The 115,343-nt window shown below is 59.7% G+C and carries 87 protein-coding genes, 2 tRNA genes, 1 pseudogene and 1 riboswitch (2 of these 91 cut by a window edge); of the genes and pseudogenes, 45 read left to right on the plus strand and 45 right to left on the minus strand.

The window, feature by feature from the left end; all coding sequences use genetic code 11:
- Together G3M56_RS00940 and G3M56_RS00945 are read right to left on the minus strand one after the other, a co-directional pair.
- Positions 1-671, minus strand: partial view of a M3 family metallopeptidase gene (locus G3M56_RS00940; protein ID WP_164365411.1) — the beginning only. 1,441 nt of this gene lie to the left of the window's left edge; the window shows 671 of its 2,112 coding nt (coding positions 1-671); the start codon lies at positions 669-671; its stop codon lies beyond the left edge, outside the window.
- Between the two features lie 38 nt (positions 672-709).
- Positions 710-1,183 carry a hypothetical protein gene (locus tag G3M56_RS00945; RefSeq protein ID WP_164365412.1) on the minus strand — a complete coding sequence of 158 codons (474 nt, stop codon included), beginning with the start codon at positions 1,181-1,183 and terminating at the stop codon, positions 710-712.
- 914 nt (positions 1,184-2,097) lie between these two features.
- Between G3M56_RS00945 and rlmN the strand changes: the two genes are divergently transcribed.
- Together rlmN and G3M56_RS00955 are read left to right on the plus strand one after the other, a co-directional pair.
- On the plus strand, positions 2,098-3,189 hold the full coding sequence (gene rlmN, locus G3M56_RS00950; RefSeq protein ID WP_164365413.1) for a dual-specificity RNA methyltransferase RlmN: 1,092 nt from the start codon (positions 2,098-2,100) through the stop codon (positions 3,187-3,189).
- 123 nt (positions 3,190-3,312) lie between these two features.
- Complete coding sequence (locus G3M56_RS00955; protein WP_235203512.1) at positions 3,313-4,143, plus strand: ion transporter; 831 nt, start codon at positions 3,313-3,315, stop codon at positions 4,141-4,143.
- Between the two features lie 505 nt (positions 4,144-4,648).
- Here the strand turns inward: G3M56_RS00955 and G3M56_RS00960 are convergent.
- Positions 4,649-5,593: a DUF2268 domain-containing putative Zn-dependent protease gene (locus tag G3M56_RS00960; protein WP_164365414.1), complete on the minus strand. Its 945-nt coding sequence runs from the start codon at positions 5,591-5,593 to the stop codon at positions 4,649-4,651.
- Between the two features lie 331 nt (positions 5,594-5,924).
- Between G3M56_RS00960 and G3M56_RS00965 the strand changes: the two genes are divergently transcribed.
- The 3 genes from G3M56_RS00965 to G3M56_RS00975 all read left to right on the plus strand — a co-directional run bounded on the left by G3M56_RS00965 (position 5,925) and on the right by G3M56_RS00975 (position 8,469).
- Positions 5,925-6,650, plus strand: a complete 726-nt coding sequence (locus tag G3M56_RS00965) for a hypothetical protein (RefSeq protein WP_164365415.1) — start codon at positions 5,925-5,927, stop codon at positions 6,648-6,650.
- Between the two features lie 103 nt (positions 6,651-6,753).
- Complete coding sequence (locus G3M56_RS00970; protein WP_164365416.1) at positions 6,754-7,488, plus strand: hypothetical protein; 735 nt, start codon at positions 6,754-6,756, stop codon at positions 7,486-7,488.
- A gap of 258 nt (positions 7,489-7,746) precedes the next feature.
- A complete protein-coding gene (locus G3M56_RS00975) occupies positions 7,747-8,469 on the plus strand; it encodes a hypothetical protein (RefSeq protein ID WP_164365417.1) in 723 nt (240 codons plus the stop codon).
- An 817-nt stretch (positions 8,470-9,286) separates the two neighbouring features.
- Here the strand turns inward: G3M56_RS00975 and argB are convergent.
- Both argB and G3M56_RS00985 read right to left on the minus strand, forming a co-directional pair.
- Positions 9,287-10,183 (minus strand): acetylglutamate kinase, encoded by an 897-nt coding sequence (argB, locus tag G3M56_RS00980; protein WP_164365418.1) that lies wholly within the window; start codon positions 10,181-10,183, stop codon positions 9,287-9,289.
- A gap of 71 nt (positions 10,184-10,254) precedes the next feature.
- Positions 10,255-12,411, minus strand: a complete 2,157-nt coding sequence (locus G3M56_RS00985) for an excinuclease ABC subunit UvrB (protein WP_164365419.1) — start codon at positions 12,409-12,411, stop codon at positions 10,255-10,257.
- Positions 12,412-12,623: 212 nt separating this feature from the next.
- Between G3M56_RS00985 and G3M56_RS00990 the strand changes: the two genes are divergently transcribed.
- Positions 12,624-14,114, plus strand: a complete 1,491-nt coding sequence (locus G3M56_RS00990) for a trypsin-like peptidase domain-containing protein (protein WP_164365420.1) — start codon at positions 12,624-12,626, stop codon at positions 14,112-14,114.
- Between the two features lie 129 nt (positions 14,115-14,243).
- On the plus strand, positions 14,244-15,638 hold the full coding sequence (locus G3M56_RS00995) for an OmpA family protein (protein ID WP_235203513.1): 1,395 nt from the start codon (positions 14,244-14,246) through the stop codon (positions 15,636-15,638).
- A gap of 456 nt (positions 15,639-16,094) precedes the next feature.
- Here the strand turns inward: G3M56_RS00995 and G3M56_RS01000 are convergent, their stop codons facing one another.
- Positions 16,095-17,483 carry a hypothetical protein gene (locus G3M56_RS01000; RefSeq protein ID WP_164365421.1) on the minus strand — a complete coding sequence of 463 codons (1,389 nt, stop codon included), beginning with the start codon at positions 17,481-17,483 and terminating at the stop codon, positions 16,095-16,097.
- Between the two features lie 24 nt (positions 17,484-17,507).
- Complete coding sequence (locus tag G3M56_RS01005; protein WP_235203514.1) at positions 17,508-18,044, minus strand: hypothetical protein; 537 nt, start codon at positions 18,042-18,044, stop codon at positions 17,508-17,510.
- 76 nt (positions 18,045-18,120) lie between these two features.
- Between G3M56_RS01005 and folP (G3M56_RS01010) the strand changes: the two genes are divergently transcribed.
- Positions 18,121-18,972 carry a dihydropteroate synthase gene (gene folP, locus G3M56_RS01010; RefSeq protein WP_164365423.1) on the plus strand — a complete coding sequence of 284 codons (852 nt, stop codon included), beginning with the start codon at positions 18,121-18,123 and terminating at the stop codon, positions 18,970-18,972.
- A gap of 90 nt (positions 18,973-19,062) precedes the next feature.
- Positions 19,063-19,536, plus strand: a complete 474-nt coding sequence (locus G3M56_RS01015) for an MEKHLA domain-containing protein (protein ID WP_164365424.1) — start codon at positions 19,063-19,065, stop codon at positions 19,534-19,536.
- Positions 19,537-20,427: 891 nt separating this feature from the next.
- Here the strand turns inward: G3M56_RS01015 and G3M56_RS01020 are convergent.
- Complete coding sequence (locus G3M56_RS01020) at positions 20,428-21,021, minus strand: c-type cytochrome (RefSeq protein ID WP_164365425.1); 594 nt, start codon at positions 21,019-21,021, stop codon at positions 20,428-20,430.
- Between the two features lie 44 nt (positions 21,022-21,065).
- Positions 21,066-21,512, minus strand: coding sequence for a (deoxy)nucleoside triphosphate pyrophosphohydrolase (locus G3M56_RS01025; protein ID WP_164365426.1), 447 nt, complete (start codon positions 21,510-21,512; stop codon positions 21,066-21,068).
- Positions 21,513-21,626: 114 nt separating this feature from the next.
- Between G3M56_RS01025 and G3M56_RS01030 the strand changes: the two genes are divergently transcribed.
- The 4 genes from G3M56_RS01030 (at position 21,627) to G3M56_RS01045 (ending at position 25,329) form a co-directional block, all read left to right on the plus strand.
- A complete protein-coding gene (locus G3M56_RS01030) occupies positions 21,627-22,367 on the plus strand; it encodes a hypothetical protein (RefSeq protein WP_164365427.1) in 741 nt (246 codons plus the stop codon).
- 161 nt (positions 22,368-22,528) lie between these two features.
- Positions 22,529-23,593, plus strand: coding sequence for a TlpA disulfide reductase family protein (locus G3M56_RS01035; RefSeq protein WP_164365428.1), 1,065 nt, complete (start codon positions 22,529-22,531; stop codon positions 23,591-23,593).
- A 24-nt stretch (positions 23,594-23,617) separates the two neighbouring features.
- A complete protein-coding gene (locus tag G3M56_RS01040; protein ID WP_164365429.1) occupies positions 23,618-24,778 on the plus strand; it encodes a tetratricopeptide repeat protein in 1,161 nt (386 codons plus the stop codon).
- A gap of 137 nt (positions 24,779-24,915) precedes the next feature.
- The gene (locus G3M56_RS01045; protein ID WP_164365430.1) at positions 24,916-25,329 is read left to right on the plus strand and encodes a VOC family protein; all 414 of its coding nucleotides are present in this window, start codon (positions 24,916-24,918) and stop codon (positions 25,327-25,329) included.
- Here G3M56_RS01045 and G3M56_RS01050 read toward each other — a convergent pair.
- The 3 genes from G3M56_RS01050 to nadB all read right to left on the minus strand — a co-directional run bounded on the left by G3M56_RS01050 (position 25,330) and on the right by nadB (position 27,482).
- Positions 25,330-25,405: transfer RNA gene (locus tag G3M56_RS01050), tRNA-Glu, on the minus strand. It lies immediately after the preceding gene.
- 217 nt (positions 25,406-25,622) lie between these two features.
- Positions 25,623-25,698 (minus strand) — tRNA-Glu (locus tag G3M56_RS01055).
- A 167-nt stretch (positions 25,699-25,865) separates the two neighbouring features.
- Complete coding sequence (gene nadB / locus G3M56_RS01060) at positions 25,866-27,482, minus strand: L-aspartate oxidase (RefSeq protein ID WP_164365431.1); 1,617 nt, start codon at positions 27,480-27,482, stop codon at positions 25,866-25,868.
- 139 nt (positions 27,483-27,621) lie between these two features.
- On the opposite strand from nadB, the gene G3M56_RS01065 reads away from it, so the two are divergent.
- Entirely contained in the window at positions 27,622-29,736 is a 2,115-nt protein-coding gene (locus G3M56_RS01065; protein ID WP_164365432.1) for a GDSL-type esterase/lipase family protein, read from the plus strand.
- 299 nt (positions 29,737-30,035) lie between these two features.
- Here the strand turns inward: G3M56_RS01065 and G3M56_RS01070 are convergent, their stop codons facing one another.
- The gene (locus G3M56_RS01070) at positions 30,036-31,271 is read right to left on the minus strand and encodes a TIGR03862 family flavoprotein (RefSeq protein WP_164365433.1); all 1,236 of its coding nucleotides are present in this window, start codon (positions 31,269-31,271) and stop codon (positions 30,036-30,038) included.
- Between the two features lie 371 nt (positions 31,272-31,642).
- On the opposite strand from G3M56_RS01070, the gene G3M56_RS01075 reads away from it, so the two are divergent.
- The 12 genes and pseudogenes from G3M56_RS01075 (at position 31,643) to trpB (ending at position 47,858) form a co-directional block, all read left to right on the plus strand.
- A complete protein-coding gene (locus G3M56_RS01075) occupies positions 31,643-32,356 on the plus strand; it encodes a succinate dehydrogenase cytochrome b subunit (protein WP_164365434.1) in 714 nt (237 codons plus the stop codon).
- A gap of 48 nt (positions 32,357-32,404) precedes the next feature.
- Positions 32,405-34,405, plus strand: coding sequence for a fumarate reductase/succinate dehydrogenase flavoprotein subunit (locus G3M56_RS01080; RefSeq protein ID WP_164365435.1), 2,001 nt, complete (start codon positions 32,405-32,407; stop codon positions 34,403-34,405).
- 24 nt (positions 34,406-34,429) lie between these two features.
- Positions 34,430-34,876, plus strand: a complete 447-nt coding sequence (gene sufU / locus G3M56_RS01085; protein WP_164365436.1) for a Fe-S cluster assembly sulfur transfer protein SufU — start codon at positions 34,430-34,432, stop codon at positions 34,874-34,876.
- A gap of 49 nt (positions 34,877-34,925) precedes the next feature.
- Positions 34,926-35,684, plus strand: coding sequence for a succinate dehydrogenase/fumarate reductase iron-sulfur subunit (locus G3M56_RS01090; RefSeq protein ID WP_235203515.1), 759 nt, complete (start codon positions 34,926-34,928; stop codon positions 35,682-35,684).
- 401 nt (positions 35,685-36,085) lie between these two features.
- A complete protein-coding gene (locus G3M56_RS01095; protein WP_235203516.1) occupies positions 36,086-37,618 on the plus strand; it encodes an alginate export family protein in 1,533 nt (510 codons plus the stop codon).
- 40 nt (positions 37,619-37,658) lie between these two features.
- Positions 37,659-38,954: a serine hydrolase domain-containing protein gene (locus tag G3M56_RS01100; RefSeq protein WP_235203518.1), complete on the plus strand. Its 1,296-nt coding sequence runs from the start codon at positions 37,659-37,661 to the stop codon at positions 38,952-38,954.
- A 155-nt stretch (positions 38,955-39,109) separates the two neighbouring features.
- On the plus strand, positions 39,110-40,192 hold the full coding sequence (locus G3M56_RS01105; RefSeq protein WP_164365438.1) for a substrate-binding domain-containing protein: 1,083 nt from the start codon (positions 39,110-39,112) through the stop codon (positions 40,190-40,192).
- A gap of 802 nt (positions 40,193-40,994) precedes the next feature.
- Positions 40,995-41,576, plus strand: a pseudogene (locus G3M56_RS01110) (YeeE/YedE thiosulfate transporter family protein); the annotation flags it as partial.
- Complete coding sequence (locus G3M56_RS01115) at positions 41,576-42,145, plus strand: DUF6691 family protein (RefSeq protein WP_164365440.1); 570 nt, start codon at positions 41,576-41,578, stop codon at positions 42,143-42,145. The pseudogene G3M56_RS01110 and the gene G3M56_RS01115, both read left to right, overlap by 1 nt.
- A 769-nt stretch (positions 42,146-42,914) precedes the next feature.
- Complete coding sequence (locus tag G3M56_RS01120) at positions 42,915-44,675, plus strand: DEAD/DEAH box helicase (RefSeq protein WP_164365441.1); 1,761 nt, start codon at positions 42,915-42,917, stop codon at positions 44,673-44,675.
- Between the two features lie 193 nt (positions 44,676-44,868).
- Complete coding sequence (locus G3M56_RS01125) at positions 44,869-46,542, plus strand: formate--tetrahydrofolate ligase (protein WP_164365442.1); 1,674 nt, start codon at positions 44,869-44,871, stop codon at positions 46,540-46,542.
- Positions 46,543-46,640: 98 nt separating this feature from the next.
- The gene (gene trpB, locus G3M56_RS01130) at positions 46,641-47,858 is read left to right on the plus strand and encodes a tryptophan synthase subunit beta (protein WP_164365443.1); all 1,218 of its coding nucleotides are present in this window, start codon (positions 46,641-46,643) and stop codon (positions 47,856-47,858) included.
- An 817-nt stretch (positions 47,859-48,675) separates the two neighbouring features.
- Here the strand turns inward: trpB and G3M56_RS01135 are convergent.
- Complete coding sequence (locus G3M56_RS01135; RefSeq protein ID WP_164365444.1) at positions 48,676-48,933, minus strand: GlsB/YeaQ/YmgE family stress response membrane protein; 258 nt, start codon at positions 48,931-48,933, stop codon at positions 48,676-48,678.
- A gap of 225 nt (positions 48,934-49,158) precedes the next feature.
- On the opposite strand from G3M56_RS01135, the gene G3M56_RS01140 reads away from it, so the two are divergent.
- On the plus strand, positions 49,159-50,625 hold the full coding sequence (locus G3M56_RS01140) for a hypothetical protein (protein ID WP_164365445.1): 1,467 nt from the start codon (positions 49,159-49,161) through the stop codon (positions 50,623-50,625).
- A gap of 29 nt (positions 50,626-50,654) precedes the next feature.
- On the opposite strand, the gene mnmL is transcribed toward G3M56_RS01140, so the two are convergent.
- The 8 genes from mnmL to G3M56_RS01180 form a co-directional block, all read right to left on the minus strand.
- Positions 50,655-51,608 carry a tRNA modification radical SAM protein MnmL/YtqA gene (mnmL, locus tag G3M56_RS01145; protein WP_164365452.1) on the minus strand — a complete coding sequence of 318 codons (954 nt, stop codon included), beginning with the start codon at positions 51,606-51,608 and terminating at the stop codon, positions 50,655-50,657.
- A 170-nt stretch (positions 51,609-51,778) separates the two neighbouring features.
- The gene (locus tag G3M56_RS01150; protein ID WP_164365446.1) at positions 51,779-53,317 is read right to left on the minus strand and encodes a PhoH family protein; all 1,539 of its coding nucleotides are present in this window, start codon (positions 53,315-53,317) and stop codon (positions 51,779-51,781) included.
- 394 nt (positions 53,318-53,711) lie between these two features.
- Positions 53,712-54,539: a glycosyltransferase 61 family protein gene (locus G3M56_RS01155; protein ID WP_164365447.1), complete on the minus strand. Its 828-nt coding sequence runs from the start codon at positions 54,537-54,539 to the stop codon at positions 53,712-53,714.
- A gap of 452 nt (positions 54,540-54,991) precedes the next feature.
- Positions 54,992-56,200 carry an IS256 family transposase gene (locus tag G3M56_RS01160; RefSeq protein WP_235203492.1) on the minus strand — a complete coding sequence of 403 codons (1,209 nt, stop codon included), beginning with the start codon at positions 56,198-56,200 and terminating at the stop codon, positions 54,992-54,994.
- Between the two features lie 628 nt (positions 56,201-56,828).
- Entirely contained in the window at positions 56,829-58,013 is a 1,185-nt protein-coding gene (gene fabV, locus G3M56_RS01165; protein WP_164364049.1) for an enoyl-ACP reductase FabV, read from the minus strand.
- Between the two features lie 191 nt (positions 58,014-58,204).
- The gene (locus G3M56_RS01170) at positions 58,205-58,624 is read right to left on the minus strand and encodes a glycine zipper 2TM domain-containing protein (RefSeq protein WP_164364047.1); all 420 of its coding nucleotides are present in this window, start codon (positions 58,622-58,624) and stop codon (positions 58,205-58,207) included.
- A gap of 967 nt (positions 58,625-59,591) precedes the next feature.
- A complete protein-coding gene (aroC, locus tag G3M56_RS01175; protein ID WP_164364046.1) occupies positions 59,592-60,677 on the minus strand; it encodes a chorismate synthase in 1,086 nt (361 codons plus the stop codon).
- Positions 60,678-60,825: 148 nt separating this feature from the next.
- Positions 60,826-61,686: a metallophosphoesterase gene (locus G3M56_RS01180; RefSeq protein WP_164364044.1), complete on the minus strand. Its 861-nt coding sequence runs from the start codon at positions 61,684-61,686 to the stop codon at positions 60,826-60,828.
- Positions 61,687-61,856: 170 nt separating this feature from the next.
- On the opposite strand from G3M56_RS01180, the gene G3M56_RS01185 reads away from it, so the two are divergent.
- On the plus strand, positions 61,857-62,546 hold the full coding sequence (locus G3M56_RS01185; protein WP_164364043.1) for a hypothetical protein: 690 nt from the start codon (positions 61,857-61,859) through the stop codon (positions 62,544-62,546).
- A gap of 492 nt (positions 62,547-63,038) precedes the next feature.
- Here the strand turns inward: G3M56_RS01185 and rfbA are convergent, their stop codons facing one another.
- Positions 63,039-63,926: a glucose-1-phosphate thymidylyltransferase RfbA gene (rfbA, locus tag G3M56_RS01190; RefSeq protein WP_164364056.1), complete on the minus strand. Its 888-nt coding sequence runs from the start codon at positions 63,924-63,926 to the stop codon at positions 63,039-63,041.
- A gap of 192 nt (positions 63,927-64,118) precedes the next feature.
- Between rfbA and G3M56_RS01195 the strand changes: the two genes are divergently transcribed.
- Both G3M56_RS01195 and G3M56_RS01200 read left to right on the plus strand, forming a co-directional pair.
- Positions 64,119-64,856 carry a hypothetical protein gene (locus G3M56_RS01195; protein WP_164364042.1) on the plus strand — a complete coding sequence of 246 codons (738 nt, stop codon included), beginning with the start codon at positions 64,119-64,121 and terminating at the stop codon, positions 64,854-64,856.
- A 75-nt stretch (positions 64,857-64,931) separates the two neighbouring features.
- Positions 64,932-66,836: an ABC transporter ATP-binding protein gene (locus tag G3M56_RS01200; protein WP_164364040.1), complete on the plus strand. Its 1,905-nt coding sequence runs from the start codon at positions 64,932-64,934 to the stop codon at positions 66,834-66,836.
- Positions 66,837-67,077: 241 nt separating this feature from the next.
- Here the strand turns inward: G3M56_RS01200 and G3M56_RS01205 are convergent, their stop codons facing one another.
- The 3 genes from G3M56_RS01205 to G3M56_RS01215 form a co-directional block, all read right to left on the minus strand.
- A complete protein-coding gene (locus tag G3M56_RS01205; RefSeq protein WP_164364037.1) occupies positions 67,078-68,559 on the minus strand; it encodes a carboxypeptidase M32 in 1,482 nt (493 codons plus the stop codon).
- Positions 68,560-68,645: 86 nt separating this feature from the next.
- Positions 68,646-69,719, minus strand: coding sequence for a hypothetical protein (locus G3M56_RS01210; protein WP_164364035.1), 1,074 nt, complete (start codon positions 69,717-69,719; stop codon positions 68,646-68,648).
- A 561-nt stretch (positions 69,720-70,280) separates the two neighbouring features.
- Positions 70,281-70,877, minus strand: a complete 597-nt coding sequence (locus G3M56_RS01215) for a peptidylprolyl isomerase (RefSeq protein ID WP_164364033.1) — start codon at positions 70,875-70,877, stop codon at positions 70,281-70,283.
- 123 nt (positions 70,878-71,000) lie between these two features.
- Positions 71,001-71,121: riboswitch (cobalamin riboswitch) on the plus strand.
- A gap of 94 nt (positions 71,122-71,215) precedes the next feature.
- On the opposite strand from G3M56_RS01215, the gene G3M56_RS01220 reads away from it, so the two are divergent.
- Together G3M56_RS01220 and G3M56_RS01225 are read left to right on the plus strand one after the other, a co-directional pair.
- Positions 71,216-71,911 carry a PEP-CTERM sorting domain-containing protein gene (locus G3M56_RS01220; RefSeq protein WP_164364031.1) on the plus strand — a complete coding sequence of 232 codons (696 nt, stop codon included), beginning with the start codon at positions 71,216-71,218 and terminating at the stop codon, positions 71,909-71,911.
- Positions 71,912-71,926: 15 nt separating this feature from the next.
- On the plus strand, positions 71,927-72,706 hold the full coding sequence (locus G3M56_RS01225) for a type II secretion system protein (RefSeq protein WP_164364029.1): 780 nt from the start codon (positions 71,927-71,929) through the stop codon (positions 72,704-72,706).
- A 57-nt stretch (positions 72,707-72,763) separates the two neighbouring features.
- On the opposite strand, the gene G3M56_RS01230 is transcribed toward G3M56_RS01225, so the two are convergent.
- Positions 72,764-73,333: a tyrosine phosphatase family protein gene (locus G3M56_RS01230; protein WP_164364027.1), complete on the minus strand. Its 570-nt coding sequence runs from the start codon at positions 73,331-73,333 to the stop codon at positions 72,764-72,766.
- 1,295 nt (positions 73,334-74,628) lie between these two features.
- On the opposite strand from G3M56_RS01230, the gene pflB reads away from it, so the two are divergent.
- The 3 genes from pflB (at position 74,629) to G3M56_RS01245 (ending at position 79,427) form a co-directional block, all read left to right on the plus strand.
- Complete coding sequence (gene pflB, locus G3M56_RS01235; protein ID WP_164364025.1) at positions 74,629-76,914, plus strand: formate C-acetyltransferase; 2,286 nt, start codon at positions 74,629-74,631, stop codon at positions 76,912-76,914.
- Positions 76,915-76,942: 28 nt separating this feature from the next.
- Positions 76,943-77,749 carry a pyruvate formate-lyase-activating protein gene (gene pflA, locus G3M56_RS01240; RefSeq protein WP_164364023.1) on the plus strand — a complete coding sequence of 269 codons (807 nt, stop codon included), beginning with the start codon at positions 76,943-76,945 and terminating at the stop codon, positions 77,747-77,749.
- 154 nt (positions 77,750-77,903) lie between these two features.
- Complete coding sequence (locus tag G3M56_RS01245; protein ID WP_164364021.1) at positions 77,904-79,427, plus strand: OFA family MFS transporter; 1,524 nt, start codon at positions 77,904-77,906, stop codon at positions 79,425-79,427.
- A 163-nt stretch (positions 79,428-79,590) separates the two neighbouring features.
- Here G3M56_RS01245 and G3M56_RS01250 read toward each other — a convergent pair whose 3' ends face one another.
- Entirely contained in the window at positions 79,591-79,854 is a 264-nt protein-coding gene (locus G3M56_RS01250; RefSeq protein WP_164364019.1) for a Txe/YoeB family addiction module toxin, read from the minus strand.
- A 41-nt stretch (positions 79,855-79,895) separates the two neighbouring features.
- A complete protein-coding gene (locus G3M56_RS01255; protein WP_164364017.1) occupies positions 79,896-80,138 on the minus strand; it encodes a type II toxin-antitoxin system Phd/YefM family antitoxin in 243 nt (80 codons plus the stop codon).
- 275 nt (positions 80,139-80,413) lie between these two features.
- Here G3M56_RS01255 and G3M56_RS01260 point away from each other — a divergent pair, with 275 nt between their 5' ends.
- Complete coding sequence (locus G3M56_RS01260) at positions 80,414-80,842, plus strand: DUF1810 domain-containing protein (RefSeq protein ID WP_164364015.1); 429 nt, start codon at positions 80,414-80,416, stop codon at positions 80,840-80,842.
- A 76-nt stretch (positions 80,843-80,918) separates the two neighbouring features.
- Here the strand turns inward: G3M56_RS01260 and G3M56_RS01265 are convergent, their stop codons facing one another.
- Positions 80,919-82,766, minus strand: coding sequence for an Hsp70 family protein (locus tag G3M56_RS01265; protein WP_164364013.1), 1,848 nt, complete (start codon positions 82,764-82,766; stop codon positions 80,919-80,921).
- Positions 82,767-82,991: 225 nt separating this feature from the next.
- Between G3M56_RS01265 and G3M56_RS01270 the strand changes: the two genes are divergently transcribed.
- The 5 genes from G3M56_RS01270 (at position 82,992) to G3M56_RS01290 (ending at position 89,472) form a co-directional block, all read left to right on the plus strand.
- Positions 82,992-85,010: a discoidin domain-containing protein gene (locus tag G3M56_RS01270; protein ID WP_164364011.1), complete on the plus strand. Its 2,019-nt coding sequence runs from the start codon at positions 82,992-82,994 to the stop codon at positions 85,008-85,010.
- Entirely contained in the window at positions 84,991-86,376 is a 1,386-nt protein-coding gene (locus G3M56_RS01275) for a discoidin/SUN/FTP domain-containing protein (RefSeq protein WP_164364009.1), read from the plus strand. The genes G3M56_RS01270 and G3M56_RS01275 overlap by 20 nt, the downstream gene beginning before the upstream one ends.
- A gap of 81 nt (positions 86,377-86,457) precedes the next feature.
- The gene (locus G3M56_RS01280) at positions 86,458-87,033 is read left to right on the plus strand and encodes an outer membrane protein (protein ID WP_164364007.1); all 576 of its coding nucleotides are present in this window, start codon (positions 86,458-86,460) and stop codon (positions 87,031-87,033) included.
- A gap of 210 nt (positions 87,034-87,243) precedes the next feature.
- Entirely contained in the window at positions 87,244-88,401 is a 1,158-nt protein-coding gene (locus G3M56_RS01285) for a porin (protein ID WP_164364005.1), read from the plus strand.
- A 117-nt stretch (positions 88,402-88,518) separates the two neighbouring features.
- Positions 88,519-89,472 carry a hypothetical protein gene (locus G3M56_RS01290; protein WP_164364003.1) on the plus strand — a complete coding sequence of 318 codons (954 nt, stop codon included), beginning with the start codon at positions 88,519-88,521 and terminating at the stop codon, positions 89,470-89,472.
- A gap of 238 nt (positions 89,473-89,710) precedes the next feature.
- Here the strand turns inward: G3M56_RS01290 and G3M56_RS01295 are convergent, their stop codons facing one another.
- Positions 89,711-89,917 (minus strand): hypothetical protein, encoded by a 207-nt coding sequence (locus G3M56_RS01295; RefSeq protein ID WP_164364001.1) that lies wholly within the window; start codon positions 89,915-89,917, stop codon positions 89,711-89,713.
- 192 nt (positions 89,918-90,109) lie between these two features.
- Positions 90,110-91,084 carry a glycoside hydrolase family 130 protein gene (locus G3M56_RS01300; protein ID WP_164363999.1) on the minus strand — a complete coding sequence of 325 codons (975 nt, stop codon included), beginning with the start codon at positions 91,082-91,084 and terminating at the stop codon, positions 90,110-90,112.
- A gap of 189 nt (positions 91,085-91,273) precedes the next feature.
- Between G3M56_RS01300 and G3M56_RS01305 the strand changes: the two genes are divergently transcribed.
- Positions 91,274-91,975, plus strand: a complete 702-nt coding sequence (locus G3M56_RS01305) for a PEP-CTERM sorting domain-containing protein (RefSeq protein ID WP_164363997.1) — start codon at positions 91,274-91,276, stop codon at positions 91,973-91,975.
- Between the two features lie 80 nt (positions 91,976-92,055).
- Here the strand turns inward: G3M56_RS01305 and G3M56_RS01310 are convergent, their stop codons facing one another.
- The gene (locus G3M56_RS01310) at positions 92,056-93,981 is read right to left on the minus strand and encodes an alpha-L-fucosidase (protein WP_164363995.1); all 1,926 of its coding nucleotides are present in this window, start codon (positions 93,979-93,981) and stop codon (positions 92,056-92,058) included.
- Positions 93,982-94,451: 470 nt separating this feature from the next.
- On the opposite strand from G3M56_RS01310, the gene G3M56_RS01315 reads away from it, so the two are divergent.
- Positions 94,452-95,423: a PEP-CTERM sorting domain-containing protein gene (locus tag G3M56_RS01315; protein ID WP_164363993.1), complete on the plus strand. Its 972-nt coding sequence runs from the start codon at positions 94,452-94,454 to the stop codon at positions 95,421-95,423.
- Positions 95,424-95,471: 48 nt separating this feature from the next.
- Here G3M56_RS01315 and G3M56_RS01320 read toward each other — a convergent pair whose 3' ends face one another.
- The 8 genes from G3M56_RS01320 to G3M56_RS01355 all read right to left on the minus strand — a co-directional run bounded on the left by G3M56_RS01320 (position 95,472) and on the right by G3M56_RS01355 (position 109,450).
- Positions 95,472-96,392, minus strand: coding sequence for a hypothetical protein (locus G3M56_RS01320; protein ID WP_164363991.1), 921 nt, complete (start codon positions 96,390-96,392; stop codon positions 95,472-95,474).
- Positions 96,393-96,761: 369 nt separating this feature from the next.
- Complete coding sequence (locus G3M56_RS01325) at positions 96,762-98,753, minus strand: beta-N-acetylhexosaminidase (RefSeq protein ID WP_164363989.1); 1,992 nt, start codon at positions 98,751-98,753, stop codon at positions 96,762-96,764.
- A 127-nt stretch (positions 98,754-98,880) separates the two neighbouring features.
- A complete protein-coding gene (locus tag G3M56_RS01330; protein ID WP_164363986.1) occupies positions 98,881-99,699 on the minus strand; it encodes a hypothetical protein in 819 nt (272 codons plus the stop codon).
- The gene (locus G3M56_RS01335) at positions 99,699-105,374 is read right to left on the minus strand and encodes a LamG-like jellyroll fold domain-containing protein (RefSeq protein WP_164363984.1); all 5,676 of its coding nucleotides are present in this window, start codon (positions 105,372-105,374) and stop codon (positions 99,699-99,701) included. The genes G3M56_RS01330 and G3M56_RS01335 overlap by 1 nt, the downstream gene beginning before the upstream one ends.
- 267 nt (positions 105,375-105,641) lie before the next feature.
- Complete coding sequence (locus tag G3M56_RS01340) at positions 105,642-106,346, minus strand: type IV pilin protein (protein WP_164363982.1); 705 nt, start codon at positions 106,344-106,346, stop codon at positions 105,642-105,644.
- A 208-nt stretch (positions 106,347-106,554) separates the two neighbouring features.
- Positions 106,555-106,926, minus strand: coding sequence for a diacylglycerol kinase (locus tag G3M56_RS01345; RefSeq protein ID WP_164363980.1), 372 nt, complete (start codon positions 106,924-106,926; stop codon positions 106,555-106,557).
- Between the two features lie 44 nt (positions 106,927-106,970).
- On the minus strand, positions 106,971-108,647 hold the full coding sequence (locus G3M56_RS01350) for an esterase/lipase family protein (RefSeq protein ID WP_164363978.1): 1,677 nt from the start codon (positions 108,645-108,647) through the stop codon (positions 106,971-106,973).
- Positions 108,648-108,703: 56 nt separating this feature from the next.
- A complete protein-coding gene (locus G3M56_RS01355) occupies positions 108,704-109,450 on the minus strand; it encodes a DUF2092 domain-containing protein (protein WP_164363977.1) in 747 nt (248 codons plus the stop codon).
- 140 nt (positions 109,451-109,590) lie between these two features.
- Here G3M56_RS01355 and G3M56_RS01360 point away from each other — a divergent pair, with 140 nt between their 5' ends.
- The gene (locus G3M56_RS01360; RefSeq protein WP_164363975.1) at positions 109,591-110,706 is read left to right on the plus strand and encodes a hypothetical protein; all 1,116 of its coding nucleotides are present in this window, start codon (positions 109,591-109,593) and stop codon (positions 110,704-110,706) included.
- 690 nt (positions 110,707-111,396) lie between these two features.
- Here G3M56_RS01360 and G3M56_RS01365 read toward each other — a convergent pair.
- From G3M56_RS01365 to G3M56_RS01375, 3 genes are read right to left on the minus strand one after another with little or no spacing between them, the layout of a single operon-like run.
- Positions 111,397-112,866, minus strand: coding sequence for a DUF481 domain-containing protein (locus G3M56_RS01365; RefSeq protein WP_164363973.1), 1,470 nt, complete (start codon positions 112,864-112,866; stop codon positions 111,397-111,399).
- A gap of 52 nt (positions 112,867-112,918) precedes the next feature.
- A complete protein-coding gene (locus tag G3M56_RS01370) occupies positions 112,919-113,821 on the minus strand; it encodes an ADP-ribosylglycohydrolase family protein (protein ID WP_164363971.1) in 903 nt (300 codons plus the stop codon).
- Between the two features lie 50 nt (positions 113,822-113,871).
- A complete protein-coding gene (locus tag G3M56_RS01375) occupies positions 113,872-114,693 on the minus strand; it encodes a glycerophosphodiester phosphodiesterase (protein WP_164363968.1) in 822 nt (273 codons plus the stop codon).
- A 277-nt stretch (positions 114,694-114,970) separates the two neighbouring features.
- Between G3M56_RS01375 and G3M56_RS01380 the strand changes: the two genes are divergently transcribed.
- The gene (locus G3M56_RS01380) at positions 114,971-115,114 is read left to right on the plus strand and encodes a helix-turn-helix domain-containing protein (protein ID WP_235203520.1); all 144 of its coding nucleotides are present in this window, start codon (positions 114,971-114,973) and stop codon (positions 115,112-115,114) included.
- Between the two features lie 3 nt (positions 115,115-115,117).
- On the opposite strand, the gene folP (G3M56_RS01385) is transcribed toward G3M56_RS01380, so the two are convergent.
- Positions 115,118-115,343, minus strand: the 3' portion of a protein-coding gene (gene folP / locus G3M56_RS01385; protein WP_235203521.1) for a dihydropteroate synthase. 644 nt of this gene lie beyond the right edge of the window; the window shows 226 of its 870 coding nt (coding positions 645-870); the start codon falls outside the window, past its right edge; it ends in the stop codon at positions 115,118-115,120.

Here is a 115,343-nt window from a genome sequence, read left to right on the forward strand (position 1 = left end):
TGCAGCGTGAAACGCCAACGTGGATTGTCTTCGGTCGCCTGACCTTTCTCCACCGCACTTGCCAGCGCAGCGGCCTTTGCCGACTCCGAAAGCCCGGCCAGTTCACGCTCGTCATCGACCAGCATCTCCCACTCGTTGGTGGTATCCAGCACGTTCTCGGAGTACGTCTTGGTCAGCGTTGCCAACTCCGACTCAATCTCCATCAAGCGCTGTTTGCTGTCGGCGTCCAAGTCGGCACCGCTCTCGCGGAACTCAGCCAACGTCTCGGTCACGTGGCGCTTGCGCACCGCGTCGAGCGAATCCACCGCGTCCGACTCACCATAAGCCTTGAGCGTCTGCCACAGCCCCTCGTTCAACGCAATGCTGCTGTAGAACTCGGTCACCACCGGGATCATCTCACCCTGCGCCTTGCGGATCTCATCCGAGTCACATACAGAGGTCAGGTGGCTCACCAGTCCCCACGCCCAACTCAGCGAACTGGTCGACTCGTCCAATGCGCCTACTGTGTTTTCGTAGGTCAGCGTCTCACCGCTCTTGGTCAGATTGGCGAGGGTGTCGATGTTCTTGCGCGCTTCTTCGAGAGCAGCCTCCAAGTCGCCCTTGATGTGCTCTGGATTGAGCTGGGACCAGCGGATATCGAGTTGTTCGTTGAGGAATGGGTGATCAGCCATGAGGAAAAGAATACGGGTGGGGGTAATTTGGGTTCGAATTAGGCACCAAGCTTCAGACGCTCGTCTTCAGCCAAAACGGTAGCCAGTTCAGGCCAGCCGTCGTTGGTCTGCCCTTGGAAGACGTGCAGGTAAACCGCCACCTCTTCACCTGGGTAATCAGCCAAAAGAGCATCCACACCAGCCTTCACTTTCTCCGCTTCAAGCGTCTCTGGCAGGTCGTCGATCGCGCCTTCACCATCATGCGAAATGCCAGCCGCATCGAGGAACTTCACCAGCATCTCACTGCGCGCACGCATCAACCAAACCTGCAACAAATGCTCGGCAGCACCCGCCGACTGCTTGCGCGCACACGCATCCTTCAACCACACAAACTGCTGGTCGACCGGCTTCTTGGTCACGAAAACCGGACGCAACTTGCGGTGCGCGGCGAGCGACGCAATCGCACCACGATACGCGTCGCGCTCTTCTTCACGGAAATACTGGAAGATCGTCCCGGCCAGATCGGCGGACATGTTCTGGAAAATCTCGTTGGCTTGCATGCTCTCAACAAAGGCGAGGGATGCCCCTCCATGCAACGCGAAAAATGCCCACGCCCCACGCTTTTGAGCAAATCACCAAAACCTCCTCACCGTCCCACCTCAAACATCACTCCCACCCCACACCCACTCTCCTTATCATTATCCTCTTTTTTATCCTGATCCGATCCGCCCAGCGATAGCGATAGCGATAAGAATACGCCGCCCATCGCCCGGACCGCCCGACCATGCACGCTCAGCGCTGGAGGGACGGCATTCCTGCCGTCGATTGGAAAACCTCACGCAAAGCCCCAAAGATCCCGAAGGGCGGCCAGCTCCGGCGACGAGGTAGGGCACGGAGGTCACCGGTAGTCGCGCTTTTTTTTTTCCACAGATTATAGGATTAGGAGGATTTGAAGTGGGTTGGGGTAAGTCACTCTGTATGACTTGAACCGCTCTCTATCCCGCGGCCGCGGGATAGCTCCATCGCAACACCAACAAACACCATTCCCCGCTGGACCAACGACACTCCTGTCGTTGCTCGCGAAGCTCCGTCATCAGCTCAACTCTCGAACTCCCCTGAATCGAGCGCAGTGATCAACCGCCGTGAATCCGATAAGGAAGAGGATAAGGATAACGAGTTGCCCCACTACTCCGCCGCCCCTCACTTCCCCGAAGGGGAAACGCAAACCAGCCCAGCGGTGAACGGAGCCTCAGGCGACGCCACCCTGGGATCCCCAGCCCGCAAACCAATCCGGCCAAGCCAACAACCGCCCGCAAACCACCCCAATCCACCCTCCGTCGCCCCTCCCCCTCCGTCACACCACCCTAAAACCTAACAACCTAATAACCTAAAACCCCATCCCCACATCCGCACATGACATCCACCGGATTGTGATGTTCTTTATCCCGTGACCGATAAGAGACCAGCCCTGTGCGGATTAACCCGCGACGAACTCACCGCCAAACTCAAAGAAGCCGGCCAGCCCGCCTACCGCGCAGGCCAGGTTCTCGATTGGATTTACAACAAGCGCGTCACGTCGATCGACGACATGACCAACCTGCCGGCTCCGCTGCGCGAAACGCTGAAGGAAAACTTCGTCGTCTCCCACGCCGATGTCGTCACCGTCCAGGGCGCCAAGGACAAGACCCGCAAGATCCTCTACCGTCTCAACGACGGACGCTTCGTCGAGTCGGTCCTCATTCCCGCCTCGCCGTCCCTCTATGGCGACCGCGCTGACCGCCGCACCATCTGTGTCTCATCCCAGGTCGGATGCGCCTATGGCTGCAAGTTCTGCGCCTCCGGCCTCGCCGGCTTCACCCGCAACCTCGACAGCGGCGAAATCGTCTCACAGCTTCTCGCCACCGAGGCCCACACCGGCGAAAAGATCAACAACATCGTCTTCATGGGCATGGGCGAACCCCTCGCCAACTTCAAAAACCTGTCGAAGGCTCTGGAAATCATCAACTCCCACTGGGGACTTAACATCGGCGCACGCCACATCACCGTCTCCACCTCCGGCGTGGCGCCCGTGATCAAAAAGCTCGCCGACATCCCAATCCCTGTCCGCCTCGCCATCTCGCTCCACGGTGCCACCGACGAAGTACGCGACCGCATCATGCCGGTGAACTCAAAGTGGAATATCGATGCCCTCTTCGAATCGCTCGAATACTGGCGCTCGAAGAAGAAACAAAAGATCACCTTCGAGTTCATCCTCATCGACGGCATCAACGACTCGATGGACCAGGCCGTCGAACTCGCCAAACGCGCCAAGCAGCTCGACGCCAAGGTCAACCTCATCCCTTACAACACCGTCGATGGCCTGACCTGGAAACGCCCGTCCAACAACCGTTGCCAGACATTCCGCAAAATGCTTGCCACCCACGGCGTCCCAGCCACCCTTCGTTTGGAAAAGGGGCACGACATCGACGCCGCTTGCGGTCAACTCCGCCTCAAAGAAGAGGAAAAGCACGGCATCAGCGACAAACCGGCCGCGCAGTAATCACACGCGGCTCCCCTCGTTTTTTAGACAGAAGCCTCCTCCCGGCCACGATGGTGCGTGCACCTCGTGGCCGCATTTCCATCCACCCGGAACCACCCCACGCTCCACCCCACCCACCTCACCATGAGCGAGTCCGACCTCCTTGCCTTGATGCAGCAAAAATCCGTCGCCAGCTGGCGCATGCAACTCGCGCGCTGGATCGAATCCACGTTCCTGCAGCGGTTCATCATCGCCGTCATTCTGCTCAATTCCGCGGTGCTCGGGCTCGAAACCTTCCCCGGCATCATGGCCGAACACGGAGCCACGCTGAAATGGATCGACCGCACCTGTCTCGCCATCTTCGTGTTGGAACTCGGCATCAAAATGGCAGCCTACCGCCAACTCTTCTGGCGCAATGGCTGGAACTGGTTCGACTTCCTCGTCGTCGCCGTCGCGCTCGTCCCTGGCAGCGGCCCGCTCGCCATCCTGCGTACCTTCCGCGTCTTCCGTGTGCTGCGCCTACTCACCGCACTGCCCGCCCTGCGCCGCGTCGTCGCCGCATTCCTCCACTCGATCCCCGGCCTCACCGGCGTGATCATGATCATGGCGATCTTTTTCTTCACCGCAGGCGTGCTCGCCACCCATCTCTTCGGCAGCGCCTTCCCCCACTGGTTCGGCAACCTGGGAGAGAGCCTCTATTCCCTCTTCCAGATCATGACGCTGGAAAGCTGGTCCATGGGCATCGCCCGCCCCGTGATGGATGTCTATCCATGGGCCTGGGCCTTCTTCATCCCGTTCATCGTCATCGCCACGTTCACCATCCTCAACCTCTTCATCGGGATCATCGTCTCCACCATGCAGGAACTCAGCGAACTGCCAGATCCCGACCTCACCAGCAAGGACGTCGAACACATCCTCGAACGGATGGAAAACGACATGGCCTCGCTGCGCAAAATGGTCAAGCGCTCTAAGTGATACCATTTGAACGGTCAAATTGGGGGAATGGCGGAGAGCTTTTTCGATTAAGGCAAGGAGAGAACCTCGACGCCAGCGGGCTACCCTGAGCAGTGAGCAAGGCTGCGTCGCTCAAAAAGATCCCGCCAAGATGTCCGGTCAAATGGTGTAATCACCGATAGATCCACCACCAGTTCCTGGAATCACCAATTGGACCGCCCCTGCAGGGCTCCAACGTCTAACCCGCCAATCTCCACGGCGTTGCCGTGGGCTGCGCTAGTCCGCACCTCCGGCGCTATCTCGCGTCCAGCTACCCGTACGACACGGATCCACACTCGTCCTACGCTCTTGCCTCCCACACACAGCCCACGTACTTGGATCCCACACAGCGCCGGAGGCGCGCCCCAACATAGCCCCAACATAGCCCTGGCGAAGCCATGGGATTACGCCCGCCCCCACATCGAGCCCTGCAAGGGCGGTCTAATACCAATTGGACGCTCAAATGGGATAGCACCGACGCGCCAACCTACTTTGCCAACGCGCTCTGGATCGCTTTCACAATCCGCGGGTCACTCACCTCGGTCCGGTCAAAAAGAGCCAACACGAAGTTCTCCGCCATGATCTCCTCCGGGTGAATAATGTAATTGGTATTGCGCCCCACCTGTTCGAAGAAATTCCCGACCTCTGCCACATCCAACACCTCGGCCTTTCCATCGACCATTCGAGGCTTCAGTGACTCGTCCAAGACGAGAAACCCGATCCGCAAATACTCGAAAAAGCTCCCCCCGCGGTAGTCCTCCTCCGAGTACATCACCATCATCGCCTTGATCTCCTGCCCACCACGCATCAGCTCAATGTAACAATCCGTCTGAGGCGCGTCCGGGTTGGTAATCCGCCGCTCTTTCAACCCCTCCGGATAGTCAATTGAGGGCATCATCGAGAACCCAATGATGCCATACATCGCCCTCCGGAAATCCTCTGCGTTGCGGGACAACACGTGAAAGACCTCGTGCGCCACGAGGTGTTCCAGCCGCGCATCGCTCATCTCATCCAAGCGAGCCGTCAGCACAATGTAATCCTGCCGGGTGTAACCAGCAGCCCCGCCTTCCTCGCGCATCGACGTTTTCACAAAACGTATCCGATCCGGAATCGGAAGTGACGTCCACCCACGAAGAGCCGCCTCTTCATCCATCTTCTTCAGGATCGCGCCAATCCGCTCGCGATCCCGCACGCTCCACGGCAGCACCTGTTCCGCCGCAAACGCACGCCATTCCTGCTGCGTTCCGCCCGCCTTGCCCACTCTCGACTCGGTATCAAACCGACTCCAGCAGCGCATGTATTCGTCCTCGACCCCGAGCAGCGCCCGTCCCTCATCCACCGAACAAAACCGGCTCGCCTCCGCCAGGGAATCCGCGGCAGCAACCCCACACCAGCTCCAAAACGCCACCACCAACACGATCAACCTTTTCATACGAGACGAGACCATGGCCGGTGGGTCAGCGACCAGCAAGATCAATCCCGCTCAAGCCCCCTGCCAAAAAAACGCCCCCCCTGCGCGCCAGCCCCCGCGTCTTACGATTTTCTATAAAAGGCGAGCCAAACTGTAACTTGTATAACCACTACAATTCACACCTATGAGAAACCCGCTCTAAATTATAAATCACTGCATCTCAAGAGGTTCCCTCATCCCGTAATCAGAAATCAGCAAGGGGTCAATGGCTCCTGCCGCGGTCAGCTCGTGCCACCATTCGCGACCTGACCTCTCCCCCGCAGGATGGAATCCCTTCCCCCCCGCATCCGCCATGAAAAATGCACCCTTTCTCACGTCAATATTGGCTCTAGCAGCCTGTATCCCCACCTTCGCCAACGAAGAGGAAGCCAATCAGAACGACTGGATCGGCGAAATCTCCACCCCGAACGAAACCGTTCAAGTCGGGGCCGTGCCGTCAATCACGTGGAACGTGACCTACCCGCTCACCATCGACGACCTGATCGTTATCACCGGCACCAATATCACCACAAAACAACAAGTGGTGATGGAAGTCCGCCTCATCGGCGCCGGCTGGGGACTTAAGGAGAACTTCCACTACGTGGACAGCCACATGGACCTGGGCTCCGGTTGGACACAGATCTTCTTCGGTGACCACCACATGGTCAATGCTTCGGAAGTTATCTACAGCGAGCCCCTCCCCGCCGGCACCTCAATCGACTTCGGCGGACGCGGCGGCAAGGACAAGCCCGGCCCCAACCCCAACCAATGGTCCGATTGGTTCAAATCCAACAAAATCAAAGGACCAAATGTGGTGACTCTGCTCAATGGAGACCCGGCCCCCCAGTACGACCCCGCATTCGATATCCAAACCGCGGTCGAGGACTACCTCACCCCCTACGTCAACACGACCACCGAGACGATTACCCTTGGCCCTTTCCAAGTCATCTATCTCTTCGATTTCAACACCTTTGGGACCAAGTGGTACGACCTGCAAGACACCGGCATCATCGTCACCTTCTCGGTGATCACGACCTAAAGCCCCCTCGGCAACCACACACTCCCGGCAACCACGCCCTCCCGCCGCGCTGACCTCCCCCCCTGGAGTCATTCGCGCCCCCTATCCCCCGCCCCCGTATCCCATGAAGCATTCCCTTTTTGTGAAATCACTGGTCGCTCTCACTGCGACTCTTCCCGCCCTCGCAAGCGAAACCGACACCAACAACTGGGTCGGTTCAATCTCAGCGTCCCAGCAAGTCGTCCAAGTGGGCGACGTACCGACAGTCACGTGGGATGTGAAATATCCAGCCGCCCTGCTGGACCTCGTTTCTCTGGACGAGAATACCGCCACCTCCAAGAAAACGATCGAAATGGAAGTGCGCGTCATCGGAGCCGCCTGGGGAAAAACAAGGAGCTTCCATTACGTTGAAGGGCAAATCCAAGCTGGCGCCGGATGGCTCCAGATCTTCTGGGGGGATCATCACATGATCGACTCGTCGAAAGTCGTCTACCAAGCGACGCTCCCCGTCGACACAGTGATTGATTTCCGCGGCTGCGGCGCCAAGGACAAATCAGGACCATTCGCATCCAGCTGGTCCCCTTGGTACTCCACCACGGACGTGACGCCTCATGTCGTTTTGCTCAAAGACGGCGATACCGCCCCCCACTACGACCCCGCATACGAAATCCAGGACGGCGTACAGGACTACCTTTCCCCATACATCGACGGCAACACGGGGCTCATCACCCTCGGTCCGCGCGACGTGATCTATCTCTTCGAGTTCGCCGAGGGCTCGTTCGGAACCAAGTACTTCGACCTTCAGGACCTGGTCGTCGTCGTGACCTTCTCCGAGTCCGATCAACAACCCAATCCCTGATCCCCCTCCCTGTTCCACCAAGCACCTTCAAATTCTCATAAGAATCACAAATCGCTCACCCAACCATACCAACTCAAATTCTCGGATATGAGAATTTGAGTAGTTTTCGCCAAATCATGCGTCTCCCATTCCGCAGCCCGGTTCGTAACGCACAAATGGCACGTCCCCCTCGGTCGGCTAACCGCTGCTTTTGAATCACTATTCCCCCCACCCTACCCGGCCACAGCGCCTTCATCCCCCTCGAAGTACCCTCTCTCCATGAAAAATCCCCTTGCGATCGCATCCGCCGCAATCCTTTCAATTCTCCCCGCCGTCGCCGCTGATGACGCCAACCAAAACAATTGGGTCGGCAACATCACCGCATCCGAGCAAGTCGTTCAAGTCGGCAACGTGCCATCGGTCAATTGGGATGTCAGCTACCCGCTCGGGCTGGCGGATCTCGTCACACTGAAGGACAACTCCATCACTACGAAAACCGAGGTGGTCATGGAGACCCGCATGATCGGCGCGGGCTGGGGGCTTAAGACAAACTTCCACTACGTCGAGGGCAAGATGCGGGTAGGCTCCTCGTCATTCTTCGAAATCTTCTATGGAGACCACTGGATGATCGACTCGTCAAAGGTCGTCTACACCAACACACTCCCCGCCGGCACCGTGATCCATTTCTCCGGACGCGGAGCAAAAGACAAATCCGGTCCTTATTTCTCGCAATGGTCGTCATTGTTCACCACTGAGTTTGCAACTCCCAACATTGTCACACTGACCAACGGAGATCCTGCTCCGCAATACGATCCTGCATTCGATATCCAGATGGCGGTCGAGGACTACCTGACCCCGTACGTCGATACTCAAACGGGACTCATTACTCTTGGACCACGCGATATTATCTATCTCTTCGATTTCAACTCGTACGGCACCAAGTGGTACGACCTGCAGGACATGGGCATCCTCGTGACCTTCACGGAGAAAGAGCAGAATTAATACTATATAAATCCCAGCTCCGCGCGGCATATCAAGCGGCCGCGGACTGATTCATTCAAACCAGCGGATTCGTCCGCTGGTTTTTTTGTTTCCTACCAAACGCCCACGAACGAGTTCTCCCCACGGGATCGCACCGCCGCACCGCCGCACCGCCGCACCGCCGCACCGCCGCACCGCCGCACCGCCGCACCGCCGCACCGCCGCACCGCCACACCGCCACACCGCCACACCGCCACACCGCCACACCGCCACACCGCCACACCGCCACATCGCCACATCGCCACATCGCAGCCCATGGCATCGCCGCATCGCGAAGCGATGACTTACCGGTTAGCCAGCGGATTCATCCGCTGGCACGGCCGCTCCAATCCCCTCGCACCGAAGGTGCGGTTTACCTCTGATGATTCCTCCCCCCCTGTAAACCGTCCCTAAGGGACGCGTAATCCGTCACACCTATCCGGAGGTTGAAACCTCCGGCTAACCGGTAACCTGTCGCTTCGCGACGTCCTCGACCACTCAGAACAGCATCCCGGCGACCAAAGCCATAACAGGAGCTAAATTGCCATCGATTAGGATAAGATGGCCGTTCAATTATCCACCCAGTGCCGGATGCGCGGCACAACGCAGCCCATGGCACCGCCATCGGAACCGCACGCAATGCTCGATCGAACCTGCTACCAGCCCCAGATTCACGATCCATCAACCACCGCACCCCAGCGCCGGAGGCGCGGCAAAAAACAGCCCATGGCATCGCCATGGGAACCGCACGCCCCGCAAATCAATAGCCCTGCATGGGCGGCACAACCTCCCGCCCCCACTAGGCCAAAATCTCGGTGCCGATACCGACGTTGGTAAAGACCTCAAGCAACAACGCATGCGGAATGCGTCCGTCGATCATGTGCACTTTGCCCACGCCATGCTCGATCGAATCAGCTGCGGAGCGCACTTTCGGGATCATGCCGCCTTTGATGATACCGTCCTCGATCAACGCCTCGGTCCCGGCACGGGTGACGCTTGGAATCAGCGTCGATGGATCCGATGGATCGCGCAGCAATCCGCGGACGTCGCTAAGGTAAATCAGCTTCGATACGCCAAGCTCCTTCGCCATCGCCGCCGCAGCCAAATCCGCATTCACATTCAACGGCAAACCGGTGCCCACTTCGGACGCCAGCGGGCTCACCACAGGCACCACCTCGCGCTCGACCAAATCGCGCACGGCATCGGCATTGCATCCGGTCACGTTACCGACAAACCCGAGGTCCACCTCATTGCCGTCGTCATCGTGTCCCACCGCCCGCTCGCCGGTGAGCATCGAGCGGCCTTTCACGCCGGCGGTCTTGCCGCCGTAACGAAGAAGCATTTCCACCAGCATTGGGTTCACTTCGTCTTCCAATGTTTTGGCCACCACTTCGATCGACGCGGAGTCAGTCACGCGCAGACCCGACGCCCAGACTGGCTCGAGCCCCTGACGCGCCATGGCGGCAGAGATCGCCTTGCCGCCGCCGTGCACCACGACCGGGTTCACCCCCACGGCCTCCAGGAAAACGATGTCGCGCATCAAACTGCGCAACAGATCCAGGTTATCCATGGCACTGCCACCGACTTTGATCAGGAAGGTCTCGCCCCGAAACGACTGCATGTAGGGCAAGGCTTCCACCAGAACGGCGGCTTTCCGGATGTGTTCTTCGAGCGATGGATCGTTGTCAGCGTTCATTAGCGGCTACGATGCGTCAGGATCGCCCGCGGCTCAAGTCTAGGTATGGGCAGACACACAATTCCACCCGTCTAGTCCTTGATCTGATAGCTGCTCTTCAACTCGGCAATCTGATCGCGCAACAACGCGGCCCGCTCGAACTCGAGCGCCACCGAGGCCTCGCGCATCTCAGACTGCAGGTCCGCAATCACTTGCATCACATCCTCGCGGCTCGCGTTTTGTTCACCTTCGCTATCGGCCACACGCGGATCCGGTGTGTCGTCGGTGCGGTACAACTGCAAACTCTTCTGGTCGCCACGCTTCACGGACTGCGGGACAATGCCGTGCTTCTCGTTATGCTCGAGTTGGCGCGCCCGTCGGTACGCCGTCGCATCCAGCAACTGCTGCATCGATCCCGTCACTTGGTCCGCAAACAACACCACCCGGCCGTTCACGTGACGCGCCGCACGCCCCGCAGTCTGAATCAACGACGTGGCCGAGCGCAAATAGCCTTCCTTGTCGGCATCGAGCACGCAAACCAGAGACACCTCCGGTAGGTCGAGCCCTTCCCGCAGCAAGTTGATCCCGATCAAGACATCGCACTCGCCGGCACGCAGCGAGCGCAGGATTTCCACCCGCTCGATCGCATCCACATCGGCGTGGATGTAACGGACACGGAAATCCAAATCGACCAAATAGTCGGTGAGATCCTCGGCGGTGCGCTTGGTCAATGTGGTCACCAACACCCGCTCGCCGCGCAAAATACGATCGCGACACAGCGCCATCGTCTCGTCGATCTGCCCGCGCAAGGGCTTGATCTCCACCTCTGGGTCCACCAGCCCCGTCGGGCGAATGATCTGCTCGACCACCAATGGCATCCCCGGTGTGCGCACGTTGAACTGCTCAACCGGTACATCCGCCCCGCTGCCGCGCAGCCCGGCGTGCTCGACCTTGAACAAGGGCGGCTCGAATCCATCCCGCTCGTTCGGGGGAACCTGTGACTTCGATACCGGCAGGTAGCCCGTTTGCCCGACCCGCGAGTTGAGCAACTCGAACGGCCCCGGTGTGGCGGTCACGTAGAGCAAGCGGTTGCTCATCTCCATGAACTCCTCAAAACGCAGCGGCCGGTTGTCCATAGCCGAAGGCAAACGGAACCCATGCTCAACCAGCACGCTCTTGCGGCTGCGGTCGCCCTCATACATTCCGCCGATCTGTGGCACCGAAGCGTGCGATTCATCGATCAGCGTAAGAAAATCGCCTTGGAAGAAGTCAAGCAGCGTGTACGGCCGCGCGCCCGGCTCACGAAAGGTCAGGTGGCGCGAATAGTTCTCAATCCCCTGGCAAAACCCCATCTCCTTCATCATCTCGAGATCGTACTCGGTGCGCTGGCGGATCCGCTGGGCTTCGAGAAACTTCTGGTTCTTCTCAAACCACGCCACCCTCTCGTCCAACTCCTTGCGGATCGACACCGCGGCTTTCTTCATCTTCTCCGCCGACGTCACGAACTGCTTGGCCGGAGAAAATGTGTACGACTCCACCCGCTGCAGCACATTGCCCGTCAACGGATCAAAAATCGAAATCCGGTCGATCTCGTCGCCGAAAAACTCCACACGCACCGCTTCGTTTTCCGATTCCGCCGGGTGCACGTCCACCACATCGCCCCGCACACGGAACTTACCGCGCTCAAATGAGATGTCATTGCGCTCAAACAACATGTCCACCAGACGACGCAAAAACTCATCGCGCTCCAATTCCATCCCCACATGCACCGGCACCATCATGTTCTGGTAGTCGTCCGGTGAGCCCAATCCGTAGATGCACGATACCGACGCCACCACCAGCACATCCTTGCGCGTGAGCAACGCCCCCATCGCAGACAATCGGTGGCGCTCGATCTCCTCGTTCACCGCCGAGTCCTTCTCAATATAGGTATCCGAGCGCGGGATATACGCCTCGGGCTGGTAGTAATCGAAGTACGACACGAAGTACTCGACCGCGTTGTTGGGGAAGAAGCTCTTGAACTCGGAGTACAGCTGCGCCGCGAGCGTCTTGTTATGGGAAATCACCAGCGTCGGTTTGTTGATGCGGGCGATTACATTGGCCATCGTGAACGTCTTGCCGGATCCGGTCACGCCGAGCAGTGTCTGGTGGCGGTTGCCCTGCTCGATCGATTTGACCAGTTTCTCGATCGCCGGCCCCTGGTCCCCCTGCGGCTGGTAGTCTGATGCCAGTTGGAAATTCACGTCCATGAGTGCCCCAGCATATCCATCTTTCGCAAGATGTCCCGACCGATCCGCGTTGTGATCGGATTCCACCACCAGCGACCTGGCGGATTTCTTTTCCTCATTGGTGCAAATCGTCACGCGGCGGGACACGGCAACGTCGCTTTCCCTCGCGCCCGCGCTGTGGTATCCGTATTTCTACCCAACAGCTGTTTAATTTCCATCTCCGCTCCCGACTCATGCAGGACACCTTCAAACGCATCTTGATCTCCGTTGCCATCTTCCTGGCCGCAACCGGTGCGATCTACCTCCTTCACTTCCAGCAAGAGTCCTATTCCTTCTTCGACTTCCTGCAAGGCAAGCGCCCACCGCAGCAGCAGTCCGAGCAATACACCACCGCCACCGGCCCTGCCGTGGACCGCGCCGAGGTTCCGGGCCTCGCCAGTCTCAACGACGAGATCGCCAAGCTGACCCGTGCCGTGATGCCGTCGGTCGTATCCATTGAAACCTCCACCCCGGATCCCAACGCCAACATCTTCCACCGCCCGCGCAACACGCGTCCGGATCAAGGCTCCGGCTTCATCGTCACCCGCGAAGGCCACGTCATCACCAACTACCACGTCGTTAAAGAAAAGCAGAACATCCGCATCCACGTCTCCACCAACGACGAACAACACAAGATGTATCCTGCCATCATCGTCGGCGCGACGGAGAAACTCGACATCGCCGTGCTCAAGATCCAATCGGAGCGCGACGATTTCCCCGCACTCAAGCTCGGCAACTCGGACGCGGTCCACGTCGGTGAGGTCGTCTTCGCCATCGGCAACCCATACGGCCTGCAAAAATCCGTCACCCAGGGCAATGTCTCCGCCCTCGACCGCCGTATCTCCGACGGCGGCCCCGCCTACATGCAAACCAGCGCCCCGATCAACCCAGGCAGCTCGGGCGGGCCACTGATCAACATCGTGGGTGAGGTCATCGGCATCAACTCCATCGTCGTCCGCGGTACCGCCGAACAACCCGCCCAGGGCATTGGGTTCGCCATTCCCGCCAATGACGCCAACATGGCGCTCACCTCTATCATGGACAAAGGCGCACCTGTCCTTGGCTACGCTGGCTTGGCATTCAATGACATCCCATCCGAAATCCGTGAGCAGAACCCGAAAGTCAATGGAGTCTACATCACCCAGGTTTTCGCCAACTCCCCAGCCGAAGATGCGCGCCTGCTGCCGCTGGACGTGATCACCAGATACCAGGGCCAGCCGGTCACCTCGCGCCGCCAACTTGCACGTCTCATCCACGGCACCGAACCCGGCACGGAAGTCACCATTGAGATCATCCGCAGAAACCAACAGCACAGCGTCAACCTCACCGTAGCCAATCTGGCCGACCGCAATGTCGTCGCCGAACTCCCAAGCGACCAGTCCGCCGCGGAACCATCCGGCAACCACAACGCGGAGCGTACCTTCCTCAAGCGCTTCGGCGTCACCGTTGGTCCCGTCTTCAAAGCCAATATCGCCGGAGTCAAAGTCGAAAAACTGCGCGAAGGCAGCAAAACCGCTCTCTCCATCGAAGTCGACGACTTCATCACCGGAGTCAACGACACCACCGTCAGCTCACCCGCCGAGTTCTACAGAGCCGTGCTCAATGCCCGCAATGACGGCCGGATCGAACTGCGCATCATCCGCCGCGGGCGCCTCGTCCGCGCCATCTTTGAGCCACCTTATTGATCCGCACCCGGGGCGCCCGAATCACTGAATCTCCGGTAATTTTCATCCCGCACTCACCATTTACGAAAATCGCTGATATAGTGCGGCCACGCGCCACCTAGTGGCAGTCTGATCGAATTTCCCGCTACCATGCACACCCGCCACACCGCACCGCAACGCCAAGCCGGCTCCGCAAAGCTCGGCATCGCGATTTTTCTGACACTTTTCATCGCTAGTGTCGCCTGGTTCTTCCTCGTCACTCTGCCGTCGATGCAAGAGCCTGAAACGGGACCTGAATCGACCATTCCTGAGCAGGTCGCTGAACTCCAAACACCGGAAACCGAGGCTCCGGCATCCGAGCCTGCAGAGGTCACCGAAGCTCCCGCCCCCGCTCCCGAACCAACGCCGCCAGCCGAGCCTGAGATCAAGCCATTGGCACCATCCGAGTTCGTTCAGCGTTTTGCCGAAGCCATCAACCAGGCCGACAACAAATCCGTCGATCAATTGCTCGCCCGGGCAGCTCTCGATGCCGAGGCACTCGCCCCACTCCAAGCCGCGCTGACCAATGGTAAGTGGACACTCGTTCCTGAGTCGCCGGTGGTCGAACTCGGCCGAACCCCACGCATCATCCGCTGGGCCGTCCTGCTCCAGGACCGCGACGACCCAACCACCGTCGACCGCGTGGAACTCGACTTTGCCGCCGATGAAGAGTCCGCCACCGGCTGGTCGCTCGCCCGCGTGCGCATGGCCAGCGTCGAACGCTCCGCCAGCTCAGTCGCCATGAACGACCGCCTCGAGCACACCCGCAGCCTTGGCGCACTCGACCACGCACGCCGCTTCGTCGATGCCCTGCTCGCCCTCGACATCGAAAAAGCCCGCTCGCTGGTGGACTCGTCACGTGTCAGCGATGCCAAGCTCGCCGGCCTCTGCTTGATCTTCGAAGAGGGGCAGTTCGCCCTCACCGCCAACAAGCCGATGGTAGCCACCGTCGCCAAAGAAAATGTGGCGTGGTTCCTCGTTCGTGTGTTTTCCCCGTCTTCTGATGTGGACTCGCAGTTCGGGCTGGTGATGAAACGTACTGCCGACCAGTGGACCGTCTCGGAAGTCAACCTGGACCGCCTCCTCTCCTTCTATGCCGAGCAGTTCGGCAACGGCGACCGCTACTACACCCCGATCATCGAAAATCCAAAAGGCGGTGACCTCATCGTGCTCTACTTCGGCTTCGACGACGCCGAACTCGCACCACGCACCATGCGCCAACTCGCCATCGTCGCCAACGCGCTGAAGTCAGACCCGAACCGCAAAGTCCGCATCACCGGCCACACCGACGCCCTCGGCACCGACAACTACAACGAGACCCTCTCCGCCAAACGCGCCGCCGCAGTGCGCCTCGCGTTCATCAAACTCGGCCTCGAACCCGACCAGGTAGAGATCGAAGCCGCCGGCGCCTCCCAGCCACGCCGCGAAAACTTCCTCCCCGACGGCCGCGACAACCCACAAGGCCGCAAAGCCAACCGCCGCGCCGAAATCTACCTCGATTTCTAATCCCAGCGGGGACCATCGGCTTCCCACTTTGCGAAAGACTCACGCAGAACTTCTCTCGGAGTCCTCTGTGGTTCCAACAGCATCCTCCTCGATCGGTAGTAAGAATCCGCAGATGACGCCGATTACGCAGATTCTTTTTAGTGGAAAGAGCGTATCCAGAGCAGATCGGTCGCGCCCCTAAACGTCATCATCACACCGACGGCAGGAATGCCGTCCCACCAGCGCTGCGCATGCATCCCATTGATGACTTCCCGTGCAGCTCTTCGGACCGCCGGATTGTACCCGGCCATCAACCCCATCGGACCGCAGCGACCACTTCCAGCCGCACCACTCGGCTAACAGCCACTAAAAACCTTCGTGTTCTCCTGCCCTTCGTGGTTCCCAAGAACCTCTGTGCCCTCGGAGTCCTCTGTGGTTACAAAAAAGCCACCACCCCAAGCTCCGTCCAAGAAGCCCTCACTCCGCGGCGACCTGCTTCTCGATCTCCACGACAGCCTCCTTGGTCTGGGCGTCGATAAACACCACCCGCGTAGGGGACGGGCGCAGGATCTTTTGAATACGGAACGCATCCTCACGCAGCATCGAATCCTCAGGCGTCATCCCGATCCGCACCTCGCTGGCTTCGCGCATCATCGCCACAAACCGATCTGCAGCAGCTTCATCGTCCCACTCACTCAGCCACACTGCGTGCAGGTCCTGGTTGCCCGCGGCAAACACATGGAAGCGATCGCCCGCCCAGCCGGATGCAGCCCGCGGCTCATCCTCAGCGCTCTGGCCAATGAACGTCTCCAGCAGCGCCCTGATGCCGAACATTCCTACTGTGTTAGAAAAGATCGGGGCACCTCCCTCGAACTGCGGCTCCACGTCCTCAAACAACTCCCTTTTCTCCGGTGCCTCCCCCTCCATCACTTCGCGAGTGGACTCGGGCAACGCCCCCTCCGCCAACAAGCGGTCGAACACAGAAAAGCCCCCTCCGGCATCGCGCAGCTCCAAACAATACGGGACACCGTCGATCTCCGGAAACGTCAGCAATTGACGCACAAAGGGCGGAATCGGCACCGCCGCCAAAAGCTGCAATGGGTTGCCATCATCGAGGATCGGCATGTCCGTCTGCGATTGGTCGCCCAGCGTCGATTCACTCACTACATCCGCCACAACCGACGCCTGGCCGATGAAGAACGAGCGCCGCGCCAACCCGGCATCCAGGTTTCCCGACACCTTCAAATTCTCCGCTAAATTCGCTCCGTGTTGGTCAATCAAGGCAAGCGCCAGCTCACGTGCAACCTCAGGTCGATCGAATGGATTCGCTGGGTCGACCTCTTTCCGTACCAGAATCGTCTGGCTGTGCGGATCATAATAGACGCGGCTTCCAGAGCGCTGGGCCACCCAGGCGCGCTGCAGATTGATCATCGGCTCGGTCAGCCCGAGCACGCCGAACGACAAAGCCATCGCCTCGAAGGCATCGTCGTCGTACGAGGACGAGATCGCCACCTGCACCGCTAGGTCAATCGTTTCCTGCGGCACCACATGATATTCGGGCTCTTTGAGAAACTTCAGCCCGCGGATGGCTTCCACCTCCGTTTCGAGTTCCTCCGGACGGAAGAACCGCTCGACCGCCTCGGCACCGCCGCCAGTTTCGAGTTCAAACACACGTGCCAACAGGCGATCGTTCTGATCGCGCAGCACATCGACTTCCTCCTCCAAAAAGCTCACCGCCTCGCTTGGCCCATCGGTTGCCTCGGCGGCACGCAGCACGCGCGATTTCCAATGCGTGCCCCACACCACAGAACCCACCGCAATCCCCACGGCGGACAACAAACACAACACTGCAGCAGGACGCGTCATGGCAAAGCGTAAATCACTCTGTGGTTATTCCGCCTCGACTCGCTGCTTGATCCGTCCATTCGGAGTCAGCAATGGCGCCATCGGAGCACGTGGCTCACGTTTGTTCTGATGGTCGACCATCGATCGCTCCACAGGAGGCAACGGGTTGCCGTTAGAGTCGTACTTGTAGATCAACTGGTGGATCATCACACCGCGGCGGTTGTAGGTGCGTTGCTCTTTGGCCCGACCAAATTCGTCATAGCCGTAACGAGTGCGCGCCACGATCCGGTTGTCCGCGTTCATCAGCACCATCTCGCGTGCGCGGCCATTTGCATCGAGTTTGAAAATCTGCTTCGTCACCAGGTTGCCCAGCGCATCAAACCGACGGGACTCGGTCACCCGTTCGTTCTTGTCGTCGATCCATTCGGTGCGGCCGCCGTCATCGTGCAGCACCACTTTGGCCAGCACCCCCGCCTCGCGTCCGCCCTGTGCCAGCGCCTGTGGCACCATCCCCAGCACTGCGGAAAGCCCGAGTACCAGGGTCAAATCACGCATCATCTTCCTTGCCCGCATCGTTTTCATCGCCGAAACCATAAGGACTCTCACAAGCCAACGCAAGGGTACATCCCCACCTCCTGCGTCATCCTCTTTCCCCGCCATGAACTGGTCTCTTCCGTCCGCCACACTCGACCTTTCGCCCCACGCTCCCGGGCTGATCATGGGCATCCTCAATGTCACGCCGGACTCGTTTTCCGACGGCGGAGCCCATGTCGGGATCGACGCCGCATTGGCCCACGCCCGCGAAATGCTCACCGCAGGGGCCGGCATCATCGACGTAGGAGGCGAGTCCACCCGCCCCGGTGCCGCGGAAGTCGAGACCAACGAGGAAATCGCCCGCACCGCCCCCGTCGTCGCCGCCCTCCGTGCGGAACTACCCAGCTCCACGCTGCTCTCGATCGACACCCGCAAAGCCGCCGTCGCCGAAGCCGCACTCGCCGCCGGCGCCGACATCGTCAACGACGTCAGCGGACTCACCCACGATCCCCGCATGCTCGAAGTCTGCGCCCAAAGCAACGCCGGCATCGTCATCATGCACATGCAAGGGTCACCGGAATCCATGCAGGACGCCCCACGCTACGACGACGTCGTCGCTGAGGTGCGCGCGTTTTTCCAGCAACAACTCAAAACCTGCGAGGCTGCCGGGATCACCGCCGACCGCATCGTCTTCGACCCGGGCATCGGCTTCGGCAAAGCCCACGAGCACAACCTTCGCCTGCTCGCCCACCTCGATACCCTCGCACCGGCCAACCGCCCGATCCTCCTCGGAGTCTCACGCAAAAGTGTCATCGCCCGCATCCTCGGCGACACCGATTTGTCCAAGCGACTGTGGCCCACCGTCGCGCTCACCTCGCACGCCCGCCGCCAAAACGTCCTCATCCACCGCGTCCACGACGTGCAGGAAAACCACCACGCCCTGCGCATGACCGAAGCCATCCTCAGCGCACGGTAAATACCGACACCCGCCGACCCCCAACTGGAACGCCAAGCTCCAGCTTGGCAAGCCAACCGCATCCGGCGAAGCCGCACATCTTCCTCCTCCATGACCGCCACCCCGTCCTCCGCCAACCAGTTTCACACCAACCACATCCAAAACCTCGTACGTTCGTTCAAGGAACTCACCGGTCGCGATCTGATCGACCCTTCACTCTCGCCCGAAGAAGCCGCCCGTTGGTTGTTTGAAGAAGCTCCGTTCATGGTCGCCTCTCACGACGGCGGCGGCGACCCCGTCCTCACCTACGGCAACCGCACGGCGCTCGAGCTCTTCGAGATGACCTGGGACGAGTTTACCTCCACGCCCTCCCGCTTTACCGCCGAGCCCCCCAACCGCGACGAACGCGCAGAACTTCTCCGCCAAGTCACCGAGAATGGGTTCATCGACAACTACTCCGGCATCCGCATCTCCAAGACCGGCCGCCGATTCCGCATCCAGCGTGCTACCGTCTGGAACGTAACCGACACCAACGGCAACCCCGCCGGCCAGGCCGCCACATTCTCCAACTGGGAGTGGCTGTAGAACCACGAAAATCTGAGCCCGGGGTGGTTCGGTTTTCTTCCGCAGATTGGCAGGATGGGAAGGAGTTGGGCGTGTGGTGGACCGCTCGGAAGAACGGAAGACGCCCACCGACCACAAGAGTGTGGTCGCCCCATCGCATCCCGTCCGTCCACCATTCCCCGATGGACCAACGACACTCCTGTCGTTGCCGCGCGACGCCGCAAAGCCAGCCAGCCCCGCGCAGCATCGACCTCAGTGAATCCGATAGGGATTTGGAAAGGGATAAGGATCCGAAAACATCCACGCGCAGCGCTGGAGGGTCGGCATTCCTGCCGACGATGGGGGAGTCTCACGCAGAGCCCCAAAGATCCCAAAGGGCGGCTAGCTCCGGCGACGGAGAATGAGCGAGCGGTCACCGCCAGTCGCGTTTTCCTTCCGCAGAATCGGAGCCTGCGGAGACCGCCGTCAGGCATTTCAGAATGGGAAGGATTTGGGAGTGGGGTTATGGTGGACCGCTCGGAAGGACGGAAGACGCCCACCGACCACAAGAGTGTGGTCGCCCCATCGCACCCCGTCCGTCCACCATTCCCCGATGGACCAACGACACTTTGTCGTTGCCGCGCGACACCGCAAAGCCAGCCTGCCCGCCCCGCCCCATCGCCCCGACCACAAGAGTCGTGGTCGCTCCATCGCATCCCGTCCGCCCACCATTCCCCGATGGACCAACGACACTCATGTCGTTGCCGCGCGACGCCGCAGCTCTCAATCCTCCACGCTGCCATTGATCGCCGCATCTCCCGTCGCGAAGCGACGCCTTACCGGCTAGCCTGCGGTTTCAACCGCAGGTCCCCACACCACCAAAACCACCTCGTCCCAACGGGACGGTTTATCCGAATACCGAATAACCAATCCCTACTTCCCCCTCCCCATCAACGTCCCGATTGCCACCCCGATGAGCACCAACACGATCACACCAATCAAGATCCAAGTGAAGCCGCTGCTCCCTTCGGACTCGGTCACCTTGGCGGCTTCCGTCGGGTTGCTTTGTTTCAGCGCCAAATACTCCATCTGCTCCGGTGGCAGTTCTCCCAACGTTTCCACATTCCACATTTCCTTGCGCCCGGCGTACTTCGCCCGCGTCGCTGCCACCGCATCGACTGAAATTTCCCGCGCCGGATCCGTGCCCCACTTCTTCACCACGTACGTCAGCGCCTCGGCAACTTGCTCGTCGCTCATGGTCGCCGCGTTGGCAGGCATCACGTTGCGGTAGGGTTCACCGTTCACGATCATCGGACCGTTGATCCCATGCAGCTGCATCTTGATCAGCGTCTCGTCCGACAACTGCAACCATTGCGACCCAGCCAACGGTGGGAACAACTTGGGGACACCCTGCCCCTCGGGCATGTGACACGAACTACAGAACTGTTTGTAAGCTGGGGACTCGGCAACAGACATGTGCTCATCCTCGCCAACCAAACGCCCATCGGCAACCCCAATCGAACGCATCGCCGCCGATTCCAAAGGTGCCCCAACTGCCGCGACACCAATCACTACCGATCCCACCACTCGCGCACCTGCGCCAGGATCCGGCGGTCCCCCGGCGCCCAATCGATCGCATCAAGTGCCGCGTCATCAGCCAGCGCCACCCAATCGATCGCCAGATGCTCGAGTGCAACCGGCTCCGGCGCACCAGCGGCCAGCTCACAAACCATCGGGTGCAAACGGATCAACCACCTCCCGTCCTCGGATTTGTGGTCCACCGGCAGAAACTTCGCGCTCCCCGCCTCATCCACCACCACATCGGTGCCCAGTTCCTCATCTAACTCACGCACCATCGCCTGCGCCAAAGTCTCGCCCGCATCCACTTTTCCTCCCGGAAACTCCCATCGCCCGCCGAGCGATTTGTCCAGCGGACGCTGCGCCACAAGCAAGCGCTGGCGCGCATCCACTAACACCGCACACACCACATCCATTACCGAGATTCCCGAGTCGCTCATCGCATCCCGTATAGCATTGATGCCCCGCGGTGTCGCAGCATTTCCACCTCCGGTGAAAATGATCTCGCCCGACTCCTCGAGCTATGGCACGTTCTCGACTCAGCCGATTTCTCCATGCCAGTGACCGAGACTCCCCCATCCCCAGCCACCAGCTTCAAACCACGCTATGGTCGTGTGTTAGCCGTGGTACGTGATGGCAAAATCACGCCACTGGCGGATCAAGGTGCCACTCCAAGCGCGGACGCGCCCGCTCAGTCAACACGCACGCCCGGGCCGCCTGTTGCCTCGCCGAAGGCAACCACGCCGGATGACGTCACGCAGGAAAGCAAGCCCGCCCCATCCACCGAAGCAGCCCCGGCAACACGGCGCAAGGTCACCCACCGCACCGTCCCGCTCGACGAAGCCACTGCGAGCCGCCCTGCGTTCAAGCGCACCGCCGACCGCGCCCCCAGCGAGCGCGAGGAAGCCGCGACCAAGAATGCGAAGGGCCCTCAGTTCCTTCACCCAGGCAAACTCCGATTCGGCGCGGCCCTCTACGTGATCGGCAAAGTGTCGATCTACTCCACCATTCTCCTCACTTGCTATTTCGCAGCGACCGGGCTCAAGCACCCCGTCCTGATGGTCGCTCTGCCGGCCATCGCGCTCGTTTTCGTGATCTGGGGATGGATCGCTGCAGCCAGCCTCCGCTGCCGCGTCTGCACCATGCCCTTCATGCGCAAACAGAAGTGCAAGATGAGCCCGAAGGCTCCCAAATTCCCGCTGGCATCCCACCAGTTCACATTCGCGGTGCACACGCTTTGCCACAACAACCCACGCTGCCCATACTGCGGCACCGTGAACCGCTTGCGGAAGTAACAGAGCAACAGCCACCACACAGCCCTCCCCACAAGACTCGACATTCCCTCTAAGAATGTCGCAGGTTCAGGAGTTTTCCAAACAACCCAAGCGCACAGATGCGCTGAGCCCCACCTTGCCGGGCGGCTCGCCCGCATCTTCTGCAGCATCGGAAAATTTCTATGAACGTACTACGCATCGCAACGCTGGCCACCACCTGTTGGATCGGCGGGCTCACGACACTCGCCACCCTGCCGCAAGCCGTGGCAGAAGAAGCCGCCGCCCCGATTCAAATCCTCGACGAGGGCCTGCCTCCACACTGGCTGCAGGGCGATCCAGTCGCGGCGATGGAGCAGGACCATCTCTATATTTTCGAATTCTGGGCCACCTGGTGCGGCCCGTGCATCGCCCAGATGCCACACCTCGAGGAGCTCTATCAGGCGACCAAAGACGACCAATCCGTCAGCCTGATCGGGATCAATGTCTTCGACAACACAGAGGTCGACAAGCTGAAGAACTTCATCAAAAAGCAGGGCGTCACCTACCCTGTCGCCGCGGATGGATCGCGCAAAGGCAACGTCGCCAAAAAGTGGCTCGGCCCACTGGGCGTGACCGGAATCCCACACGCAATCGCCGTGCGTAACCACGAGATCCTCTGGCGCGGCCACCCGTCCAAGCTCAACCTCGACCTGATCACGGAGCTCAAAGATCCAAGCCGCGACGCGGCAGCTCTCGAGGCGGCCCGATTGAAAAAACAGGCCGACGACAAAGCCGCCGAACGAGCACACTTCGAGAAGCTGGGCCAGATCCAAGGTGCTTCGCCAGATCAGGTTCAATCCCTCGCCGACTCCATGGTCGCTGGCGACCACCGCGGACCGGACGACATCCGTGGATTCCGCTCGGCCGCGTTCAACACACTCTTCCACGCGGGACAACATGTAGCCGCCCAACAAGAGCTCGCCAAATTGGCCGATGAAGCACCAGACGACGCGATCTCGATGATCCGCATCGGCACCATCATCGTCACCACCGATGAACTGGAAAACAAAGACCTGGAACTCGCTGTCCGCTGCCTCGAACGCAATATCGAACTCAACCCGGACAACGCCAGCGTCGCCTACCAGCGCATCACCGACGCCAAACTTCAAATGGGTGACCGCGACGGCGCCATCGAAGCAGCCAAGCTCGCCGTCGAACACAGCCGCCAAGGCAAGGCGCTCAACGCCCACCTCGACGCGCTCAAGTAGTCCTCACCGTAACCCATTTCCTCAATGAAATACCTTCTCACCGCCACCGCGATCACTTCACTGGTCGCCACCCCGCTGCTCGCAGGCAAGATGAACCCGGTCCCCCAACCGACCGACAACACCAAGCAAGAGCAAGCCACCCAGAAACCGGAAAAATGGCTCCCCGGCCACACTCTCGATTTCGCCGAACTCCCCACCGAATGGCTCCAGGGCAACGCCCCGACCGAATTCGAAAAGGACACGGTCTATTTGATCGACCTCTGGAAAACCCCGGGCAAAGGACCCCGCTCGTACAACTTCTTCCGCAAGAAGCCCGGCTATTTCGGTTACGAACTTCTCGAGCGGATGGAACGGCTCGGCAACCGTCCCGACAACATTCAGCTGCTCACCATCGCGGTGAACGAAACGTCATCGCCGGAGCGCGTGAAAAAGTTCCTCACCCTGCCCGTCTTCCAATGTGACCACCCGGTAGCCAACGACGGCCCCTCCGGCACGATCTACTCCAATTGGCTCGCGCCACTCGGCTTCCGCAGCTTCCCCCACACACTCATCGTGAAAAACGGCGTGCTGCTGTGGTCCGGCGATGGCACCACCATTCCGGAAAGCCTGGTGACACAGGCCAGCCGCCCCGAATTCGACCTCGACGCCTATCAAGCGGCCCGCAAGGACGACGCCGAGCTCTTCAAGACCATGCGCAAAACCACCGACGCCATCTGGAAAGCCTCGGAAGGCGGTGCATCATTGGAGGAGCTCAACGCCATGATCAGTAAGGAGGAAGAACGACTTGGCCACGATCCTTTCATGTTCATGCAATTGCAGGAACTGCGCTTCGGCCTGTGCCTGGAGCACAAAGATCCCGCAGGCGCGCTCGCCGCCATGAACGATGCCGCGCACAAGTTCCCCGATAGCAGCTTCATCCAGGGCCGCGTCTTCAAATACCTCATCACCAAAGAGGAGCTGAAGCCCGACTCCTACCCGACCATCATTCACTGCATGGAGCGCCAGGCGCTTCTCAGGGATTCGGAGTACGCCTCCCACTGCTGGGTCGTCATCGGCGACATCTACCGCGAAATGGGCAAGATGGATGAAGCCACCGCCGCCTACGAAAAGGGCGTCGCTCTTTCCTCCGTCCAGCGCCGACTCGAGACCCTTCAGGCTGGCAAGCCCCTGCCAATCGCGGACTAATACCAATGGATCGGATTTCACACGGTCACCGGAGCCCCAGCACCGGTGGCCGTGTTTTGCGTTCATCCGCAACCACTTCCACAGGTTAAGGCGTAATCATCAGTGATCCCCCGCTAGGTTGAAACCTCAGCGCCCTGATGCAGCCACTTGCCGTCCATTTCCTGCTCAAGGCCGCCGACATGCAGCGTGCGGTCTCGTTCTACCAGAACATTCTGGGGTTCTATCCTCTGGTGAGTAACGAGCAGTGGTCGGAGCTCGGCTACCGCGACGTCACCATTTGGATCAAAATGGGCAACGGAGACGTCCCCTCCCGGTCCGGACTGACAATTCAATACGACGACTTGGACCACGTCTACGAGCTGTGCTTGGTCGCCGGCGCCGAAGGGCTCGAAGCCCCGTCGCTGATCGAAAAGCACGCGATGAAGACCGCTCGCATCCGCGACCCGGAAGGCAACGAAATCACTCTCATCGAGCGCCTCCCCAAAGAGGACGATGGGACGAATCTTCCCGCCACCAAGACAAAAAAAATCCACCGGAAATCCGGTGGATAATGGCGACCCGTACGGGACTCGAACCCGTGTTGCCGCCGTGAAAGGGCGGAGTCCTGGACCGCTAGACGAACGGGTCGTTGATGTTCGTTGCGAAACGGTGCGGCACTATATCCGCTTCCGAATCACGCGCAACACGTTTTTCTCAGCAATCGATCAATCGCGAATTCCCACCCGCTCACCTCGATCAGAAAACCGATACCACGCTCTGTTAAAAGCACTCAACCTAACACCGGAAGACACCCAGCTCTGATCAAACCCGGGCAAAAAAAATCCACCGGAAATCCGGTGGATAATGGCGACCCGTACGGGACTCGAACCCGTGTTGCCGCCGTGAAAGGGCGGAGTCCTGGACCGCTAGACGAACGGGTCGTTAATGTTCGTTGCGAAACGGTCCGGCACTATATTCGCTTCCGATTCGAGCGCAAGACCTTTTTGTATGAATTTCGAATAATACCAATCGAGCGGACAGATCGGCCAGCGACCCACTCCTCAATCGATGGATCTATGCGAACCACTCAGCTGATAAGACACAGCGCTCACGACCGGCGCAACCGCGTAGGATGACACTCGTTCTCGTCGCGCTCGGGATAATCGAGCGTGTAGTGCAAGCCACGGCTTTCTTTGCGCTGTTGGGCCGAATCCACAATCAACGCCGCAGTCGTCACCAGGTTGCGCAGCTCGAGCAGGTCAGTCGTCACGGTGTGCCCCCAGTAGTACTCCTGCACCTCGGCAGCCAAATTCCGCAACCGCGTGGCCGCACGCTTGAGACGCTTGCCGGTACGCACAATGCTCACGTAATCCCCCATGCAGCGGCGGATTTCATCCCAGTTGTGGTAAATCACCACCAACTCATCGAGCTCGACCGCGTCACCACTCTCCCATTCCGGGATCTCCACCTCAGTCCGCGCCACACCTTCGGCACGCGATTTCACAATATCATCGATCGCACGGTGCGAGACCACCACCCCCTCGAGCAATGAATTGCTCGCCAAACGGTTGGCACCGTGCAGCCCGGTATTGGCCACTTCGCCCACGGCGTACAAGCCCGGCAGCGACGAACGACCATTGATATCGGTTTCCACCCCACCACAGCTGTAGTGCGCGGCAGGCACCACCGGCACCGGTTGCTTGGACATATCAATCCCAATGCTCTGGCAGGTCTCGAAGATCAAAGGAAAGCGCTCGGCCCAGAACTCGCGGCTCTTGGCCGTGCAATCCAAATACACACACGGCCCACCGGTGCGCTTGATCTCGCTGTCGATCGCACGCGCCACGATGTCACGCGGCGCCAGCGACCCGCGCTCGTCATACTTGTGCATGAACTCTTTACCGTCCTGCCCCACGAGCACCGCACCTTCACCGCGCACCGCCTCCGAAATCAAAAACGACTTCACCTCGTGGTGGTAAAGACAGGTCGGGTGGAACTGCATGAACTCCATGTTGGCAATCGTTGCCCCCGCACGCCACGCCATCGCCACCCCGTCACCGGTCGCTGTGTCCGGGTTCGTCGTATAAAGATAGACCTTGCCGCAGCCGCCGGTGCAAAGGATCACATTCTGGCAGCGCATCGTCTTCACCTCACCGCTGTCCTCGTCCAGCACGTAGAGCCCGACCACCTCATCGCGGGTGACAAAGCCCAGCTTGCCTGTGGTGATCAAATCGATCGCAAAATGATTCGGCAACACATCGATGCGCTCGTCCGCGTTCACCGCAGCGAGCAACTTCTCGATCATCTCCTTGCCGGTCGAATCCCGGTGGTGCAACACACGGCGCTTGGTGTGCCCTCCTTCCCGCCCGAGGTCGTAACTCGAGTGACTCTCCTCAGCTTCCGCCGCTCCACTGAACTCGCCCGACTTATCAAACTCCACTCCCCACTCGATCAGCTCGTTGATCCGTGCCGGCCCTTCTTCCACCATCGTCCGCACCACCGCCTCGTCACACAAGCCAGCCCCCGCATTCAAGGTGTCGGCCACGTGCTCGTCGAACGAATCATCATCCCCCATTACGCAAGCAATCCCGCCCTGCGCCCAGGCTGTATTCGACAGCTCGGGCATCCGCTTGGTCAGCACCAGCACGCGGCCATGGTCCGCCGCCTTCAGCGCAGCACTCAATCCGGCAATCCCCGATCCGACGATCACAAAGTCGTAGTCCATAAGTTTATTGGGTCAATTGCGTGACCCTACACACGCTTCCCCCCTTCGTCAGCTGATAATCCGCACAGCCCCACTCCCCAGAGACACCGACACAAATGCAAGAAAGATTGCACACACTCACGAAGTAGACTCCCGCTCTATGCATCGGTTCTTCCTCCTCATCACCCTGATCCTCGGCACGCTCGCCCCATCATTCGCCAAGCCCACCACCAAAGTCGCCTGCGTCGGAGACTCGATCACCTTTGGAGCCACCATCGTCGATCGCGAGCGGCTCAGCTATCCGGCACAACTCGCCGCACGCCTTGGCAATGCCTACGAAGTACGCAACTTCGGCGTCAGCGCCAGAACCATACTCAGCAAAGGCGACCGCCCCTACATTGCCACCCAGCAATACCAAGCGGCCCTCCAGTGGAAACCGGACGCGGTAATCCTCATGCTCGGCACCAACGACAGCAAACCACACAACTGGAAACACCGTGACGAGTTCCTCCACGACGCCACCTCTCTGATTGAAAGCTTCCAGCAGCTCCCCAGCTCACCGCGCGTCCTGGTTTGTGTTCCTCCGCCGGTCTTTAAAGAGGGAGTCATCCGCAACGCTCCGATCCGTGATCACATCCGCCCGGCCCTCCATCAAGCAGCAATCACCACCGGTGCCGAGATCATTGATTTCACGCCATTTCTCATCGAGCACGCCCGCCACTTCCCCGATGCCGTTCACCCCACAGCGCTCGGCGCGGAAGTTCTAGCACAGCGCCTCTCCATGATCCTCCGCACCCCGCGGGTACCGGTGCTTGGCTTCGAAGGACTCGGAGAGCGGCTCAAACAAGGGCACTTCCACGGCCACCCCATGGTTGAATTCGAAGCCGATGGCGTCCCCGCCCGAATCGTGCGCCCACGCCGTCCGGCCGCCGGTTATCCGTGGATCTGGCGTGCCCGCTTCTGGAACCATGAGCCGCAGTTCGACCGCGCCATGCTCGAGCTCGGGTGGCACATCGCCTACATCGACGTCAGCCACCTGTACGGATCGCAAAAGGCCATCGATCGATGGAACAAATTCCACAATTTGCTCACCAGCCAAGGGCTCTCCAACAAACCCATCATCGAAGCCATGAGCCGCGGCGGGTTGATCGCCCACAACTGGGCCGCCGCCAACCCGACAAAGGTCGCCGGCATCTACGCCGACAACCCGGTGATGGACATCAAGAGCTGGCCCCTCGGCATGCCGGGCGCCGGATCGCCCAAGGACATTCCCCGCCTGATCGATGCCTATAACTTCACGTCAAAAGAGGACGCTCTCGCCTGGAACCAGAACCCCGTCGATCAGATCCACACCTTGGCATCCGCCCGCGTCCCAGCATTCTACGTCGTAGGATCACAAGACAAGGTCGTCCCGACCGCAGCCAACGCGGAGCGCGCCATCAGCGCCTACCTGCAGGCTGGGGCGCCCGTTGAAGTCATCCGCAAACCACAAGCCGGCCACCATCCACACTCGTTGGTAGACCCCACGCCACTCGTACATTGGGCTCTGCGCTGTGCCGGCACCCCGATGAACCCGGCAGCCGCCCCAACCCCTGGCGCTGAGTTCCGCGGACGATCCGCCGGCTGGGGCAGTGGCACCTGGTGGGATCAGTTCGAGCGCATCAACCAACTCAGCTCCCAACATCAGGATCTCGAACTCGTCTTCCTCGGCGACTCCATCACACAGTCGTGGACCGGCTCACACCACCGCCTCGCCACCGCCGACGGAAATCGCGCCATCGACCGCACCTTCGGCAAACACTGGAAAACCGCATCGTTCGGCATCTCCGGCGACCGCACCGAGCACCTGCTCTACAGGGTTCAGCACGGCAACTTCGACCACATCAGCCCCAAAGTCATCGTCCTCACCATCGGTGTAAATAACCTCAACATAGGAAAACACACACCCGCTCAAGTCGCCGACGGCATCAAAGCCACCGTCAACGCACTCCGGACCAAGTGCCCAAGATCCCACATCCTCGTCCTCGGTCCGCTCCCATCAGGCCGTGCCCCAGACGCCCCTCGACGCACCGACATCCGGACAATCCATCACATGATCGCACCACTCGGCGCGCATCCCCAAGTCACCTACAAGAACATCAGCAACACCTTCATCCTCGCCGACGGCACACTGAACCCAGAACTCTTCACCAGTGACTTCATCCACCTCAAGCCCGCCGGCTACGACGCCTGGGCCAAAGCCATCAAAGACGACATCCAGCGCCTGATGCGGTAAACCCAGCAACAAGACAGCCCCTCCGCACTCCATCTCCTGAAAGTAGATCGCAAACCAGCCCAGCTCGCAGCTCCGGCCCCAACAAAGCCCACCATCCCGTTTTCGTGGCTTTTTGTGCCTCTTCGTGGCCATCAAAACCGGCTCCGCCCCCAATCGAAGGCAGCGATCCTCGCCGCACTCCCAAACACATACTCCTTTGGGATCTTTGGGCCTTTGCGTGAGTCCCTCTCATCGCTCTCGATTACGATCAGGAAATCGATATCGATGAGGATCCACGGCAGACGCCGCGCACACCCACTTTACCCCTCCAGCACCCGCCTCCCGACATGCGTGCCGCTGGCGAAACATCCCTGCAGCAAATACCCGCCGGTTGGCGCTTCCCAGTCGACCATCTCACCCGCCACGTAAACGCCCGGCAGCTTGCGTAACATCAGCGACTCATCCAACTCGCTCCACGCCACCCCGCCCGCCGAGGAAATCGCGTCCTCCAACGGCCGCGGCCGCCCGACCGGAATCCGGCACGCCTTCACCTCCCGAGCCAACTGCTCGACCGATCGCCATGGCCCGCGGTCCGGCAAATGCTTGAGCAACGCACAGGTCGCCGCATCAAGCTTCCAGCGCCGACGCGCCTCCCGCACGTAGTTCTTTTTCACCGCGCCCATCTTCTCCACCAGATCTTCGACACTGAGGTCCGGTTTGAAATCAATGGTCAGCACTCGCTCGGCATCACCCATTCCCCGCAGTGCCGGGCCGAGCCGATAGATCGGACCGCCCTCCAATCCATATCGCGTCAGCACGACTTCACCCCGTCGCTCCATCTCGCCGGCACGGAATACCGCGTTCTTAATAGGCAGCCCCTCGGCTTCCTCCACCACCGACTGAGGCCAATCCATCTCCCAGCCACAGTTCGCGGGTTCCAAATCGTTCACCTCAATCCCCAACTCACGCAAAACCGCGACCCAGCCGCCGGTCGATCCCGTCCTCGGCCACGATCCGCCACCCAGTGCCAACACCACACGGTCCGCAACCACTTCCAAGCCTTGCCCTTGATGCTCGAACCGCAAACGCCCAGCCCCATCCATCCCCAGCCAGCGGTGACGCGTCGCAAACTCCACCCCCATCTCCCGCAACCGATCCAACCACCGACGCAACAACGGCGCCGCTTTGATCATCCCATTGACCGGCACCGGAAACACCTTGCCGCTGCTCGCCACGAACGTCTCCACGCCTAGTCCCGCCGCCCACTGCCGCAGTGCTTCGTTGTCGAATCCACGCACCAGCGCATTCCAGCGCTCCCTCGGCAATCCGGGACCACTGTATTTTTCCAGAAAGCCATCCATCGGCTCACCATTGGTCAGATTGAGCCCACTCTTTCCCGCCACCAGAAACTTCCGCCCCACCGACGGCATCGCATCATAGACCGTCACCCTCGCACCACCCGCCGCCGCCACCTCCGCAGCACGCAACCCGGCAGGCCCGCCACCAATCACGGCCACCGATAACGTAGACTGAACTGAGGGAAAATCCTGCGCCATAACCCGCGCAGCCTAACCCACCCACCCCACCTCAGCAACACCCCGACACCATGCGGATTTGCCTAACAGAAACCGAAATTCAGACAAGAGCTTATTGAGACTACGTCGCAGCAAACCCCTCGTCTGACTATCGTTCGACGCCCCGCATAAAACCAATAGCCACTGAAAAAACCGACCAAACATCGGGAATCGAACCGGCTCTTGTTGAGAATCGAAAAAGTCAGGTTTACCTCCGATTGTAGTCTTGCATCGCGTAAGGCGACACCCTAGGTATGTGGGTCCGTTCGGTCGCCCCGTCGCGTGGATCGTGACGGGCAACGAAACCGGCCCACTATTAGAACCCAATCCTTCACCCAAAAAGACCAGCCTCGATGAGCGCCTCTCTTTCTCCACTCGCCCAAGCCCAGCGCTTCTACGCATCATCCATCGGTAAGAAAATCGTTGTCGCCATCAGCGGCATCGTGTTCTTGCTCTTCCTTCCCGCTCACGCCATCGGCAACCTTTTGGTGTTCTCGGGTCAGGAAGCTCTGAATGAATACGCGCACTTCCTGCAAACCGCCGGTCACGGTGCCATGATCTGGGTCTTCCGCCTCGGCCTTCTGACCGCCTTCATCGTGCACATCGTGTCAACGATCCACCTGACGCGCCAGAACCGCGCGGCCCGCAGTGATCGTTACGCGGTCAAGACGCCAATGCGCAGCACCGCTGCCAGCCGCACCATGATGGTTTCCGGTCTTACCATTCTGGCCTTCGTCGTCTACCACATCCTGCACTACACCGTGCGCAGCTTCCACGGCTTCGCCGACCTGCCGCTCGACCCACACGGCAACTTCGACGTCTACACCATGGTGATCCTCGGCTTCCAAAACGTGGCCTCCACCATCTTCTACATCGTCGGCATCAGCCTGCTTTGCTTCCACCTTTCGCACGGTGTGGCTTCGGTCTTCCAGACCCTCGGCCTGCGCAGCGACCGCTCAAAGAACCTCTTCCAGATCGTTGGCAAAGCCTACGCCGTCATCATCTGGCTCGCCTTCGCCGTGGTGCCACTCTCGATCCTGTTCGGATTCGTCACCCTCGACAAGTAATCCGCTCCCACTCTCAACTCACGATCTTTAGCCCTCACATTGAATCCAATGGACACCCCACTTTACCCAACCGGCACAGACATCACTGAAGCCGCACTTCCTAAAGGTGACCTCAAGTCCCAGTGGACCAACCACCGCTTCGACTCCAAGCTGATCAACCCGGCCAACAAGCGTAAATTCAAGATCATCGTCGTTGGCTCCGGCCTCGCCGGTGGATCGGCAGCCGCCACGCTCTCGGAGCTCGGCTACCAGGTCGACTGCTTCTGCTATCAAGACAGCCCACGCCGCGCCCACTCGATCGCGGCCCAGGGTGGTATCAACGCCGCCAAGAACTACCAGAACGACGGCGACTCGGTCTGGCGTTTGTTCTACGACACACTCAAAGGCGGTGACTTCCGCGCCCGCGAATCCAACGTTTACCGCCTCGCAGAGGTCAGTGAAGAGATCATCGACCAGTGCGTCGCACAGGGGGTGCCATTCGCCCGTGAATACGGCGGCCTGCTCGACAACCGCTCGTTCGGTGGCGCTCAGGTGAAGCGTACCTTCTACGCCCGTGGCCAGACCGGCCAGCAGTTGCTCATCGGCTGCTACCAGGCGCTCGAGAAGGAGATCGCCAACGGTGGCGTCAAAATGTACAACCGCTGCGAAATGATGGACCTCGTCCTCGTCGACGGTCACGCCAAGGGCATCATCACCCGTGACATGGTCACCGGCGAGATCAAGTCCCACGCCGCGGACGCCGTGATCCTCGCAACCGGCGGCTACGGCAACGTCTTCTTCCTTTCCACCAACGCCATGGGCTGCAACGTCACCGCCGCCCTCCGCGCCCACAAGCGTGGCGCCTACATGGCCAACCCATGCTACACCCAGATCCACCCGACCTGCATCCCGGTCAGCGGCGACTACCAGTCGAAGCTCACCCTGATGTCCGAGTCGCTCCGTAACGACGGACGCATCTGGGTTCCTAAATCGAAGGAAGACGCAAAAGCCATCCGTGAAGGCCGCAAAACCGCCGCGGATATCGCAGAAGCCGACCGCGACTACTACCTCGAGCGCAAGTACCCATCGTTCGGCAACCTCTCTCCTCGTGACATCTCGTCCCGCTCGGCCAAGGAAGTTTGCGACGAAGGACGCGGCGTGGCTCCAACCGGACTCGGTGTGTTCCTCGACTTCCGCGACGCCATCGAGCGCCTCGGCGAAGACGCGATCCGCGCCCGCTACGGCAACCTCTTCCAGATGTACGAGAAGATCACCGGCACGAACCCATACAAGGAGCCGATGCAGATCTACCCAGCGGTGCACTACACCATGGGCGGCCTCTGGGTGGACTACAACCTGATGTCCAACGTGCCAGGTCTCCACGTGCTCGGCGAAGCCAACTTCTCCGACCACGGTGCCAACCGCCTCGGTGCTTCCGCACTGATGCAGGGCCTTGCCGACGGATACTTCGTCATCCCGACCACCATCGCGCCATACCTCGCCGGCCAGAAGCCAGGCTCGATCACCACCGATCACCCTGAGTTCCAGAAGGTCGAAACCGAAGTCCGCGACCGCATCAACAAACTGATGTCGATCCAGGGCAAGCGCACCGTTGATTCGTTCCACAAGGAACTCGGTCTCCTCATGTGGGACAAGTGCGGCATGGCCCGTAACGCGGAAGGCCTCAAGGAAGCCATCGAAAAACTTCCATCCATCCGCGAAGCGTTCTGGTCGGATCTCTTCATCCCGGGCGACGCCGACAACATGAACCAGGAACTCGAAAAAGCCGCCCGAGTGGCAGACTTCCTCGAGTTCGCCGAGGTCATGCTCTACGACGCTCTCCACCGCGAAGAATCCTGCGGTGGTCACTTCCGCGAGGAACACCAGTACACCGAGGAAGACGAAGAAGTGAAGTCCGGCCTGCTCTCCCCGGGTGAAGCCAAGCGCGACGACGAGAAGTTCTCCTACGTCGGTGCCTGGGAATTCACCCAGCCGGGTCAGGCTCCAATCCTTCACAAGGAGTGGCTCAACTTCGACTTCGTCAAGCCGTCGACCCGATCCTACAAGTAAGCCGATCAACCAGACCTCGTCGCCGTGGCCGTTCCCGCAGAAATCTTCGAAGCCGTTATTCTTCAACACCACAAGCACCCCGTGCATGAGGTGGAGGAGATCGGCTCCTGCGGCTGCGGCCAACAGATCACCAACCCGCTCTGCGGCGACGAAGTCACCATCATCATTCCCAAAGACCAGCCTGCCCACCAGACTCTCGATTCCCTTCAGTTCATCGGCAACGGATGTGCCATCAGCCGCGCGTCGGCCTCCATCCTCACCAATGAACTTCAGGGCAAGTCACCCGAGCAGGCACTCGCACAAATCGATCAATTCCTCACCAGCCTTCAGTCGGCGGACGAGCCCACCAGTGACGAGATCACCGATCTCAACACGCTGCTCTCGGTCAAACGCTTCCCAGCCCGCACCGAATGCGCCGCCATCGCCTGGCGCGCCGCCCGTCAATTGCTCACTCCGCTGACCCAAAACTGACCGAATCGATCGCACCCCCAACCTTCCCAATTCACCGCCCATTACTGTCATGAAACTCACGCTCAAAGTCTGGCGCCAGGAGCGCCCAACACAGCAAGGCACGCTCGAAACCATCCAGACCCCGGATATCCCGGAAGAGGCGTCGTTCCTCGAAATGCTCGACATCGTCAACGAGGACCTGCTCCAAAATGGCAAGCGCCCGATCGCATTCGACCACGACTGCCGCGAAGGCATCTGCGGCATGTGCTCGCTTACCATCAACGGCGTCCCTCACAGCAAGGACAACGGCATCACCACCTGCCAGGTGCACATGCGCAAGTTCAAGGACGGCGACACCATCTACATCGAGCCATTCCGCGCCAAGGCATTCCCAATCCAGCAGGACTTGGTGACCGACCGCTCGGCTTTCGACCGCATCATCGCCGCCGGCGGATACATCTCGGTGCGCACCGGATCGGCCATCGACGCCAACGCAATGCCAATCGCCAAGGACGTCGCTGACGCAGCCTTCGACGCCGCTGCTTGCATCGGTTGTGGCGCCTGCGTCGCCGCCTGCCCGAACGCATCGGCTATGCTCTTCGTTTCGGCCAAGGCCGAGCACCTCAACCGCCTCCCACAGGGCGCACCAGAGAAGACCCGCCGCGTGATCGCCATGGTCGAGCAGATGGACGCAGAAGGCTTCGGCAACTGCACCAACCACTACGAGTGCGAAGCCGCCTGCCCGAAACTCATCTCGGCAGTCAACATCGCCAAGCTCAACAAGGACTACGCACTCGCCCGTGCGAAGGAAGGCTTTGTCTCCGCTTAATCCCTCTCTCAGATCCTGAGACCTCAGATCCGCCCCGCCGCCACCCGCGGCCGGGCGGATTTTTTGTGCCCACGTCCCACGCTGCTGAAATCAGCCCCACCGTAGAAGCTTTTAGTCATCCGCAGATGACACCGATTCCGCAGATTGTTTCCATGGGTTGCACCGCGCACGAGCATCACTCCCCTCTTGGCAATCGCTCCAAAAACAACTCCGGCCCTCCAATTTCTTGCGCTTCGGGGTTCCCCTCCATGCATTCAGGTTCGTAGTGGATCACTGCATACCAAACAGGAACGGACACCTGTTCAAAATCCAAAGACTTCTTTTTTGATCGGTCTAAACAGAGTTTCAAAGTAGTATCCCTCTGTTTGACAACGGATCACCAACCCCGAGCTCGCCCCCCCATGTCTAACCAGCACGCCCCCAACCGCACCACGAGCCGAAAATGCGGCATCTCGTTATCACTGAGCTCAATCTGTCTGCTCACAGGGGCGGCAACCATTGCCTGGACTCAAGTCGCGCAGGCGATACCGATTTCCCCAGTGGTCAAACGGTCGGAGGTGGTGAAGTCCGGCGCCGGTCAGCTCAAGCTGCACCGCACCGACCGCCTCAAGGTCCGCGGCCATTTGCAGGCTGGAACCAACGCGATCGGTGAGAAGAATTTGTTCTGGGACCTCGCCCGCCGTGCCGCGGGAAACGACACCTTCGACGCCGATAGCGGATGGCTTGAGTCGTTCGTCGAACCGGGAGTCAGCTTCCGTTATGAGCTCGATTCAGGGTCATCCTGGTTTGGCAAAGTCTCCGCGGTGGCGTCCAATACATCTGGTACCGACGCATTCGACGCCGGCGACGAGGGAAGGATCACGCTCGAGGAAGCCTACATTGGTTACAAGGCGCAGTTGGCTGGAGATACCACTCTGCAGGGGTCGATCGGACCGCGCCCACTCAAGTTGGGCACAGGGATGCTGATTTTCAATGGGGGCGCCGATGGCTTCGAACGCGGAACCCTCAAGTTCGGTCCTCGTGATGCGTGGGAAATGAACGCCATGACACGGCTCGACCACGGCCCGTTCCAAGCCATCGCTTTCTACATCGATGCCAACGAACTGGCATCGAGTGACTCCTCCAACCGAATGGCCGGACTGGATCTGCGCTGGGATGGAGAACGCAAGACCTACGCCGGGTTGACTTATATCAACGTCGTGGAGTCGGAAGCACCGTACCCACAAGCGGCGCTGGGTGGATTCGGTCCACCCAATATCATTGCTGGCGGTCGTGAGGGTCTCCAGTCTGTGAACTTTTACGGCCGCAGCCGGCCATTTGAAGGCACATTGGACACCTTGGCTATCTGGTTGGACGCCGCCTACCAGTGGAACGACAGCCCGGACATGCAGGCCTGGGGCGGACGGATCGTGGGCGAATACACGTTCAACGACGCCCCGTGGAAGCCCAGCCTTGCCTACCATTACCAGGCATTCTCCGGAGACGACCCGAAGACCAGCAAGCTCGAGCGCTTTGACCCGCTGTACTACAACGGCTCACCAAGCGGGTGGGCAACAGGATCAAAGTCGGCGATGGTTTTCATCAACTCCAACGTCCAGTCCCATAACCTCACACTGCGCGTCAACCCATCGCCCAAGGACATCGTGACCCTGCGTTACGCCCATGTGCGCGCTCACGAACTGCTCAGCCCCGTTCAGTTCGGCCAGGCCACCAGGCTTCAGTTCTCCGACGGCATTTCCACCGTCGCCTCCGGCGTGGTCGACGCTCATTTGTCGGACGATTTCTTCATCGAATACACCCATATCGTAACCCCTAACCTCTTCCTGACAGGTGGGTTCAGCATTTCCATCCCCGGTGCCGGCATCAAAGAGGCCGCGGGCGGAAGCGCGCCGAACTGGACGGGAGCTTTCTTCAATGCCGTACTCAACTACTAAACTCGCTGCTATTTCCGCCGGGCTTTCGGCCCTTGTCGCCATGTCATCCCACGCCGGCCCAGAACAAGCGCCCGCGCTGGACGCAGACGCCTCCGATCCGGTGAAACTCGGGTGGATGGAGGGATTCCCGCCACCGCAGAACAAACTCATCGGCCAGCCCGATTCGAACTACTTCAGCTTTCCAAAGCTGCGCTGGACGGTTTGTCATTTCCGTGAGCTTCTGCCTACCAAACAAGTGAGCCGCGGACTGGGCGCACCGATTCCACTTCCGGTGGCCCCTGAGGACAAAGGAATCGACTACGTGACCTTCACGCCCATCGGCAGTGACACGAAGATGACGTGGAAGGACTCGCTGGCCGCCAATTACACCGACGGCATCCTCGTTCTCCACCAAGGCGAAATCGTCTACGAACGCTACTTCGGCGCACTGCGGGAAGACGGCAAACACGGCGCCATGTCGATGACCAAATCGATGACCGGTTTGCTCGCTGAAATCCTCGTGGCGGAAGGGACACTGGATGAAAACGCAAAGGTAGTCACCATCGTGCCGGAGTTGGAAGGCAGCGCGTTTGGCGACGCCACGGTGCGCCAGGTCATGGATATGACCACCGCCCTCCGCTACAGCGAAAACTACGCCGACCCGAACGCCGATATCTGGGTCTACAGCGCCGCCGCCAGCCCACTCCCAAAACCCGCCGACTACACCGGTCCGCGCGGATATTACGAGTACCTCCAAACCGTGCAGAAAGAAGGCACGCACGGTGAGGCATTCGGTTACAAAACCATCAACACCGACGCCCTCGGCTGGATCCTGGCCCGCACCACCAACAAGGACGTCGCCACCCTGCTCTCGGAGCGGCTGTGGCGGAAAATCGGCGCGGAACAAGATGGCTACATGACCGTCGATTCGACCGGCACACCATTCGCCGGAGGTGGGCTCAGCGCCGGCTTGCGCGACCTCGGCCGCATCGGTCAGCTCGTGCTCAATGGCGGCGAACTCAATGGTGAGGAAATCTTCCCCGTCGAAGCAGTGGAGAACATCCGCAGCGGAGGAGACAAGGCAGCCTTTGCCAAAGCGGGCTACAAGGCACTGGAAGGCGGAAGTTACCGCGGCATGTGGTGGATCTTCCACAACCCACACGGTGCCTTTGCCGCCCGCGGCGTGCATGGCCAGACCATCTACATCGACCCGACCGCCGAGATGGTGATCGTGCGCTTTGCCTCGCACCCGAAAGCCAAGAACGCGGCAATCGACCCAACCTCGCTGCCTGCCTTCCAGGCGCTGGCTGAATACCTGATGGCAAAAAACGCCACTCCGGAACAGCCGGAGGAGTAAGGTAGCAACGCAGCCCGAAAACGAATTCGAGAGCCCACCGTGCCCATCCGGCGCGGTGGGCTTTTTTGGTTGGTAAACCCAACCAGTGCGACAGCTTCGAATTTCAGTTTCGCATTGGCGCAATCACTGGTAGCTTGAGCCAACCACTCATCGCCATGCCAAAAGGACCCATCCCCGTTCGCACCAGCCTCGTCACCGAAGCCCTGCGTGTGATGAAACAACGCATCGCCGACAACGAGTGGCCAAGCCACTTGCCCGGCGAACGCTCTCTCGCCAATACCTTGCACGTCGGACGCGACACCATCCGCATGGTGCTGCAAGAGCTCGAAAACGATGGCTGGATCCTGCCCGCTCAGCCTGGCTGCCGCCGCATGATCGCCCCGGACGCCGCGCGCAAACAAAGCTCACCAGAAGCCCTGCGGGTCGGTGTGCTTTCACCCCAGCCACTGGAGCAACTGCAACAACCGATGCTACTGGAGCTAGACCACATCCGCGGCGCACTGGCTGCCAAAGATGGATCGATGGAATTTTTCTCTCCGCGCTGGCACGGTTTGGCGGATCCATCGGCACAACTGGAGACGCTCATTGCCGAGGCCCGCTGCAGTTCGTGGATCTTGCTGCGCTCGACCGAAGCAATCCAACGCTGGTTCCACGATCACAAGATTCGCTGCATCGTGCGAGGCTCCATCCACGCCGGCATTCAACTTCCGTTCCTCGATGTCGATTGGGAAGCCACTGCCCGCCATGCTGCCGGCCGATTGTGGCGACTCGGTCACCGCCGTGTTGCGTTGCTCGTGCCAACCGAGCCCTTGCTGGGCATTGCAGCGGCCAAACGAGGGATCCAGGGCTTTAACGAAGACGGATTCGAACCCATCGAGGTGGAAGAAGACGGAACCGCCGCAGGACTTTGCCGTGCCGCAGAGGCCGCATTGATCTCGCCTCGACCGCCATCCGCCTTCATCGCCACCCGCCCACGCCAAGTGGCGACGCTGCTCACCTGGCTCGGCAGTCACGGCATCCGGGTGCCAGGGAAAATCAGCATCATCTCGCTCGCCGACGAGCAGTTCCTCGATCACCTCGTCCCAGCGATCGACCGCTATCGCACGTCCCCCTCTTCCGTCGCCCGACGCGTGGTGCGCCGCGTTACCTCGCTTACCCACACCGGCAACGTGCAGAAGCACAAAGGATGGATCATCCCGAAACCCATCCCCGGCGGGTCCACCGGCCCCGCCAAGTGAGCCGCACAGCTGAGGGTGGTTCGTTTGGAGGAACCGCAGATGATCAGGATTTCCGCGGATTCCGTTTGAGCGTTACGACGAAGGTCCGCTGGTTCTTCGCCGGACTCAATGGACGGCATCACTCCGACGGTGGGGACACCGTCCCTCCAGCGCTGCGCATGCATGTGCGGCCCTCCGGACCGCCGGTTTCCCATCCGGCCGCCAAAACAAAGGAGCGCAGCAACCTCACTCCCCTCTTTCCCCCGCGGCTACCGAGCTGAGGGTGGTTCCTTTAGAGAAACCGCAGATGATCAGGATTTCCGCGGATTCCGTTTGAGCGTTACGACGAAGGTCTGCTGGCTCTTCGCCTGACTCGATGGACGGCATCGCACCGACGGTGGGGACACCGTCGCTCCAGCTGAGATGGGTCGGCGCTCCATCGCCTGTGGTGGCCGACTCTTATTTACCCGATGAGATCGTTTCGATTCTCTTTGGGATCTTCGGGTCTTTGCGTGAGCATCCCTTTCGAACCGCCAGTTTCCCATCCGGCCACCAAAACAAGGGAGCGCAGCGACCACTCCCCCCCAGGTCGGCCCCAGGCAATTTCACACGAGCGAGGGCCAAGCTCCCACACCCCAATCCCTCCCATCCTGCAATCTGCGGAAAAAAACGCGACCAGTGACACTCGCCTCCCCATTCCCCGACGCCGGAACTGAAAGCCCTCTGCGTCTTCGCCCCTCTACCCCCTCCTAACTCATTGATAATCAAAGTAGCTTACTGGTAACATTCTTCATTAACCACCACCACGTGGAGTGAACTTACAAAGGAGGATTCAATGAAAGAATGGACATGGTTCCAGTCGGGATTGGCCCTGGCCGCGAGCTTCCTACTCGCTGTGATCTTGGTCAAACCGATCGGAGTATCCACACAGTTTGTCATTCTGGACGGGGTGATTGCCAACGCGATCAACCCCGAACTCGTTCAGGAAAACCCGGAGGCAAAAAGCGGCTACGAAAGCCCGAACGCCTACCTCAACAAATCCGGCGGCAAATACGCCAAGAGCATCGCCAAGCCGATCAACTACGGATTTGTCTTCGTGATCGCGATGGTCGGGGGCGGGCTCATTTCGCGGCTCACGCGGAAAGACAAGTCGTTAGACCAAATCCCGATCGCACACACCCGTCGCTTCGGATCCAACATCTGGCTGCGGTATGTGCTCACATTCATAGGAGGCGCAATCGTCCTTTGGGGAGCACGCCTCGCTGGGGGATGCACCAGCGGCCACATGATGAGCGGCATGATGCAGACAGCAGTCAGCGGTTACCTTTTTGCCGCAGCCGCCTTCGTGGTCGCGATCCCAACCGCCTTGCTGGTTTATAAACGCAAATCATCGGAGGACGTATAATGGACATTTTACTCGCACTACTGCTTGGCGGGCTTTTCGGATTCGTACTCGAACGAGCGGGCGCCGCCAACCCGGACAAGATCATCGGCATGCTCACTCTGAAGGACCTCCATCTGATGAAGGCCATCTTCAGCGCCATCGGCATCGCCTCCTTGCTACTCTTTGCTGGCGTCGCCATGGGTCTGGTGGAGATCAGCCACCTCTCGATCAAAGGCATGTACCCCGGCGTGCTCATCGGCGGGGCATTACTCGGACTCGGCTGGGCTCTTGGTGGGTTCTGCCCGGGGACGGGGGTGGTCGCCGCTGGCCGCGGCCGCAAAGATGCACTGACCTTCATCCTCGGCGGGCTGGTCGGGGCCTGGATCTTCACGCTTCAATATGAAGGCCTCGCCGAGGCGGGCTGGATGGAGTCATGGTTTGGCGGCAAAGCCACCTTGGTCGACACCGGAGCTAAGGGTGCCACACCGCTGCTCGAAGGCGAGTGGACACTCGTTCTCGCGATGGCAATTGGCCTGGCGATGCTGGCGATTGGCAAGGTGCTACCACTCCACCCAAGCGGTGAGGACTGACGTGCGCCGCGGAGCTCAGCGTGGCTCGGTTTTAGGAACCGCAGATTACCCCGATTGGCGCGGATTCTTTTGGTGAGTTACGACGAGGGTCCGTTGGTTCGTTGCCTGACTCAATGGACGGCACCGCACCGACGGTGGGGACACCGTCACTCCAGGATGCAATGGTCGGCGCGTGTATTACGATCGCCGGTGGTGGACGACGTTTCCTTACCCACTGCGGGCGCATGAAACCTCTTTGGGCGCTTCGGGCTTTGCGTGAGCATCCCTTTCGGACCGCCGGATTGCACCCGGCCACCAATCACAAAGGAGCGCAGCGACCTCACTCCCCAAATCGCCCCCGGAGCCCAAAGCTCTCTCCGTCTTAGCGACAGCGTGGTCTCTGCGTGCCCCATTCCCAACGACGGCAGGAATGCCATCCCACCAGCGCTGCGCATGCATGCCCCGGTGACCTTCGTTTGCGGACCTGCAGCGTCCGCACAACGACGGCACAAAAGCGCTGCGAAGCCCCCCACTTGACCCCGTATCTCACACAGGCTCAACACCCACGCGGCCCTTCTACCATAAGAGAAGGAGCTCTAATCGTTTGATAGGCACAGCTCACCCGAATCACTCATAAAACCCTGCAAACCCGCGTATCCGAACAAGCGGGATGGCCGCCACCCGCTCCACTGAGCGGTTGCTATTTACGGATTCGCGGCGATAAGTTGCTTCCCGCGCGAATCTTGTCCCCGAAGTGTGTGTGCGGCGATGAAGTTGAACCCATCACACTATGGATATCCCACCGTTCTCAGAACTCGGACTGCCAGACGCCCTCGTCTCAGCAGTCGCAGCCCTCGGCTACGAAAAGCCGTCCCCTATTCAAGCCTTGTCGATCCCACACGCCCTCACCGGCCGTGACCTGATCGGCTTGTCGCAGACTGGATCTGGCAAAACCGCCGCATTCACCCTGCCGGTCTTGGCCAAATTGGACGTCGCCATCAACGCTCCACAAGCGCTGATCCTGTGCCCTACCCGTGAACTTGCCGTGCAGGTGTGCGAAGAAGTGCACCGCCTCGCAGCTCACCTCGATAATTTCCGCGCCGTTCCTGTTTACGGGGGTGCCCCGATCGACCGCCAGATCCGCAGCTTGCGCAATGGCCCACAGATGGTCGTCGGCACACCTGGCCGATTGCTCGACCATTTGCGCCGCAAGACCTTCAAGACCGACCACATTCAAACCGTGGTTCTCGACGAAGCCGACCGCATGCTCGACATGGGCTTCCGCGAGGAAATGGAAGACCTGCTCGGCTCGATGCCTGAGGAGCACCAGACGCTCTTCTTCTCGGCCACAATGAACCAAGGCGTGAGCCGCCTGATCCAGCGCTTCGGCAACGATCCGGAAACCGTTTCCATCGAGCAGAAGTCGAAGACCGTCGACAGCATCGAGCAAAGCTACTTCGAAGTACGCAACCGCTCGAAAGTCGAGGTCATGAGCCGCATCCTCGACATGGAGTCACCGCGTCTCGCGATCGCATTCTGCAACACCAAGCGTGTCGTGGACGAAACCACCGAGGCGTTGATCGCCCGTGGCTACAATGCCGACCGTCTCCACGGCGACATCACCCAGCAGATGCGCGAGCGCACGCTCAAGCGCTTCCGTGAGGGTACCGTCGAGGTGCTCGTTGCCACCGACGTGGCCGCACGTGGTCTCGACGTCGATGACATCGATGTCGTGTTCAACCTGGACCTGCCACAGGATCCGGAAGACTACGTCCACCGCATCGGCCGCACCGGTCGTGCCGGTCGCTCGGGCAAGGCTTACACCTTCGTGTTCGGCCGTGACATCCACCGCTTGCAGATGGTGGAGCGCTACACCAAGCACATCATCCGCCGCGAGCGCATCCCATCCGTGGAGCAAGTTGAAGGAAAACGTTCCGACCTCTTGTTTGAAGCGCTCAAGGACCGCCTTGAGAGCGGCAAGTTCGACCAGCAGCAGGAGTATGTCGACCGCTTGCTCGAACAGGGACACACCCCGACTGATATCGCTGGCGCTCTCTTCACCCTCTTGCGCGAAGCCCAGGGCCGCGAAGGAGAAACCATTCAGGAAGACCGTCACCCAGACCGCCCGACACCACGCCGCACCGGCGACGACGCCCCACGTCGTGGGGAGCGTCGCGAACGCGGTGACCGTGGTGACCGCCGGGAGTTCCGCGACCGCGACGACCGCCGAGGTGATCGCCGTGAGCGAGGCGACCGCGGAGATCGTGGTGATCGTGGTGGCCGCGACTTCGGTCCTCGTCCGGTCGAAGAGGGCATGACCCGCTTGTTTGTATCCGTCGGTAAAGCCGCGGGAGCCAAGCCTGGGGAGATTGCCGGAATGATCTACAACGAGGCCAACTTGAGCCGCGACGACGTCGGCCGCATTTCGCTCTTCCCACGTCACACCTTGGTGGACGTGCGCGCAGACGTGGCGAGCAATGTCGTGAAGGCGCTCAAGCACGCCAAGATGAAGGGCCGCCCAGTGCGCGTCGATTTCGACCGCCAGGGCTAACCTTTGCAGAAAGATAACCGGAGCATCGCGCTCCAGCCGCCGGGGCCGACAGATCAACTGTCGGCCCCGGTTTGGTTTCCGCTCGTAGGGACTTGCTCCCTCCGCCGCGCTACATTTGCGCCCGCCAGCACGGAAACCGCCGAGTCCATCGCCCCCACTTGACCCACCTACCATCGCTCCGCATGCTCGGCTCATGACCGACTTGGAGATTGCCCAGAAAGCGGAGATGGTCCGCATCTCAAAACTTGCAGAGGAAAAACTCGGCATCCCCGACGAGCACCTCGAACCCTATGGCCACTACAAGGCAAAGCTATCGCTTTCCTATCTCGACTCCCTGAAGGAGCGCCCCGACGGCAAACTCATCCTCGTCACCGCCATCAGCCCGACCCCGGCAGGTGAAGGGAAAACCACCACCAGCGTCGGTCTGACAGATGCCCTCAACCGCATCGGCAAGAAAACCGTCGCCTGCTTGCGCGAGCCCTCACTCGGACCATGCTTCGGCCTCAAAGGGGGAGCCGCCGGCGGTGGCTATGCCCAGGTGGTTCCCATGGAGGACATCAACCTCCACTTCACCGGTGATTTCCACGCCATCGGGCTCGCCAACAACCTCCTCGCCGCCATGGTGGACAACCACATCCACCACGGCAACGCCCTCGGCATCGACCAACGCCGCGTCGTCTGGCGCCGCGTGGTGGACATGAACGACCGCGCGCTGCGTGAAATCACCGTCGCCCTCGGCGGACTTGGCAATGGCTTCCCTCGCACCGACGGATTCGACATCGTGGTCGCCAGCGAAGTTATGGCAATCTTCTGTTTGGCCACATCGCGCTCGGAGCTCAAGCAACGGCTGGGCAATATCATCGTAGGCTACACCCGTAAGCGCGAGCCGATCCGCGCCCGCGACCTCGATGCGAATGGCGCCATGGCCGCGCTGCTCAAGGACGCCTTCAAACCAAACATCGTGCAGACTCTGGAAGGCAACATCGCCTTCGTTCACGGTGGACCATTTGCCAACATCGCCCACGGCTGCAACTCGGTGATTGCCACCAAGTCCGCCCTCAAGCTCGCCGACTACGTGGTGACCGAAGCTGGCTTCGGAGCGGATCTTGGCGCTGAAAAGTTCGTCAACATCAAGTGCCGCAAGTCCGGCTTGCGTCCTGATGTGGCCGTCGTCGTCGCTACCATCCGCGCACTCAAGTACCACGGTGGCCAACCACTTTCGGACCTCACCACCGAAAACCTGGAGGCGCTCGAAGTCGGAAGCCGCAACCTCAAACGCCACGTCCGCAATATCCGCGAACGCTTCGGCCTGCCTGCCGTCGTTGCCATCAACCGCTTCAGCAGCGACACCGACGCCGAAATCGAGCAACTCAAACGCTGCCTCTCCCACCTCCAGGTCAAAGTCGTCCTGGCAGAGCACTGGGAAAAAGGCGGTGCCGGTGCCGAAGAACTCGCCCACGAGGTGCTCAATGTCATCGATGACAGCCCGTCCAACCTGCGCTTCATCTACGATGACAACACCTCGCTGTGGGAGAAGATGGAAACCGTCGCCACGCGCATCTACGGGGCCTCGAAAGTGGTCGCCGACACAAAAGTCCACAAGGAGCTCAAGCGGTTGGAGGATGAAGGGTTCGGCAATTGCCCGGTCTGCGTGGCGAAAACGCCGTACTCGTTCTCGACCGATCCAAAGCTACTCGGAGCTCCGGAAGACCACGTGGTCAAAGTGCGCGAAGTCCGACTGGCGGCGGGTGCCGAATTCGTCGTCATGATCTGCGGCGATGTCATGACCATGCCGGGCCTGCCGAAACAGCCGGCGGCCGCACGCATCGACCTCTCATCGGACGGACGCATCAGCGGGCTTTTCTAGGCCTGCCACTCCGCCGCTCGCCATCGACCCGAAAGGATCCGCGCCCCCGCAATGTCGCCTGTTGCGGGAGCGCGATCTCTCGTTTACGGTCGAGGCCTATGTCCGACTTCACATCATCCCCTGACGCCACCGGCCACTTTGGATCGTACGGCGGCATGTTCGTGCCCGAGACCTTGATGGCGGCACTGAAGGATTTGATCGCAGAGTACGATGCGGCAAAAGCCGACCCAAGCTTCCACGAGGAGCTCAACGGACTGCTCAAAGACTTCTGCGGTCGTGAAACTCCGCTCTACTTCGCGGAACGATGGTCGGAACACCTCGGCGGTGCGAAAATCTACCTCAAGCGCGAGGACCTGCTCCACACCGGAGCCCATAAGATCAACAACGCCCTCGGCCAGGCCTTGCTCGCCAAACGCCTCGGCAAAAAGCGCATCATCGCGGAAACCGGCGCCGGCCAGCACGGGGTCGCCACCGCCACGGTCTGCGCCCGCTTCGGCCTCGAGTGCGTGGTCTACATGGGCAAGGTCGACATGGAGCGCCAGGCTCTCAACGTCGCCCGCATGCGCTTGCTCGGCGCGGAAGTACGCGGTGTGGAAGCCGGACAGGCCACCCTCAAGGAAGCGGTGAACGAAGCCATGCGCGACTGGGTCACCAACGTGCGCACGTCGCACTACATCCTGGGCTCGGCTCTCGGATCGCACCCGTACCCAATGATGGTGCGCGATTTCCACCGCGTGATCGGCCTCGAAGCCCGCGCCCAGGTGCTGGAAAAAGAAGGCAAACTGCCGGACCTGCTCATCGCCTGTGTCGGCGGTGGCTCGAATGCGATTGGTTTGTTCCACCCATTCCTCGGCGACGAGAGTGTGCGCATGATCGGCGTGGAAGCCGGCGGTGATGGCATTCTGCCGGGACGGCATGCTGCTCGTTTCCAAGGTGGCAAGCTCGGCGTTCTTCAAGGCTCGAAGACCTGGCTGCTCGCCGACGACGACGGCCAGATCGAGCTGACGCACTCGGTTTCCGCCGGCCTCGACTACGCGGCTGTCGGCCCTGAGCACGCCTACCTTAAAGAAATCGGCCGCGTCGAGTACGACTACGCCACCGACGAGGACGCGATCGAAGCCTTCAAGGAACTCTCACGCATCGAGGGCATCATTCCAGCGCTCGAAAGCTCGCACGCCATGGCGCAGGTGCGCAAAGTCGCCCCAACCATGAGCAAGGACCAGATCATCATCGTGAACTGCTCGGGCCGCGGCGACAAAGACGTCCCACAAGCCTGCAAGATCATCTTCGGCGAAGACGCCGGCGTGATGGGCTAAATCATCCAATCTCAAACCCAACGCGGCCCGGGAGATCCTCCTCGGCCGCGTTTTTTTTGTTCGCTCGTAAACCGTCCCTTCGGGACGAGCCCCCATTGCTCTTTACTCCCGGAGGTTAAAACCTCCGGCTAACCGGTAAATCGTCGCTCCGCGACGGAACACCAACTCCGCCGACCTCTCTCTGAAAGCGAGCCTTATAACAGCTTGGGGCTCAGCGAGCCTCCGGCGAGCGCCACCCCAGGTTGCCTCGCCACCCCATCCCCGGCCGAGCCTGCAGTTCCGCGATACCTGAGCCACCTCCCGACGGCCGCCCTCCCCACGCCGAAACACCGGAAGTTCGGACCGTTCCGCAACGCCGCACTCGCTCCATCGCGAAGCGATGGCTTACCGGCTAGCCTGCGGATTCATCCGCAGGTGGGAGTACACCAAACACCTCCGCGCCGTAGGTGCGGCTTACGGGTCACGCGGAACAACTCACACAAGCCGCTTCCTCCACGCCAGACGCCCAACTCCGCCGACCTCTCGCTGAAAGCGAGCCTCATAACAGCCTGGGGTCAGCGAGCCTCCGGCGAGCGCCACCCCAGGTTGCCTCGCCCCCCCATCCCCGGCCGAGCCTGCAGTTCCGCGATACCTCAGCCACCTCCCGACGGCCGCCCTCCCGACGCCGAGACACCCCACGTCAGCACCATTCCCGAACGCATCGCCATCGCGAAGCGATAGCTTCCCGGTTAACCTTCGGATTCATCCGCAGGTGGGATTACACCAAACACCCCCGCGCCGAAGGTGCGGTTTACCAGAACGAGCCCCCCTTGATGCGCTAACCCTTTTTCTTCTTCACCACACGGTAGATCACGAGAAGCACAATCGCGCCGACCGTGGCGATGAAGATTCCTCCTAGGTCGAACGATTCGACTTGGCCGAGACCAATAAAGCTGCCGAGAAAACCACCGAGCACCGCACCCGCGATCCCGATCAGGGTGGTCACAATGAAGCCACCGGGGTCCTTGCCCGGCATGATGAATTTAGCGAGTGCGCCGGCAACGAGGCCGAGGAAGATCCAAGAGAGAATGCCCATGATAGTAGCGGTTTGGGGTTGGTTGTAATACTTACGACAATTGTGGCTACCCGTGCTCTGAAACACGGGCGGGGGACCGCCGATCCTCGTCACTGATTGAGACGAACCAGCCACCCGCATCCGCGATGTGGCTGGGTAATGGATACGCCCCACGCCGCTGGAAAAGATGCCGGAGGAGCGGACTAGCACTTGCACGCTACTACCAAATCACCCACCCTGCCGGCCATGAAACCAACCGTTGTTTGGACCATCATCACGGTCGTCGTGATCGCACTCTGTCTGGTTGCCTTTGAGGTGCGCGACCACTTCCTGCCCGCCGAAGAAGAACTCGGAGATTTCACTCCACCCAAGGAGACACTCTATTTTGACGATGGCTGGTCGGCAGGGCTGATTCAGGTCGGCGAGGAAATGATTGAGGAAAAGCGCCACGTACCCTCGGGCGGCGGGCTGTTTGGCATGAGCGGCAGCAGCTTTTCAGGCAGCAGGAGCACCTTCGGAATCCAACAAACCTACGAAGGCCGCAATGGTGTGCTGACTCGACTCACCTTCGAGGGCGAGCGCGGCTCACTGTTGTTGGAAGTGATCCTCAGAGACGCCGCTGACCTTTACCCCAACCCACTCAAGGTACTGTCTGATGGCGGGGAGATCTACTCCACCAGCATCAACAGCAACTCCCGCATCGACGACTTCAGTGGCATCGATGCGATGCTGTCTCCCACAACTGGCGCGGTACTGCCGGACATCCTGTTCCAAGTCGCCGATAGCCAAGGCAATTGGATCAATGGTCTCGGTCCATTTGCGTTCCATGAAGAAGATCCGGATCGACGTGGAGCTGTCGTTTTCCCCGCGTGGCCGCATTCGGTGGATGAGTTGCGCTTCCGAGCAATCCGCCCGGGTAGCGAACCGCTGGAGTTCACATTTGCCAGTCCAGCCCCCAAGTCGCCGCCTGCCGTTTGGGCGAGCCAACCGCTACCCGCTACGATCACCCGCCCTGAGTTCAGCTTCACACTCGAAGGCGTCACCACGAACAATCGCGGCAATCATCCGACCATACGCTCAAAGACCAACATCACCAGCCACCTGACCAAGAACGGCCAACCCGTGGCCAATGCGTACGACGTGAGATTCACAGGTCTGGAGGGACCCCATGGCGCGACATCTGCCAATTACCTTCCTGACCCTGAGGAAAAGCAGCTCAAGCTCCAATTCTCAGCCGTTCCGTCCCAGCACTTTCCCGTCCCGGAGCGCGACGCGCTGATGGTGGCTGAATTGGAGGTAGACGCGAATGGCAAACTAAAGCCGGCCACCGTCGTCCGCGGAGCCGGCGTTGGCCTGATCCAGGTCACAGTCCAATGGAGTCCGTATTACGGCAACGACCGCCATGTGATGGAGCTCAAGTGGGATGGGGTTTGGGCAAATGAAAGCCAAGAAGCGGCAGCGGACCGAGCAACCGGCGGCTGGAACACAGCCCAGCTCTATTGCTTCTTCGACTCTCAACCTGACGCGATCCAAAGAGGCGATCGAAGGGGAAGCGGATCTTCGGGCTCCGGAGGCCGCACCGATTTCGACAACACCTTCCAATTCGAATTCGACACACCGCCCGCTCCAGGCACGGTGATTCGATTCGGCCTCGCCCAACCACCCGCCAGCCACGCCTTCGATGTCATCATCGACCGCAGCGACGTGAAGTAAGCCTGCTGCAAAATCCTTCACTCGTAAAACTAACCGCGCACCGCGCTCCCCTGCACCACTCCACGTTCGCGTAACACCTTCTCCAAAAACGCCTGCACCTCCGGCTTGCGTAGTCCCCAATCGGGACCAATCAATAGCTCACGATCAGCCACACCAAACAGACGCTGGATCACCAAGTCACTGCGCAACCTCGGCAGGAAGTCACACAAGAAGTCGGCGTACCCCTCCAAGTCGAACAAAGGAAACGGCTCTTTCTGATACTTCGCCCCGAGGATGGAACCCTTCACCACATGGAGGTGGTGGAACTTCACAAAATCGACCGCCTCGAAGCGGTTGATCTCGTCCGCATAAGCCAACATTTGGTCGCGTGTTTCCCAAGGGAAGCCAAAGATCATGTGCACGCATACCTGAAGCGGCGAACCCACCAATCCGTTCAGCACGTCGACTAGCACCTGGTGGCTGCAGCCGCGGTTGATACGGTCGAGCGTGTCCTCGTGCATCGACTCCATACCGAGTTCAAGGTCGACGACATAGCGGTCGGTGTAGCTCTCCAGCAGCGCGATTTTCGCGGCGTCGAGACAGTCCGGACGCGTCCCGACGGCGAGCCCCACGGTTTGCTCTGGGTTCACTGCGAGAGCCTCGTCGTACAAGGAGCGCAACCGCTCCACCGGCGCGTAGGTATTGGTATTCGGCTGGAAGTAGACAATGAACCTCTCCGCCCCGAAGCGCCGCCGTGCGTTCTCCATACTGGCCTCGAGCTGCTCGCGGATGGTCGGCAATTTGCGCGCCAACGCAGGAGTGAAAGACTCGACATTGCAATAAGCACAGCCACCGTAACCCTTGCTGCCATCGCGGTTCGGACACGTGAAACCAGCATCGGCGATCACCTTGTAGACCCGTTTTCCAGCAAACTTCTCACGCAGCCACGGACCATACGCACGGTAGCTCGGAAGCGTTGGCGAAGAACAAGGCACAGCAGTCATGGCGCACCGGTCGCCCTTTGCCGCCACCGCTGCAATCGGATCCATCCCACTGCGCCGGATTCCCAGTCTGCGGCCTCCGATCCCGCCCCACAGCCGACGAAAAACCCCTCCGCACACGCCAACTACCAATGCGCACACGGAGGGACCTATGAACAACCTGTCGCAGGTCGTTAAAGCAACTTCGCTCCCACTTCCGCCAGGTCGGAGCGCTCGCCTTTGCTCAAGGCGATATGCGCGGCAAATGGCTGACCGCGCATCCGCTTGCGCGTATACACCAAGCCATTGCTGCGCGAGTCGACGTACGGGTTGTCGATCTGGCCGGGGTCACCCACCATGATCAGCTTAGACCCTTGCGACATGCGCGTGACGATCGTTTTCGCCTCGAGCGGAGTGATCTGCTGTGCCTCGTCGAGGATGAAGAAGCGGTTCGGAATCGAGCGTCCGCGGATGTAGCAAAGCGCTTCGATTTCGACGATCCCCTGCTGCACCAGGTTCTCGTACGGTTTCTGGCCAGGGTTGCCGAGTGGCTCGTCACGCCCCTGCTTGCGCCTCGGGCCGCCCTTGTTCTCCTTCCGCATCACGACCTCGAGCGCGTCGTAGATCGGCTGCAACCACGGGCGCATCTTCTCGTCTAGAGTCCCGGGCAAAAAGCCCACGGTATCGCCCATCGCCACCACCGGACGGCTGATGGTCAAGCCGTCGAACTCGCGGTCATAGACCTGTGCCAGCCCAGCGGCCACAGCCATCAGGGTTTTGCCCGTTCCCGCCTGACCGTAGCAGGTCACCAGTGAGATTTCCGGGTTCAACAACGCATCCAACAAGCAGCGCTGGCCAAGATTGAGGGGCTTGATCGCCTGTGCCTTCGGGATCTTCAGCGCATCGGGAATCTGCAGCTTGTGGAATTGACCGTCCGCCCCAAACCGTGCCGGTAACGTGTGCTTCTCCGCCGCCTTGAGCAAGACGTACTGGTTCACCGCCAGGTTCCGCGTTCTCGATTCGTCCAATTCCAGTGTCCCTGAGCTCGCGAGGCACTGCAGCTCGGTCGCAGCGGCATCCACCACTGCCATTTCATAGTTGGTCACCTCGCGCGGCTCCACTTTGTCATTCATGTAGTCCGCACAATGAATCCCAAGCGCACGCGCCTTGAGCTGCATGTTGAGATCCTTGGTGATCAGACTGACCGGCGATTGATTGCTCTCCCCGACCATCAATGCGCAGCCGAGGATCCGGTGGTCCGCCTTGGATTGATCCGGAAACACACGCAAAAACTCCTTCATCCGGTCGGGCACGTCACTGCTCGCTCCCGGATCAAAAACCACCAACCTCACCGAGCCACCGCCATTGGTCGGCACGCCGGTCGTAACCTCGCTCCCCTCGCGGGAGAACATTTCATTCAACGCACGGTGCACCTGACGCGCGTTCGCCCCACGGTCACTCTGCTCGTTCTTAAACCGGTCCAACTCCGACAACACATCCACCGGAATGCAGATGTGGTTGTCCGCAAACCGCTGCAGGCAGCCAGGATCGTGCAAAAGCACATTGGTATCGAGCACGAAGTTTTTCCCCAATGCGGATGGCGCCCTTAGCCCCCGGGTCGTTGCTTTCGACTTCCGCGCTCGCTTGCTCCCTGCATTCGCTTTTGTCGTGGCACCTAATGCGGCCTCTTCGGTGAAGAGAGCCGACTGCACATCCGGCTTTTGATTGATCATTGGGAGTTCTCTCTTTTTTTGGGGGTTCTGTGAGGATCTCTGATGTTGCAGATCACGGCCGCATCCAGGCAGTCGTGAGTTCCGGCGATGCAGATTCCCGCATCAACGCCATCCGCTTTCGAGGTCCGGTAGAGGTGGCGCACCGGTCCAACCAGGCACAAAAAAACGGGACGCCGACTGAGCGGTGTCCCGAGGACTGAGCTGGAGCTTGAGCGCCGCGCTCGCTATCGCCAACCACCTGAGGCTGGCGATCGCTGTGCCGTGCATTCGAGCTAGTCTGACTAACCCTCCGGCGTTGAGCGCTGTTGGTTTGTTTATTCAACAGGACTTAAAGATCACCAGATCGTGATAATCTTGCCAAGCCTAAAAGTTCCAGAGTGCGAATGAGTTGGGCTCAACACCCCAGCGCATCACGGACAGCAGCAACCACGGCGCCCGCGTCCACCGCCCCGTGGGATCCGTGCTGCCGCACTTGCTCGTAAGTCAATCCCAAGCACCCGCTCAAGCGCGAGAAGAACCCTTTATCCTCAAGCTGCGGAGCCATGTCATCCGGGTGAATCTCCACCACCGCCGCCGAGGGCCGACACCACAATAGATTCGCCAGTGCCGCTCCATGCTGCGCGACCACGACATCGGCCAAAGAAAACAACGCGAACTGCCACGCCAACGAATGCTCTTCCAATGACACCCGCAGCACATTCGAAGACTCAGCAGCCAGCGCTGACTCCAGCTCCGCTCCATTCGGGATGGACCGCCTCGATGCACCAGCCCCACGGATCTCACAGTGCTCGGATTGATAGAAAGCATGTGGAGCCTCGCGGTCGATGAGGACAATCACGGGCCGATCGGGGGCCAAGCCGGATACGAACTCAGCTCGCAGCGCCTCAATCCGACCTCGCAACAACGACTCCACCGTCCGCCTGGCTCGAAGAAAGACATCACGATCGTACGCCACCGGCGTGTCATAGCCTTCCACACCCATAGACGCCATCCCCTCACCGATGCGTTGATGCACGTCGCGATCGACCACCACCATTCGGTCACGCACCACCTCACGCAGCAGCCGATCCATCACCGCGCAACTGCGCACGAAAAACGTGGTCTCGTCCCGCTCGTCGCGGACCTCCAGTAACGGCACCAAAAAGCCGAGCAGGAAATGATAGTAGTGCTCCACCGATCCGCCGCGGTTGCCGAGCGTGAGATGGACGTTTCGATCGTTCATAAGGAGCCGCATCTCAGCACGTCCGGACTAGCGATGCAACTGCTCGCACCCAACGAACACTCTCGCGGTCAGCGGCGCATCGTTTTTTGGGAACCGCAGATGACGCCGATTGCTCAGATTTTCTTGCCAGTTACAGCGGGCAATGATTGTCGTCCGGGTAGCCAACAAGCTGCCCACGACCTTCCCATCCCATCCATCCTGCAATTCGCGGAAGAAAACGCGACCTGTGGTGGTCGTTGCCCCCTTCACCACCGCCGGAGCTCAAAGCCCTCCGCGTCTCTGCGTGAGCCCTTCCCATCAACGGCAGGAATGCCGTCCCTCCAGCGCTGCGCATGCCCACGCGTCGCTTCCCGTGCGGCCCCTCGGACCGCAGGTTTCCCATCCGGCCACCAAAAACAAAGGAGCGGGTTATGTACGTCAAGTTCTGCAAAAAGGGCTTTGAAGGATGATGATCAGGCTGCGGACGTTTGATTTGAAGTAAGGCTGAGCTTTTGGGCTTCTTTGAGGTGATCCATGTTCAGGTAGCGGTGTTGATCGATCCACTGCTCATGGACTTGATGCGTGACAGCCCGGATTAAACGTTGGGCTGCAGCCTTGTTGGGGAAGGTTCGGATAATGTGCGTACGACGCTTAATCTCCTCATTGAGTCGCTCGAGCATATTCGTACTTTTGAGATGCTTGTGATGCTCTCTGGGAAGTCGATAAAAGGTAAGCGTTTCTTCGATCTCACTTTCGACCCAGTCACAGAGCTTGTGGTATTTGCCTCCCCACTTCGCCAACCATGCCCGCAGATCCTGACGCGCTTCATTGATGTCTCGACGGTCATAGATCCAGCGCAGCTCAGTGCAGCAGTCGTCGTCATGCTTGCGAGGTAGATGATCAAGAGCGTTGCGAAGGAAGTGGACGTAGCAGCGTTGCCATAGCGCCTCGGGAAGCACTTCGCTGATAGCTCGTCGCAGGCCGGCATGGTTATCAGTCACGCAGAACTCAACACCCGTCAGTCCGCGTTGCTTGAGTTGAAGTAGGAAGTTCTTCCAGCTGCTTCCGCTTTCCCTTTGATCGAGCTCGGTCGCAAGGACCTCCCGTCGCCCATCCCAACTGATGCCAATGGCGATCAACACAGCCTGGCTGCGCACCACGCCGTTCTCCCGAACCTTTTCGTACCGGGCATCCAGGATGAGATAGGGATAGGCATGGCTGAGCTTGCGTCGGGCGAAGTTCTCAAGCTCTTCATCCAACGTTTTGTTCAGCCTGCTTACCACACTGGCGCTAACTCGGTGACCACAGAGCTCCTCGGTGATCTGCGCGACTTTACGTGTCGAGACGCCCTGCACGTACATTTCGATCAGGGTGCTTACCAAAGCCTTCTCGCTGCGTTGATAGCGATCGAAGATCTCGGTGCTGAAGAGTCCGTCGCGATCTTGAGGAACGCGCAGCTCGATCCTTCCTACCCGTGTCAGGAGACTGCGTTGATAACTGCCGCTGCGATAACCTCGGCGTCTGTCGCTGCGTTCTGATTTTACCGCCTGGAGTGTCTCGTTCATTTCTTCTTCGAGCATCTCCTGCATCAATTTCTGAACCAAGGGCCTCAGAAAATCTTCCTGCTCGGCAAGAATACTTTTCAACTGCGGCGTTGTGGTCTTATCTGGTCGTGGGGTCATGGTGTGACGATTAGGGGTTCTTGTTTTGTTAAAAACCTAATCAATCATCATGACCCTTTTTGCAGAAGCTTTGGCACACTACCAAGGAGCGCAGCGACCACTCTCCTCATTTCAGCCCCACGTTATCTCCCACGAGCGAGCAACGAACTCTAAACAACTCAATCCTCCCAATCCTATCATCTGCGGAAAAAACGCGACCTGTGATGCTCGACGCTCCCCTTCCCCACCGCCGGAGCTGGACGCCCTCCGCGTCTTCGCGTCTCTGCGTGAGCATTTCCCAACGACGACAGGAATGCCGTCCCTCCAGCGCTGCACTCGTGACGGTGTCCCCAGTCCTACGGCAGGAGTGCCGTAGCTCCATCGGGGATTGTTATTCGTGCGGTTCTCGTTGTTCTCTACAACCAACGAATAAGTCGTCAGACCTCAATCCCATCCATCCTGCAATCTGCGGAAAAAACGCGACCTGTGGTGCTCGTTGCCTCCTTCACCGCCGCCGGAGCTCAAAGCCCTCTGCGTCTCCGCGTCTCCGCGTGAGTATCTCCCACCGCCTACAGCCGACCACTCCGACAAAAAAAGCCGCTCCCATCACAGGAGCGGCTTCTAATTTATGAATTTCAACCGTCAGCGCTTAGGCCGATGGAAGCTCGCGCACCGGATCGGTGTCGGCTTCGTAGTCGACGCCCTCAAGGCCGAATCCGAACAAACGGAGGAACTCGGTCTGATAACCGTCGAAATCCGAGATCTCGGTCAGGTTCTCGGTGGTCACCGACTCCCACACGTCGTTGATGTGCGCCTGGATGTCGTCGGACATTTCCCAGTCGTCGATGCGGATGCGGCCCTTTTCGTCGAGGGTCGGTCCGTTTTCAGCTGTGAAGTGATCGGCGAACAAACGCTGGATCTGCTCGATGCAGCCCTCGTGCGTACCCTTCTCCTTCATCACCTTGTAGAGGAGCGAGATGTAAAGCGGCACCACAGGGATGGCCGAGCTCGCCTGGGTGACGAGTGCTTTGTTCACTGAAACCACCGAAGTACCGGCACCGAAGCGCTCGTTCATGTTCTTGGCGGTCTCTTCGAGATGGAGTTTGGCGCGACCGATGGTGCCTTCCGTGTACACCGCCCAAGTCAGCTCAGGCCCAATGTACGAGTAGGCCACGGTCTTGAAGCCATCGGCAAGCACGCCGGCTTCTTCCATGGCGTCGATCCAAAGCTGCCAATCTTCGCCGCCCATGACCTTCACGGTCTGGTCGATCTCATCCTGGCTGGCTGGCTCGATGGTGACCTCTTCGATCTGAGCGAGGTCGGTGTTGAGGTTCTTGTTGGTGTAAGTCTGGCCGATTGGCTTGAGCACCGAGCGGTAAGCTTCGCCTGTGTCCGGATCGTTGCGGCGAGGAGAAGCCAACGAGTAGATCACCATGTCGACCTGGCCGAGGTCTTCTTTGATGGTGTCGATCACCTTCTTCTTCATCTCGTGAGAGAAGGCGTCGCCGTTGAAGCTCTTCGAGTAGAGACCTGCCTCGTGGGCTGCTTTTTCAAAGGCCACCGCGTTGTACCAACCGGCGGTTCCAGTCTTGCGCTCGGTGCCTTCCTTTTCGAAGAACACACCAACCGTCGATGCACCGGAGCCGAATGCCGGCACGATGCGCGAAGCAAGTCCGTAGCCAGTCGACGACCCGATCACCAAGACTCGCTTCGGTCCATCCTCCAAGGCGGGCTGGGACTTCACGTAATCGATTTGTTCCTGCACGTTGGCGGCACATCCGTCCGGGTGCGCGGTGGTGCAGATGAATCCACGGGTCTTTGGCTTGATGATCATGTCAGTGCGTCGTGTGGTTGAAAATACGAATGGCTAATGTGAGCGGGGATCCGGTACTTGGCAACCCTGCCTTTGATGCGATTGCATCCGCCACCCGGCAAGAGAAATCCCGCCTCGGCGGTGAATTGCCGGGGCGGGATCAATGCGATTTATTAGCCTACGTGGCAAGCTCTTATGCGCGCTATGCAGGATTAACGTGCGTACATGTCCGCGAGTTGGCGGGCGCTTGGGATGCCGTGGTACTGCTCACCACGAGGTCCGGCCCATACATTGCCCTGCACACGACGCAGCGTGATGTTTTCATAACTACCGTTGCTGTTGCGAATGGTGACCACCTGGGTGTTGGCGCGCGATGCCTCGGCCTGGGCGGCGTTGGCGCGGTCGCGGGTGGCGCCCATTTGGTTACCGACGAGGCCGCCGAGGCCCGCACCGATGAGCGCGCCCGTGGCGGAGTGACCGGAGCCCATGTTGTTGCCGATCACCGCACCAAGAGCGGCACCGGTACCAGCTCCCACGGCAGTTCCCGTGCCCTGAGCGGTTTCACAACTGACAAACGAAAGCGACATCACGCTGGATGCCGCGACTACTGCGAGCGACTTGAGATACTTCATACAAGAGGTGGGTTTAAAAGTTTATCCGGGCTGCTACCGAAGCGAAACCAAGGACTGATTATGATGACGGTAATTTCGCGAATCAACAAGCGCCAATAATCAAAGAGCGCGTCACAAAATTTACGTACTCTGACGCTCAGCGGATCCGATAGATCCCCCCGAATATCGCGAACCGAGCACAGCGAATGCGGGCGGTCACTGCGGAATACTCACGCAGAGACGCAAAGACGCAGAGGGCCTCCAGCTCCGGCGGAGGGGTAGATTGCATCGGTCATCTCCGATCGCGCTTTTTTCCGCAGATCACAGGATGGGGAGGATTGAGAGCCAAATCGTTGGTCGCAGAGAATCACATCAACCGCACGACCTCCATTCCCCGCTGGAGCTACGGCACTCCTGCCGTAGATGATCGACGCCGTCACTCCCTCGGGTAAGGCACCGCCGGTCAAACGTCGTACTCAGAGAAACCTGCCCTCTCAGAATCAGGCACGCGCAGCGCTGGTGGGTCAGCATTCCTGCCGACAATGGGAGAGGCTCACGCGAAGACGCAAAGAGCCTCCAGCTCCGGCGGTGGGGTAGGTTGCACCGGTCATCTCAGATCGCGTTTTCTTTCCGCAGATTACAGGATGGGGAGGATTGAGAGCCAAATCGTTGGTCGCAGAGAATCACATCAACCGCACGACCTCCATTCCCCGCTGGAGCTACGGCACTCCTGCCGTAGATGATCGACGCCGTCACTCCTTCGGGTAAGGCACCGCCGGTCAAACGTCGTACTCAGAGAAACCTGCCCTCTCAGAATCAGGCACGCGCAGCGCTGGTGGGTCGGCATTCCTGCCGACAATGGGAGAGGCTCACGCAGAGACGCAAAGAGCCTCCAGCTCCGGCGGAGGGAAAGGGGATCTCAGTCATCGAGGGGCGCAACTCCATCCGCAGAATCGACGTCATCTGCGGATCACAAAAGCGCGTCCCCTTAGCCCTGCTGGCCGCGCTGGCGCATCGCGTGGTCGCACAGCACAAGCGCGGTCATGGCCTCGACGAGAGGCACTGCGCGTGGCAGCACGCATGGATCGTGGCGACCTTTGCCCTTGAGCTCGGTTTCCTGGCCTTCGTTGTCGACCGTCTCCTGACTGGTCATGATGGTCGCCGTTGGCTTGAACGCGACACGGAACTCAATCGGCATGCCATTGGTGATCCCGCCCTGCACCCCACCGGAGCGGTTGCTGGTGGTGACGACCTTGCCGTCCTCATCGAGACGGAATGGGTCGTTGTGCTCGCGGCCGGTGAGCAACGTCCCGGCGAAGCCGGAGCCGATCTCAAACCCTTTGGTCGCAGGCAAGGAAAGCATCCCCTTCGCCAGGTCCGCTTCGATGCGGTCGAAAACCGGCTCACCCCATCCGGCTGGCACGCCGCGCACGACGCACTCGATGGTGCCACCGAGCGAGTTGCCGTCGGCACGTGCCGCTTTCACAGCATCGATCATGGCATCCACCATCTCCGGATCACCGGTACGCACGATGTTGGACTCGATCTGCTCAAACGTAACCGTAGCCGGATCGACGTTCGCGTTAAGGTCGCGGATGGACGCCACCCACGGCAAAATTTCAATCTCCGGCGCAATCGTGGCCAGCACCTTCTTCGCCACCGCGGCGGCTGCCACGCGGCCGATCGTTTCACGTGCCGACGCACGGCCACCTCCATTCGGGTTCCGGCGTCCGTACTTGGCATCGTAGGTGTAGTCCGCGTGCGACGGACGGTACTTCTTGGCCATCTCGTCGTAGGCCGACGGACGGTGATCTTTGTTGCGCACGATCACGGCAATCGGAGTGCCGGTGGTCAGCCCATCGTAGACGCCCGACAAAATCTCCGCCTCATCCGCCTCGTTGCGTGGTGTGGTGATCTCACTTTGCCCTGGGCGGCGGCGGTCCAAATCCACCTGAATGTCCGCTTCGCTCAGCGCAATGCCGGAAGGACAACCGTCAATCACCACGCCAACCCCACCACCGTGGGACTCACCAAATGTGGAGATGCGAAAGAGTGTGCCGAACTGAGAAGACATAATCGTAGTGCTGCGTTGGGTTCTCCCTTCCCTGCCAACCGGTCGCCGCAGGGTCATCGGGAGCCGCATCATTCCCCTGATGCCCCACCGGGTCAAGGGCTCACTCGGCTCGGCACGCCGCAACATACGCTCGGCCGTGGCCGTCGCGTCACGCCCCGAGACTCTCCCACGACGCATGCCACACACGCCCCGCCGTCACCCAGCGCCCATCCTTGCCGCGCACGATCTTGCGCACCGTGATCCCTTCAACATCCAAATCGCAAGCCACGCGCCCCGCCAACGGCTGAAAGGCACCCGTATTGATCAACGTCCGGCCGCCGCGTCGCCCCGACCACACACCCGCCCGATGAATGTGCCCGAAAACCATTACCCGCACATCCGGCGCGTACTCGTCGAGGAAACGGTCCACATAGCCCAACGCAGCCATCCGCGTGGAAATCAACCGCCACGCGGCGCTCGGTGGCCAAAACGCACGCAACAACACGCGGATCAATCCATTCACACGCGAAGTCACCTTGCGTACGGGAGGATGAAAACAGCCAGCCCAGTCCCGCGCCAACGCCAGTCGCTGGTCGAGTGTCTTCACCTCGCCATGCTCGCACGCTACTCGCTCCAGCGCAGGCCGTGCCCGCTCGAGCCCACCACTCCACGGCGAACCATATGGAAAACACACATCCCCGTGTGTCACCAACACCTTGCGCCCAGCTGCCCACAAACAGCCAACAGGCTCGGCATCGGGATCGTGGTTGCCTCGCGTGCGCACCACGGCCACGCCGCACGCCCCCGTCATCTGGATCAGAGCATCGTACTGTTTCAGCGATTCCGAGGCCAACTGAGAAGAGCAATCCTCGGTTGTGTCCCCATTCAGTACCAAGGTGGTGACGCCCTCCATCAGCGGGCGGAATTCGTCCACCGACCGGCAGATCGACCCGGGGTGCCCGAGATGCAGGTCGGACAGAATCCGCACCACGCCATCTTCGGGCAAATCAAGATCGGGGGAGACGGGCATCGGATCAACAAAGGGTCGGCTCACCCTGCCCAGCACCGGACTATAGTCAACTCGCCCGGCGAGCAGCTCCGACCTGCGATGCGAACGCAAATTTGCAAATCCTGCCCACTAGGATTGATCCCGCTGCCATTTTCTGGAATCAGTTCCCACCTGCACCGCGATCCCCGCCCATGCGTAAGTTTTCAATCTCCCATCTTCTCACCGCAGGAGCCCTCGTCCTGACGGCCTGTTCGCTCACCAGTTGCAAGGTGATGCAGAGCGCCGATGTAAAACAAAAGAACGAGGCTCTCGAACGCTATTCCCTGATCTACGATCTGGAAGAACAAGGCATCAACGAGGCCGACCTCCCCCCCGAGGACCGCGACCTGACCGATGAAGAACGCGCCGCCGCACACAAAATCCGGCAAATGCGGGAACAGGAACGCCGCGCCGCACAAGAGACGGCAAAGCCCCGCTACCTGACCCGCGCCATCTACGTCAAAAAGCCGGAGCCCTCGGAAGTCGCCGTATCGACGGACAAGCAGGAGCCCGCAGCGGCCCAGCCCATCGAGAACGCCACAGCTCAACCGGTCACCAAGCCAGCGGCCAAACCAAAGCGCACACAGACCGCCGGGGCCAAACCAAAGCAGGAAAAACCAAAAGTCGCAGTCGCCCAGCCAAAGCCTGCAGCCGATGAAGCACCTGCCGACGAGCCAGATCCACAGCCTCAAGAAGTGGTCCAGAGCGAACGCGTCGTCCTTCCTGCGGGTGAAGACGCAGAAGTCCTCGTCGATATCCCTGGACTCATCCCAGTCGACAACGAGAAGAAGCCCTTCGCCAAGGACCCCGTCGACGAAGTCGGCCTCTACCCTGAGTATTGATTACGACATCCTTTTGCCCCGGATCGCGGCGCTGCAGGATAAACACCCTCCAATCGCCGCCCCTTCAGGCAGCCATCGAATGCCCTCAGCCAGGAATGGCGCCAACTTAGGGTGCGTCGCAGTGTCTTGATCGGCCATCGTGAGGGAGCTGCGCCTTGGCGGCATCGTACGCTCGGCCAAGGAAGGGCGGGCGGAGTTACCTGGGGGGGCGCTCGCCTGAGGCTCGCTGACCCCAGACTGGTATGAGACGCGCTTTCAGCGCGGCGTTGGGGGCTAGGTTAGTGCCATTCCCCTCAGTCACCTCCAAGAGGCCGTCGCGAAGCGACGCATTACAGCGTTAGCCGGAGGTTTCAACCTCCGGAACCAGATCAAAGAAAAACGCGTCCCGAAGGGACGGCTTACCCCGCTGCAAAGTTCAGCCGCCAATCAAACCCATCAAAAAAGGCGACACCCCGGAGGATGCCGCCTTTTTCGTAAGATCTCACCGAGTCCTTAGTGCCCGACCTGTTCGTCGCGCACCATTTCGAGGTACTCTTTGTTGTACGGGTTGCGCGTTTCGCCGATGAGCTCTTCGAGCTGAGCCAGGTCGATGAAGCCCATGTTGAAGGCAACTTCCTCCAGACACGCCACCTTATAACTCTGCTGACGCTCGATGGTCGCAATGTAGTGGCCGGCTTCGAGCAGGCTGCCCGGGGTTCCGGTGTCGAGCCACGCGATGCCGCGGCCCAGCAATTCCACCTTCAGTTCGCCATCGCTAAGGTAAGCGTTGTTCAAATCGGTAATCTCCAGCTCACCGCGAGCAGATGGCTCGAGCGCCTTGGTACGGGCCACGACCGACCCGTCGTAAACGTAGAGACCAGGCACCGCGTACGAGCTCTTCGGTTCGGCAGGTTTTTCCTCGATCGAGAGCACCTTGCCGTCTTTGTCGAACTCCACCACACCGAATCGCTCAGGATCGCGCACGTGGTAACCAAAGACACAGGCACCGCCGTCTTGGTTCACGCCTTCGATCGCACGGCGGAAGAAGTCGAGCTTACCGTAGAAAATGTTGTCGCCCAAAATGAGCGTCGCTCCGGATCCAGCCAAGAACTCCTCGGCAATCAGGAATGCCTGGGCAATCCCCTCCGGCTTCGCCTGCTCGGCATACTCAATGCGGATGCCCAACTGCGATCCATCCCCAAGAATTTCCTCGATCTGAGGCAAATCCTTCGGAGTCGAAATAATCAAGATCTCGCGGATCCCGCCCAACATCAACGTCGCCAATGGATAGTAGATCATCGGCTTGTCGTAAATCGGCAAGAGCTGCTTGCACGCGACGCGGGTCAATGGGTCGAGCCGTGTGCCAGCTCCCCCTGCGAGAATGATGCCTTTTTGCTGCATGGCGGCACGATCACTCAAACAGCGATCAATGCCAAGACAGAATGAGGGGGAATCACAGCGCCACTCAATGGCTGGGTTTACCAACCAGATACCGGACACGACGCCGCGCAACGAGAACCAATCCAGCCGACTCCGCCTCCCCGTCGTCCTTACGGTTTACATCACCCCATCGCTGGGCTATCCGTTTCCACGATGAGCACCGACCTCTGGAAAGGCCTCCGAGCCGAAGCACGCCAACAACTCGAAACCCGCGATTACTCAAAAGCTCCTGTCGAAGAACGGGTCAGCACCTCCGGCGTGAATGCCTCGGAATTGATCGCAGCAGACGGCGGCGGCAGCGACAAGCCAGACTGGTGGATCCCTGGTGTCGAAGTCTTCTCCCGCCGTGTGTTCCAGCAAAAACAACGCGGTCACTTCGCCGAGTTCGCCCGCGAAACCGACGGCAAACTCGCCGAGATCGGCATGTGGCCGAAGCAGTGGGCCACCGCATTGATGAACGCGGAGTCCGCCAAGGGCTTCCACATCCATCCGCCATTCATCGCCGACGACCAGGATCCGGAGGCCTGGTTCCAGAAGCTTTTCGTCGAAGAGCCTGAAAACTACAGCCTGCGCCCGTACGCCAATGAGCAGTGGGATGCCATGTTCTTCCCACAAGGCATTTGCGAAATGTTCCTCGTCGACGAACGCGCCGGCATGCCACGCCGCAAAATGCGCTTTGTCATCGAAGGCGACGACAAACCAGGCGACAACAACGCCGGTGTCGTGATCCCTGCCGGAGTCGCCCACTCGCTGCAAAGCCTCAGCACCAAGGACCTGATCATGGTCTACGGCACGTCCACCACATTCCTGCCGGAGAACGAAGGACGCATCGAATCCGGCATCGAAGGCACCACCATGCCACCTGACTGGGAGCGTTACTTCCTTGGGTAAGCAATTGCCCGCCCTATTCCCCACCCCGCGAATCCACGCGGGGTGCTTGATTTTCCCATCCCGATCCAGATTCCCATGGCCAAATCGCCACAACCCAACGCCCCAATGCGCAAACTCACGCGCAAAGAGGTCTCGAAACTCAGCACCAAGGAGTTCCTCAAGGAAGCCGGAGCACCTGTGAAGCGGCTCTATGAGTACGTAAAACCGTACAAACTCCGCTTCTTCATCGGAATCTTCTTCGGCGTGCTCTTCGGCCTCTACAACGCGGCCATGATCTTCGGGATGAAGTTCGTCTTCGAGACCGTCCTCCCCGGCGACCCCGACAAACCGCGCCAGTTGGAGGCTCCCGAGATCCCGATCATCAACAAAAAGATCCCCCTCCCCGAGGTCAACCTCAACGATGATCAGGCATTCTGGGTGGTCATCGGCGTTTGCGGGTTCATTCCCGTGCTCATCGCCATCCGCGGCCTGCTCAATTACGTCAACCAGTACTGCATGCTATGGGTCGGCCAAAAAGTGCTCTACGATCTGCGCTCGACCTGCTTCAACCGCCTGATGAGCCAGTCGCTGCAGTTCTACTCGAAGCAGAAGACCGGTGAACTGATTCAAACCGTCTTCAACCAAACCCGCATGGCGGCATCGACCGGCAGTGACTTGGCTGCCAACCTGGTCAAGCACCCGATTTCCATCTTGTCCATGGTGATTGCCCTCTTCTTTCTCGATTGGATCTTCGCCGTCTGTGCGCTGTTTGTCTTCCCGCTGTGCATGGTTCCCGTGGTCCAGATCAGCAAGAAGGTCCGCAAAGCCGGTGGCCGCGAAGAAGAGGAGGCCGGTGCCATCATGGTCACCATGCAGGAAGCGTTCGCCGGGATCCGCGTGGTGAAATCCCACGCCCGCGAAGACTACGAAAGCAATCGCTTCAACAGCGCGAGTAAGTTGCTGATGCAGCTCATCATGCGCTGGCGCAAGGCCATCATCATCGTCGCGCCGATGGTGGAAACCGTGGCGTCCTTCGGTATCGGCGCCGGTCTGGCCTACGCCTGGGCCACTGACATGCCGGCCTCGAAGTTCCTCGTCTTGTACGCGGCGCTGATCGGGATCTACCCGCACGTGAAGGCGCTCTCACAGTTGCAGATCATGGTGCAAAAGACCCTCGTCGCCACGACCAAGGTCTTCAGCATCATCGACAAACCACTCGATATCGACGACAAGGAAAACGCCATCGAACTCAAGAACTGCAAGGGCGAGATCGAGTTCAAAGACGTCGCGTTCAACTACGTCAAAGACACCCCGGCGGTGCAGGGCATCAACTTCAAGGTCGAACAAGGCAAGAGCTACGCGCTGGTCGGCGAGTCCGGCTCCGGCAAGTCCACTTTGTTCAGCCTCCTGCTGCGCTTCTACGATCCGAAGCAAGGCGCCATCCTCATCGACGGCGTGGACATCCGCGATTACTCCCAGCAGTCGCTGCGCGATAACATCGGCATCGTGAACCAGGATACTTTCCTCTTCCACGACACCATCTACAACAACATCCGCTACGGCAATCTGGACGCCACCAAGGAAGACATCTACCGCGCCGCGGAGCAGGCCCACGCTCACGAGTTCATCCTCGCCCAGGACAAGGGCTACGACACCGTCATCGGCGACAAAGGCGGAAACCTCTCCGGCGGCCAGCAACAGCGACTCACCATCGCCCGCGCATTCGTCCGCAGCGCACCGATCCTCCTCCTCGACGAAGCCACCTCGGCGCTCGACTCCAAGAGTGAAGCGCACATTCACGATGCGATCGACAAGTTGTCCCAGGACCGCACGGTCATCGCCATCGCCCACCGCTTGTCGACCATCCTCAACGCCGACCAGATCGTGATGATGAAGGACTCCAAGATCCTCGACATCGCGCCGCACGCGGTGTTGGTCGAACGTTGCCCTGAGTACAAGCGCCTCTACGACCTGCAGTTCCAGTCGCAGGAAGAGATCTAGCGGCTTCGCCGGAGCAGCTGTTTTTCTTCCACCGATTGCACCGATTAGCAAGATTTGCCTTCGGCAGGAGTGGAGCAACGCTGACTCTGAGCTTTGACCCAAGTCGGCATCGCACAGACGGGAGCCACGGCATCATGTGTGACTCCCGTCTGCGGGATCATCCCTCCAGCGCTTCGCTCTCTCATTCGCTGGTGGGTCGACATTCCTGTCGACATCCAACCTGCGGAGCGCAGCGACCACTCTACCCCAGGAACCGCGTGCGCAGGTGACCCAGGAACGCATCGGGAGACAATTCCTTGCCGGTCGCCTTTTGGATGATCTCATCCGGCGTCAGAATACTGCCGTGACGATGCACCCTCTCGCGCATCCACGCGAGCAACGGCAAGGTATCCCCCGCATGATAGCCTGATGCCACCGATTCATCCTGCATCGCCGCTTCCATCAGCTGGGCCGATGCCAGGTTCCCCAGCGTGTAGGTCGGGAAATATCCGATCCCACCCATCGCCCAATGGATATCCTGCAGGCAGCCCTTGGAGTCGTCGGGAACCTCCAGACCGAAGCTCTGCTTGAACGCGGAATTCCACGCGGCCGGCACATCTTTGACCTCCAGTTCACCGCTCACCAACGCCTGCTCGATCTCAAACCGCAGCGCGATGTGCAGGTCGTAAGTCGCCTCATCGGCATCCACCCGGATGAAACTGAAGTTCGCACGGTTCACCGCCGCCACCATTTCCTCCGGCGTCCAGCCTGCCAACTGAGGGAACAACTCCCCAGCCCGCTGGGTCCAACGCTGCCAGAACGCGAGGCCGCGGCCCACGTGGTTCTCCCACATCCGCGACTGCGACTCGTGGATCCCCAACGACACCGACTCATACGCCGGATGCGGGTAGTGCTCGGCCGGCAACCCTTGGTCGTACAACCCATGACCCGCCTCGTGCAACACACCGAAGCACGATGCCGAAAAGTCATGGTCATAATACCGCGTGGTCAAACGCGTGTCGCCCGGTGCGTTGCCACTGCAGAATGGATGCGTCGTCGTGTCGATCCGCCCGGCCTCGAAGTCGAAGCCGATCGACTCCGCCACCTCCCGGTTGAACTGTTGTTGCGCCTCCACCGGGAACGATCCGGTGAATTCACGTGACGGGTTCGCTTTCGTCCGCTCGACCGCCTCCGCTGCAATCTCCGCCAACTCTGCACGGAACGAGCCAAACAAGGAACGCAACTTCGCCGTCGTCATCCCCCGCTCGTACAAATTAATCAACGCATCGTACGGATGGTCGTCATAACCCAAATAGTCCGACTGACGCCGAGCAAGCTCGACCTGCTTCTCCAGCAATGGGGCGAACAACGCAAAGTCCGACGCCTTGCGCGCCCCTGCCCACGCCATCTTCGCCTCGCTCGATACCTTGGACTTCTCCTCGACAAACGACTGCGGCAACTTGGTTCTGCGATCATACCCCTCGCGCCACAGCCGCAGGTTGGCCGCAGCCACCTCGTCGTTGGCACCCTCCGCCTCGGCACCAGCCAGCCACTCGCCGACCTCGGGCGCGGACAGCCGACGATGCGACTCACCCGCCAATGCAGCCAGCGCCGACGCACGGGCCGCCAACCCTTTGGGTGGCAGGTTCACTTCCTGGTCCCACCCCATCACCGCCATCGCCTGCCCCAACGGAGCCACCTCACGGTCCAACGCACACAATCGATCGTAGCAAGAATCTGACATGCGCCCACGCTCTGTCGTTCACCCGCCGCGGTCAAGATTGGAGATGCGCAATGCGCGGTACGAGGCCTAGAACAGAATACCGGAGCCTACTCCCCGGCACCCTCCCCATTCTGCTCCCGATAAAACCGATCCGGCGCGATCTCGACCGTCTTCAGCTTCCTCGTCAGCAAATCAATCTCGTAGTGCAGCGCGTAATGCGGCGTCGACCAGCGATTGAAGTTCAGCACCCCAGGCGCAGAGAACAACAAATGCGAGTTGTAACGATGCGGCATCGGCACATTCAAAACCTCGTACATCGCCCCGCCCTTCAGATCAGAAAACAAGATCCTCTCGCCCTTATTCGGCTCATCGTAAATGTACGCCACGTAGTCGTCCCCATCCTTTGCCTCACTCTTGATCCACTCCGCCTTCAGCTCCAATTCCACCTCCGCCACCGAGATCTCACGATCAAACTGTCCACCAGCCCCAAGCAGATGGCCACCCGCATGCTTTGGGCTCCACCTCTCACCCAAATAATGCAACGCCCCTTCTCGATCGATGCCAAACAGCGCAAGCTCAGCCGCACGGGGAGCAACTAGTTCTATCACATACAGCTTCTCTGACTGCAGTTCATCAAACCGAGAATCACCGCAAACCCCAATAATGCGGGGGATACCATCAGACGACGCGAACACCTTCCGCGAAGTCCATTCCCCTGTGGCATCTCTGGTGATCAAGTAAGCATCTCCCCCAGCGAAACTACGATGACCAAGCCCACCAACGGCTAAGAACGTATCTTTATCGAACCGGGCAAGGTCCTGAACATGTGTATCGACCAACCGAATCCAGCGCTCCTCGTTCGCTGCCACAAAGAACAAGCCTCCTCCAAATTCACCTGCATCAAACGCCCCGAAATAGCCCCCTTCATGTCTCCAGACCTTTGAAGGCCTCTCAAAGAGCCTATTGAAACTCGTTGGGCTCTCAACCTTCGGCCAAACCCCCTCCTCGATTGGAGCATGCCCGGCCTCTCGAGGGCACGTAACTTTAAAAAACGAGGATGTCTCAAAAGTCTCGACTTCCGGCACATCTTCTAAAACTGCCGCAAAAGGATCATCATCCGCACTCGCCGAGGAGACTCCCACCATCACCACAAACATCAAAAAAGCTGAAAACACACGCATCTGCCCACGCTACAAACCTCAACTAACACGTAAAGACAACTCCTTCATTCGGCTGCTTTTTGACCTCCACGCCATAGCGAAAGACGCGGCCAATGCGAAATCCAGTCCCAGCCCCGCTCGCGCCGGCAGCACGTCGCCGTCATCCGATTCATTGGCGATGACGATACCGAGAGGGAAGACAACGCGTGCACATGTGATGGGCTGGATCGCTGCGCTCCGATTGTGATTTGGATAACGATAAGGATAAAGACCTCTGCAGCGGAAGATCCTCATATCCCCCACACGCCCCGAATGGCCCCATTCCCTGCAAGGGAATCGCAAACCAGCCCAGGATGAAGGGAGCCTCCGGCGACCTCACCCTGGGAAAAGGCGACCGCACCCCAACCCGGCCGAGCCAGCGACTCCGCCGATGCGCAGCATCCTCCCGACGGCCACTCCCGATACAACCGGACACCCTCAACGCCCCAACGCTCTTGCCGAAAAACAAAAGCGGCAGCCCGTCACAGGCTGCCGCTTGGGGAAAATCAGGAACGGGGTGCCGCTCCATGAAACCACATCGCTCTAGCGTTTGTTCGCATCAAGCACCGCGTTCCACTTGGAGAGGTTTGCCTCTTGCTCGGCAAAGAGCTGATCGGTCGAATCAAGGATCTTGATGCTGACAATCTTATCCCCTTTGGCGATCGCATTCACCACCTTCTGACCTTTGGTTACTTCACCGAACACGGAATGCTTGCCATTGAGCCATGGGGTCGGCTTGTGGGTGATGAAGAACTGCGAACCATTGGTCCCAGGACCGGCATTCGCCATCGAGAAAATGCCCGGCTTGCTGTGCTTGAGCGTAGCATCGAACTCATCGCCGAAACGGTAGCCCGGACCACCACGGCCGGTCCCGGTTGGGTCACCACCCTGGATCATGAAGTCTTTGATCACGCGGTGGAACATCAAGCCGTCGTAATAACCGCGCTTGGCCAGGTTGAGGAAGTTGGCAGCGGTCTTCGGCACCTTGGAGGCGAAGATGGTCGCTTCGATCTTGCCCTTGCTGGTCTTGAGCTCGATACGGATATCGTCAGCAGCGCGGGCGGAAGACGTCGCGGCGGCAAAGGAAACGGTCACAGCAGCGACCACGGCAGGGAGGGATTTCAAGAATTGCTTGATCATGGCTCGGTTTTTACGCCCAGAGCGCCAGCCGAGGCAATCCGGATCCACAATAATTTTAGAAGATGGTCGGTTGTTGCGCCCCCTATCCGCGCGTACCTTCCCGTCCCGCAGGGGCGAATGCATGGAATCCGGTGAGAACCCGGAACAGTTGCGCTGCGGTATCTGGCTACAAGCTCCCACAAATCCAATCCGGCTCACCCCGGGTGAAGGAGGGAGTGAGGTCTGAAGCCAGGAGTCCGAATACTTGTCTCGCCCCACTCTCCATCGACACCCAGCGCCGCGGGCACGGGCGCCGTGTCATATCCCATGCCCTCCGCAATTTGAGGGCTAAGAGAAAAATGAAGATCCAATCCTGGAAGCACAGTTGGGCTGCCGCGGTATCGACCGTCGCAGCATGTAGTCTCATAGCATCCGCCGATGCCGCATTCGTCATGTCAGACGTCGAGGTCTGGGTCGATCACAGCTCGGCCGCAGGCGCCGGGTCGCTCTCCGAAGCGGTGCTGGTCATCGACTGGTCCACCGGCAACTCGGACGACGCACCACTCGCTTGGGGAATGCGCTGGGATTCCTCGGTTTCCCTCAGTGGCACCGATTTCCTCAACACCGTCCTCAACGGCGACCCACGCCTCACCGGACACTTCGACACCCACCCGGACTTCGGAGCGTTCCTCACTGGCTTCACCTACGCCGGTGATAGTGACGGCAACGGCCCACGCACCGCCCTGTCGGACAACGACAACTTCATCTACTGGGCCTACTCCGAGTACAACCCATCCTCCGGGCAGCCAGAGCCATGGGCCGAAGGTAGCGACCCTACCACCAGCCTCAATGTCAGCGCCACAGGAGCCGACTGGCGCACGCTCGAAGACGGCAGCTACGATGTCTGGAAATACTCAGGCACCGACTTCGATTTCAACTACACCGATCCGACCCCACTAAGGGATCCCATCGCAACCCGCGTACCCGAGCCAACCGTATCCCTTCTGGCCTCACTCGGCATCGTCGGCCTCGGATTGCGCCGCAGAAGGTCGTAACCAGCTACCCCAGCCATGAAATCTCAACGACAACACTCGATCAGCGGTGGCTTCACCATTGTCGAGATGATGGTCAGTTTGGTGATTGTCGGCGTTCTGGTTTTGATCACTCTGACCGCGTTGCACCGGGCCAAAGAACAGGCAATCCGCACGTCCTCGGCCAACAATCTGCGGATCCTGGGCGTCGCCGTTGCCGACTACCTCGGCGAGCACAACAGCCGCTTCTTCCCCTACCGCTCCAATTCCCAAAAGGGCGGGGTGCAGTGGTGGTTCGGCCGCGAGCCGAAAGGCAGCGGCGGTGAGGGCTCACGCGACATCCATACCGACGAGGGTCCGCTGGGCAAATACATCAAAGCCGCCGGCGGCGTAGACCTCTGCCCGGGCATGGGCAAATACATGGACCTCCGCAAGGCCAAGTTCAAAGGTGCCTCGTTCGGCTACGGCTACAACGTCCACATCGGCGGCGGATGGTCCGGCCGAGGACCGCGTCTCAACCTCGCCAAGACCAAGTTTGGTTCGGGCGAGATTGCGGTCTTCGCCACGTGCGCCCAGGTCAACACGTTCCAAGGCGCGGCCACTCCGGAAAACCCGATGGTGGAGGAGTTCTACGGCTTCGACAAGAGCGACAAAACCATCCACTTCCGCTTCAACCGGAAAGCCCTCGTGCTCTTCGCCAATGGCAGCGTCCAAATGGTCGATCCGGAAGAAGGAACGATGGACGACACCCTTGAAAGCGCCGATGTCGGTCGCTTCTCACCGGTGGGAAGCACCAAATGGCTCGGCATCGTGCGCTAATCCCAATGGAACAAATCAGCGGGGAGGAGCCTCGGTTTCTCCCCGCACTCATCAAGCTCAGTGGATGTAGAAGCTGTCCGAGGGGTGCCTGCGCCGCCACCCTTTGAAGGACTCGTAGGAGAACATCCCGAAACTCGTCTCGACCGCCCGAACCAGCGCACCCTTCCGACCGAGTAGCTGATCCGCATACTCAATGATCAAGCGGTTTGGATGCGAGCGCTTGCGCACCTCTCGCACCTTGGCTATCGCCTGCGCTTCCGCGCCAGGTCCCAGATGCTGCGCCAGAGCCGCCGTCGCCACCGCCGAAGACCGCGAGATCCCAGCCAAACAGTGAATCCCCACGGTGTCGCCCGGGCGAAACCCCGCCGTAAATTCCAAAATGCGCTCGATTTGATCAAGCGTCGGCGGACGATCCTCCGAGCCCGCCTGGGTCTCCGACGCAATGTCGTCAAACACAGCGAACAAAATCCGCGCCATCGGAAACAAATGCCGCACTGCCGGTTCGTAAGTCGCCCGCTGCGCGCCCGGGTGCCAAATCGACACCACATGAGTGACTGGATGTTTGGCGAGCTCCGGCAACTCGGAGGCTCCACAAATGGCGAGCTTGAATGGGGTCCCTTTCGGCATGGCGGCAATAGTTGGGGCTTTGCGCTGGTCGGTCTCTGAATCCGGATTTCCGGGCCGTGCTTCGGGGGAAAACGATACGCCCACGAACCCATTTGAAGATGCGAAAGCCCATCCAAAAAACGCACAAACAAAAAACGCAACCCGTTATAAGGCAACACCTTACAAACCGCCAACACTACACACCTGCGCGTAACCCGTTCCTCTTGAACCCTCAAGGCATATAGAACCCACGCGATGGCGGACGCTTCTCCCAGCCATCCTCAGCCGCGCTAGAAACAGCTCCGAGACTGTCCTCCACCGCCCGTATCAACGCACCTTCCCGATCCAAGACCTGATCCGCAAAACCAATCAGGCTCAAATTGGGCTGCGACCGCTTGCGTAAACGCCGCACTCTGGAAATCGACCGTACTTCACACCCTGGTCCCAAATGCTGAGCCATCGCTGCCATCGCCACCGCCGGAGCTCGGGAAACTCCGCTCAAACACTGAACAGCCACCCTGTCTTGTGGTCCGAAACCAGCAGAAAAACCCAGCAACCGGTCGACCTCCGCCATTGCCTCTTCTCCCCCCTCCGCAAACGCCTCATCCTTCAGTTCGGCAAACAAGATCCGAGCCGTGGGAAACATCTCTCTCACCGCCGGCTCGTAGGCCTCCCGCTCCGCCGCCGGATGCCAAATTGAAATCAACTGCGTCACGGGATGCCGCGCCAATTCCGGCAACTCCCCCACCCCGCATACAGCGAGCCTAAAAGGTTTTCCTGTAATCATTGTTCCCTAAGCGAAAAGTATTCTCATCGTCTGAGATTGATCTCATCGCTCCGTGCTGACTCCGGGGGAGCATCGGATACGCAGCCCCACCAGTAAAAGATGCGAAAACTCCACAGCAGCAAGCACTTCGCCCCCGACCAACCAGCCCGCTGCTGGTGACAATTCTTTTGCTCTGAAAAGCCCCGCCGCCCGTCGAAAGACACACCACCGCAGCCATCCTGAGGCAACACCACCGAACCACTTGACTTTAGCCATCACACAGCCCTTCCCAGCAGCCCCTTGTGACACAAGCAGATGCGAGGAAACCCGCCCCCTGGTCTGTAGACAAAACCGCTGCCTGTGCACTCGAAATCAGAAACAAAGAACTCAATTTCTCCGATTCGACCAAGTTCGCACTTTCTACTAAGAAGCACGCGCATTGACTTTAGGCTGATTTACCAGCTCTCAAAGGTAGACCATTATGGCACGTGCCGGCGCCCCTGCCTCGTGGCAATGGGCCCGTCAAACGAACGACAACCAACCCAATATCATGTCCACGATTGCACCTACTGCAGAACCGACAAAATCGGACGATTCCATTACCAGCTCGTCGCCATGGCGCGGCTTCTCCGCTGGCGACTGGCAGGACTCCATCGACGTCCGCGACTTCATCCAGAAGAACTTCACGCCATACACTGGCGACGACTCTTTCCTCACCGGCCCAACCGAGCGCACCAACAAGCTCTGGGACGATTTGAAAGTCCTGCTCGCCAAGGAACGCGCTGCAGGTGGTGTCCTCGACGCCGATGACAAAGTCGTCAGCACCGTCGACTCGCACGGCCCGGGCTACATCACCAAAGACCTCGAGCAGATCGTCGGTGTGCAAACCGACGCTCCACTCAAGCGCGGTCTCCTTCCATTCGGTGGCGTCCGTATCGCAGCCGCCGCACTTCAGGCTCACGGCCGCGACCTCGACCCTGAGACCGCCGAAGCCTTCGCCAAACTGCGCAAGACCCACAACGACGGCGTCTTCGATGGCTACACCGCAGACATCCGCAAAGCCCGTTCGGCAGGTATCGTGACCGGTCTTCCAGATGGCTACGGCCGTGGCCGTATCATCGGCGACTACCGCCGCGTGGCTCTCTATGGTGTCGACCGCCTGATCGAAGACAAGAAGGCACAGCTCGCCGCATCCGACGGCGAAGCGTTCTCCGACGAGTGGGTCCGCTGCCGCGAAGAGATCAACGACCAGATCCGCGCGCTCGCTGCTCTCAAAAACATGGCAGCCGCTTACGGCTTCGACATCTCCGGCCCAGCTACCAATGGTAAGGAAGCAGTCCAGTGGACGTACTTCGCCTACCTCGGTGCGGTCAAGGACCAGAACGGTGCCGCCATGTCGTTCGGCCGTGCTTCGACCTTCTTCGACATCTACTTCGAGCGTGACTTCGCAGAAGGCACCTGCACCGAAGAAGAAGCTCAGGAGATCATCGACCACTTGGTGATGAAGATGCGTATCGTGCGCTTCATCCGTACCACCGACTACGACGCACTCTTCTCCGGCGACCCTACCTGGGTGACCGAGAGCATCGGTGGTGTCGGCGAAGACGGTCGCCCATTGGTCACCAAGACCAGCTTCCGTGTTCTTCAGACCCTCTACAACCTTGGACCAGCACCTGAGCCAAACCTCACCGTGCTGTGGTCGCAGGACCTGCCAAAAGGCTTCAAAGACTACTGCTCGCGCGTCTCGATCGAGACCAGCTCGATCCAGTACGAGAACGACGACCTGATGCGCGGCTACTGGGGCGACGACTACGGTATCGCCTGCTGTGTGTCGGCAATGCGGATCGGCAAGCAGATGCAGTTCTTCGGTGCCCGCGCCAACCTGGCCAAGGCAATGCTCTACGCCATCAACGGCGGTAAGGATGAGAAGTCCGGCAAGCAGGTCGCTCCTGTCAGCGAGCCAATCACCGGTGACTACCTCACCTACGACGAGCTCATGCCTCGCTTCGACGCCACCATGGACTGGCTCGCAGAAGTCTACGTCAAGGCGCTGAACATCATCCACTACATGCACGACAAGTACTCGCCGGAGAACATCATGATGGCTCTCCACGACCGCGAGATCCTGCGCACCATGGCTTGCGGTATCGCCGGACTCTCGGTATCGGCGGACTCGATTTCGGCAGTGCTCAACGCAAAAGTGAAGATCATCCGCAACGAAGAAGGCCTCGCGGTCGACTACGAGGTGATCGGCGATTACCCAGCCTTCGGCAACAACGACGACGCCGTCGATAAGATCGCTACCGGTCTGGTTGAGAAGTTCATGGACAAACTGCGCAAGCAGCCAACCTACCGCAACGCCGTCCCAACCCAGTCGGTGCTCACCATCACCTCGAACGTGGTCTACGGTCAGAAGACCGGCAGCACCCCGGACGGACGGAAAGCAGGCGAGCCATTCGCTCCAGGCGCCAACCCAATGCACGGCCGCGACAAGAAAGGCGCCGTCGCATCGATGGCATCGGTTGCGAAACTTCCATACAAGGACAGCCAGGACGGTATCTCCTACACCTTCTCGATCGTGCCAAAAGCACTCGGAAGAACACCGGAAGACCGCATCGCCAACATGTCCAACCTCCTCGACGGATACTTCGCCGAGAAAGGCCACCACATTAACATCAACGTCTTCGAAAAAGAGACATTGATGGATGCAATGGAGCACCCTGAGAAGTACCCTCAGCTCACCATCCGTGTCTCCGGATACGCTGTGAACTTCATCAAGCTCACCCGCGAACAGCAGCTCGACGTCATCGAGCGTACGTTCCACGAGAAGATCTAACGATCCGCATCCTTAACCTAATCCGATAATGAGCACGCCCGTGACCTGCCCCCACAACCCATCGCAGCCCCATTCGATCGAGCCGAACAACCAGCAACCCGAGGACGTGGTTGGCTACGTTCACGCGATCGAGACCTGCGGCACCGTGGACGGTCCGGGCGTGCGCTTTATCACCTTCGTTTCAGGCTGCCCGCTGCGCTGCCAGTACTGCCACAACCCTGACACCCAGGGCCCGGCGGCACGCGCCGCAGGCGAGCCGATGAGCGCCGGCGAGATCGTCAAAGACCTGATGCGCTACAAGAACTTCCTGCGCGGCGGTGGCCTCACCGTCAGCGGTGGCGAACCACTGCTGCAGCCGGAGTTCGTGCGCGCAATCTTCACTCTCGCCAAGGAGAACGGCATCCACACCGCACTCGATACCTCCGGGTTCCTCGGCCGCAACGCGGATGACGACCTCCTCTCCAAGACCGACCTGGTCCTGCTCGACATCAAGAGCTGGCTCCCGGCCACCTACAAGAATGTCACCGGCGTCGAACTCGAGCCAACGCTCGCATTCGCCCGCCGCCTCGACAAACTCGGTATCCCGGTGTGGATCCGCTTCGTCCAGGTCCCAGGCCTCACCGACGCCCCGGAAAACGTCGAGGGCATCGCGCGCTTCGTCGCCTCGCTCGGCAATGTCGACCGCGTTGAAATCCTCCCATTCCACAAAATGGGCGAAAACAAATACGAACGCGCAGGCAAAGCCTACAACCTAAACGACACCCCAACCCCAACGCCGGAAGAAATGGACGCAACGCGCCAGATCTTCGCCAACTACGGCGTCACGGCACTCTAAACCACGCGGCGATCCCCACTCGCCGCAGCGCGGTGAGCGGACGCACAGAATCCCTCTCACCGCACAGACACGACGCACCACCCATACCCGGTGGCTCGCCTCTCTTTGCGGAATCCCCAAGAGCCCCCAGCCAATTCCAACTACCCACTGGCTCATGTCATCCGCACAAAAAACGAAAAACCGCTGGCTCATCGCGGCCTCCGCCGTCGGCCTTCACATTTCCATCGGCTCGATCTACGCCTACAGCGCGTGGAAAATGCCGCTCGAGAACGCATTCGGCTGGTCGTCGTCCGACACCTCCACCGCATTCTCCATCGCCATCTTCTTCCTCGGTATCTCCGCCGCCTTCCTCGGCCGCTTCATTGAGAAGAAAGGCGCATCCAAAGGCGGACTCCTCGCCGCCAGCTTCTTCTCGGTTGGTCTGCTCGGGTCGGCTCTCGCCTGCTACCTGCAGAACCTTTACCTCTTCTTCCTCTTCTTCGGAATGGTCAGCGGTATCGGCCTCGGACTCGGCTATATCTCGCCGGTCTCCACACTGGTGAAATGGTTCCCTGACCGGCGCGGCCTCGCCACCGGTCTCGCCATCATGGGCTTCGGCTTCGGTGGATTGGTCTGTGCCAAGTTGATCAGCACCTTCGTTCCGGCCCAAGACGAAATCGTCCTGCCAGCCGACCAGAAAACCTACGACTATCTGGAGCTCCAAAAGACCGCTCCAGAGGAAGCCGCCAAGATCGTCTCCACCGTTCCTGCTCTCGAGACCTACAAGGAACAAAGCAAACTGGCCGACGAGCTGCACCGTGAGCACAAAACCGACACGCCGGAATACGCTGCCGCCAAAGAGATCAAGGACGGCTTCAAGTCGACTCTGGTCTACGACAAAGGCGACATCACCAAAGCCTTCCTCTTCCTCGGCGGAATCTACCTCCTCGTGATGGTTCCTAGTGCGCTCTACATCGCACCGCCACCAGCCGGCTACGCCGATAAGTTCGCCAAGGGCAGCGATCCTAAGAAAGCCAAGTCCGCCGCAGTGGCGGGTGAAATGACCGCCAAGCAGGCGGTGCGCACCCCAGGCTTCTACGGCCTGTGGCTGATGCTCTTCATCAACGTGAGCTGCGGCATTGCTGTGATCGCCACCGCCAAGAAGATGGGCTATGAAATGGTGCGTCTGCCGGAAGTCCAAGCAGGCCTTCTCGTCATGGGAATCTCGCTCTTCAACGGTCTCGGCCGCATCATGTGGGCATCGGCATCCGACTTCATCGGCCGCTCGAACACCTACGTCGCCTTCTTCGCGATCCAAATCATCGCCTTCCCGGCTCTCGCCTACCTCACCGGTAGCCCGATTGCCTTCATGGCCGTGACCTTCATCATCCTCACCTGCTACGGTGGGGGCTTCGCCGCGATCCCTGCCTACATCTCGGATCTCTTCGGCCTCAAGGAAATGCCAACCATCCACGGCTTCATCCTCACCGCCTGGTCCGCAGCCGGCATCGTCGGCCCGTCGATCAACGAGTACGTCTACAAGACCACGGGCAGTTACAGCGGCAGCCTTTGGGTCTTCGGTGGCGCCTTCGTCGTCGCCCTGATCATCTCGGTTCTGATGAAGAAAGAGATCAAGCGCATCCAAAACGGCTACGCAGCCGCAGAAACCGCCAACCCAACGCCAGCCAAAGCAGCGTAACCGGTCCGGTCACCGAATCATTCCCGCTCCGCCGATGCCCACCAGGGTGTCGGCGGAGCTTTTTTGTGCTCCACGAGCGCCACAACTCCGATAGGTCCTATCAGTCCTATAGGACTTATGGAACCTACCTCACCGACGACAAGACCTTAGCCTTTCTGGAGGATCACTCGTAATGCGTCCACAGCCGCAAGACCTTCACCGTCTTCTCATCTTCATACACCGCATATACCAAGCGGTGCTGGATATTCATCCGGCGTGAATACGCTCCGCCCAAGTCCCCCACTAGCGCCTCATACGGCGGAGGATCGGCAAAGGGATCTTCACCAATCAACCGCAGCAACTGCTTCGCCCTCTCCGCAAGCGGCGATCCTTTCAGCTTCTTGGCATCCTTCTTCGCCTGCCGCGTGTAGACCAGTTCGTATGCCATACCTGAGAATGAGGTCACCGCATTTAACTAACAAACAAAAACTACAGATCAATCTCCTTCGAGCATTCGTCGATCGGCTCCGCCATTCCCTCGATAATCGACTCCCTCATCCCAGGCACGCCGAGCAGGTACAGAGTCTCTTGAATCGCACGCCAATCCCCCTCAGACACCAACACTGCATTACCACGTTTGCCGGTAATCTGAACCGGCTCGTGGCTCTCCAAGGTCGCATCAATCAGCCGATAAAGCTCCGAACGCGCATTCGTGGCGGTAATTGTCTTCACATTGGAAACGTACGTGATTCCGCACGTCTTCACAAGTCCTCAAAATTTATTCGACTCGTCCCTGCCAATGGACAGGTGAGCCCCACGCCGGGCAACTACCGACCAGACAGTTAACCGGAGTGCCACGTATTAGTCTTGCCGGTCTGACGTCCCCCATTCCAATCTGTCGTCTGACCAGGGATCTCCAGCGCTAACAAGCGCAAAAGACAGCTCTGGACATCGCCTAGGAAATACCCCCACTCCAATCATCGCCTCCTAAATAAACGCCACATCCGATGCATTCCCACCCCCTCCTCCAACGCTTCATCGATGCTCAAGAATCCGACTATGCCACCGCGCTGGCAGAGCTTCGAAACGGCCAAAAGCAAAGCCACTGGATCTGGTACATCTTTCCTCAGGTCGCCGGTCTGGGCTTCAGCTCGATGGCACAACACTTCGCAATTCAAAGCCACGCGGAAGCCACTGAATTTCTCAACCACCCGACCCTCGGAGCCAGGCTGATCGAATGCACCGACGCTCTACTAGAACATCGGGGAACGCCCATCGAAACCATCATGGGCTACCCCGACGACCTCAAGCTCCGCTCATCGATGACACTCTTCGCTGCCATCTCGGACAACGACAGCCCATTCCACCAAGTGCTCAATGCGTTTTACCAAGGCAAGCCCGACGACAAGACCTTAGCTTTTCTGGAAGATCACTGACGCGGACGCCCCCGCGCCTCACCCGGCGCACTCCACGCCGCGTCTTCTGAAAACTGCCAACTGAACACTAGCAAACTCACAACAACCCTCGCCGCTCCATGCTCTCCTCCATCGCCTTTTCCACCAGGCGGGCGGCGAGTTGTTCGGTGGCGTCGTCTAGTTTGCGGTTGGCTTGCTTGAGGCCGTTGGCGTCTTTGGTTTGCATCGCGGCTTCCACTGCGGCCACCGCGGCATCGATCTCAGCTTTCTCTTCCGCATCGATCTCATCTCCGAGCACTTCCATCGCAGCGGACACCGCAGGCAAGAGCTCGTCACTCTTCATCTTCGCCTCGGTCCAAATGCGGGCTTCCATGTCCTCGAACGCGTGGTCCACGCTGTCGGCGACCATTTGTTCGACCCGCTCATCCGCGACGTCGACCGCCGAGTTGGCAATTTCGAGCACGGTGTCTTCGTTGGTCTGAAGGTTGCGCGCCAGCACTTCGAGCACGCCATTTTCATCGATCTTGAACTGCACCCCCACACGGGCCTGCCCGCGTGGTGATGGCTCGAACGGCACGTCCACCCGCCCGAGTTCCCAGTTGTCCTTCGCCATCTCTCGCTCGCCTTGGAGGATGCGCACACACATCGCGCTCTGGCCGTCCACCGCGTTGGTGAAGACTTCTCCGGCCTTGGCGGGAATGGTCGAGTTGCGCGGCAGGATCACATTCATCAATCCACCGAACGTTTCGATCCCGAGCGACAGCGGCGTCACGTCCACCAGCACCATGTTGCGCAAGCTGCCCGACAAAATCCCCGCCTGCACCACCGCGCCCTTGGCGACCACTTCGTCCGGATCCTGGCTGGTATCCGGCTCCTGACCAAAGACCTCCGCCACGCTGGCCCGCACCGCAGGAATCCGCGTCGATCCACCGACCAACAACACCGACGCCAGATCCGCTGCTTCGACATTCGCGTCGATCAAAACCCGTCTGCAATGCGCGGCACAGCGAGCCAGATACGGCTGCAGCAGCCCCTCGAAATCATCGCGTGTGATCACTTCGCTCACGTGTGCGTTGCCACTAAAGAACGGGATCTCAGCCGTGACCTCGTCCGTCACACTCAGCTTGTGCTTCACGTCGCGAGCCACCTCCATCAGCTTCGCCCGCTCAAGAGCCGACAAATCGCCGTAGCCCTCTGGATCACGCCCATTGGCTGCCGCGAACCGTTGCCAGATCAGCCCGGCCAATTCGCGGTCAAAGTCATCGCCACCGAGCCGCGTGTCGCCCGCCGTTGCCAGCACATGAAAAACCCCGTCGTTGATGTCCAGCACCGACACATCGAACGTACCGCCACCCAGATCATAAACCGCCACCTTCTGCGCGCCCTCTTTGCGGTCCGCCCCGTAGGCCAGCGCGGCGGCGGTTGGCTCGGAAACGATTCGCTCCACCTCCAGCCCGGCCATCTCACCGGCGCGCATCGTCGCCTTGCGCTGGGCGTCGTTGAAATAAGCAGGCACCGTGATCACGGCGCGGCGTACGTCATGCTCGAGCGCCTCTTCCGCCACCGCTTTCAAGTGACGCAGCACATCCGCCGAGACCTCCTCCGGCGTTCGCGCTTCGCCATCGACCACCACTTTCACTCCGCCCCCGTCGCCGGCTTCCGTTTCGTACTCCGGCACCCATCCGGTTTCGCCCTGTCGCTGGCCGATCAAGCGCTTGGCCGAGTGGATCGTCCGCTCGGGTGTGAGCGCACGCTGGCGCAAAGCCGGCGCACCGACCACAGGAGCCCCGCCGCCGAGCGGATAATGCACGACCGACGGTGTCACACGCTCGCCATTGGCATCCGCCAACACAATGGGAAAACCGGAAACCACCGCCCCCACCAGCGAGTTGGTGGTTCCTAAATCGATACCGATAATCGTCGAGTCTGAAGAAGAAGTGGTCATAAGTTCGCGTGGTTCGGTCGCCGCAGGGTGGCTCGTTTCGGATTCAGGCGCAACCGTGATTGCCCTCTGTCGCGCAACAGCTATGGCCTCTGAGCACCATCCCTCTGCGTTGATTCCCAAGATTTCGCTGGCTGATCCGTTTCGTTTGCGCCGCTCTATTTGCACATTGTCGAAAGTTATCACACAGATATGCGTACTTCGTGCCCGCGTCACCCTCGCATTGCCATGATCAAATTCCTTCGCCTCGCCACTCTGTCGTTGCTCTGTAGCTCGGCGCTCACCTTTGCCGCCCCGGACTCCGATGACCTGCTCAAAGCCCACACGGAGAGCGTCCTCGAAAAAGCAAACCTCAGCGGCAAAGGACACGAGCGCTTCGCCGCAAAACTCCTCGAATCCACCGATTGGCAACACGAACTGTGGGACTCCGGCCCGGTATTCGATGAAGTCGAAGCCGTGCGCACGCTTTTCGCCATCTGGAAGAAGGATCCGAAAATGGCCACCCGCTCGGTGGACCGCAAAATGGCCACCGCGATCGCACTCGAAGGCCCAGGCCGCCGCTGGGAGCTCGAGCGCGCATTGGAGCGCTACATGTTCTTCCGCATCAAGTACGCCAAAGGCCTGCTCAACGTGCAGTACAAGGATTTGACCACCTTCGAGCGTCGCTACCTCGCCAATGGCGTCCAGCACGGTCACCTCAATGGCATCAAATCCATGGAGTACCAGAACGAGGAGGTCTGCCTCCCGGCCGAGCGCTACACCGGCGCCTGCTGGTACTCGCCTTATCTCCTTCACAACGCATTCGGCGACTCGATCCACGGCCCGCTTTACTACCGTCCATTCGAGAACTCCTACGACAACGCCGCCGAAATGGTCCACAAAGTCGGTGGCGTCTGCGGCTCACTTTCCAACTTTGGCGCCGCTGCTGCCATCGCCAACGGCGTACCCGCTGTAACCATGGGCGAGCCCGGCCACTGCGCCTATGCCGTGCGCATCGAGCCGGAAAACTGGTCGCCCGCCTACAGCCTGTCGTGGCAACGCGGCATCCACACCAGCTACTTCGGCGGCACGTGGGGCTGGCACATCCTCACAAACCAGGCCTACGACAACCGCGATGACGCCAGCACCGCAGGCGATCTGCGCCGCCTCGCCCAATACCACCTCAAGTCGGGCGACGCCGATGCCGCTCTCACTACCATCCAGCAAGCCCGCACCCAGTTCCCGGCAGACTGGCTCAACTGGCAAGCGTCTCTCGACCTGCTGCAGAAAACCAACGCCTCCAACCAAGCCTGGCAGGACTTGCACCAGGATGTGATCAAACATCTCGCCCCAATCTCCAGCGAGGTCGCCTTCCACATCCTCGACCAACACGTCTACGATCGCGTCATGCCAAAAGGTGAGTCCGCCGTCGGCCAACGCCGTAGCATCCTTCTCACCTTCCACAATGCATTCAACAACTGGGGGACCGGCCGCTGGGACTTTGCCAAGGCCCTCGACCGCCAGCTCAAACGCCTCGCCGCCGATGAGAAAACCGCGGATCAGTTCATGGTCTCCGTGTTCACCGAACACGCCGCGGAAAACCTCTTCTCACCTATCGTTCTTGAGCACCAATTGAAGCAGATCGGCGACGACGAACCACGCCTCCAACGCTACATCGCCGGCCTATCCCGCGCTCTCTCCACTGGCGGCGATAACGACGCCTACCGCAAGGTCGTCGAAACCATGGCCGCCAAGGTGCTGCCGGATGCCGCCCGCCGCGGCGACCGCGCGACCTTCCAGTTCGTTGGTAAGTTGTCCGCCAAATACTACGATCCTTGCGACGTCAACCCGGAGCCATTCCCAGGTATGCTGCTGAGCTCCGGAGGCGCGTTCTCCATCACCAAACCAGGCAATCGCTGGGACAGCCCAAGCCAACACTGGGGCGTCATCGAACCTCACGGCGGCACGTTCCACACCGACCACACACCTGCCACCGCCACCGTCCAGCTCGGTAACTTCGGTCGCCTTACCGGTGTCGTCATCGTGACCCGCAACAGCCACTTCTACCGCATGGGCAATGCCAAGCTTCAGGTCTCCACTGACGGCGACCGCTGGACGGACGTCCACACGTTCACCAAGCACCAGCGCATCTACCGCATCGACCTCAGCGATCAAAATATCGACGCAGGCTACGTCCGCGTCTTCCAGCCAAACCACGGCTCCATTCACTTCAATAAGTTCCACGTCTATGGCCACAAGCAGAACTAAGACCTCTCTCCTCACCCTCGCTCTGGCGGCCACTCTGACCATCGGAGCTAACGCGGAGATCACGCGCATCGACACATTCAACCAGGCCCGCAGCGAAGCAAAATCCGCCGACGAGCCGCTGGTCGTCTTTGTCCATGGCAAATCATGGCACCCGGCAAGCGAGCGTTTCCTCGAAGGCATCTGGCACGGTGAGGACCTCGCGTCGCTCATCCAGGGCGACGTCGTCATGACCGACGTTCACATCCGCCAAAACCTCACCAAGGAAGAGGCCGAGCGCGACAAGAAATCCCGCGAAGGATGGGTCGAAGGTCGCCAACCAAGCTACCCCGCGGTGCAGGTTTACAGCCCTGAAGGACAACTGCTCGCTCATTTGAAGGGAGCCAACCTGCGCGACTCCGCCAAACCGGAGCAACTCGCCCCATTGCTCAACCCGATCCTCGACGCCGCACGCCAACGCGAAAAACTGCTCGCCACCTACGAGTCCGCCAAAAAGGCAGACGACCAGAAATCCGCTCTCGAAGCCCTCTGCGAACTCGTCTTGCTCCCGATCAATCCGGAGCCAAAAATGGCCGAAATGTTCGCCGCCGTGGATCCAGACGACACCTCAGGCTGGCAATCCCGCCTTCAGTTCAAAGGCTGGAACTACATGCGCGACGTCACCAAGCAACTTAACGAAGGCAAGGCCGAGCTCGTGTTGGAAGAAGCTGAGAACTTGCTCAAAAACTCCCACTTCACCAAGGAACAACGTGCACTGATCCTCGGAGCCAAAGCCCGCGCGCTCACCTCCCAGGGCCAGCTCAAAGAAGCTTGGGCCACTTTCCAACAAGCCGCCAAACTCGATCAAGACGGCCCGAACGGAAAAGCCTTGCTGAAATACGGCCGCCGCGCCGCCGGCATCCCGTCCCGCACGGTCTTCGAGCCGGGATCGCCACTCGCTACCGCCAGCATTGGAGAAAACCTGACCGCAGGACGCGCGAGCTACACCCTCTCGTCCCAAGCCCACGACGACGGAGCCGCCCACCACACGCTCTTCTCCGGTGCATTCGCCCGGAAAGGCGCGGCATTCCACACCGCCAAAGAGGCAGGGGCACACATCGTCATCGATCTCGACGGCCTGTGTGAACTGCGCGCCATGCGCATCACCAACCGCAGCAACATCCACGAACGCGCCGACGGACTCACCGTCTGGGCATCGAACGACAAATCCACCTGGACCAAAGTCTGGCAGGCAGATTCCATCGAAGCTTCATGGGATGTCCTCCTCGACTCCCCGGTCGATGCCGCGTTCCTCAAAATCGGACTCCCGCAAAACAAGTCCAACTTCCTCCACCTGCGCGGCGTCGATGCCTTCGGCACCCGCAAGTAGTTGATCAACAAGCACCAACTCCCATCATCGGTGAGCTGCGACTTGAATCATTAAGATTTCCGTACTACTAATAGCTCCGATATGAAAAACGCGTGGATCCCAACCCTCATCGGATGCGCCGCCTTCTGGGCCGGTAGCACGTCACAGGCCAACGCCGGACTCCAAATCGACGGCGGCATCAATTGGCTCAACCCTACCGAAGGTGAGGAGAACGCCATGCTCGGTGCCAACGTCGAAGTCGGCGGTTATGTCCCGGGCATCACCATCGACTCGTTCATCGGCCTCAACGTGCTCATCGCAGGCGACAGTGACTCCAACCTCGATCTCTCCCAGGACGTCGATCACCTGTCCGCTCTCGCCATGTACCGCGCGCACTTCCCCGTTGGGCTCTCCGGCACCTTCAAAATCTACGGCGAAGGCGGAGTCGGACTCAGCCGCACCGGCATCAACCTCACCAACGACCGCAAGGACCTCGTCGATATCGATAACTACGGGCTCGGGTACACCTTCGGCTTCGGCGGCGAACTCGCTGTAACCGAGAACATCGCTTTCGACCTCGGTTATAACTTCCTCGGAGTCACTGAAGTAACCGGCCTCGACAACACCTACGGCGGCAACTTCCACTCGATGCGCCTCAATCTCGTCTTCCGCTTCTAACCGAAGCATCTCCAGCTATACGGCCGCGCTGCCCTCGTGCAACGCGGCCGCTTTTTGTGCGACGATAGCAGCTCTCATCACCAATTTCCCACAGCGGGTCTTCGTGCAATTGCCGCAGCCTGCCACCCCTCCCAACTTCCCCTCCATTGCCCCACTTTCGGAGGTGCCCGGCCGCAACCCGGACTCTCCCGTTATCCATAACACACACATATGAAGCAAAAAACACGTATTGCAGCATTGGGCCTGGCGCTGACCACAGTCGCCGCCAGCTTCGCAGGCACCTCGGCCAAGGAAGTCACTCCTGTCGAGCCAGCAGCTACCAAGTCGCTCTGCGAGCGCATCTGGGACATCCCAGTGCTCTACAAGAACGACGATAACAAAATCATCAGCGATTTCCGCCTCGTCGGCCGTCTCCACTCCCAGTACGCATGGGTGGACAGCGACCAGGGCACCTACAACGACTACGAAACACGTCGCGCATGGCTCGGCTTCAGCGCCACCATGGCAGACAAGAAGCTCAAGATCGTCAACCGCTGGCGCATGAAGGGCATCGAGTTCGAAGACTTCGATCCTGAGATCAACAACATCTTCGAGGCCTACGCGACCTACGCGTTCAGCCCTGAGTTCAACCTGCGCGCAGGTAAGGTCAAAGCGGCCATGACCCGCGAGTACGCCACCTCGTCGAATAAGATCATCACCGTCGAGCGCTCGGCCATCATCTCCAAGTTCGTCGCTGACGCTCCTTGGGGTGTCGACGTCAAAGGTAAGATCGACAAGTGGTCGTACACCGCCGGTATCTATGCCGACACCTACGACGGTCGCTACGACCAGTGGTTCGGCGACGACGCAGAGCCATTCGGTATCCTGCGCCTCAGCTACGACACCTCCGGCATCCTGATGGAGAAGTCGGACGTCGCTCTCGACTACGGTGTCGCCAGCCGCGTCTCCGGCCCTGCTGGTCTCGGTAACGAGAACATCGTGTCCCTCAGCTTCGGTGGTCAGTGCGGAAACTTCGGCCTCCAGACCGACGCCCTCAGCGGTTTCGGCGCAGGCGAAGAACAGTACGGCCTCGTCCTCATGCCTAGCTACGACCTTACCGACAAGCTTCAGGCTGTCTTCCGCTACCAGCTGGCCTACGGCACCGACAACTCGCTCAAGCTCCAGCGCTATGAGCGCAAGGTCACCAGCTCGGGAGCTGAAGACTACAATGCCTTCTACGGCGGCCTCAACTACTACATCTGCGACCACAAGCTCAAGCTCATGGGCGGCGTGGAATACGCTACCGCTGGTGTCGACGACAGCATCTCCGACGATGCCGACGCCTACAACGGCTGGACCTTCATGCTCGCTGCACGCATGCACTTCTAATCGAAGTTCATAGCAAGCGTCTCAAATTCAACGCGCGCCGGAAAATCGTCATCGATTTTCCGGCGCGTTTTTGTTTCATAAACAGAACACCGTTCAAACAGACGCTCACTCCTCGCCATGAACACAGCATCCGTCGTCACCCTCGTCGTCCTCTCGTCCGCCGCATCGGCCGGCATCACATGGATGGCCACCAAAAACTCATCTCCCGCCGAGGCAGCCCCTCCGGCCGTGGTCGAGAAAACCGTCACCAATACCGTCGTTGCCGCCACGGATGCCCCCGCCGCAACCACCCCGGAAGCTACCACTCCCTGGAGCGGCGCGACCAACACCACCGCAAAACAATCACGCGAAGAGTCCACCCGCCCGGAAGGCGTCTCCGAAGAAGTCTGGGAACGCGCGACCCAACAAGCCGGCATGATGCAAATGTGGGGCAAACGCATGGAACAAGGAGGCCAACGCTGGATGAACCGCAACGTCGACCGCGACTCCCAACGTATCGCCAACCACCTCGGACTCGATGAAGCAGGCTCGGAGCGGATCAATCAATTGCTCCGCCAACGCATGGAAAAGGCCGCCGAACGCCCACGCGAAATCTTCTCCAGACTCACCGCCAATAACGACGTCCTCGCCGAACTCATCGCCCTGCGCGAAATGGGCCAACAAGAAGGCGGACTCAATGCCGAACTCGCCGCTCGCCAGGAACAACTCCAACGCGAAGTCCTCGGAGAATACTACCCCGAAGACGGATCTCTCGATGAACGCGGCATCATGGGCATGATGCGCCCGCAAATGCCAGAACGCTGGTACCGCGACGAAGCACTCCTCACCGAAATGGCCGACGGCCTCGACGACCAGTCCCTCGACAGCCTCAGCGAGTACGCCACCCGCATGGACTACCTCGATCGCGAAAACCAGGCCTACCGCTCAAGCACCCGCATCGAACGTCGCATCCCGCTCGACGAGGGCCAGTCCAACGCACTCTTCCAGCTTTACCTGGAAAATGAGAACCCATCTCGCGAACAACTCGGCCAAATCCTCACCCCGGAACAACTCGAGAAACTCGGCGAGTAACACCATTTGAACGGTCAAATTGGCGGAATGGCGGAGAGCTTTTTCGAGTGAGGCAAGGCGCGAACCGCGATGCTAGCGGGCTACCTGAGCTGTGAGCAACGCAGCATCACTCAAAAAGATCCCGCCAAGATCACCTTCTTCATCTCTGATCCTACTCACTCAATCCCCATTGGTTCCGACAAGGTGACCGTTTATATGGTGTAACCCACCACCACGCTGCGGCAAAGCCCCATACCGTTCAGCTCCTGCATCGTCGCCCGCCCATCGCGAAGCGCCAGATCACCATCCCAATCGTCGTCAGTGGGCAACGGGACTTGCCGGGGAAACACCCCGGCCCCATCGCACTACCACCGTCGATCGCAACGCCACCGTCCATCGCACTACCACCGTCCATCGCGCCGCCACCGTCCATCGCGCCGCCACCGTCCGCCACCGTCCGCCGCATTCCGCCGCACCGTCGCGCCTCAGTACTCCGTCGCGAAGCGACGCCCTACCGGCTAGCCGGAGGTTTCAACCTCCGGTATCAACACCGCACAACATCTCGTCCCGAAGGGACGGTTTACCCCGCCGCCACAACGCATCGGTTCCGCCCAACGCGCCAGCGAGCTGCACACGAAAAGCTAGCACCCTAGCAAACTCACTCACACTCAGCGACCAACTGCCCAACCGTCGCTTCGGCCATGCCCACCACCGTATCAGCAGCGCCATAATACACCCGCACTTTCGCATCACTGCCGATTCGCCCAGACGCATCCGCCTCCACCACCATCCCCGACGGAAACACCACATTGGGCACCTGCCCCATGAACTCCCACGGCTGACGAGGTTCCAGCACATTCATCGGCGAACGTGCCACCACCTTGCCCGGATCGTCCCGATCCAACACGGTCACCCCGCCCTGGTAGACATTGCAACCCGCAAAATGCGTCGCAATCCCGTGGTAGAGATGCAGCCAGCCACCACCCAGTGAGTCATCCAACCGCACCGGTGGCGGCCCCGATCCAATTCGCTCGTCCCAATAATGCCAGCGACCACTCATCACGGTTTTCTCCAACTCCCAATGCTCCAGATCGTCACTGGTCGCGAGACAGATCGCATCGCCGCTCGTCGGGCCGCCCTCCAGGCTCATTCCATTCGGTCGCTCCAGCCGCACATAGCGCCCACCGATCTTCTCCGGAAACAACACCCCATTGCGGCGGTCGCCTGAGGCATCAAAGCCGACCATCTCGAACTCACTGAGATCATTACTAACACAGCGTGATGTCACCAATCGACAACCCGCATCCGTATCCACCGCCGCCACCATCATCAACTCGCCTTCCAGCACGGTCAGGCGCGGGTCGTAGACGTGGAAAATCTGCTCGGGGCGCTTCTCAAGCCCACGGATCTTCGCCGCGTGCGCCAGCACCTGCATGCTGCCGTCACCACGCCGCTCGGCCGGCACCAGCCAACTGCGACGCCCACGGTCCTGCACCCGCAGCATCAACCATTCCCGCCCCTTCCATACCGCCGCCCCTGGGTTGAACACACTGGTCACGTCCGTCAGTTCACGGCAAATCGCCGGCACGTCATCACGTGTCAGCACTGGCGTCGGGAAGGTCTTCATATGCATGCCTGCAGTCCTACCCAACCCTGGATCACAGGGCAATCCAAACCAACGTCCGAATCGGCAAATACCGAAGAGGCAATGCCATTACTTTCAAAACTTTGGATTTACACAAACAACTACTTATGTACAAACAGACTTACTCATTGTCGGCCTAACAGGTCTCACAGTGGAAACAAACAACAACAAAGCAACATGAAGCCCATTGCACTCACCCTTGCAGCCCTCTCCATGGCAGGTGCGCTTCACGCATCCACAATCAGCGTGAACTTCACCGGCGGAAACGCTAACGAACAACTTGAGACCGACATGACAGCCGGTCTCGCCGGCTACGAAGCCTCCCACTGGAACAACACTTCAGGGCCTAGTGGCGCCATGAACGACCTCGTCGACTCCACCGGCTTCACCACCAGCGCATCCGTTTCCTGGTCGTCGCCGAATACCTGGGGCGATGGCAGCGCCACAGGTGACGCAAACGCCATGGTCGCCAACGCCCGACTGGTCCGCGGATACATCGACGACGGCTGGGACGGCCACCCGACAGGCGCCGACTTCACAGTAACCGGCATCAGCTACTCTACCTACACGGCTATCCTCTACCTCTCAACCGGCGCCGACGGCGGAATCTACAATCCATTCAATGTCAACGGCAACGAGTACTCGACCACAGGGAACAAGAGCACATGGGGCTCCAACCCAAATCTAGACGACTCCAACACCATCGTCATCAATGGACTCAGCGGTGACCTCGTCGTGGACGGACTCGGTCGACAAGGTGGCAACCGCGGACCAATCGCAGGATTCCAAATCGTTGGAGGCAGCCCGATCCCGGAACCAAGCTCAGCCGCACTCCTCGGTCTCGGCGGACTCGCACTCACCCTCCGTCGCCGAAAGTAACTGGCTGCAGATTTCCAACATCAATTCTCCACAGTGGCCCTCGCCTCGGACAGCTCCGGACGAGGGCCAATTTCATTTCGCTACTTCACGATCCCGATCTCAGCCGCAGTCACATGTTCGCCTTCCAGCACCTTGAGCGCATGGAATCGGATGAAACGCGTGCGCACGGGATCTCCAAACATCACATTCTGCATGATCGGGTTGGCAGCGATGTTACCAAACTCGCCCACAGCAGCTTCCTCCCAATTCTCGCCATCCTCGCTGAGCATCACGCGATAATGCGTCACCACACCACTGTGGCTCCCATCCTGCCGCGGCAAGTAGTTCACGCCCTTGATCTCCGTCACGTCGCCCAGATCGATGGTCACAAACTGAGGCACCCCTGATTCACGATCCCCCAGATGGGTGTGCCATAAGGTGGCTGAATTGCCATCGATCCCTTGGGCGGCGGGGCCGTCAGGCGACTCCGCCGACACGGCCACCACTTTCCATCCGGTCTTGTCTACCAACGACAACTCTGGATAGCGGACATCCACCGGATAGATCTTCTGACGGTGAATCGAAATCTCGGACAACGCAGGTGCCACGGGCCCATTGAAGTCGAAACGCAGCTTTTCCACGCTCATCGTCTGCCCACGCCAAACCTTGCGGGCTCCAATCGACTGCCCTTGAGCAAAGCGCACCCAATCCCCTTGCTCATTCTCATAAGAAATCGACCACTCGTGCACTCGTTGACCTAACGGCAAGTATTCGCGCATCGAGATCAGGTCAAACTCGATCGGCTCCTCAAACTCCATCACCACCTGGTTCTTCTTCCGGCCATCCGCCGTCGACCAATAAGTCGCTCCATCCTGATCGACTAAATAGCCAACACCGAATCCCTCTCCCCGAGAGTCGGAAGCCGTGACCTCCGCGCCTTGCGCCAGATCAACCGCAAAGGTCTCACTCACCGACCGCTGAAACGCCTCCAAAATCATCGCATCCATCGCGGGAATCTGCCCGCGCCAGTCTGGCGGAACATTCAAGTTCAGCGATGCCCCTCGCCCCACCGACTCATAGTAGAGCTTGAGCAAGTTCTCCACGCTTCGCACCTTGGCATTCTCATGGGCATGGTAAAACCACCCAGGACGAATCGATACATCCACCTCCGCCGGTAGCCACTGCCCGTCTTTGTGTCCATTGAACCCCTGCTTGTACTTCACCACGCCAGGTGCCGGATTCTTCCCTGGCTGGTTCGACTCCGGACGGTACGTCGCCCAGCACGGCAGGCCGGCCTCACCATGCTCGTTACCTACCCACCGCACATCCGGTCCAACGTCCGAAAAGATCACCGCATCCGGCTGCAGCTCCCGCACAATCTGCCACGTGTTCTCCCAATCATAGTACGTCGATCGGTCAATCTTACGCTCGCCTCGGTCCCCACCATAATAACCAGTGCCTCCATTGGCTCCATCAAACCAAACCTCGAAGACCTCTCCATAGTTGGAAAGCAACTCGGTCAGCTGGTTGCGGAAGTACTCAATATACTCCGGACGCCCGTAATCCTTATGGTTGCGGTCCCAAGGTGAAAGATAGACACCGAACTTCAACCCGTGCTTTCGACACGCGTCGGAGATCTCTTTCACAATGTCCCCCTCTCCATCTTTGTAAGGGCTGTTCTTCACCGAGTGCTCGGTATACGCCGACGGCCACAAACAGAACCCGTCATGGTGCTTTGCTGTTAGAATCAGCCCTTTCATCCCACCGGCCTTCAGGGTCCGCACAATCTGGTCGGCATCAAAATCCGTCGGATTAAACACCTCAGGCGACTCATCCCCAAATCCCCATTCCTTGTCGGTAAACGTGTTCGTCGTGAAATGCACAAAAGCGTAAGTCTCAAGCTGATGCCACTTCAATTGCCGCTCTGAAGGCACCGCCCCATAGGGCTCCGGAGGTAGCACATCCGCCAGAGCCGGAAACGTCAAACACGCCCCCAGCACAAGCATTTTCGAAATTGATGTCATCATAGTCAGCTTCCGTATTTTGAATCACTCAACCGGCACTCGAACCGGTGCCGTCCCAATACGCCCGAACCCACCCCGGTTTTCACAAAAATTTGTGCACCCCGAAACACACACCCAGAACAACCTACTGAAAAAAAATCTCAAACGAACACAACGACCGCACAAAACAATACACCGAACCGCCCCCCACCTGAAACCGAGAGACGTTTCGGCATGACGAACACCACACTCGCTCAAACCACATAACAACATACCTCCAACGGCCCCCGGGGTCACACCGAACCTACGGATCAACTCAATGCATCCCCTCCCACCACCGCCGCGTAGCGTCCTTTGCCTGCAGATGCCAATCGGCCCCATCCCCGACGCACCTGACCAGCCAATCCGCCCATCCTCACACACCTTGAATCCTCCACGTCCCCCATGAGTTACCACCCGCCCACACAAAATAACATCCGCCCACCTCGATCCCAATGAAACTCGCTCACCTGCTCACCTTGAGCTCGCTCGCTCTGATCCAGAGCACCCAGGCCGTCACCGTCGTCCTCGACTACACCTACGACACCAACAATTTCTTCGGCAACGCCCAAGCCAAAGCCTCGCTTGAAGCGGCCGTTGCCCAATACACCTCGGTCATCGACCAATCGTTCAGCGCCATTACCCCGGGAGGATCCAACACATGGGATGCCGTATTCCTCGATCCATCCACCGGTCAGGAGCGGCGCGTAACCGATCTCGTCATCCCCGCCGACACCATCGTCATCTACGTCGGCGCCCGCGACCTCAATCCGGTCGGCTCTGGAACCCCTGGGAACCCATTGGCACGCAACCTCGGACGCGCCGGACGTGGCGGCTTCTCCGCCAGCGGAACCTTGGAATTTAACGAAGCCGTCTTACGCGGTGACTCGGCCGACAAATACGCACTCTGGGGAGGCGTCGCCACCTTCGACATCAACGCGGACTGGCAACTCGACCACACATCATCCGCCATCGGATCCGAGCAGTCGGATTTCTACACCGTGGCTGTCCACGAGCTTGGGCACCTCTTCGGCATCGCCGCGGACAACGACGCGTGGAATGATCATTGGACCCAGGGCTCTACGGTCGGGGACCCTGGACAGTTCACTGGAGTCAATGCCCTCGCAGCCTACAACAGCGACAACGGGCTCACAGCCTCATTCGTCCCCACCGTGCTTGCATCAGTCGAGGATCCAACAAACCGTCACTTCCTCGAGGGTCTCGAATCCTACCTCCCGGGAACCACCACGCTACAAGAAGCGTCCCTCGACCCAACCATTCTAAACGGCACCCGCAAACACCTCACCAACGTCGACATCGCAGCCCTCTACGACATCGGCTGGCGCGTCCCGGAGCCCTCCACCTCCATCATGCTCGCCCTCAGCGCCACCACCCTCATCCTCCGCCGCAGACGCTACGGGTTTTGAGGCATCTTAAAGGGCTAACCACCAGCCAGCCACCCAAGATCCTGAGAGTCAGGGTTTCGCTGGAAGCTCGTAGGTTCCTATTTCGTGAGTAAGCCAATAGAGCGTGACTGATTTCGTTTGATCGCTGACATTGAAGAAGAGCGGAACCGATATCTCCTGAAATTCACCCCTATGTTTTTGGGTTGTTGTACTCCATTGCCAGTCAAGGTTATCCGGTTGCCACTTCGACCCGACACCAAGCAATGGAATCAGGAATCCATCGTTGGTTTGCAACTTGAAATCGTGAGAACTAAGGCGGAAGACGCTTTGTGGTGTAATATTCAGGTCGAGCTGGATAAGTCTGCCATGTGTGGGCTTGGTTTGAAATATTCGCACCACACCTCGCTCCTGCGTCTGCCATTGGAACGATTTGGTAAAATTGCTATTGGCCAACTCAGCCGAAAACTGCCCCAGTGATTTGAACGGTTGGGAGATAGGCTGTTTCGCTTTACTAATTTTCAGAGGTGTCTCAATGCCTGCGTAAGAGAAGGTGAATTGCTCCGTGGTTTGGGGCAATGCGAACACCAGCGAAGTGATAGATTCGGTCTGATTGGCTGCATCTTTTTCACGATTAAACTGCTGCCACTGATGATAATCCCGATAAAATCCTCGCCGATCAATCTCACCCAATGGTTTAATTTGTTCGCCTTCCTGTGGAGTCAAGGGGCCTTTGGCGTAAATATCTTTCCCATAGATATGAAAACGATTTTCTTCGGCATGCCAAGTGATGTCGATCTCACCTCTCACCACCACAAGCCGAAACCCATCTGCGACGGTCAGTTTACTATTGAGCTCAGTGCCGACATGAATCACCGAATGGCAAGGCAGTTCGTTGTATGCTTGAGCGGTCAACTCGAGGCTAACCGTTGATTGATTCCCAGCAAATAGCACAGCGCAGACGGCGAAATAAATAACAAAGAAACGAGTCACGATAATCTCAATTTGGTAGTCTAAGTGAGAGTAGATGCGCGCGAGGGGGGACTACGCAACGTTTTTCTGTAAAAGCGGTTAGATTGGCACCTGATGCATGACAGGATTCCGGCTTCACGAACTGCCAATTAACTTGATGGCTTCAGTCTCGTGGCTCCGGCGAGCGCCCCCCCAGGAGAATACGCCACCAATCCTCGGCCGAGCGTACGATGCAGCCAAGGCGTAGCTCCCACCCGCAGGCCGCTCCCGACACGACAAGACACCCTAAGTTAGCACCATTCTGGACATGCCTCGATCTCGGCATGAAAAATGGCCGCACTCCCGGAGGTGGGAGTGCGGCCATTGATTTGGAATCAAGAAAGCTTGCGGTTAGTTGGCGAGCTGCATTTTGATCTCACCATTCGAGTCGGTGCCGCCGCTGCCTTTGACCTTGGCCTGGATGGTGTACTTCGCACCCGGCTTGAAGGCTTTGAGCTCGAGGCTGTAGACGATGCCCTTAAGGTTGTTTCCGCTGAAGCCGTCGTGCTTGTCGGTTGAGACGACCTTGCCGTCTTCGAGCAAGTGCACTTCGCTGATATCCAGTGCGTGAGCGCCTTTGCTGTAGAGGAAGACAACATCGTACTTACCCTCGGCCTTCACCACCTCGCCAGCTGGCACGTCGATGGTCTGCCAATCGGCGAGCGAGCCGTTGGCCGACCATGTGCCGACTTTCGACCAGTTGAAGAAGTCCTTCGCCGAATACGACGTGAGGTCGACATTGGCGTAGCCGATACCCTGAATGTCCCAGCGCTTGAACTGACGCTTCATGCGCTCGGTGAACGACTTGTAGTCCTTCTTGTCGCGCGGCGTCCAGCCCACCTCGGCGTAAGCAGCGAGGCGTGGGTAGATTTGGTATTCCATGCGCTCGACGGTAGGAATCCATTCACCCCACATCTGGCATCCAAGGCCCTTGATCGAATTTTCCTCCTCTGGGGTGAGGCCGCCGATGATCGGCTCGAAGTCGTAGGCTTTACGCAGGGAAATCGTGCCGTAGCCGTAGTCGAGGTAGGTTCCGCCGTGCCACGAGTTGACGATGCGGTGACCGTTTTTGATCGCGCGACGTGCCAGGTCGGCGCCGCCCTTCCAGAAATGAACGACGGTGTCCGGATCCAGCGAGCTCGCCTTGGCGGTCTGGCCGTCTTTGAGGAAGCCGTGGAGGTCATCGCCGAGGATTTCGTTCCAGCCCATGATGTTGCGCCCTTTGCTCTGGACGATCTGGGCGACGCGGTTGGTGAAGTAGATCTGGACGTCGGCCATGGTCTTGAGACCTTCGCGCTCCATCATCTGCTTCACACTCTCGCTGGACTTCCAGTGGTCAAAGCGCACCTCGTCACCGCCGATGTGGATGATCTGCGACGGGAACAACGCCACCACTTCGTCGAGCACGTCGCTAATGAACTGGTAGGTGAACTCAGACGACGGATCGTACACGTCGATCGCCTTGCCGAAGACCGTCATCACTTCGATCGGCTCTTTGCGGGTGCCTAGCTCAGGGTACGAGGCAATGGCGGCAACCGCGTGACCCGGCATGCCGATTTCCGGCACGATGGTGATGTGGCGGTCGGCAGCGTACTTGAGGATGTCTTTGATTTGCTCCTGGGTGTAGAAGCCGGAGTGAGGCTCACCCGAGCGGGTCGGGCTACCCCAGGTACCGGTCTGTGTGTCGGTGCGCTTGGAGCCGATTTCGGTCAACTTCGGGTACTTTTTGATCTCGATACGCCAACCCTGGTCGTCGGTGAGGTGCCAATGGAAGACGTTCATCTTGAGCGCCGCCATTTGGTCGAGCAGCTTCTTCACTTCCTTTTCGCCCTTGAAGTGGCGGGCTTCGTCGAGCATGAACGCGCGCCAGGCGAAGCGAGGCTGGTCTGTGATCGAGGCGACGGGAAGTTCCCAGTTCACGCCGGCAGCAGGCTCGCTGGAGACGACTTCCTCAGGAAGCATCTGCTTGAGCGTCTGGATGCCGTAGAATACACCGGCAGGCTCGGCACCGACGATCACAACGCCCTGCTCACGCACGTCGAGCTTGTAGCCTTCCTCGCCGAGCTCGCCTTTGAGCGATGGGTTCAAGCGCAGAACTATGCCTGATTTGGCTTCTGCGTCGTCGATCTTGAGCGTCCAGCCCGTGGCAGGAGCGAGCGCGGACTGCAGCGCCTTGGCTTCGTTTGCCAGCACGGAGGGTGCGTGGATCACAGTATCGGCGCTAAGCTGATAGCCACCGGCGCGGATCTCGGCGGCTGCCGGCTCCGGAATGATGAGTTCGTTCTTGGCCGAGGCAAATGCCAACGGCACACATGCCAAAAGTGGAAGGATGTTCAGTTTCATGAGCGGGCTGCAGTACAGTGGTTGAGGGCGAAGTATTTCAAAATTCTTCGCCGGGCTGGTGACAGATTCCGCAATTGCCCTGAATCTGCCGTGATTTGCCTGCGAATGGCGTATGGACCGAGCAAAATCACCCGTTGGTTCGGCGCAACACAAGCGTGCCGCCATTCCACTCAACCTCGGATCCACCGCCTTCAGTTGCAGCCGGACTCCCGGCCAGGATCTGCACCCCATTCACCGCGGCACGGCCCTGAGCGTAAACGTCCAGATTGAACGCATTGCCCTTCAAGTTAGAAAACACGACATAATTGCCCTCGTTGTTGTTCCCTTCCCCTGCGGCGCGCGGCCAGGGGCGGTTTCCTCCATAACCAGGAACCGGCAACTGATAGACGCGCGCTTTGTTATCACCTTGCCCCCAGTTGGTATTCTCCGAGTCCTCGAGGTTCGCTTCCTGTCCGCCCACTGTCACGCGCGACGTGAACCAATCGCTGCTGTTATCTCCATCGAGATAAACCACGACCTGGAACTCGCCCTCAAATGGCAGATTGGTGAACCGGATCGTCGCCTTCCTTGAGATATCGATGTAGCCCTTCCACATCCGGTCATCACTACTGGTCACAGGAATCGGCAACGTCGCTCCCGCGGCGTCCGTCGTGTAGCGGACGTTCACACTGGTTGGTGAACCATCAGCAAACATCAAGTTGCTCTGCTGACCGGAGCTACCGTTCACCAGAACGTTATTCCAATGGGCGGCGCGGAACTTGGGAGCGCCGGCCTCGTCCTGCGGCTTCATTTGCGACTCATCGTTCAAGCGCGGAGTAAAGTTCACGCTGATGGTATCGGCAGAGGCCAGCGTAACCAGTCCGCAAGCGCAGGCGAGCGTCTGCCACCAGCGGGCGCGATACGATGAAATTGAGGACGAACGTGAGGAATTGGGAGGTTGGGGCATTATTGCGATCGTTCTGTTGCTCTAAGTCGGAAGAATTGTCGGTTGTTCCCTGCCGCGGGGCTGGGCAGGCGGAGTGTAATACGAAGTCGGTTTCCAATGCGAGTTCTTGTGACTTCATTTGTTTCAACGTCCTGCCAATCGGCAGCGGCGAGAGTTGGCGAGCTTTGGCATTGAATTGCAGCCTCGGCCTCGGCTCCGTCGGTAATTTCGAAGACCAGATCCATCGTGCCGTCAGCATTGCGGGAAACCGCAGTGACCGCGCTGCCATCGGCGGATGTCGGATCGGTGCCGAACACATACTCGAAGAAATTGTCGCGACCGTCCTGGTCGTCGTCGGCACTGCGCAACACGAGCGCCCCACCGAGCACCTCGTCGAGCGTGAGTTGCTCGTGTTTCCAGCGATCGTATCCTGGCGCCGCCTTTTCCGCTCCGTCCAACTGTTGCAGGTACGCCACGAGATCGGCTTTCTGTTGCGCCGTCAGTGACGACACTGCGCCATGATTGTCGCCGCTGTTACGGGTGGTGATCACATCGAGTAGCGTGGCCGCACTACCATCATGGAGATAGGGCGCCGTGTGCCAGACACCGAGCAACGACGGTGTGTCCAGCCCGGTGATGCGCACGCCGAGCCTGCTCCCGCTCAATGAAGTGAGAGTGCCCACGTCGTGCAGCGTGCCGGTGGCCGCACTGTCGGTGAAGATATCCGTATCGTGACAGTGGTAGCAGCCGAGCGAGAGGAACGCCTCACGCCCGCGCACTGCGGCCTCAGTCATTTCCCCATCCGCCGACTTGTGCGGGCTTTCGGGCACGTCGTCGAGCGATGCAACATAGGCTGCCATGGCATCGAGCTCGGCACTGAGCCCGGCTTTGGGATCCCCAAGCGGTGTGTTTCGCGTGCCGCTGTTGAACTGGGCATCACTGAGGAACCCGGTACCACCGAAGGCATTGCGGATATCATGCTCGAAGTCCTGGATCTCGTCGAAGTTCCCCGTCCAGTGCACCCTGCCGTGCGCCATTCCCGACCGTCCGCGAAGTGTGGTCGTGTTACGGAACCCTTCGCCACGCTGGGTAAAGTCCCACGTGCGGCCGTCGTGCCCGCCATCGTCATGGCAGCTGGCGCAGGAAATGTAGGCATCTTTCGCCATGCGGGCATCCCCCGCATTGTAGAAAACCTTCTTCCCAGCGAGCACCTGGGGCGCCAGCGCCTCGGTGGTCACCGTCTTTATATACCCCACCTCACGCAGAGCGAAGCCGGTGCCGTCACGCACATCCGAGGCATCGAAAATCTTGATCGAGCGATCGAGGAAATGGTGGACAAACAACGCACCGCCGTCGCTGCTCAACGCCAACCCGCGCGGAGTCAGCCCCGAGTTGTCCACTCCGCCGCGACGGTCACCGCTGAAGGCATCGCGGATTTCCACTTGGTTCGACCCTTCCAGCGCGACAAACGCATAGCCGCCATTGGGAGAAAACTCGACATCCACCGGCAGGCCGACGTCGTTGAAATCGATGATCTGGCGCATCGCCGAGCCATTACCGGCAAGATCAAGCGTACTGCAGATCGGGCGCACACTGGTATCAAACGCGAGCGGTTGACCATCCCGGCCCGTTCCTCCAAAGATATTGTCCTTCTTCGACGGCACCCACGCGGTCGTCCCATCAGGGCTGATGGTGACGGTGTTGAGGTAATTACCGATCCCCCGGGCCTGGAATGAATCGTCCACCGTCGTGGTATCCGGAGCGAGGGTGAATGTGCGCACCACCGCAAGAGTGGCCGGGTTCACCTCCTGCACCACGGCGCCGCTGTCCTCGCTGATGAAGCGGGTCACCAACAACCGCGAAGCGTCATGCGTCATCGCCAACCCGCGCGGCCAGGCCCCGACATCGCCCAGCTGTTCGACAGCACCGGTGGCCAGGTTGAGCCGGGCGATCTGCCCGGTCGCTTCGAGCGAAACGTATGCCGCACTTTGATCCGGAGCGATCACCAAGCCATGCGGCCGACTGGCAAATGGGAGCTCATAGGTGGCAATCACCCCACCCGTCGATGCATGATGCACCGTCACCGACGCACTTTCTTTGTTGGTGACCCACAGATTGCCATCTCCGGCAACCGCGATCGACCTTGGGTGCGTTCCAGCCGGAGCCTCCCACAAGCGGTTGTAGGGGAACTCGCCATTCACCGCGGTGATCGAATCGTTGTCTATGTTCACGCAATAGGCCTTGCCCCCCGCCACTGCAATCGTGCCCGAACGCACCGGTCGTCCAGCCGTTGCCGCGCGCACCACGGTATGAGTGAACGACACGATCCGCTCGCCCAGTCGGTCGCTTGCGATCATACGCACGGTGTAATGCCCGGGCTCGTCGTATGTATGCGTCACCGCAGCGTCCGACGACTCGGCGCTCGTGGCGCCATCGCCAAAGTCCCAGACAAACCGAACATCGCCGGCAGCCGAATGCGCGCTTCCCGTGAAGCTGGTAGCCTCGCCCAATGTGGTCGCCGCCGGAGGTGTGGCACTGGCCGCCAGCCCATTGCGCAACGACGCCACGCCATCCCCGTCCAATGCCGCGCCATAGACGCGCACATCGTCGATGACCGCAGCAGCGAACCCATTCAAGTCTGGAGCCCCACCATTGGTCGTCCATTGCACATGCCAGCCGATGAGCTCGCCCTCGTCATTCGAAGCGTCATCAGTCACCTCCAAGGTCCACGTTCCATTGGCACTCTTGCCGTCGAGCGTCACCAAACTACCCTCGGGCTGGAATGATCCGGTGAATGGCGCGGAACCCTCGGTGATCGCCTGAGCGGCCTCATCGTCGAACCACGTCTCGGTGAAGTTCTCGCCAGTGCCTCCATTGTCCGTCGTCAACTCGACGCGCGTGCCGTCCGGATGGATCAAAAACACATCGAGATCACCAGTGTAGGTGTGGGTGGCATCGACCCGCACATTCACGTCCGTCAGCGTCCCACCGGCACCGGTCACCTCAAGCGTGCTGGTCACGGTTTGGTTACTGTTGATATTTTGTGGCACATTGGCCGACGCCACATTGGCGCTCGAGGAGCCACCGATCGTCCCCGCCGCGCCGAGCAACTCAAGCGGCAAATCCAGGGCCACCGGAGAAGCCCCGTAGGACACACCATCAACGAAAAGCGTGACCGCCCCGCCGTCGCGCACAAAGACCAAATGCGCCCAGTCATTCAGCGGCGCTGCCACGTCCCAACTAAACGATTGCCCACCAGCCGTGGTGAACCCAATCCCATTTCCCGTACCAGGATGGCTCAAATGCAGCTCCGCACCACCTCCGCTGAGCAATACTTGCTCGTCCGCGTCGGAACTGCGCTTGGCAAAGAGCGAGACCGTCCAATCGCCTGCCTGAACGCCTCCTCCAAGCACCACCACATCGTCCACTCCATCGAACCGCAACCCACCCTCAGCATGCACCGGCGATCCGTTGGCGCTCCCGTCCAGCCCACCTACGGCATCGACCAAATCACCGGTGAGCGGCCAATCGTGAAGGAGCGATGAGGTCTGAGCCTGCGAGTAAACCGTCTCCGCCTCGGTGGTCGTCAGCGGGTAATTGAACACGCGCACTTCATCCAGAGTCCCCACCAGATCCACGGGGGACCCGCCATTGTCCTCAATCCGACCGAGACTTGAGAACCCCTGCCCCGCCGTGCCGGTTCGCCCGGTCCCCGAGGCGTCGAGCTCCCCATTGATAAAAATTTGCTGCGCACCTGTGGTCGCATTACGCGTGATGACAAAATGGCGAGCCTCCCCGTCATTCACCGCGATGCTCGTTTCGGTCACGCCGCCATCCCCCGCACTGACACAAAGCCTCCCCGAGCCATTGATCCAGCCCCAGAACACATCCGCCTGACTCCCCGCCAGCTCGATCCCCGTCACCCCTGGAGCAAGCCATGGGCTGTTCGAGCCCGCCTGATTGGTGCTCAAATAGAATGCCAGCGAGCCGCTTCCCTGCAGTGCGTCCAGCGTTCCATTCAACTGCAGGAAGGAATCGCTGCCATTGACCTGCAGCCGGCCTCCACTCAATGACGCCCCGCCCTGAAGCGATCCATCCAGCGCGCCCACGCTGTCGTTCGCATCGCCATTGAAAGACCACCGGTGCATCTCACCGTCAGGATCCACAATCACCGGTGGGGTTCCACATTGACTGCCGGTGCGGAAGGCAAACTGATAATCGGCGGCAATGGCGTTGCCCGACCAATCCGCCACCCCATCGGCCACCACCGTGACGAGGTAGGTCGTATTGGCGGCGAACTCCTCGGCCGGTGTAAAGTTAACCAACCCGAACTGCAGAGTGAACACTCCGTCGAGCGGGTCACCGGGAACACCCTCCACCAACGGTTGCACCTTAATGTTCTGCGGCGTCAGAGTAGTCAGCTCCACGTTGTCACTGAACGCGATTCCCACCCGGGCACAGCGGGAGACATCGAGCTCACCGTCCGCCGGGCTGGTGGCGTCCACCACCGGGGGCGCGGTATCCGGCGCCTGCTGGTGAGGCATGAATCCGGTGCCGGTGCCATGGTCGTTGCCGATCAGGATCACATTGCCAAATGGGTTGGCCTGACCAAAATCCGGATTGCTCACTGCATTCAAGCCCCCCCGTCCGGCGATAAATGGGGCGGTCGGATCGGAGATATCGAGCTTCACCACCTCCGCCTGACAACCGAGAAACACATAATGATCCTGCGACGCCGTGTAGAGCTGCTCCGCCACCACCGGACTCGCGGCATGACTCTCCAACACAATGCTGCCGTCCGCATCGATCCGATAAATCGGCGTGCGCGCATTGCTCTGACGCGTGGCAAATGCCATCCGACTCCCCGTAAAACCCGGAGAATAGTGATGCTCTGGAATAGACGCCACCGAGTCCAACAACTGAGGCTCGGTCGGCGCCCCCACATCCAGCACGGAGAAGCCCGATCGTGACTCCATGGACGACACGATCAAGCGGTTCCCCAGCACCCAGGTCGGGCCAATATTGAAACCACCCAGCTGACCATTCGGGATCGGGTTCGGGCCGCCGCTGGCACGTGTCGCCAGCGATGGATTCGCTGGATCGCTCACGTCGATGAGATACAAGCCGTTGCCGCCGGTCGCGACATAGACGTAGGGGTGCTGCCACATCAGCTGCCACGGCGTGTCGGTGTAATCGCCACCATTGACGAACTCAAACAAACTCACCCGGCTCGGCGCATTGACGTCAGTCACATCCCAGATCTGAATCCCCTTCAAGCTCGGCAACAACATCAACTGACGCCCGTCCACGACACCAAAGCACATCGCATGGATCTCCCGCATCCGCGCGGTGGTCCCGGTCGGATCCCACACCTTCTTCACGATCCGCGGGCTGCGCGGGTTGGACACATCGTAGAACTGAATCCCACCTCGAACGTCGCCGCGCACCCCGCCACCATCCTCGGCAAACACCGTCACCATGTAGCCATTGACCATATGCGCGAGGTTGTAGCCGTAGTTGGTGCCCACCCCTAGAGCCCCACCATCACCGGGATGGATGCGGCTGATCTCAGAGAAGAGCTCACCCGAAGTGTAGCTGAGATTGCCCAAGCCCGGCCCCGGATTGGGCTCGGTCTGTGCAGACGCCGGTAGCGCCACGGCCACCGCGAGGGCGGCAATTGCGAAGAATTTCATCATGGGGAGTTTTGTTGTTGTGGCGACCCAAAGCAGACCCGCTAGAGCGCTGAGGATCAGGAGCTTAAACGCACCACGAAGCAAAAACTTAGAAATCCGCACACTACATCTGCGGATTCGTCCTACCCACAACGTCCCGCATGCCGCTACGGATTCCCCCTTCTCTATTCCCCGGATCCAGAAACCCGTTAACAACGAGCACAAAAAAAATGCGCCGCCGGACATCAGTCCGACAGCGCATTGTGGATTAATTAAGAGCTCTCTCGTGGATTACTTGAAGTTAGGGTCAAGCACTTCACGTGGCTTCGAGTAAGCAGCGGTGAATGGGTTCTTCGAACCGTCACCAAGGTTCTTCAGCTTGCTCTCTGCTTCCGGGTTCTCAAGGTCGAGTGCCTCGGACTTACCGGAAACGGTCACCATGATGACTTTACCGCTGGTCCAGGTACGACCTGGGTCGGAGGTACCAGCAAGCTCAGGATCCCAGGTTGGGTTCCAGCCACCGCTCACCGAGTTCTCCCATGCCAATGGGCAGGAGCCCTTCATGGTGTCGGTGCCGTCACCAAGCAAAGCCCAGTGCACGCCGCCGTCAGCCGAGCTGAAAGCATCGCGGTATTCCGGACCTTCACCCACATAGCCGTCTGGCTGCGATGGGCTGTTGTCGACGGTGAAGTCACCTTCATCCGAGGAGTAACCGCCAGCAATCAGATCGCGGAACACGGTCTCAGCATCGGTGTAAGTAGCATCGATACGCTTGGCTTTTTTGCCCTTCTGAGGGAAACGTCCATTGTTTTCCGATGCGTAGTTCGACATGACGCTGTGCACGTTTTTAGCGGCACTGATCGCCTTGGTCACACGCGACTTCTCAATGAACTGGGTGTATCCGGAGAAGCTGATCGTCGCCAGCACTCCGATGATCGTGATCACGACCAACAACTCAATCAGGGTGAATCCCTGGTTATTAATGCGTTTTTTCATAACGATATGATGTTTATGGGTTTGTTATAAGACCCGCACGAGACATGAGAAATGACACACGTCACGTGCAAGCCGAGTTTTATGCGCTGGTCAGGCCAGAAATGACAAGCCTTTTCAGCGATTTTCATGGTAGCAACCACAACGGTAGATGGTCAATCGTACAGGTCCTGCCGGACGCCAGATTTCCGGATTCCCAGCCCCCCCTGAATCAGCATCCAAGCAACACCACAAGTTTCGGCCCGAAAAGCAAGGTTCCCACAATCACGGCAACCAACGCACACACCAGTACAGCCCCGGCCGCCACATCCTTGACCCGCGCAATCTGCGGGTGCCGCGCCGGATGCAAATGATCGCATAGGGCTTCGATGCTGCTGTTGATCATTTCCGCCCCCAGAACCAACGCCCAGGTCAGTGCAAGCACAGCCCACTCCAGCTGGCTGAAGCCGAGCGCCCACGCCCCGGCCGAGGAAACGACCACCGCCAACGAATGGATGCGAAGGTTGCGCTCACTGCGCCAAGCCAGTCCGATCCCGCGCAAAGCACAGCGCATGGCCCCCACCAATGATCCTTTCGTTCCCATAGCGCCCCATGATAGCCCGTTCGCCATCACCGCCTCAAGCGCCGCTATTGCCCCCCACTCTGGAGCTCCTTGCGGTGCAGGAGCAAGATCCGGGCGACTTCACGAATCCCGTCAGGACTCAATTGCACGCTGTGGTTGCTCGGCACGATCCGCTCGGAGGCAGCCCCGTCGAGATGAGAACTCCAGTATTCCACCACGCCGTCACTGCTGTCGGGCGTATCACCCTTTCCCCGGTCACCGATGATGGAGTGGAATGGAATATCCTCCCGCAGAGGCAATTCATTGATGGTTCGGACAAAGCGATTGCGCGGCGACAAGGTGTCGATGCTATTGGGCATGGTCTCCATGCGGATGGCGTTGCCGCTTAGCGTCACCGCATTGATCACCGAGAGGCGCAGATCATCGAGGAAGCTTGGCAATTTGATCAAACGCGAACCAAAGCGCCCGACCCAGTTCGATGCGAACTTGCTGCCCTTATGAGGTGAGGCCAGGAAGACCACCCGCGCCACATCATCCCGGGACTTGAAGAGCAGAACCTCCTCGATGATCTCGCGGTTGCGCTCTTGCAAATCCACTTCATCCGGTCCGGCTCCGAAGTACATCCGCCACAGCTTGTCCCCCGGATCGGTCACCAACGTTCGAGCAATCACCCCCCCCATGCTGTGGCCGACCACAATGATCCGCTTGTGTCCCGGATAAGTCTCGTTGATGCGGTCCAGCGCCTCCCGAAGCAGTGCCGCCGAGTAGGGATACGGATAGCCGCTAGGGTAACTGAACGCCCAGAACTGGAACCTCGTACGGATCTCCGGAATGCCGTGCAAGTGGTTGATCATCGGCGCCCAGCTCGTCGGTGTGTCCTTGAGTCCGTGCACGAACAACACCGGAATGCGCTCCTTGTCGTAGGGCTGAAGGCGTATCAAGCGTGTCGTATCCTCGTACGACGCCGGTTTCAGCAACCTCGCCAACCCTAGCTTCTGGGGTTGTTCTTTGGCTATCCCGTAGGCGAGCGGAGCGGTCAAGTCAGCGGCAATCGGCACCGTGTAGCCGGAAACCTCGACGTTGACCCGCTCGAATGGGTTCACAAACCCGAGGGTTGCGGTGCTACCGTCGAAACTGATGTAAGCGGTGGCCGGAGCGTACCCACGCTTCATCTCAAACTCATCCAACTCAACATCTTCATCCGCGATGACGACCACCGGCGCGCCCACTCCCGGCATCAATGTACGCTCGTAAAAATACTGGCCACTGATGGTCAGCCGATCGGTGGGCACTAACTTGAACTTCGCCGGATCGTGCCCATTGGCAACATTCGGAGCGGTGGTCAACACGAAGTCGTCGCGCAATCCGCCCACCCGCACCGGCTCGTCCCACGGCGTGATATCGTGAGCCTCGACCAACTCAATCACCCGCCCGACCGCGAAGTTGTACGCACTGCGCCTGACCTCGTCGTAGGGCGTTTGCCCGAACGCCTCGGCAGCGTCCCGGCAGATCGCCAAATACTCACCGAGCGCCACGTGCGGTTGGCGTTTTTCCACCCGCCGAGCGGCATCAAAACGCGCCTGCCAGCTCGCCGCTTCGCCCTTTTCCACCGTCTCGTTAAGTTGGCGCGAAAACACAGGCGCGCGCTCTTTCACCTTCACAATCGAATGGCAGGCCGTAAGCCCGAAAGCCACCACCACCGCCATCGCGGTGAGTTGAATAGAACGAAACGAGATTCGCATGGTCAAACGGGATGAAGTGAACTCGATAGACTACGGAGAGGCTCGAACCCACGGGGTCAGCGTCCGGCAGGTTGATAGCCGGCAGGGATCACCGGAGTGAAAACCGCATCATCGATCGCCACGGCGAGCTGCCAGTTCCCCAGATCGCCTTCAGTCATCGGAGCGCCCTTCAGGTTGCCATACGCCACATCAAACCGACGCGGCAGATAATCCCCTTTTCCAATCCACACGTCCCAATCCACCGCGTCGCCCTCACAGAACACATGCCGGCACTCCACCCCATTGACGGTCTCATCCTTGAGCAAGCTGATCCGCCCCTTGGACTTGGCAATCCGACTGTACGGAGCACTCACAACGAGGTCGGCCAGCGGCGGGTATGCAGCCCAACCCTTGGTGTAATCATCCACAAACTGATTGATCGTAGCCGGCGCCCGCTCGACCCGGAACGTCTTGGCTCCGTGGTCAACCGTGGTCACTGTCTTCCCATTGAAATAAAGATCACGCCCTCCCTCCTGACTTACAGACTGCACGCGTACGTGATCGGGCCGCTGCACGTAAACCGTCACCTTCGCCGACTGATCGAATCCCGCCGCCTGCTGCAGCTCGGGATCTGACGAACGGGTGGCTTCGAAAACCATCGTCGGTGCCCCGCCCACAGTCGTCGACATCGCACGCAGGGCCTGATCAGCCTCGGGCTGGATCACCGCCCCACCACGCAGCGAAGAACAACTCGCACCAACAGATACCAATGCCGCACATCCAGCGATGCACACCAAATGACGAGGAGAGATTAGAGAAAACATAACAGCAAAAAGTGAACGCCCACCGAGGCAGTAAAAAAACATCACCAGAGAATGCGTTTCGTCGTCATCAATCAAGCTTGGAATCGTACCGCTCATAACAGCACATCCAACCTATGGCTGAGCTCCAGATTCCTAACGCCATGAAACCCCCGACCCAATACCAACTCGCCACCCTGGGCATCAGCGCCAGCCTACTCTGCGCCACGCCATCCCTCGCCGAGGAACCCACCAACCCGCCCGCCAATATCGCTCCCATCGAATCAGACGAACTCGCCGAACGCAGAGCCTCAATCCCATTGATTGAAGCCCGCCTGGCCGACCGTCAGGAGCAAATGAAGGAGCTCGCCGACGATATGGAAAGACTCCATCAGAAGATCGAGACTCGCATTGATAAAATCGTCGACACCCTCGCCAGCTATCGCGACTCCAACCAATCGAAAACACGTGTCGCCCGAACCAAGAGCAATGTCATGGAAGGCCTGGGCAAAGTTATCGCCGATTACAAACGTAAGCGCGATCAGTTGCTCGAAGAGGCAAAACAACCCAACTCAGGCATCACCGGGGAAGATGCCCAAGCCGACCTCAAAGCTCTCAACGAACTGGCAAACAAACGCATCGACCAGCTGATCATCCTTTCCAAAAGCTTCACCGACCACAAAGACTACGACAAATACAAGGAGGGCGCGACCTACTACGGCGGCTGGGGCCACCACGGCTGGGCGGTTCCCGTCCGCGACAAGAATCCGGACTTCGCCCAAAACCGCAGGGAAACCAAACAGACCGACAGCCAACGCCGCGGCATGATCGACGCTCTGAAGAGCAGCATCACCCAATTGGAAAAACGCATCACGCTGCTGGAGGACCTCAGCCAACGTGAAAGCTCGAACGATCAGGAACGCGAGATCTACGGCAAGGACCTCGCAGTTAGTAAAAAGACCCTAGAGGACCGCCAGTCTCAACTCGCCACCATGCTAGGGGCCTGGGAGCCATCCGGAGGCGAAAAGGCAGCCATGGAGGACGGAGGTACCACCGCGCCCGCACGCGAACCGAAAAAGATCAGCCGCAACGAAGCGCACGACCTCGAGCTCTTGATCCACGAAGTCGCCGAAGACATCGACCGGGATATGGACGAGTTATTCCGCAAGTACGACGAGCTCAAACAACGCCGCGCCCAAATCCGCAATATCGAGGCCAACCTCGATGCCCGCAAACAATGGCTCGAGAACTACGACGCCCAACACGGCAGCGGATCCTGAGCCCACACTCAGACCAGCTGCCGCCAAGCTCGGCGCAACAGCGCTGCCCATTCTCTGTGCGGACCCAAAACCTACAGCCGACAATCCTCGAACGGTACTAACTTAGGGCATCTCGCCGTGCCGGGAGCGGCCGGCGGGGCGGCGATGCGCTTCGGCGGTGTCGCGGGCTTGGCCCGTACTGCGTCTGCGCGGGATATCCCAGGGTGTGGTCGCCTGAGTCTCCCGTCACCCGGGGCTGGTTTGCGTCTCCTTTGCAGGGAGGATTTGACCCGAGCGAGGCTTAAGTTAGTGCCGATCCCGGATCCCCTCAGACACCTCGCCAGCACCAAGCTTGGCTAACGCCCACTCCTTGGTGCCGCACCCGCCGCACCCGCCGCACCCGCCGCACAGGCCGCACAGGCCGCACAGGCCGCACAGGCCGCACAGGCCGCACAGGCCGCACAGGCCGCACCTTCCGACCTTCCGACCTTCCGACCTTCCGACCTTCCGACCTTCCGACCTTCCGACCTTCCGACCTTCCGACCTTCCGACCTTCCGACCTTCCGACCTTCCGCAACCCGCCGTCGCGAAGCGACGACTTACCGGCTAGCCGGAGGTTTCAACCTCCGGTTCCGTCACCCAATCCAGCTCGTCCCGAAGGGACGGTTTACCCCTCGACGAGGCTCCGATGCGAGCGCCACCCGGCATCGATCAGAACCGATACGCAAACCCACCGGTAACGAGCACATCGCTCTTCTTCCGATCGCGCGTAGGCTCGTTGATGTACGTCCACGTCACTCCGGAGCGCAGCATCAGATTCCCGATCAACCGCACATCCAATCGCGCGGAACCATCGAGATGATAATCGCTGACATCCGACGGATTACCCACCGCGGAGAGCGACTGCTTCAAGGTCACCCCCTCGATCAACTCCCACGTGAACCGCTGACCAACAAAGACCGAAACATACCCTTCCGGGTCGTCGTCCACCGACTCAAATGTATAACCGGGGCCGCCATCCAGACTGAAGGTCATGGCATCGTTCTTCAGCAAATACGCACCAGCCAGCGCGGACGGAGTCATGCGATAGGCCACACCAGCCAGGTCATCGTGCAGGAACCCGAAATTGGCACCGGCATACCACCGAGGCCCGAACAACCACTTGTAATTGATTTCGGCAGCAGTCTTCTGCAACGTCGTACTGACTTCATCTTTGCTGTAGCTGGCATCGATATCAAAGAACCACTCGTTGCTCGCCGAGCGGAACGCCACGTCGTAGCCACCAGTGAGCGTCACGGTCTCCGCATTGCCATCGCTCACCGTCACCCCGGCTCCCGCCGAACTATCCCAACCCATTTTCGGCGCAGACGATCCGCCAGCCGCCTTGAATAAAGTGCGACGCTTCTTAGGTGACGGCTTTTGTTGGAACCCTCCAATCGCATACTCTACTGCCGTCATCAGCACCAGATCCGTCGTTTCCGCCCCCGCCGCAGGTGTGTTGTCATACGCTCCCCGTCCGGAAAAACGCAACGCCCAGAAATCACTCAACCGCGTCGTCAGCCCAGCCTCCGCCTCAAGCTGGTAGTTGGAAAAGTCACCGAACTCCGGCACAAACCCCGCCGACTGCCAAAACTGCGTACGATCGGTCAGCTGGTATTTGAAGCGCTGACCCAACAGTCCCGCCACGTAATGGTCGGACACACCGCCCTTGTCTTCCCAAAGGTAACCAAGACCGCCTTCCAGCGACAACGTCACGCGGTCGTTTTTGATCACATCGTAACCGACCTTCGGAAGCACCTGGGTCCGGTACTCCAGATCCGCCAAGGGATCGTGCAGGTACCCGGCCCGCGCACCAACATACATCCGGTCACTAACCGTCCAGCGGAAGTTACCAAACGCGCGAATCGTGTCGGTGGTGGTCTCTTCGCTATTTTCTCCGTAGAGATAATCAGCCCCGAGCACCAGCTCGTGACTGTCACCCAACCAAGTCGCCATTCCCTGTAACCCGCTGGTAAAGCTATCACTGTTGCCGCTACTCGCGCTGAGCGAGCCGGCGGCGGTGATCTCTAGCGGCGCGGGTTTCTTCACCTGCGTCACCGGCACCTCGGCCAATGCAGGAGCCACGCTCACTATGCCGCCAAACAAACACGTAGTCGCAGAGAGAAGAATCGATCGGGTCATAAGAAAACCCGCACGATGCCAGCAGATCCCCCCAATGCAATCACGGATCGGCTCACGTCTTCCTCGGTAGCTCTTCCCTTACCTCGAGCCAACGCCCGGGAATCCTCTCCCGCCCCGCGTAAGCCGTCACCATTCCACCAATGATCGCGCAGTTGGTGTCACAATCCCCGCCCACCTCGATCGCGCTCAAAATCGCTTCCTCGTAGTCAGCCAGGCAGCGCGTCGCATTCCAAACGCAAAACGGCACCGTATCCTGCGCGGAGACCTCCGCTCCATTGCCCAACTCACGGGCAGCGACCTCCGGAGGAACCTCATCCAAATCCCGCGCCACCTCCAGCATCCTTCGCACACGGCTCTCCGGAGTGTGCTCCAGCACCGAGTCCCACATCAATTCCGCTGCCTGAGTGGAAGTCATTCCCCTCGCCCGAATACCTGCTGCGGTTGCCACCGCCACGGCGACCGCCCCCGCGATTCCTTCCGGATGATAATGCGTCACCCGGGCCGACCGCGTCGACTGCCGCACCACATCGGCCAAATCGTCCGCAAAATACGCCCCCAATGGAGCCACACGCATCGCAGCCCCATTCCCGTACGAACCGCTACCAAACGCATGTTTAGACACCTTCTCCCACGGTGAACCCACACCGATCTCCTCCAAAATCCGCCGCGCCATCTTGCCATAGCCGCGGTCCGGATCCCTCTTGAACCGGGAAGCAAAAGCCCACGCCAGCGCGCTTTCATCCACACTCTTGAGCAACGACAACGACTCACACAACGCGATCGCCATCTCCGTGTCATCAGTGAACCTCACGGTTCCAGCCGCGATGTCTTGAAACCCACTCAGCCGCCGGCTGTCGTAGTAGCGATAACTCAACGCCTCCCCCACGGCATCTCCCACCGAGAGTCCCTCCAAAACTTCATAGGCAAGTGCCAGCCTTTCGTGATGCGGACGCATAACGCTTCAATGCAACACAACCAGCCCCGGCGGCTGAACCAAAATCTTCACTAATGATCCAGGCGTGCTGCCTCACCATCCGCCAACGCTCCGACCATCGTCGCCGGCACATTGGTCGTGATCGATTGCACGCCCCACTCCGCCAGTTGCTGGGCGCGCGCGGGATCGTCCTCGGTCCAGACGTGGAACTGATAACCAGCCTGCCGCACCTCGCGCACAATCGACTCCTTGAGTCCCGCGGATTTCGCGCTGCAGCCGTCCGCTCCAATTTCCTTCAACGTGGCCAGCACGGACTTCACCGACGGCTTGGATCTCCCGAGCCAGTTCCGCTCGAATCTTAACAACCAGTGCGCTGTGATTACGGGCGCTGCACGCTTCACCGCCGCCACCACCTCGGCATCAAACGCAATCACCACGACCTGGTCGTCCGCCAGCCCGGCGGCTTCCAAATCGCCCATCAACGCCGGCACAATCTCCGGCCCGCATTTGATCTCGACCACCACGCGCTTGCCCACAGGCACGGTGGCAAAAACCTGACGTGCCGAGGGAATCCCCACCGGGCGATCATCCGGAGCCACCGGCCCCACGATTTCCAGCTGCTGCAACTGCTCCCAAGTGGAATCCTTCACCACCAGCTTGCGCCCTGTCACCCGCTGAGTGTCCGCATCGTGAATGCACACCACCACGCCGTCACTGGTCATTCGGAAATCCCCTTCAACCGCCCCCGCCCCCTGCTGCCACGCCAGCTCGAATGCGGGCAACGTATTCTCCGGCGCCTCCGCGCTCGCACCTCGATGCGCCACCACCAGCGGACTCGCCACCGACAGCGATACTCCTGCCAGCCCCAATGCCCCCAAGATTCTCATCATCATCCACGCAAACTACCTCATTCCGTCCCCCCAACGCACGCAGGATCTGCGGGGCATCAAAGTAAACCGTCCCTCTGGGACGAAGCCCTCTTGCTCGCAGAACCGGAGGTTAAAACCTCCGGCTAACCAATAACACGTCACTTCGCGACGCCATCACGCACTCGCACGACTCATACAGCCACGTTGACACCACCCTATAACGCCATGGCGCGGGCCATCGGTGTTGCCCCCCCGTGCGATCAACGAAATCGTCCATGGCAAACGGTCTATCACACCGCAGATGTCGATCCGATTCGGCGCCTTCTTCGGACAATCCCCCGAGTTTTGGCACGGGCTCCAAGTCGAATGTGATTTCCGCGCTCTCCGTGGAAAGGTCGAAGAACTGACCAAAGACATTCCACGAGCCGAATCCCTGATTGCGTAAGCATCACCGGAAATCCCGCACCGCGCAGAGGGTGGCGACGGCCTGGCACCCGGCGGGCACGTTGTGCATTCGGAAAATCGCGGCACCACCGGCGATCCCCGCTTCGATTAGCGCGATCGTTCCAGCGTCGCGGGTCGTAGCGTCCGGCAGGTCGAGCACACGACCGATGACCGACTTGCGTGACACCGGCAGCAGCCACGGATAGGCGAACTTTGCCGTGAGTTCGCCG

Origin of the sequence: Sulfuriroseicoccus oceanibius, from assembly GCF_010681825.2 — a bacterium.
GTDB classification, from domain to species: Bacteria; Verrucomicrobiota; Verrucomicrobiia; order Verrucomicrobiales; family SLCJ01; genus Sulfuriroseicoccus; species Sulfuriroseicoccus oceanibius.

Excerpts from the sequence above, each read along its gene's own strand:
- G3M56_RS01340 (WP_164363982.1), bottom strand. The coding sequence starts at position 106,346 with ATGAAAAAACGCATTAATAACCAGGGATTCACCCTGATTGAGTTGTTG.
- G3M56_RS01025 (WP_164365426.1), bottom strand. The coding sequence starts at position 21,512 with ATGAGCGACTCGGGAATCTCGGTAATGGATGTGGTGTGTGCGGTGTTA.
- G3M56_RS01295 (WP_164364001.1), bottom strand. The coding sequence starts at position 89,917 with ATGCGGCGGACGGTGGCGGACGGTGGCGGCGCGATGGACGGTGGCGGC.
- G3M56_RS00995 (WP_235203513.1), top strand. The coding sequence starts at position 14,244 with ATGCACACCCGCCACACCGCACCGCAACGCCAAGCCGGCTCCGCAAAG.
- G3M56_RS01305 (WP_164363997.1), top strand. The coding sequence starts at position 91,274 with ATGAAGCCCATTGCACTCACCCTTGCAGCCCTCTCCATGGCAGGTGCG.
- G3M56_RS01315 (WP_164363993.1), top strand. The coding sequence starts at position 94,452 with ATGAAACTCGCTCACCTGCTCACCTTGAGCTCGCTCGCTCTGATCCAG.
- G3M56_RS01215 (WP_164364033.1), bottom strand. The coding sequence starts at position 70,877 with ATGATCAAGCAATTCTTGAAATCCCTCCCTGCCGTGGTCGCTGCTGTG.
- G3M56_RS01210 (WP_164364035.1), bottom strand. The coding sequence starts at position 69,719 with ATGCGTGTGTTTTCAGCTTTTTTGATGTTTGTGGTGATGGTGGGAGTC.
- G3M56_RS01250 (WP_164364019.1), bottom strand. The coding sequence starts at position 79,854 with ATGGCATACGAACTGGTCTACACGCGGCAGGCGAAGAAGGATGCCAAG.
- G3M56_RS01150 (WP_164365446.1), bottom strand. The coding sequence starts at position 53,317 with ATGATCAATCAAAAGCCGGATGTGCAGTCGGCTCTCTTCACCGAAGAG.
- folP (WP_164365423.1), top strand. The coding sequence starts at position 18,121 with ATGAACTGGTCTCTTCCGTCCGCCACACTCGACCTTTCGCCCCACGCT.
- G3M56_RS01020 (WP_164365425.1), bottom strand. The coding sequence starts at position 21,021 with ATGCGTTCGATTGGGGTTGCCGATGGGCGTTTGGTTGGCGAGGATGAG.
- G3M56_RS00945 (WP_164365412.1), bottom strand. The coding sequence starts at position 1,183 with ATGTCCGCCGATCTGGCCGGGACGATCTTCCAGTATTTCCGTGAAGAA.
- G3M56_RS01310 (WP_164363995.1), bottom strand. The coding sequence starts at position 93,981 with ATGATGACATCAATTTCGAAAATGCTTGTGCTGGGGGCGTGTTTGACG.
- mnmL (WP_164365452.1), bottom strand. The coding sequence starts at position 51,608 with ATGACTGCTGTGCCTTGTTCTTCGCCAACGCTTCCGAGCTACCGTGCG.
- G3M56_RS01275 (WP_164364009.1), top strand. The coding sequence starts at position 84,991 with ATGGCCACAAGCAGAACTAAGACCTCTCTCCTCACCCTCGCTCTGGCG.
- G3M56_RS01170 (WP_164364047.1), bottom strand. The coding sequence starts at position 58,624 with ATGAAGTATCTCAAGTCGCTCGCAGTAGTCGCGGCATCCAGCGTGATG.
- G3M56_RS01120 (WP_164365441.1), top strand. The coding sequence starts at position 42,915 with ATGGATATCCCACCGTTCTCAGAACTCGGACTGCCAGACGCCCTCGTC.
- G3M56_RS01100 (WP_235203518.1), top strand. The coding sequence starts at position 37,659 with ATGTCATCCCACGCCGGCCCAGAACAAGCGCCCGCGCTGGACGCAGAC.
- G3M56_RS01375 (WP_164363968.1), bottom strand. The coding sequence starts at position 114,693 with ATGATGATGAGAATCTTGGGGGCATTGGGGCTGGCAGGAGTATCGCTG.
- G3M56_RS01270 (WP_164364011.1), top strand. The coding sequence starts at position 82,992 with ATGATCAAATTCCTTCGCCTCGCCACTCTGTCGTTGCTCTGTAGCTCG.
- G3M56_RS00970 (WP_164365416.1), top strand. The coding sequence starts at position 6,754 with ATGAAGCATTCCCTTTTTGTGAAATCACTGGTCGCTCTCACTGCGACT.
- G3M56_RS01370 (WP_164363971.1), bottom strand. The coding sequence starts at position 113,821 with ATGCGTCCGCATCACGAAAGGCTGGCACTTGCCTATGAAGTTTTGGAG.
- G3M56_RS01205 (WP_164364037.1), bottom strand. The coding sequence starts at position 68,559 with ATGTCAGATTCTTGCTACGATCGATTGTGTGCGTTGGACCGTGAGGTG.
- nadB (WP_164365431.1), bottom strand. The coding sequence starts at position 27,482 with ATGGACTACGACTTTGTGATCGTCGGATCGGGGATTGCCGGATTGAGT.
- aroC (WP_164364046.1), bottom strand. The coding sequence starts at position 60,677 with ATGTCTTCTCAGTTCGGCACACTCTTTCGCATCTCCACATTTGGTGAG.
- G3M56_RS01040 (WP_164365429.1), top strand. The coding sequence starts at position 23,618 with ATGAAATACCTTCTCACCGCCACCGCGATCACTTCACTGGTCGCCACC.
- G3M56_RS00965 (WP_164365415.1), top strand. The coding sequence starts at position 5,925 with ATGAAAAATGCACCCTTTCTCACGTCAATATTGGCTCTAGCAGCCTGT.
- G3M56_RS01220 (WP_164364031.1), top strand. The coding sequence starts at position 71,216 with ATGAAGATCCAATCCTGGAAGCACAGTTGGGCTGCCGCGGTATCGACC.
- G3M56_RS01195 (WP_164364042.1), top strand. The coding sequence starts at position 64,119 with ATGAGCACCGACCTCTGGAAAGGCCTCCGAGCCGAAGCACGCCAACAA.
- pflB (WP_164364025.1), top strand. The coding sequence starts at position 74,629 with ATGTCCACGATTGCACCTACTGCAGAACCGACAAAATCGGACGATTCC.
- G3M56_RS00985 (WP_164365419.1), bottom strand. The coding sequence starts at position 12,411 with ATGGACGTGAATTTCCAACTGGCATCAGACTACCAGCCGCAGGGGGAC.
- G3M56_RS01155 (WP_164365447.1), bottom strand. The coding sequence starts at position 54,539 with ATGAACGATCGAAACGTCCATCTCACGCTCGGCAACCGCGGCGGATCG.
- argB (WP_164365418.1), bottom strand. The coding sequence starts at position 10,183 with ATGAACGCTGACAACGATCCATCGCTCGAAGAACACATCCGGAAAGCC.
- G3M56_RS01035 (WP_164365428.1), top strand. The coding sequence starts at position 22,529 with ATGAACGTACTACGCATCGCAACGCTGGCCACCACCTGTTGGATCGGC.
- G3M56_RS01330 (WP_164363986.1), bottom strand. The coding sequence starts at position 99,699 with ATGCCCCAACCTCCCAATTCCTCACGTTCGTCCTCAATTTCATCGTAT.
- G3M56_RS01090 (WP_235203515.1), top strand. The coding sequence starts at position 34,926 with ATGAAACTCACGCTCAAAGTCTGGCGCCAGGAGCGCCCAACACAGCAA.
- G3M56_RS01200 (WP_164364040.1), top strand. The coding sequence starts at position 64,932 with ATGGCCAAATCGCCACAACCCAACGCCCCAATGCGCAAACTCACGCGC.
- G3M56_RS01260 (WP_164364015.1), top strand. The coding sequence starts at position 80,414 with ATGCATTCCCACCCCCTCCTCCAACGCTTCATCGATGCTCAAGAATCC.
- G3M56_RS01335 (WP_164363984.1), bottom strand. The coding sequence starts at position 105,374 with ATGATGAAATTCTTCGCAATTGCCGCCCTCGCGGTGGCCGTGGCGCTA.
- G3M56_RS01030 (WP_164365427.1), top strand. The coding sequence starts at position 21,627 with ATGCCAGTGACCGAGACTCCCCCATCCCCAGCCACCAGCTTCAAACCA.
- fabV (WP_164364049.1), bottom strand. The coding sequence starts at position 58,013 with ATGATCATCAAGCCAAAGACCCGTGGATTCATCTGCACCACCGCGCAC.
- G3M56_RS01115 (WP_164365440.1), top strand. The coding sequence starts at position 41,576 with ATGGACATTTTACTCGCACTACTGCTTGGCGGGCTTTTCGGATTCGTA.
- G3M56_RS00955 (WP_235203512.1), top strand. The coding sequence starts at position 3,313 with ATGAGCGAGTCCGACCTCCTTGCCTTGATGCAGCAAAAATCCGTCGCC.
- rfbA (WP_164364056.1), bottom strand. The coding sequence starts at position 63,926 with ATGCAGCAAAAAGGCATCATTCTCGCAGGGGGAGCTGGCACACGGCTC.
- G3M56_RS00975 (WP_164365417.1), top strand. The coding sequence starts at position 7,747 with ATGAAAAATCCCCTTGCGATCGCATCCGCCGCAATCCTTTCAATTCTC.
- G3M56_RS01095 (WP_235203516.1), top strand. The coding sequence starts at position 36,086 with ATGTCTAACCAGCACGCCCCCAACCGCACCACGAGCCGAAAATGCGGC.
- G3M56_RS01300 (WP_164363999.1), bottom strand. The coding sequence starts at position 91,084 with ATGCATATGAAGACCTTCCCGACGCCAGTGCTGACACGTGATGACGTG.
- G3M56_RS01355 (WP_164363977.1), bottom strand. The coding sequence starts at position 109,450 with ATGTTTTCTCTAATCTCTCCTCGTCATTTGGTGTGCATCGCTGGATGT.
- G3M56_RS01380 (WP_235203520.1), top strand. The coding sequence starts at position 114,971 with ATGTCGATCCGATTCGGCGCCTTCTTCGGACAATCCCCCGAGTTTTGG.
- G3M56_RS01365 (WP_164363973.1), bottom strand. The coding sequence starts at position 112,866 with ATGACCCGATCGATTCTTCTCTCTGCGACTACGTGTTTGTTTGGCGGC.
- G3M56_RS01065 (WP_164365432.1), top strand. The coding sequence starts at position 27,622 with ATGCATCGGTTCTTCCTCCTCATCACCCTGATCCTCGGCACGCTCGCC.
- G3M56_RS01135 (WP_164365444.1), bottom strand. The coding sequence starts at position 48,933 with ATGGGCATTCTCTCTTGGATCTTCCTCGGCCTCGTTGCCGGCGCACTC.
- G3M56_RS01230 (WP_164364027.1), bottom strand. The coding sequence starts at position 73,333 with ATGCCGAAAGGGACCCCATTCAAGCTCGCCATTTGTGGAGCCTCCGAG.
- G3M56_RS01045 (WP_164365430.1), top strand. The coding sequence starts at position 24,916 with ATGCAGCCACTTGCCGTCCATTTCCTGCTCAAGGCCGCCGACATGCAG.
- G3M56_RS00960 (WP_164365414.1), bottom strand. The coding sequence starts at position 5,593 with ATGAAAAGGTTGATCGTGTTGGTGGTGGCGTTTTGGAGCTGGTGTGGG.
- G3M56_RS01285 (WP_164364005.1), top strand. The coding sequence starts at position 87,244 with ATGAAGCAAAAAACACGTATTGCAGCATTGGGCCTGGCGCTGACCACA.
- G3M56_RS01125 (WP_164365442.1), top strand. The coding sequence starts at position 44,869 with ATGACCGACTTGGAGATTGCCCAGAAAGCGGAGATGGTCCGCATCTCA.
- G3M56_RS01105 (WP_164365438.1), top strand. The coding sequence starts at position 39,110 with ATGCCAAAAGGACCCATCCCCGTTCGCACCAGCCTCGTCACCGAAGCC.
- G3M56_RS01345 (WP_164363980.1), bottom strand. The coding sequence starts at position 106,926 with ATGGGAACGAAAGGATCATTGGTGGGGGCCATGCGCTGTGCTTTGCGC.
- G3M56_RS01325 (WP_164363989.1), bottom strand. The coding sequence starts at position 98,753 with ATGAAACTGAACATCCTTCCACTTTTGGCATGTGTGCCGTTGGCATTT.
- trpB (WP_164365443.1), top strand. The coding sequence starts at position 46,641 with ATGTCCGACTTCACATCATCCCCTGACGCCACCGGCCACTTTGGATCG.
- G3M56_RS01280 (WP_164364007.1), top strand. The coding sequence starts at position 86,458 with ATGAAAAACGCGTGGATCCCAACCCTCATCGGATGCGCCGCCTTCTGG.
- G3M56_RS01160 (WP_235203492.1), bottom strand. The coding sequence starts at position 56,200 with ATGACCCCACGACCAGATAAGACCACAACGCCGCAGTTGAAAAGTATT.
- G3M56_RS01005 (WP_235203514.1), bottom strand. The coding sequence starts at position 18,044 with ATGAAAACGATGCGGGCAAGGAAGATGATGCGTGATTTGACCCTGGTA.
- G3M56_RS01245 (WP_164364021.1), top strand. The coding sequence starts at position 77,904 with ATGTCATCCGCACAAAAAACGAAAAACCGCTGGCTCATCGCGGCCTCC.
- G3M56_RS01180 (WP_164364044.1), bottom strand. The coding sequence starts at position 61,686 with ATGCCCGTCTCCCCCGATCTTGATTTGCCCGAAGATGGCGTGGTGCGG.
- G3M56_RS01360 (WP_164363975.1), top strand. The coding sequence starts at position 109,591 with ATGAAACCCCCGACCCAATACCAACTCGCCACCCTGGGCATCAGCGCC.
- G3M56_RS01265 (WP_164364013.1), bottom strand. The coding sequence starts at position 82,766 with ATGACCACTTCTTCTTCAGACTCGACGATTATCGGTATCGATTTAGGA.
- G3M56_RS01185 (WP_164364043.1), top strand. The coding sequence starts at position 61,857 with ATGCGTAAGTTTTCAATCTCCCATCTTCTCACCGCAGGAGCCCTCGTC.
- G3M56_RS01225 (WP_164364029.1), top strand. The coding sequence starts at position 71,927 with ATGAAATCTCAACGACAACACTCGATCAGCGGTGGCTTCACCATTGTC.
- G3M56_RS00990 (WP_164365420.1), top strand. The coding sequence starts at position 12,624 with ATGCAGGACACCTTCAAACGCATCTTGATCTCCGTTGCCATCTTCCTG.
- G3M56_RS01140 (WP_164365445.1), top strand. The coding sequence starts at position 49,159 with ATGAAACCAACCGTTGTTTGGACCATCATCACGGTCGTCGTGATCGCA.
- G3M56_RS01290 (WP_164364003.1), top strand. The coding sequence starts at position 88,519 with ATGAACACAGCATCCGTCGTCACCCTCGTCGTCCTCTCGTCCGCCGCA.
- G3M56_RS01070 (WP_164365433.1), bottom strand. The coding sequence starts at position 31,271 with ATGGCGCAGGATTTTCCCTCAGTTCAGTCTACGTTATCGGTGGCCGTG.
- G3M56_RS01350 (WP_164363978.1), bottom strand. The coding sequence starts at position 108,647 with ATGCGAATCTCGTTTCGTTCTATTCAACTCACCGCGATGGCGGTGGTG.
- G3M56_RS01075 (WP_164365434.1), top strand. The coding sequence starts at position 31,643 with ATGAGCGCCTCTCTTTCTCCACTCGCCCAAGCCCAGCGCTTCTACGCA.
- pflA (WP_164364023.1), top strand. The coding sequence starts at position 76,943 with ATGAGCACGCCCGTGACCTGCCCCCACAACCCATCGCAGCCCCATTCG.
- G3M56_RS01080 (WP_164365435.1), top strand. The coding sequence starts at position 32,405 with ATGGACACCCCACTTTACCCAACCGGCACAGACATCACTGAAGCCGCA.
- G3M56_RS01015 (WP_164365424.1), top strand. The coding sequence starts at position 19,063 with ATGACCGCCACCCCGTCCTCCGCCAACCAGTTTCACACCAACCACATC.
- G3M56_RS01000 (WP_164365421.1), bottom strand. The coding sequence starts at position 17,483 with ATGACGCGTCCTGCTGCAGTGTTGTGTTTGTTGTCCGCCGTGGGGATT.